General features: G+C 63.3%; 99 protein-coding genes and 2 tRNA genes (1 of these 101 cut by a window edge). 59 read left to right on the top strand and 42 right to left on the bottom strand.

Going from position 1 to position 115,343, the window contains the following annotated elements:
- Positions 1-109: 109 nt before the first annotated feature.
- Complete coding sequence (locus ACQKRQ_RS10265; RefSeq protein WP_427476744.1) at positions 110-1,321, top strand: MFS transporter; 1,212 nt, start codon at positions 110-112, stop codon at positions 1,319-1,321.
- 292 nt (positions 1,322-1,613) lie between these two features.
- Here ACQKRQ_RS10265 and ACQKRQ_RS10270 read toward each other — a convergent pair whose 3' ends face one another.
- The 3 genes from ACQKRQ_RS10270 to ACQKRQ_RS10280 form a co-directional block, all read right to left on the bottom strand.
- Positions 1,614-2,630 (bottom strand): cupin-like domain-containing protein, encoded by a 1,017-nt coding sequence (locus tag ACQKRQ_RS10270; RefSeq protein WP_427476745.1) that lies wholly within the window; start codon positions 2,628-2,630, stop codon positions 1,614-1,616.
- Positions 2,631-2,763: 133 nt separating this feature from the next.
- The gene (locus ACQKRQ_RS10275; protein WP_132376348.1) at positions 2,764-3,909 is read right to left on the bottom strand and encodes a branched-chain amino acid ABC transporter substrate-binding protein; all 1,146 of its coding nucleotides are present in this window, start codon (positions 3,907-3,909) and stop codon (positions 2,764-2,766) included.
- Positions 3,910-4,332: 423 nt separating this feature from the next.
- Positions 4,333-5,436, bottom strand: a complete 1,104-nt coding sequence (locus tag ACQKRQ_RS10280) for an NAD(P)H-dependent flavin oxidoreductase (RefSeq protein ID WP_427476748.1) — start codon at positions 5,434-5,436, stop codon at positions 4,333-4,335.
- 253 nt (positions 5,437-5,689) lie between these two features.
- Here ACQKRQ_RS10280 and ACQKRQ_RS10285 point away from each other — a divergent pair, with 253 nt between their 5' ends.
- Together ACQKRQ_RS10285 and ACQKRQ_RS10290 are read left to right on the top strand one after the other, a co-directional pair.
- Positions 5,690-6,388, top strand: coding sequence for a dienelactone hydrolase family protein (locus ACQKRQ_RS10285; RefSeq protein ID WP_132376350.1), 699 nt, complete (start codon positions 5,690-5,692; stop codon positions 6,386-6,388).
- A 269-nt stretch (positions 6,389-6,657) separates the two neighbouring features.
- Complete coding sequence (locus ACQKRQ_RS10290) at positions 6,658-8,178, top strand: amidase (RefSeq protein WP_132376351.1); 1,521 nt, start codon at positions 6,658-6,660, stop codon at positions 8,176-8,178.
- An 88-nt stretch (positions 8,179-8,266) separates the two neighbouring features.
- Here ACQKRQ_RS10290 and ACQKRQ_RS10295 read toward each other — a convergent pair whose 3' ends face one another.
- The 5 genes from ACQKRQ_RS10295 to ACQKRQ_RS10315 form a co-directional block, all read right to left on the bottom strand.
- On the bottom strand, positions 8,267-9,559 hold the full coding sequence (locus ACQKRQ_RS10295; RefSeq protein ID WP_427476750.1) for an MFS transporter: 1,293 nt from the start codon (positions 9,557-9,559) through the stop codon (positions 8,267-8,269).
- 254 nt (positions 9,560-9,813) lie between these two features.
- Positions 9,814-10,125, bottom strand: coding sequence for a high-potential iron-sulfur protein (locus ACQKRQ_RS10300; RefSeq protein WP_132376353.1), 312 nt, complete (start codon positions 10,123-10,125; stop codon positions 9,814-9,816).
- Between the two features lie 251 nt (positions 10,126-10,376).
- Positions 10,377-11,483, bottom strand: a complete 1,107-nt coding sequence (locus tag ACQKRQ_RS10305) for an NAD(P)/FAD-dependent oxidoreductase (protein ID WP_427476752.1) — start codon at positions 11,481-11,483, stop codon at positions 10,377-10,379.
- Positions 11,484-11,811: 328 nt separating this feature from the next.
- On the bottom strand, positions 11,812-12,234 hold the full coding sequence (locus tag ACQKRQ_RS10310) for a DUF4148 domain-containing protein (protein ID WP_408180398.1): 423 nt from the start codon (positions 12,232-12,234) through the stop codon (positions 11,812-11,814).
- 260 nt (positions 12,235-12,494) lie between these two features.
- Entirely contained in the window at positions 12,495-13,472 is a 978-nt protein-coding gene (locus ACQKRQ_RS10315; protein ID WP_132376356.1) for an AAA family ATPase, read from the bottom strand.
- 268 nt (positions 13,473-13,740) lie between these two features.
- Between ACQKRQ_RS10315 and ACQKRQ_RS10320 the strand changes: the two genes are divergently transcribed.
- Both ACQKRQ_RS10320 and ACQKRQ_RS10325 read left to right on the top strand, forming a co-directional pair.
- Positions 13,741-14,256, top strand: coding sequence for a hypothetical protein (locus ACQKRQ_RS10320; RefSeq protein WP_427476755.1), 516 nt, complete (start codon positions 13,741-13,743; stop codon positions 14,254-14,256).
- Between the two features lie 88 nt (positions 14,257-14,344).
- A complete protein-coding gene (locus tag ACQKRQ_RS10325; RefSeq protein ID WP_132376358.1) occupies positions 14,345-15,142 on the top strand; it encodes an endonuclease/exonuclease/phosphatase family protein in 798 nt (265 codons plus the stop codon).
- Positions 15,143-15,170: 28 nt separating this feature from the next.
- On the opposite strand, the gene ACQKRQ_RS10330 is transcribed toward ACQKRQ_RS10325, so the two are convergent.
- The gene (locus ACQKRQ_RS10330; RefSeq protein WP_427476757.1) at positions 15,171-16,151 is read right to left on the bottom strand and encodes an aldose 1-epimerase; all 981 of its coding nucleotides are present in this window, start codon (positions 16,149-16,151) and stop codon (positions 15,171-15,173) included.
- Between the two features lie 337 nt (positions 16,152-16,488).
- Here ACQKRQ_RS10330 and ACQKRQ_RS10335 point away from each other — a divergent pair, with 337 nt between their 5' ends.
- The 16 genes from ACQKRQ_RS10335 to ACQKRQ_RS10410 all read left to right on the top strand — a co-directional run bounded on the left by ACQKRQ_RS10335 (position 16,489) and on the right by ACQKRQ_RS10410 (position 36,468).
- Positions 16,489-17,541 (top strand): LacI family DNA-binding transcriptional regulator, encoded by a 1,053-nt coding sequence (locus ACQKRQ_RS10335; RefSeq protein ID WP_132377006.1) that lies wholly within the window; start codon positions 16,489-16,491, stop codon positions 17,539-17,541.
- Between the two features lie 113 nt (positions 17,542-17,654).
- The gene (locus tag ACQKRQ_RS10340) at positions 17,655-18,674 is read left to right on the top strand and encodes an ABC transporter substrate-binding protein (RefSeq protein WP_132376360.1); all 1,020 of its coding nucleotides are present in this window, start codon (positions 17,655-17,657) and stop codon (positions 18,672-18,674) included.
- Positions 18,675-19,110: 436 nt separating this feature from the next.
- Positions 19,111-20,685, top strand: coding sequence for a sugar ABC transporter ATP-binding protein (locus ACQKRQ_RS10345; protein ID WP_243658271.1), 1,575 nt, complete (start codon positions 19,111-19,113; stop codon positions 20,683-20,685).
- Positions 20,675-21,712: an ABC transporter permease gene (locus tag ACQKRQ_RS10350; protein WP_408248592.1), complete on the top strand. Its 1,038-nt coding sequence runs from the start codon at positions 20,675-20,677 to the stop codon at positions 21,710-21,712. The genes ACQKRQ_RS10345 and ACQKRQ_RS10350 overlap by 11 nt, the downstream gene beginning before the upstream one ends.
- A 46-nt stretch (positions 21,713-21,758) precedes the next feature.
- Positions 21,759-22,718, top strand: coding sequence for an ABC transporter permease (locus ACQKRQ_RS10355; RefSeq protein WP_427476760.1), 960 nt, complete (start codon positions 21,759-21,761; stop codon positions 22,716-22,718).
- A gap of 660 nt (positions 22,719-23,378) precedes the next feature.
- Positions 23,379-24,149 (top strand): ferredoxin--NADP reductase, encoded by a 771-nt coding sequence (locus tag ACQKRQ_RS10360; protein ID WP_132376363.1) that lies wholly within the window; start codon positions 23,379-23,381, stop codon positions 24,147-24,149.
- Positions 24,150-24,580: 431 nt separating this feature from the next.
- Positions 24,581-25,450: a sensor histidine kinase gene (locus tag ACQKRQ_RS10365; protein ID WP_427476762.1), complete on the top strand. Its 870-nt coding sequence runs from the start codon at positions 24,581-24,583 to the stop codon at positions 25,448-25,450.
- Between the two features lie 10 nt (positions 25,451-25,460).
- A complete protein-coding gene (gene rqpR / locus ACQKRQ_RS10370; RefSeq protein ID WP_132376365.1) occupies positions 25,461-26,117 on the top strand; it encodes a response regulator transcription factor RqpR in 657 nt (218 codons plus the stop codon).
- A 294-nt stretch (positions 26,118-26,411) separates the two neighbouring features.
- Complete coding sequence (locus ACQKRQ_RS10375; RefSeq protein WP_132376366.1) at positions 26,412-27,803, top strand: amino acid permease; 1,392 nt, start codon at positions 26,412-26,414, stop codon at positions 27,801-27,803.
- Between the two features lie 1,016 nt (positions 27,804-28,819).
- Positions 28,820-29,338, top strand: a complete 519-nt coding sequence (locus ACQKRQ_RS10380) for a (2Fe-2S)-binding protein (RefSeq protein WP_408176198.1) — start codon at positions 28,820-28,822, stop codon at positions 29,336-29,338.
- 10 nt (positions 29,339-29,348) lie between these two features.
- Positions 29,349-31,730 carry a xanthine dehydrogenase family protein molybdopterin-binding subunit gene (locus ACQKRQ_RS10385; RefSeq protein WP_427476765.1) on the top strand — a complete coding sequence of 794 codons (2,382 nt, stop codon included), beginning with the start codon at positions 29,349-29,351 and terminating at the stop codon, positions 31,728-31,730.
- Positions 31,731-31,752: 22 nt separating this feature from the next.
- Positions 31,753-32,550: an FAD binding domain-containing protein gene (locus ACQKRQ_RS10390; RefSeq protein WP_132376369.1), complete on the top strand. Its 798-nt coding sequence runs from the start codon at positions 31,753-31,755 to the stop codon at positions 32,548-32,550.
- Between the two features lie 129 nt (positions 32,551-32,679).
- On the top strand, positions 32,680-33,567 hold the full coding sequence (locus tag ACQKRQ_RS10395; RefSeq protein WP_132376370.1) for an AAA family ATPase: 888 nt from the start codon (positions 32,680-32,682) through the stop codon (positions 33,565-33,567).
- A 5-nt stretch (positions 33,568-33,572) separates the two neighbouring features.
- Positions 33,573-34,886, top strand: a complete 1,314-nt coding sequence (locus tag ACQKRQ_RS10400) for a vWA domain-containing protein (protein WP_243658230.1) — start codon at positions 33,573-33,575, stop codon at positions 34,884-34,886.
- Positions 34,877-35,473 carry a CoxG family protein gene (locus ACQKRQ_RS10405; protein WP_132376371.1) on the top strand — a complete coding sequence of 199 codons (597 nt, stop codon included), beginning with the start codon at positions 34,877-34,879 and terminating at the stop codon, positions 35,471-35,473. Before ACQKRQ_RS10400 ends, ACQKRQ_RS10405 begins: the two co-directional genes overlap by 10 nt.
- Positions 35,446-36,468 carry an XdhC family protein gene (locus ACQKRQ_RS10410; protein ID WP_408176202.1) on the top strand — a complete coding sequence of 341 codons (1,023 nt, stop codon included), beginning with the start codon at positions 35,446-35,448 and terminating at the stop codon, positions 36,466-36,468. The genes ACQKRQ_RS10405 and ACQKRQ_RS10410 overlap by 28 nt, the downstream gene beginning before the upstream one ends.
- Before the next feature lie 64 nt (positions 36,469-36,532).
- On the opposite strand, the gene ACQKRQ_RS10415 is transcribed toward ACQKRQ_RS10410, so the two are convergent.
- Entirely contained in the window at positions 36,533-37,273 is a 741-nt protein-coding gene (locus tag ACQKRQ_RS10415; RefSeq protein WP_427476768.1) for a PepSY-associated TM helix domain-containing protein, read from the bottom strand.
- 331 nt (positions 37,274-37,604) lie between these two features.
- On the opposite strand from ACQKRQ_RS10415, the gene ACQKRQ_RS10420 reads away from it, so the two are divergent.
- A complete protein-coding gene (locus tag ACQKRQ_RS10420) occupies positions 37,605-39,506 on the top strand; it encodes a DUF3857 domain-containing transglutaminase family protein (RefSeq protein WP_427476770.1) in 1,902 nt (633 codons plus the stop codon).
- A 48-nt stretch (positions 39,507-39,554) separates the two neighbouring features.
- Here ACQKRQ_RS10420 and ACQKRQ_RS10425 read toward each other — a convergent pair whose 3' ends face one another.
- Both ACQKRQ_RS10425 and ACQKRQ_RS10430 read right to left on the bottom strand, forming a co-directional pair.
- Positions 39,555-40,583 carry a serine/threonine protein kinase gene (locus ACQKRQ_RS10425; protein ID WP_132376375.1) on the bottom strand — a complete coding sequence of 343 codons (1,029 nt, stop codon included), beginning with the start codon at positions 40,581-40,583 and terminating at the stop codon, positions 39,555-39,557.
- A 104-nt stretch (positions 40,584-40,687) separates the two neighbouring features.
- Complete coding sequence (locus ACQKRQ_RS10430; protein WP_042327325.1) at positions 40,688-40,900, bottom strand: hypothetical protein; 213 nt, start codon at positions 40,898-40,900, stop codon at positions 40,688-40,690.
- Positions 40,901-41,327: 427 nt separating this feature from the next.
- On the opposite strand from ACQKRQ_RS10430, the gene ACQKRQ_RS10435 reads away from it, so the two are divergent.
- The 5 genes from ACQKRQ_RS10435 to ACQKRQ_RS10455 all read left to right on the top strand — a co-directional run bounded on the left by ACQKRQ_RS10435 (position 41,328) and on the right by ACQKRQ_RS10455 (position 49,478).
- A complete protein-coding gene (locus tag ACQKRQ_RS10435; protein ID WP_408320382.1) occupies positions 41,328-44,510 on the top strand; it encodes an efflux RND transporter permease subunit in 3,183 nt (1,060 codons plus the stop codon).
- A gap of 88 nt (positions 44,511-44,598) precedes the next feature.
- Positions 44,599-46,062, top strand: a complete 1,464-nt coding sequence (locus ACQKRQ_RS10440) for an efflux RND transporter periplasmic adaptor subunit (RefSeq protein WP_427476773.1) — start codon at positions 44,599-44,601, stop codon at positions 46,060-46,062.
- A complete protein-coding gene (locus ACQKRQ_RS10445) occupies positions 46,059-47,588 on the top strand; it encodes an efflux transporter outer membrane subunit (protein ID WP_427476775.1) in 1,530 nt (509 codons plus the stop codon). Before ACQKRQ_RS10440 ends, ACQKRQ_RS10445 begins: the two co-directional genes overlap by 4 nt.
- A gap of 151 nt (positions 47,589-47,739) precedes the next feature.
- Positions 47,740-49,020, top strand: coding sequence for an MFS transporter (locus tag ACQKRQ_RS10450; RefSeq protein WP_427476777.1), 1,281 nt, complete (start codon positions 47,740-47,742; stop codon positions 49,018-49,020).
- Positions 49,021-49,292: 272 nt separating this feature from the next.
- Positions 49,293-49,478 carry a hypothetical protein gene (locus tag ACQKRQ_RS10455; RefSeq protein ID WP_007179669.1) on the top strand — a complete coding sequence of 62 codons (186 nt, stop codon included), beginning with the start codon at positions 49,293-49,295 and terminating at the stop codon, positions 49,476-49,478.
- A gap of 64 nt (positions 49,479-49,542) precedes the next feature.
- Here the strand turns inward: ACQKRQ_RS10455 and mgrA are convergent, their stop codons facing one another.
- On the bottom strand, positions 49,543-50,586 hold the full coding sequence (mgrA, locus tag ACQKRQ_RS10460; protein ID WP_408248559.1) for an L-glyceraldehyde 3-phosphate reductase: 1,044 nt from the start codon (positions 50,584-50,586) through the stop codon (positions 49,543-49,545).
- Positions 50,587-50,801: 215 nt separating this feature from the next.
- Between mgrA and ACQKRQ_RS10465 the strand changes: the two genes are divergently transcribed.
- Positions 50,802-51,008 (top strand): DUF3185 family protein, encoded by a 207-nt coding sequence (locus ACQKRQ_RS10465; protein ID WP_132376382.1) that lies wholly within the window; start codon positions 50,802-50,804, stop codon positions 51,006-51,008.
- Between the two features lie 75 nt (positions 51,009-51,083).
- Here ACQKRQ_RS10465 and ACQKRQ_RS10470 read toward each other — a convergent pair whose 3' ends face one another.
- The gene (locus ACQKRQ_RS10470; protein ID WP_132376383.1) at positions 51,084-51,845 is read right to left on the bottom strand and encodes a phytanoyl-CoA dioxygenase family protein; all 762 of its coding nucleotides are present in this window, start codon (positions 51,843-51,845) and stop codon (positions 51,084-51,086) included.
- Positions 51,846-51,968: 123 nt separating this feature from the next.
- On the opposite strand from ACQKRQ_RS10470, the gene ACQKRQ_RS10475 reads away from it, so the two are divergent.
- A complete protein-coding gene (locus ACQKRQ_RS10475) occupies positions 51,969-52,301 on the top strand; it encodes a hypothetical protein (protein ID WP_427476780.1) in 333 nt (110 codons plus the stop codon).
- Positions 52,302-52,305: 4 nt separating this feature from the next.
- Positions 52,306-52,671, top strand: a complete 366-nt coding sequence (locus tag ACQKRQ_RS10480) for a hypothetical protein (protein WP_408176219.1) — start codon at positions 52,306-52,308, stop codon at positions 52,669-52,671.
- Between the two features lie 180 nt (positions 52,672-52,851).
- On the opposite strand, the gene metK is transcribed toward ACQKRQ_RS10480, so the two are convergent.
- A complete protein-coding gene (gene metK / locus ACQKRQ_RS10485; protein WP_132376386.1) occupies positions 52,852-54,042 on the bottom strand; it encodes a methionine adenosyltransferase in 1,191 nt (396 codons plus the stop codon).
- A 277-nt stretch (positions 54,043-54,319) separates the two neighbouring features.
- Here metK and ACQKRQ_RS10490 point away from each other — a divergent pair, with 277 nt between their 5' ends.
- The 9 genes from ACQKRQ_RS10490 to hslU all read left to right on the top strand — a co-directional run bounded on the left by ACQKRQ_RS10490 (position 54,320) and on the right by hslU (position 63,928).
- Positions 54,320-55,204, top strand: a complete 885-nt coding sequence (locus tag ACQKRQ_RS10490; RefSeq protein ID WP_132376387.1) for a lipid A biosynthesis lauroyl acyltransferase — start codon at positions 54,320-54,322, stop codon at positions 55,202-55,204.
- Between the two features lie 94 nt (positions 55,205-55,298).
- Entirely contained in the window at positions 55,299-56,186 is an 888-nt protein-coding gene (gene dapF, locus ACQKRQ_RS10495) for a diaminopimelate epimerase (protein WP_408176222.1), read from the top strand.
- 57 nt (positions 56,187-56,243) lie between these two features.
- Entirely contained in the window at positions 56,244-56,966 is a 723-nt protein-coding gene (locus ACQKRQ_RS10500) for a DUF484 family protein (protein ID WP_427476783.1), read from the top strand.
- Between the two features lie 40 nt (positions 56,967-57,006).
- A complete protein-coding gene (gene xerC, locus ACQKRQ_RS10505) occupies positions 57,007-57,930 on the top strand; it encodes a tyrosine recombinase XerC (RefSeq protein WP_132376390.1) in 924 nt (307 codons plus the stop codon).
- An 89-nt stretch (positions 57,931-58,019) separates the two neighbouring features.
- Positions 58,020-59,222, top strand: a complete 1,203-nt coding sequence (locus ACQKRQ_RS10510; RefSeq protein ID WP_408176225.1) for a class I SAM-dependent rRNA methyltransferase — start codon at positions 58,020-58,022, stop codon at positions 59,220-59,222.
- Between the two features lie 202 nt (positions 59,223-59,424).
- Positions 59,425-60,513: a CobW family GTP-binding protein gene (locus ACQKRQ_RS10515; RefSeq protein ID WP_132376392.1), complete on the top strand. Its 1,089-nt coding sequence runs from the start codon at positions 59,425-59,427 to the stop codon at positions 60,511-60,513.
- A 686-nt stretch (positions 60,514-61,199) separates the two neighbouring features.
- Positions 61,200-61,619, top strand: coding sequence for an RNA polymerase-binding protein DksA (dksA, locus tag ACQKRQ_RS10520; RefSeq protein WP_012431412.1), 420 nt, complete (start codon positions 61,200-61,202; stop codon positions 61,617-61,619).
- A gap of 416 nt (positions 61,620-62,035) precedes the next feature.
- Entirely contained in the window at positions 62,036-62,572 is a 537-nt protein-coding gene (hslV, locus tag ACQKRQ_RS10525) for an ATP-dependent protease subunit HslV (protein ID WP_132376393.1), read from the top strand.
- A gap of 9 nt (positions 62,573-62,581) precedes the next feature.
- Positions 62,582-63,928: an ATP-dependent protease ATPase subunit HslU gene (gene hslU, locus ACQKRQ_RS10530; RefSeq protein WP_132376394.1), complete on the top strand. Its 1,347-nt coding sequence runs from the start codon at positions 62,582-62,584 to the stop codon at positions 63,926-63,928.
- Between the two features lie 141 nt (positions 63,929-64,069).
- On the opposite strand, the gene ACQKRQ_RS10535 is transcribed toward hslU, so the two are convergent.
- Together ACQKRQ_RS10535 and ACQKRQ_RS10540 are read right to left on the bottom strand one after the other, a co-directional pair.
- Positions 64,070-64,612: a response regulator transcription factor gene (locus ACQKRQ_RS10535; protein WP_012431409.1), complete on the bottom strand. Its 543-nt coding sequence runs from the start codon at positions 64,610-64,612 to the stop codon at positions 64,070-64,072.
- Positions 64,609-65,919 (bottom strand): ATP-binding protein, encoded by a 1,311-nt coding sequence (locus ACQKRQ_RS10540; protein WP_427476787.1) that lies wholly within the window; start codon positions 65,917-65,919, stop codon positions 64,609-64,611. The genes ACQKRQ_RS10535 and ACQKRQ_RS10540 overlap by 4 nt, the downstream gene beginning before the upstream one ends.
- Before the next feature lie 127 nt (positions 65,920-66,046).
- Here ACQKRQ_RS10540 and ACQKRQ_RS10545 point away from each other — a divergent pair, with 127 nt between their 5' ends.
- Positions 66,047-67,684, top strand: coding sequence for a hypothetical protein (locus tag ACQKRQ_RS10545; RefSeq protein ID WP_427476789.1), 1,638 nt, complete (start codon positions 66,047-66,049; stop codon positions 67,682-67,684).
- A gap of 245 nt (positions 67,685-67,929) precedes the next feature.
- Here ACQKRQ_RS10545 and ACQKRQ_RS10550 read toward each other — a convergent pair whose 3' ends face one another.
- Entirely contained in the window at positions 67,930-68,148 is a 219-nt protein-coding gene (locus ACQKRQ_RS10550; protein WP_132376397.1) for a cysteine-rich CWC family protein, read from the bottom strand.
- Between the two features lie 266 nt (positions 68,149-68,414).
- Here ACQKRQ_RS10550 and argB point away from each other — a divergent pair, with 266 nt between their 5' ends.
- The 7 genes from argB to ACQKRQ_RS10585 all read left to right on the top strand — a co-directional run bounded on the left by argB (position 68,415) and on the right by ACQKRQ_RS10585 (position 75,751).
- Entirely contained in the window at positions 68,415-69,314 is a 900-nt protein-coding gene (argB, locus tag ACQKRQ_RS10555; protein WP_007179687.1) for an acetylglutamate kinase, read from the top strand.
- A gap of 224 nt (positions 69,315-69,538) precedes the next feature.
- Entirely contained in the window at positions 69,539-70,342 is an 804-nt protein-coding gene (locus ACQKRQ_RS10560) for a pyrimidine 5'-nucleotidase (RefSeq protein ID WP_132376398.1), read from the top strand.
- On the top strand, positions 70,309-70,980 hold the full coding sequence (gene slmA / locus ACQKRQ_RS10565) for a nucleoid occlusion factor SlmA (RefSeq protein WP_427476792.1): 672 nt from the start codon (positions 70,309-70,311) through the stop codon (positions 70,978-70,980). Before ACQKRQ_RS10560 ends, slmA begins: the two co-directional genes overlap by 34 nt.
- Positions 70,981-71,290: 310 nt before the next feature.
- Positions 71,291-72,436: a homoserine O-succinyltransferase MetX gene (gene metX, locus ACQKRQ_RS10570; RefSeq protein ID WP_132376400.1), complete on the top strand. Its 1,146-nt coding sequence runs from the start codon at positions 71,291-71,293 to the stop codon at positions 72,434-72,436.
- On the top strand, positions 72,433-73,041 hold the full coding sequence (gene metW / locus ACQKRQ_RS10575) for a methionine biosynthesis protein MetW (protein WP_132376401.1): 609 nt from the start codon (positions 72,433-72,435) through the stop codon (positions 73,039-73,041). The genes metX and metW overlap by 4 nt, the downstream gene beginning before the upstream one ends.
- Before the next feature lie 14 nt (positions 73,042-73,055).
- Positions 73,056-74,450: an AmpG family muropeptide MFS transporter gene (locus ACQKRQ_RS10580; RefSeq protein WP_132376402.1), complete on the top strand. Its 1,395-nt coding sequence runs from the start codon at positions 73,056-73,058 to the stop codon at positions 74,448-74,450.
- Positions 74,447-75,751 (top strand): M48 family metallopeptidase, encoded by a 1,305-nt coding sequence (locus ACQKRQ_RS10585; protein ID WP_427476795.1) that lies wholly within the window; start codon positions 74,447-74,449, stop codon positions 75,749-75,751. The genes ACQKRQ_RS10580 and ACQKRQ_RS10585 overlap by 4 nt, the downstream gene beginning before the upstream one ends.
- A 90-nt stretch (positions 75,752-75,841) precedes the next feature.
- On the opposite strand, the gene ACQKRQ_RS10590 is transcribed toward ACQKRQ_RS10585, so the two are convergent.
- From ACQKRQ_RS10590 to gatC, 5 genes are all read right to left on the bottom strand, one after another.
- A complete protein-coding gene (locus tag ACQKRQ_RS10590; protein ID WP_012431400.1) occupies positions 75,842-76,621 on the bottom strand; it encodes an exodeoxyribonuclease III in 780 nt (259 codons plus the stop codon).
- A gap of 46 nt (positions 76,622-76,667) precedes the next feature.
- Positions 76,668-77,507 (bottom strand): PPK2 family polyphosphate kinase, encoded by an 840-nt coding sequence (locus tag ACQKRQ_RS10595; RefSeq protein ID WP_132376404.1) that lies wholly within the window; start codon positions 77,505-77,507, stop codon positions 76,668-76,670.
- A 133-nt stretch (positions 77,508-77,640) separates the two neighbouring features.
- The gene (gene gatB, locus ACQKRQ_RS10600) at positions 77,641-79,116 is read right to left on the bottom strand and encodes an Asp-tRNA(Asn)/Glu-tRNA(Gln) amidotransferase subunit GatB (RefSeq protein ID WP_427476798.1); all 1,476 of its coding nucleotides are present in this window, start codon (positions 79,114-79,116) and stop codon (positions 77,641-77,643) included.
- A gap of 5 nt (positions 79,117-79,121) precedes the next feature.
- On the bottom strand, positions 79,122-80,609 hold the full coding sequence (gene gatA, locus ACQKRQ_RS10605; RefSeq protein ID WP_427476800.1) for an Asp-tRNA(Asn)/Glu-tRNA(Gln) amidotransferase subunit GatA: 1,488 nt from the start codon (positions 80,607-80,609) through the stop codon (positions 79,122-79,124).
- Positions 80,610-80,801: 192 nt separating this feature from the next.
- Positions 80,802-81,101 carry an Asp-tRNA(Asn)/Glu-tRNA(Gln) amidotransferase subunit GatC gene (gatC, locus tag ACQKRQ_RS10610; protein WP_132376407.1) on the bottom strand — a complete coding sequence of 100 codons (300 nt, stop codon included), beginning with the start codon at positions 81,099-81,101 and terminating at the stop codon, positions 80,802-80,804.
- 379 nt (positions 81,102-81,480) lie between these two features.
- On the opposite strand from gatC, the gene ACQKRQ_RS10615 reads away from it, so the two are divergent.
- From ACQKRQ_RS10615 to rodA, 5 genes are all read left to right on the top strand, one after another.
- Positions 81,481-82,524 carry a rod shape-determining protein gene (locus ACQKRQ_RS10615; protein ID WP_004189550.1) on the top strand — a complete coding sequence of 348 codons (1,044 nt, stop codon included), beginning with the start codon at positions 81,481-81,483 and terminating at the stop codon, positions 82,522-82,524.
- A 153-nt stretch (positions 82,525-82,677) separates the two neighbouring features.
- Complete coding sequence (gene mreC, locus ACQKRQ_RS10620) at positions 82,678-83,790, top strand: rod shape-determining protein MreC (RefSeq protein WP_427476804.1); 1,113 nt, start codon at positions 82,678-82,680, stop codon at positions 83,788-83,790.
- A complete protein-coding gene (gene mreD, locus ACQKRQ_RS10625; protein ID WP_132376409.1) occupies positions 83,787-84,299 on the top strand; it encodes a rod shape-determining protein MreD in 513 nt (170 codons plus the stop codon). The genes mreC and mreD overlap by 4 nt, the downstream gene beginning before the upstream one ends.
- 141 nt (positions 84,300-84,440) lie before the next feature.
- On the top strand, positions 84,441-86,750 hold the full coding sequence (gene mrdA, locus ACQKRQ_RS10630) for a penicillin-binding protein 2 (RefSeq protein WP_132376410.1): 2,310 nt from the start codon (positions 84,441-84,443) through the stop codon (positions 86,748-86,750).
- A 10-nt stretch (positions 86,751-86,760) separates the two neighbouring features.
- Positions 86,761-87,909: a rod shape-determining protein RodA gene (gene rodA / locus ACQKRQ_RS10635; protein ID WP_132376411.1), complete on the top strand. Its 1,149-nt coding sequence runs from the start codon at positions 86,761-86,763 to the stop codon at positions 87,907-87,909.
- 107 nt (positions 87,910-88,016) lie between these two features.
- Here the strand turns inward: rodA and ACQKRQ_RS10640 are convergent, their stop codons facing one another.
- From ACQKRQ_RS10640 to def, 14 genes are all read right to left on the bottom strand, one after another.
- Complete coding sequence (locus ACQKRQ_RS10640; RefSeq protein WP_132376412.1) at positions 88,017-88,721, bottom strand: tetratricopeptide repeat protein; 705 nt, start codon at positions 88,719-88,721, stop codon at positions 88,017-88,019.
- The gene (locus ACQKRQ_RS10645; RefSeq protein ID WP_427476807.1) at positions 88,718-89,500 is read right to left on the bottom strand and encodes an HpcH/HpaI aldolase family protein; all 783 of its coding nucleotides are present in this window, start codon (positions 89,498-89,500) and stop codon (positions 88,718-88,720) included. Before ACQKRQ_RS10645 ends, ACQKRQ_RS10640 begins: the two co-directional genes overlap by 4 nt.
- Before the next feature lie 234 nt (positions 89,501-89,734).
- Positions 89,735-90,178, bottom strand: coding sequence for a 6-carboxytetrahydropterin synthase QueD (gene queD, locus ACQKRQ_RS10650; protein ID WP_427477168.1), 444 nt, complete (start codon positions 90,176-90,178; stop codon positions 89,735-89,737).
- Between the two features lie 9 nt (positions 90,179-90,187).
- The gene (queE, locus tag ACQKRQ_RS10655; RefSeq protein ID WP_132376414.1) at positions 90,188-90,820 is read right to left on the bottom strand and encodes a 7-carboxy-7-deazaguanine synthase; all 633 of its coding nucleotides are present in this window, start codon (positions 90,818-90,820) and stop codon (positions 90,188-90,190) included.
- A gap of 63 nt (positions 90,821-90,883) precedes the next feature.
- Positions 90,884-91,618: a 7-cyano-7-deazaguanine synthase QueC gene (gene queC / locus ACQKRQ_RS10660; RefSeq protein ID WP_132376415.1), complete on the bottom strand. Its 735-nt coding sequence runs from the start codon at positions 91,616-91,618 to the stop codon at positions 90,884-90,886.
- A 389-nt stretch (positions 91,619-92,007) separates the two neighbouring features.
- Positions 92,008-92,083: transfer RNA gene (locus ACQKRQ_RS10665), tRNA-Phe, on the bottom strand.
- A 118-nt stretch (positions 92,084-92,201) separates the two neighbouring features.
- Entirely contained in the window at positions 92,202-92,891 is a 690-nt protein-coding gene (gene esaR, locus ACQKRQ_RS10670) for a response regulator transcription factor EsaR (RefSeq protein WP_132376416.1), read from the bottom strand.
- On the bottom strand, positions 92,892-95,306 hold the full coding sequence (locus tag ACQKRQ_RS10675; protein WP_132376417.1) for a sensor histidine kinase: 2,415 nt from the start codon (positions 95,304-95,306) through the stop codon (positions 92,892-92,894).
- Positions 95,296-95,895: a DUF4390 domain-containing protein gene (locus tag ACQKRQ_RS10680; RefSeq protein WP_408176246.1), complete on the bottom strand. Its 600-nt coding sequence runs from the start codon at positions 95,893-95,895 to the stop codon at positions 95,296-95,298. The genes ACQKRQ_RS10675 and ACQKRQ_RS10680 overlap by 11 nt, the downstream gene beginning before the upstream one ends.
- Entirely contained in the window at positions 95,892-97,331 is a 1,440-nt protein-coding gene (gene rsmB, locus ACQKRQ_RS10685; RefSeq protein ID WP_427476811.1) for a 16S rRNA (cytosine(967)-C(5))-methyltransferase RsmB, read from the bottom strand. Before rsmB ends, ACQKRQ_RS10680 begins: the two co-directional genes overlap by 4 nt.
- A 416-nt stretch (positions 97,332-97,747) precedes the next feature.
- Positions 97,748-98,605, bottom strand: a complete 858-nt coding sequence (gene htpX / locus ACQKRQ_RS10690; RefSeq protein WP_132376420.1) for a zinc metalloprotease HtpX — start codon at positions 98,603-98,605, stop codon at positions 97,748-97,750.
- 104 nt (positions 98,606-98,709) lie between these two features.
- Positions 98,710-99,351: a LysE family translocator gene (locus ACQKRQ_RS10695; RefSeq protein WP_427476813.1), complete on the bottom strand. Its 642-nt coding sequence runs from the start codon at positions 99,349-99,351 to the stop codon at positions 98,710-98,712.
- 114 nt (positions 99,352-99,465) lie between these two features.
- On the bottom strand, positions 99,466-100,452 hold the full coding sequence (gene fmt, locus ACQKRQ_RS10700; RefSeq protein WP_408284445.1) for a methionyl-tRNA formyltransferase: 987 nt from the start codon (positions 100,450-100,452) through the stop codon (positions 99,466-99,468).
- Positions 100,453-100,483: 31 nt separating this feature from the next.
- Positions 100,484-100,987, bottom strand: a complete 504-nt coding sequence (gene def / locus ACQKRQ_RS10705) for a peptide deformylase (RefSeq protein WP_132376423.1) — start codon at positions 100,985-100,987, stop codon at positions 100,484-100,486.
- A gap of 244 nt (positions 100,988-101,231) precedes the next feature.
- Between def and dprA the strand changes: the two genes are divergently transcribed.
- From dprA to ACQKRQ_RS10720, 3 genes are all read left to right on the top strand, one after another.
- Positions 101,232-102,509: a DNA-processing protein DprA gene (gene dprA, locus ACQKRQ_RS10710; RefSeq protein WP_427476816.1), complete on the top strand. Its 1,278-nt coding sequence runs from the start codon at positions 101,232-101,234 to the stop codon at positions 102,507-102,509.
- Positions 102,510-102,598: 89 nt separating this feature from the next.
- The gene (locus ACQKRQ_RS10715) at positions 102,599-102,976 is read left to right on the top strand and encodes a thioredoxin family protein (protein WP_132377009.1); all 378 of its coding nucleotides are present in this window, start codon (positions 102,599-102,601) and stop codon (positions 102,974-102,976) included.
- Positions 102,977-103,225: 249 nt separating this feature from the next.
- Positions 103,226-105,880, top strand: a complete 2,655-nt coding sequence (locus ACQKRQ_RS10720; protein WP_408176253.1) for a DNA topoisomerase III — start codon at positions 103,226-103,228, stop codon at positions 105,878-105,880.
- A 153-nt stretch (positions 105,881-106,033) separates the two neighbouring features.
- On the opposite strand, the gene ACQKRQ_RS10725 is transcribed toward ACQKRQ_RS10720, so the two are convergent.
- Together ACQKRQ_RS10725 and ACQKRQ_RS10730 are read right to left on the bottom strand one after the other, a co-directional pair.
- Entirely contained in the window at positions 106,034-107,137 is a 1,104-nt protein-coding gene (locus tag ACQKRQ_RS10725) for a LysR family transcriptional regulator (RefSeq protein WP_408176254.1), read from the bottom strand.
- Between the two features lie 342 nt (positions 107,138-107,479).
- The gene (locus ACQKRQ_RS10730; RefSeq protein WP_427476818.1) at positions 107,480-109,336 is read right to left on the bottom strand and encodes a phosphoenolpyruvate carboxykinase (GTP); all 1,857 of its coding nucleotides are present in this window, start codon (positions 109,334-109,336) and stop codon (positions 107,480-107,482) included.
- Positions 109,337-109,713: 377 nt separating this feature from the next.
- Between ACQKRQ_RS10730 and ACQKRQ_RS10735 the strand changes: the two genes are divergently transcribed.
- Positions 109,714-110,727 carry a D-2-hydroxyacid dehydrogenase family protein gene (locus ACQKRQ_RS10735; protein ID WP_132376428.1) on the top strand — a complete coding sequence of 338 codons (1,014 nt, stop codon included), beginning with the start codon at positions 109,714-109,716 and terminating at the stop codon, positions 110,725-110,727.
- 89 nt (positions 110,728-110,816) lie between these two features.
- Here ACQKRQ_RS10735 and ACQKRQ_RS10740 read toward each other — a convergent pair whose 3' ends face one another.
- Positions 110,817-111,695, bottom strand: coding sequence for a patatin-like phospholipase family protein (locus ACQKRQ_RS10740; protein ID WP_427476820.1), 879 nt, complete (start codon positions 111,693-111,695; stop codon positions 110,817-110,819).
- Between the two features lie 36 nt (positions 111,696-111,731).
- Positions 111,732-112,136: a PaaI family thioesterase gene (locus tag ACQKRQ_RS10745; RefSeq protein ID WP_132376430.1), complete on the bottom strand. Its 405-nt coding sequence runs from the start codon at positions 112,134-112,136 to the stop codon at positions 111,732-111,734.
- Positions 112,137-112,339: 203 nt separating this feature from the next.
- On the opposite strand from ACQKRQ_RS10745, the gene ACQKRQ_RS10750 reads away from it, so the two are divergent.
- The 3 genes from ACQKRQ_RS10750 to ACQKRQ_RS10760 all read left to right on the top strand — a co-directional run bounded on the left by ACQKRQ_RS10750 (position 112,340) and on the right by ACQKRQ_RS10760 (position 115,166).
- Positions 112,340-112,415, top strand: a tRNA-Lys gene (locus ACQKRQ_RS10750).
- Positions 112,416-112,587: 172 nt separating this feature from the next.
- Entirely contained in the window at positions 112,588-114,453 is a 1,866-nt protein-coding gene (locus ACQKRQ_RS10755) for a hypothetical protein (protein WP_427476822.1), read from the top strand.
- 125 nt (positions 114,454-114,578) lie between these two features.
- Positions 114,579-115,166, top strand: coding sequence for a LysE family translocator (locus ACQKRQ_RS10760; protein ID WP_427476824.1), 588 nt, complete (start codon positions 114,579-114,581; stop codon positions 115,164-115,166).
- A 22-nt stretch (positions 115,167-115,188) separates the two neighbouring features.
- Here the strand turns inward: ACQKRQ_RS10760 and ACQKRQ_RS10765 are convergent, their stop codons facing one another.
- Positions 115,189-115,343 carry the 3' portion of an AraC family transcriptional regulator gene (locus ACQKRQ_RS10765; RefSeq protein WP_427476826.1) on the bottom strand. Its footprint extends 691 nt past the window's final position, so the window shows 155 of its 846 coding nt (coding positions 692-846); its start codon lies beyond the right edge, outside the window — the gene reads right to left on this strand; its stop codon occupies positions 115,189-115,191.

Consider the following 115,343-nt stretch of genomic DNA (forward strand, 5'->3'; position numbering starts at 1 on the left):
ATCGCAAAAATGCGGATTCCGCCTTCCAAGCATAAGACAGCACGCTTCGTTAGAATCGGAAATTCGCTTTCAACGCGCTTTCCCCGCGTCAGCGCTCCTCGAGATTTCCGTGTCAGACCGCTCCTCCGAATTCGCCGCCCTTCCCGCCGCTCACCGCGACCTGTCCGCTAGCGCCCGGCAGCGAGCCCGTATCGCCACGATGGCGGTGTTCTTCATCGCCGGCATGATGTACGCGTCGTGGGGGGTGCACGTACCGACGGTGCGCGACCGTTTCCATCTGAACGCGGCGCTGCTCTCCGTTGCGCTGCTGGCCGTGGCGGGCGGTTCGATCGGCGCAATGGCGGCCAATGCCTCGTGGATCGCGCGGGTCGGCACGCGCCGCGCCTGCCTCACCGGCGGGCTCGTGATGGCGGTATGCGCGGCGCTGATTCTGGTCGTGCCCACTTACTGGCTGCTGCTGGTCGTGCTGGCCACTTTCGGCGCGGGCATGGCCACGCTCGATGTCGCGATGAACGCCGAGGCCAGCGCCGTCGAGAAAGCGCTCGGCAAGCCGATCATGTCGTCGTTGCACGGCATGTTCAGCGTCGGCGGGATGTTCGGTGCGGCGGTCGGCGGCGCGCTGCTGTCGCGCGGCATGGCGCCGGCGGTGCATCTCGTGCTGGCTGCCGCGGTCAGTGCGCTCGTGCTGATCGCCGCTTGTCCTTCCGTGCTGCCGCACGTGCCGCACGCCGATCACCCCGACTCCGCCACGCCGCGCGCCAACCGCTGGCGCTCGCCGGCGTTGTGGGCGCTCGGCGCGATGGCGCTGGTCGCGCTGATCGCGGAAGGCGCGATGTACGACTGGGCCACCGTCTATATGCGCGACGTCGTGCTGGCCACGCCCGCGCTCGCGAGCGCGGCCTACGCGGCATTCTCGGGCGGCATGGCGGCCGCGCGCTTTGCCGGCGACGCGGTGCGCGCCCGCTTCGGCGCGCCGCAACTGGTGATGGCAAGCGCGACGCTCGCCTGCGTCGGGATGGTGGGCGCGCTGTTGCTGCCGAATGCGGTTGTCGCGCTGATCGGCTTCACGCTGATGGGCCTCGGTCTGGCGAACATGATGCCGGTGCTGTTCGCGGCGGCGGCGAACGTCAAAGGCATTCATGCGGCGGAAGGACTCGCACATGTTGCCGGGTTGGCGTACTTCGGACTGCTGCTCGGGCCGGTGATCATCGGCGCGGTGACGCAGGTGACCAGTTTGCCGATCGGGTTGTCGGTGGTGGCCATCTGTTCCGCGTTGATCGCGCTCGTCGGTCCGAAGGTGCTGCGGCGTTTGAAGATCTGATGCGAAAGCGCGCCGCTGCTGCTTCGGTGCGTGCGGCGCCAAGCGAAACGCGCTCGCTTTACGTTACGTCGACACCGCGATCACGCCGATCACCAGCACGCTCGCGCAGACGCCCCAAACCGCTGGCGACACAACCGGTCTCGGCGCACCGCTGACCGTAACGGCGCGGAAAAACAAGCGCCGAAGGGGGCGGTGAGCCCGGCAACCGGCTCGCTGTTTTTTTTCCGCGCAATCGCCGCCAGCATCACATTCCGCCGGCGCCGCGTGAAAGCAGCGGCCTTTTATCTGCGTGTCACAGTTCGTGATACGTATCGTAGTGACGCGAGAAGTCGTTACTGCGGAGAAAATTGGTGAACGTCATCGTCACCGACGCATCCAGTCCTTCCACGTAATGCCACCAGCCGATCGGCAGAAACAGTAATTCACCGGGCGCGAGCGAGCATTCGATCAACTGCGCTTGCCGCATCGACGGGAAACTGTCGTAGTCGATCGCGCCGCCGTCCACTTGCGAATAGCAATGCAGATGGTTTGCCATATACGGCGTGTCGGACAGCGGCACGAGTTTGATCTGTTTGCGGCCGATCACCTGCGCCATGAAGTTATTGGTCAGGTCGTGGTGAAACGGCGTCTTTGTTCCGGCCGGTCCCATCCAGAAGAAACCGGTGTCGGGAGACGCGGCGTTGAGATATTCGTCGATTGGCGGTACATCGGACCATAACGCCGCGAGTGCCGCGCGATTGCGCGAGGTGTTATTGGCGGTCATGTAGAAATCGTTAGTCCGCCCGCTCCGCTCGACGAGATCGACATAATCGGCAAAGCGCATCATGCGTCTGAGCCTGAGCTGATTGATTTCGTAATTCGCGTCCGTTTCGCGGCCGAACTGCACTTCCACTTCACAATCGCCGCACCGTTCGCGAAGGTAATCCCAGTTCCATCGCGAACGCGCAGGCCAGAAATCGAATGCGCCGGTGATGATCACCGGCCGGTTCTGAAGGTAGTACTGCTCGAAGAACGCGTCGCGCGATAAACGTTCGCGCCGTTCGATTACACCGCTCGCCGCGCGCATGCGATTGAGCTCGCCATACACCGACAATATCCATTCGCGCTTACGCAAACGATTGCGCAGACGTGTTGCACCGTGAAAATAAGGACTCGCGAGCGCCGCATCGATTTCTCGCGTGGCATCCGCCGCGTCGAAACCATGGCCGACCAGCGCGCCATGCAACGCGGACGATGGTGCGTCGAGCAGCAGATTCTCGGCGATCCAGCGGCGCCACGCATCGTCGAACGAACGGGTCACGGTGGTCACGGCAGTCTCTCCGAGCAATGCGGATCGGCAAAAAGAATCCGCAAAACAAAAGGCACGCGAACCTCGCGGCGCGCGTGCCTCTTTTCTCATGCAACCGAAGACAGACAACACGCTGCCTTCGGTCACGCGATTTTTACATCTTCACTACGTCGAGCAGCGTCTTCTTGCCTGCCTTGTAGTTGTACAGCGAGATCACGCCGTGCTGAAGGTCGCCCTTCGAGTCGAATGTGGTTTCACCGATCACACCCTTGTAATCCGTGCTCGGCATCGCTGCCAGGATCTTCGCCGGATCGGTCGAGTTAGAACGCTTCATAGCGTCGACGATGATGTACACAGCGTCATACGTGAACGGAGCGTAGATCTGGATCGGCTGACCGAAACGCTTCTGATACTTGGCGAGGAACGCCGAGCCGCCAGCCATCTTTTCGAGCGCCATACCGGCTTCCGAACAGACGATGTTGTCGGTTGCGTCGCCAGCCAGGTCCGACAGCTTGTCGGTACACACGCCGTCGCCTGCCAGCACCTTCGCGCGCAAGCCGAGCTGCTTGGCTTGCTTGGCGAACGGGCCGCCGGTGGCGTCCATGCCGCCGTACATGATCGCGTCCGGGTTTTCGCCCTTGATCTTCGTCAGAATCGCGCGGAAGTCGACAGCCTTGTCGTTCGTCGCGTCGTGCGACATCACGTTCAGGCCCAGCGACTTGGCGGTCTTTTCGAATTCGTTTGCGAGACCCTGGCCGTAAGCGGTCGAGTCGTCGACGATCGCGACGCTCTTCACTTTCAGACCCTTCGCTGCGTAGTTAGCCAGTGCCGGACCTTGTTGCGCGTCGGTCGCGACGACGCGGTACGTCGTCTTGAAACCTTGTTGCGTATAGGCCGGGTTCGTTGCCGACGGCGAGATCTGCACGATGCCAGCATCGCTATAGATCTTCGAAGCCGGGATCGACGTGCCCGAATTCAAGTGGCCAACAACCGCGACGACCTTATCGTCGACCAGTTTCTGCGCGACTTGAGTTGCCGTACGCGGGTCGGCTGCGTCGTCTTGCGGATCGAGTTGCAGCGTGATTTTCTGGCCACCGATCGTCAGGCCCTTGGCGTTGATTTCTTCAACTGCCAGGCGCGCGCCGTTTTCGTTGTCTTTACCCAGGTGAGCGATACCGCCGGTCAGCGGTGCAACGTGACCGATCTTGACGACCGTGTCGGCTGCAGCCGAAGTTGCCAACGTCGCGAACAGCATCGCCGCAGCGCTGATCGGCAACAGCTTTTGAATCTTGATGTTCATGTAAGTCTCCAGTTTCGGTCCCAAAAACAACGTAATCGCCCTGTGCCCCCGCTTCCCCAACACGTGTCGCTCAGTCCCGTGGACGACCACGCCGGTTGCATCGTTCATGCACTTGGCCAGCACGCTCGCCGGACTGTTTGTGGCAGGCGGCAAACCGTACTTGCGCGCAAGTGTAGGCCATCAAATTAATTTGTGGGGCTTTTTTGAGGAAGTGGGATGAACACTAATAGCGTTTATCCAACAGGCGCTGATTCCGGCTGGAAAGAGAGACTGGAAAGCACCAGCCCATGCGGGTTTCCGCTATGTGAGGCTTTCGTCTAACAGCACGGCCTAAAGCTTTTAGCGTGTTAAACCGTTAATCATCCGAATAGGCTTCGTGCTTGAAAAGGAGGCACGTCCGGAGCCCGTCCGGATCGTGCTGAATCAGCGTTTGAACGCGGCGATGCGCGCCGTTGCCTCGCGCCATTCGTGTTCGAGTTGGCCCATCAGTTCGGCGGCGCCGAGACCTTCGCGGCGGGCGCGGCCCATAGGCGCGCCCTGGCCTGACCAGAGCGAGAGATAGTCGCCGTTTTCCGCACGGCTCGCGGTTTGCCGCAGCTCTTGCGTCAACGCGTTTTGCACTGGATACGGCGCGATCTTCTGCGCCGCTTCGCTCAACCGCTGCATCAGCGGATTGCGTATGCCGCGCGCATGGCGGCCGGTAATCGCGCGCGTGACCGAAGTCGACGTGTCGGACGTGGAGCGCACTCGGGTTTTCCATGCCTGCGGGATCGCGCTCTCGTGACAGGTGAGAAACGCGGTGCCCATCACCGCGGCTTGCGCGCCGAGCGCGAGCGCGGCGACGATGCCGCGTCCGTCCATGATGCCGCCGGCGGCGAGCACCGGCAGCCCGGTTGCGTCGACGAGCTGCGGCACGAGGGCCATCGTGCCGACCAGCGCGTCTTCGAATGCGCCGATGAATGTGCCGCGATGCGCGCCCGCCTCCGCGCCTTGCGCGGCAATCGCATCGGCGCCCGCGTCGCGCCAGGCCACACCTTCGGCGGCATGCGTCGCCGTGCCTATTACATATAGACCGTTGGCGTGCAACCGGGCGACGTCGTCGGCCGGCAACAATCCGAATGTGAAGCTCGCCAACGGCACGCGCAATTCGATCAACATGTCCAGCTGCGCGCGGAAGTCCGGCGCGTAGCGTGCGAGCGGTGCGCCCGGCGGCAAACCGAGGTCGTGGCGCAACGGATCGATGGCTTCGAGCGCGCTACGCACCGTCGCATCGTCCGGCGTGGCCGGCTCGAGCACGAACAGATTCACGCCGAACGGACGATCCGTCAGCGCGCGAATCGCCGCGACTTCGCTTGCGATCTTCTCGGGCGAGAGCGCCGCGCCCGCCAGAAAACCGAGACCGCCCGCGTTCGATACCGCGGCGACCATCGCCGGCGTCGTTGCGCCGCCCGCCATTGGCGCCTGCACGACCGGCACGCGCAACCCGAAACGCTGCGCAAACGGCGTCACAAAACTGCCTTCACTCATGATGATTTCCTTTCCCGTCAGTGCGCTCGCGACATGAGCGAGCCGATACGCTTCAATGTACCGAGGCGGCCCGCACGGGAAAAATGAATTATCGAGAACGTTTCAATCGCCTTACGAGATTTCCGCTTCGCGGGGCCGCGCTGCAGCGCGTTTCTTTTGATGGCAAACTGACCGCCCCGCTTCAGGTATTGAAGCCTCTGGTATTCATTCAGACCGACCTCGCGCAGCCGCGCGCGAGTCAATGGAGAGCAACATGAGCACCACTTCCCGATGGATCGACATTCCCGCCGGCAACGACAGTTTCGGCGGCTACCTGGCGTTGCCCAAAGGCGGCAAGGGACCGGCGGTCATCATCATTCAGGAAATCTTCGGCGTGAACAGCCATATCCGTTCGGTCGCGGATCAGTACGCGCAAGACGGCTACGTCGCGCTCGCACCGGACGTGTTCTGGCGCGTGCAACCGCGCGTGGAATTGACGTACGACGGCGCCGATCGCGAGAAGGGCATCGAACTGATGCAGAAACTCAAAGTCGATGAAGCCGTGGCCGATATCGGCGCAGCCGCAGCCGCACTGCGCGCCATGCCGGAAGTGACCGGCAAGGTGGCGGCAATCGGCTTTTGCTTCGGCGGCCGGCTCGCGTATCTGGCCGCGGCGCAAGGCACGCTCGACGGCGCGGTCGCCTACTACGGCGGCGGCATCCAGAACCAACTCGACGAAGCCGCAAAGGTCAAAGTGCCGATGCAATTTCACTACGGCGAACTCGACGCGCATATCCCGCTGTCGGCCGTCGGTCAGATTCAGGAACGCTTCGCCGGCCGCACCGACGCCGAATTCCACATCTATCCGAACGCCGATCACGGCTTCAACTGTTCGGACCGCGCGTCGTACAACCAGCGCGCCGCTGCGTTGGCACATGGCCGCACGCTGACCTTCCTCGGCGAACGTCTGTAACGCGCGGTTCTAATTGGCGCGCTGATTGGTGCCGCTGTTCGCGACGACGCTTATCAGCGCGCGTCAATTGCGCTTTTTTGTTGGCGCTTTTCATGTGCGTCAGTAACTCGCGCGCATAACTCAGTTACTCTCTCAAAGACGGCGTGTCTGTGGCACGCCGTCTTTTCCATGTGCGGCAATCAATCCGGGCGACGAAACCTCGCGGCGCGGTTCAGCGCGCGCATGGACCGCCGGCCGGTTCAACACTCGATAGCGAGGGCTCATCCGTCGTGCATTCAGACTATCTCGCTCATGACGCCACCGGCCTCGCCGAATTGATACGCAAGCGCGAAGCAAGTGCGCGCGAGTTGCTCGACATTGCGATTTCACGCACCGAAGCCGTCAATCCCGCGATCAATGCGATTGTCCTGAAGGACTACGACGCAGCCCGTCAACGCGCTTCACGCGACGACGCGAGCCGTGCGAACGGCGCAAACAACGCCGATGGCGTCAGCGCGCAAACAGCGCTGGCCGGCGTGCCCTATCTGATCAAGGACCTCGGCGCGCCGGTCGCCGGACTGCGCATGGCCATGGGCAGCCGCCACTACCGCCACTTCATTCCCACCGAAGACGCCCCGGTGGTCGCGCTGGCGAAAGCGGCCGGCCTCAATATCTTCGCCAAGACCAGCACGTCCGAGCTCGGCCAGATGCCTTATACGGAGCCCGAACTGTTCGGCGCGTGCCGCAATCCGTGGAATCTCGACCATACGCCGGGCGGCTCGAGCGGCGGTGCGGCGGCGGCGGTTGCCGCCGGCATCGTACCGCTCGCGCATGCATCGGACGGCGGCGGCTCGATCCGCATTCCGGCGTCATGCTGTGGACTCTTCGGCCTCAAACCTTCACGCGGACGTGTGCCGCGTGCGACCGCGGAGGCTGAGGCCGGTGAACTCGGCGTCGATCATGCGGTGTCGCGCAGTGTGCGGGACAGTGCGCTGCTGCTCGATCTGCTTGGCGGCAATGCCGACCGGCCGCTCGGCGCGCCGGGCACGTTTCTGAGCGCGAGCCGCGAGCCGTGCAAACCGCTGAATATCGCGTACGTCACCGAGCCGATGCTCGCACCGTCGCTTTCCGCCGACGCGCGCGCCGCGCTCGAAGACGCCGCGCAACTTGCCAGCTCGCTCGGCCATAACATCGAACCGGTGTCGCTCGGCATCGACTTCGCGACGGTTCGCCACGCGTTCCTCACGCTCTGGTCCGTGACGGCGGAAGATCTGGTGCTGAACGCCGAACGGATCAGCGGCCGCAAACCGCTGCGCGCCGAATTCGAAATTTCGACATGGGCGATGGCGCATGTGGGCCGCAAACTCGGCGAGCGCGGCCTGCCCGCCGCGCTCGAAGAACAACGCCGCATCACCGGGCTGCTCACCGATCTGCTGAATCGCTACGACGTGATTCTGTGCGCCACGCTCGCCGCGCCGCCGATCAAGATCGGCGAGATGCGGCCCACGTCGGCGGAACGCATGCAGATGCGCGCCGTCACCACCATGCCTCTCGAGGCGTTGATGAAGAAGGTGCTGATGGAAGCGTCGAACAAGGCGTTCACGTGGGCCGGTTGCACGGAACTGTTCAACCTGAGCGGCCAGCCGGCGATGTCGGTGCCGCTCTACTGGAATGCGCGCGGGCTGCCGATCGGCGTGCAATTTGCCGCGCGTGACGGCGGCGAGGCGACGCTTCTGCGTCTGGCCGCACAGCTCGAAACGGCAAGGCCGTGGTTCGACAAGCGGCCGCCTTTGATACAGGCACGCAACTAGACGAGAGGTTTAGGAGAAGGTGTCGCAGCGAAGTAGCGGCAATGGTCCGCTGCCGGCAGTAAAGCCTGACTGAAATTCAGCCGCCCGGTCAGGCCGGCTTGCGATGCGCGTCGAGATCCGCGTGGCGCTTACCCGGAATGCAGGCCACCGCGACGATCGACAGCGCCAGTCCGCCCATCACGTAGTAAATCGGCGCGAGCGGCGAGCCGGTGGTGTTGATGAGCCATGTCACGACGAACGGCCCGAAGCCGCCGAACACCATCACCGCGATGTTGTAGGCGAGCGATAAGCCGGTCGAGCGCACGTTCGCCGGAAACAACTCTGCGATCAGCGCACCGAACGGTCCGTAATAACCGGAGAGCGTGATCGACAGCAACGCCTGCACGAGAATCAGTTTCGACACGCTCGGCTCCGCCGCGAGCCACGCGAACAGCGGATAGATGATCACGAGCGTAATCACCAGCGACCACAGCGACAGCCCCTTGCGCCCGATCCTGTCCGACCATGCGCCGGTCAATGGCGACAGCACCGTCAACAGCAGATTGCCGACGATCACCGCGTAAAAGGATTGCGCGTAAGGCAGCTTGAGTTGATTGACCGCGAAGGTCGGCAGATAGCTGATCAGCACGTAGATCGTCACCGTGAGCGCGATTACCGAGCCGAGGCCGCAGAGCACGTCACGGGTATGAGTTCTGAAAACTTCGCCGAGCGTCGCGCGCCGCGCGGTTTTTTGCGCGAGTAGAAACGCTTCGGAATCCGCGAGATGCCGGCGGATATAAAAGCCGATCGGCCCGATGATCAAACCCAGAATGAAGGGCACGCGCCAGCCCCAGGATTTCAGCGCCTCGGGCGACAGTCCGCGCGTGATCAATGCGCCCACCAGTGCGCCGAGCAGCAGCGCCGCCGCCTGGCTCGCCATCTGCCAACTGCCGTAGAAGCCGCGCTTCGAAAACGGCGCCGCTTCGATCAGCAACGCCGTCGAACTGCCGAACTCCCCGCCGGCGGAAAAGCCTTGCAGCGAGCGTCCGATTACGATCATCAACGGCGCGCCGATGCCGATCGCCGAGTACGGCGGTGCGATCGCCAGCAGCAGAATGCCGAGCGTCATCAGCGCGATGACGAGCGACAACGCCGCTTTGCGTCCCGCGCGATCCGCATAGAGTCCGAGTACGATGCCGCCGATCGGCCGCATGACGAAAGCGACGCCGAACGTCGCGGTGGCGAGGAGCAGCGACGCATAGTCGTTGCCGGCCGGGAAGAACAACTGCGCGATCACCACCGTCAGAAAACCGAACACGGTGAAGTCGTACCACTCGAGTGCATTGCCGATCACAGCCGCGACGACGGCTCGCGTATGAAGGCTCCTTGACGCTGGTTTCATTCGAATCTCCAGCCTGCCAAAAGTATCCTGTGGTGCGTCGTTTTAGTGCAATGCCGTATTAGCGCGAGCGAGAAAAAGAGCGCGAGCCGTAGAGGTCGCCTTGGAGTGTAAAGAGCGCACAAGCGGTTTTCAAGCAGCAAAAAGGCGTCTGCCGCGCGGGGTGGCAGACGCCTGAATGACTGGGCCTCGAATGCGCACCGCCATGTTGCGGCGCATTTCGCGCAACACTGAGTGCGTGTGCGGCTGATGGCTAATCAGGCCTTCTTGTTATATGCGCTGCACCAACCCTTGCTCGCCACCTGCTTGCCGGCGAACATCGGACAGCCGCCGTAGGGGTCGGTCGGCTTGGCCTGGTAGAAGCTGCAGTTGCCGCAGTCCTGGCCCGGTGCGTACTTGGCGAATTTCGCCTTGTCGACTTTCGTGGCGTCTTCCTTGTAGCCGAGTGCTTGCGCGGTCGGATCGGATTCGGCGACTTTCGGTGCGTCGGCAAATGCCTGGCGCGACAACGCAAAGGTGGACGCCACACCAATGCTGGTGATTAAAAACGTACGACGGGAAGGTTTCATGGGGACTCACTCCATTTCTATTGAACTGATCGCCGTTCTAGTGACAGCGGTTCTCAAGGATAGCAATGAAGCTGTCGCGCGTGACGGTCCAAATGATAGAGATAACCGAATTGGTACGACCGCGCGGCTGAATGTCGCGCGGAATGCGAATCGATCGCATGCGAGGTGACACTTTGCGGTGAAACACGCGATGCGCAAACCGCGCGCGAGTCGAGCGCTCGCAGTGAAACCGTTGGCGCGAACCGCGTGAATCACGCGCGTCCGCTCAACTCGCACACTCGCTGCGCGATCGCAAACGACGCCGTCAATCCCGGCGACTCGATACCGAACAGATTGACGAGTCCACGCACACCATGCGCGGCCGGACCTTGAATCACGAAGTCGGCAGCGGGTTCGCCGGGACCGGAAAGCTTCGGACGAATCCCCGCATACGCGGGCTGCAATGCATCGTCCGGAAGCGCCGGCCAATAGGCGCGAATCGCCGCGTAAAACGATTCCGCGCGACGCGGATCGACGTCGTAATTGATCGCATCGACCCATTCGACATCGGGACCGAAACGCGCCTGGCCGCCGAGGTCGATGGTCAGATGTACGCCGAGGCCCGCCTCGTTCGGCATCGGATAAATCAGGCGGCTGAATGGCGCGCGCCCCGAGATGCTGAAGTAGTTGCCGCGCGCGAGATAGAGCGGCGGCACATGCCGCGCGTCGAGTCCGCGGATCTTGCGCGCCAATGCGTTCGCCTGCAAACCGGCGCTGTTGATCACGCACGCTGCGCTGATCGTGGTCGGCGCATCGCCGCCCACCTTGATGATGAAGCGGCCATTGCTCGCTTCGATCGCCTGGACCGGCGAGTGAAACGCGCACACCGCGCCGTCGCGTTCGGCGTCGCCCTGCAGCGCCAGCATGAACTGATGACTATCGACGATGCCCGTCTGCGGCGAGAACACCGCTTCGACACATTCGAGCGCGGGTTCGAGCGCTTGCGCCTGGTCGCCGGTGATTCGCATCAGGTCGAGCACACCGTTGTCGCGGCCTTTGGCCATGATGCTTTCGAGCTGAGGAATCTGGTTGCGCGAAGTGGCCACCAGCAATTTGCCGCAGCGAGAATGCGGCACGTTACGCTCGACACAGTAGTCGTAGAGCATCTCGCGGCCGCGCACGCAAAGCCCGGCTTTGAGCGAGCCGCGCGGATAGTAGATGCCCGCGTGAATCACTTCGCTGTTGCGTGAGCTGGTGCCCACGCCGATTGCTTCGGCCGCCTCCAGCACGATGACGTCGCGGCCTCGCGCCGCCAGTGCGCGCGCCACCGCGAGACCGATCACGCCGGCGCCGATCACTACACATTCGATTTGGTCCATGTCCCTTGACGCGGCCAACCTCGCCGCGCGCTACCTCGTTCACCCGATCAAGATGAAGACAGGGTGCGGCTGTCGCGTGCCGTCCACCGCTCGCTGCCGAACGCTCCTGTCCATTCGCAACCGCTACGTAAAATTGTACGACGCCGTACAGACACAAATGCCCGCAGTCGGCAATGACTGCGGGCATGCGGTCTTGAGCGGGTCTCAAACGTAGCGGCCGGACTAGTTAGTGTACGCCGTCGAGGGTCGCCGCGCTCGCTTCTTCGCGTGGCCGGTGAATGTGACACGCGGCCCGGTCGGGCCGCGGTGCTTGCGGGACGGCCGGCGCTTAGTCCTGCGTGCTGACGCCTCGATGCGCAGCTTCCGCCACATGGGTCTTTTGCGCGCGCGGCACGGTGTAGCCGCCGACCGCGAGTTCCTGCTGATAAGCCGGCGCGTTCGGATTCAGGCTCAATTGACCGTTGGCGCGAGCTTCGGCCAACTCAGCCTTCACCTGGGCACGGGTCTTCGGACCGTTGTCGGGCGTCGCGCTCACGCTATCGGCTGAAATCGGCGCGTACGGATTCTGGTTCAACTCGCCGGCTGCGCGAGCTTGCGCGACCTCGGCTTGCACTTGCGCGCGGGTCACGCCGCTCGGTTGCGTGTACGTGGCGACTTCGGGACGATACGACGCCGCCGGTCCGTAGCCGCTCGCGAAGGCCGGGGCAGCGATCGTGGAGGAGAAAAGCAAAGCGAGGGAAGCCGTTCGCATGATGGTGGTTTCCAATAGTCGTTGAATTGGGGTTCTGTGCGTTGCGGAGTGACGTCTGGCGTGTCGCGCGGATGTCATCTCGTTGGGGGCTCAGTTTATTCCCTGACTATCGAAAAGCTAGATCGATTGATTACAACTTAGCATCTCATTAATAGCAACAATTGCCACGGCATTCACCGCGTTTCGGGCACGGATTCCCGGCTTCGGCCATAAAAAAGCCGCCCAGCGGCGGCTTTTCTACGAAAAAGTGGCAAAAATGCTCAAAAACCAATAGGTTTTCGCCGGTTTCCGTGGTCGAGGCGAATGTCGCCAGCTTCGACATGATCCCGTCCATCGATTCGCGCCGCGCCGAAGCCGTTGAGAATCGCGCGGCGCATTTCACGCGGCGATGCCCGCATCAGCGCATCGAGTGCGGCGTCGCCGAGCACGTCGGGAAAGCGCAGTCCCCAGTTGTGCGCGCAGCGGATCTCGTCGTAGATCGCCTGCGCGATACGGCGCGCGCCGTCGTGATCCGGCGGCGGGATCTCGTACACGTTCATCCGGTTCAGGATCGGCTCGGGAATCGAGCGTTCGTCGTTCGCGGTCGCAATCCAGATCACGTGGCCGGCATTGATCGGAATCTCGGCGAACTCGTCGATGAAGGTCTGCGCCGTGTCGTGCTCGAGCAACGCATACAGCGCGCCGAGCGGATCGTATTGCGAATCGCCCGTGGCCTTGTCGATTTCGTCGACGGCGATCACCGGGTTCGCGTAGCTGCCGTTCACGAGCGCATCGAACACCTTGCCCGGTTTTGCGTTCTTCCACTGCGACGAGGCGCCCGAGAGAATCCAGCCCGCCGTCAACGAACTCATCGCCACGTATTGATACGCGGTGCCGAGCAGGCGCGCCAACTGCTTGGCGAAGTGAGTCTTGCCGATGCCGGGGTCGCCGAGCAGGAGGATCGGCATCAGTTCGAGCCGGTCTTCTGTTTCGAGACACAACGCGACCTGCTTGCGGATGTCGTCGAGCGGCGCGGAAAAGTTGGGCAGCGCGTCGATCAGATCGTCGATCGACGGCATGCGGTTCGGCTTCACGCAAAAGCGCATATTGCCGGTTTTCAGCATCTTTTCGTATGTCGCGCGCAGTGCCTCGTTCGCGCCTTCACCGAGATCGTTCAGCGCGGTCTCGACCTGATCGAGGTCGTACACCCTGCTGAAAGACGCCACGGCGATTTCCTGTTTGACCATTGCTGTTGTCATCGCTCACCCCGTCTGGCTGGTCTTGCTGCTGCGGCGCCTGGTGGGCACCGTTTCAGGTCCAGTGTAACGAGGCCATATTCGCGTGCAAGCCAGCAGTCGTGCCGCTCTGCTGCTAACAGCGGGTTGTTTTTGGGGATTCCCAGCCTTATCTGAAATGGATTGTTGCTGAACCCGGCCCCGTTTGAAGTGTCAGAAAGGCGTTGCGCCCATCAGGGGTAAGATGGCCCTCTGGCTACGCTGCCGGATCTCGTGACCGGAGACTTCTTCTATGTGGAAAACCAGTATCGCGGCCGTATTGCTCGGCACATCGTTGCTTGCGAATGCACAACAAAGCGCACAACAACGGCCCGCGCAGCAGGTCGTGCAATGGCAGTTGCAAGTCATGCGCGATGGCCAGCAAATCGACGCGTTCGACGGCACCACTACCGTCGGCCAGGCGCGCACGGACACGCATCACAAGATCGTGCAACATAACGTCGGCTGCAAGGATCAGCCCGCCGGCAGTATCGATCTGGCGCGCACCCTGACCGTCTCGCCGCTGCAGGCGGATGCAAGCGGCGTCACACTGTCGATCGAAGCGCAGGAAACGTTCGAGGAAAACGCCGCGCGGCAAACCGACACCGGCTGCAAATTGCCGCCGCAACCGCGCCAGGTGAGCGCGAGCCATCCGGGTCTGAAGGTGGCAACGGGGCAATGGGCCAGTTGGACCATCGTCGACAAGGACCCGAACCTGGTCTACCGCGTGCGTGCGAGTCTCGCGGACAGCGCAAGCACGGCAAACTGATCGAACCGATGCAAAGAACACGCAAGAGAATGCGCAAACAGCACGCGACTAACCGACGCCCCCAACCAGAACACGTGGACAACGCGGCATGCGAAACCCCGAAGAATTGATCCGCGAGAGCGTAGCGCCCAAGGATTTCATTGCGGTGAGCTGGAACCTGCACAAAGGCCGTACACCGCTCGGCTTTCAGGCCTGGCAAGCCATGCAACGCTGGGTGCAATCGACCCACGCGGACGCCTATTTTTTACAGGAAGCGATGGCGCGGCGCATGCCGTCGCCCGTGCTGGCGAGCAGTTTCGGCGCGCCGCTCTCCGATCCGTTGAGCGACGTCTGGCATTGTCAGGCCACCGAAATCGCGCGCGCGCTCGAACTCGAAATCGCGCTCGGACCGAATGTTTTCAAACCGTCGTGGCGGCATGGCAATGCGATCCTGTCGCCGCATCCGCTCGATCTCGGCGGACGCTGGGACATCTCCGCGCATCGCTTCGAAAAGCGCGGTTTGCTGGTGGCGCGAGCGACCTTCGGTGGTCACTCGGTCACCCTGCTGTGCGCGCATCTTGCGCTCACGCGCTCGGCCCGCTTGCGTCAGATGAACTGGATCGCGCACTGGATCGCGAAGGAAGCGCCTGAAGGTCCGCTGGTGCTGGCCGGCGACTTCAACGACTGGCGCAACGATTCCGTGCCGCTGTTCGGCGAGCATGGTTTGCAGGAAGTGGCCACGCTGCTCGGCGAGTCCGGCCGCACCTTTCCGGCTTTCTCACCCGCACTCGCGCTCGACAAGATGTTCGTGCGCGGCATGAAGCCGATCGAATGGATCCAGCCGACGCAAGAAACCGCGTGGCTCTCGGATCACTTGCCGTATATGGCTCGCTTGCGGGTCGAATAGACACAGACCAAACCACAGGCGCCGCATATTAGTCCTTGTGCGGCGTCCATTTCAGCGTCGCGGCGATCTCCTCGCCCGGCTGCAACACGCAGCCGCCCACGTGCTCACGCATGCCGACCGCGTTGAAGCAATCGGTGGTGTTCGTCACCGGTTCCACGCACAGTTGCGCATCATTGGCCGGCGCGAATATCACCATGTGATCGAACGGCGCGTCGGCGGTCATCGTCAGTCGACGGTGTTCGTCGGGCCACGCAATGGTCGCCTCGCGCGACCAGTTCGCAAAGTTGTTATCGAGATCGAAGGCGTCCGGCGACATGCCTTCGCGCAACGCGGTCACAGCGGGATGCGGGCCGAGATGCGTCGGCAATACGTCGGCGTCGGCGTGCCACATGGCCGCCACGTCGGCGTACACGCGAGTCTGCGCAGTACGCGGATAGTACGGGTGATGCCCCATGCCGAACGGCATCGGCCGCCCTGTCAGGTTTTGCGCCGACAGCGTAATGTGCAATGCGCCGCCGCTCAACTCGATACGCTGCCGCGCACGATAGCGAAACGGCCAGTCGCCGGGTACGCGCGAATCCGGTTCATGTTCGAAGTGCAGTTCGACCGAGCTTTCGGTACGCGCTCCGACTTGCCAGGGATGCCGCCACGCATTCCCATGCAGCGCATGGCCGAAACGCGTGTCGTTGCCGGCGAGATCGATCGTGCGGCCGTCGAAGTCGAAACGCGCGTCGCGAATCCGGTTGCAGTAGGGAAAGAGCGGAAAGCTCGCCATGCGCAGCGGATCGCGTTCAGCGAAGGCCGCCGGCACGGCCGGCCGCAGCCAATGCAGCGGGCCGTTGGGCGTCGTCTCGTAGAACGCCGCCAGCGCGCCGCCCACTTCGGGCGCAATCACGGCACGCAGCGCGCCGGCCGAGAGCGTGACGACCGTGGCCACGACCGCGGGATCATCGAGCCACATGAGCCCGGTCGCGAGCGGGCGGATCGATTTCAAGGAAACGTCGCGCATGGTCAGAAAAGTCGGGGCCTCAGGCGGATGGCGGCATGAACACGCATCGGTGTCTCCTATGACGTGCCGCGCACAACGCGCGGCCGGCGGACTGTCAGAATCCGCGCGACCGAGAATCGCACGCCAAAGCGCAGTCGTCAATATTATTAGTAATAAATTGCAGGCCTGAGGTCGTGCAAACGGCGATGAAGCTCTCCCAAATGACGGGTTAGCGCGCGTTGCCGCGCGCATATTATTAGTGGTACCGTCAAGCACCGAGATGCCCACGGCATGCCCCAGCTTTAGCGCCGCTCCTGCGGCCCGCACAATGAAAAAATCGACTCAACGCCGTCCGACCATGACCGACATCGCCAAGCTCACTGGCGTGTCGCAATCGACTGTCTCGCTGGTGCTGAACAACGCGACCGGCGCGAAGTTCTCGGAGACTACCCGCAACAAGGTGCTGAAGGCCGCGCACGACCTCGGCTACCGGCTGTCGCTGCGCGAGCCGGTGTCGGCCTCGGCCGATGAACGCAATCTGATCGTCTATCTCGCCGACGAAATTTCCACCAGTCCGCATCCGGTTGTAAACATCGACGGCGCACGCGATGCGGCCTACGCAAGCGGCAAGATGCTGGCGGTCTATTCGACGCACGGCAACGCCGACATCGAGAAGCAGGTGCTGGACACCACGCTGTCGAATCCGCATGTGTTCGGCGTGATTTACGCGACCGTCTATACGCGCAAGGTGACGCCGCCGACGGCGCTGTCACAGGTGCCGACCGTGCTGCTGAACTGCTATACGGGCGAAGGCGGGTTTTCTTCGGTGGTGCCCGCCGAAGTGGCCGGCGGCCATCTGGCGACCGACTATCTGCTGCAAGCCGGACATCGGCGGATCGGCTATATCAACGGCGAGCCCTGGCAGGATGCCTCGAAGGATCGCCTCAAAGGCTACCGCACCGCGCTCGCGACCGCCGACCTGCCCTACGCGCCGGAAATGGTGCGCGACGGCGACTGGAGCTCGGGTCTCGGCTTCGAACTGACGCTCTCGCTGATGCGCGAACCCAATCCGCCGACCGCGATTTTCTGCGCCAACGACCTCACCGCCATCGGCGCGATCGAAGCGCTGAAGCAACTCGGCCTGCGCGTGCCCGAAGACGTCTCGGTGCTCGGCTACGACGACCAGGAAATTGCCCGCCACACGCATCCGCCACTTTCGACGGTCGTGCTGCCGAACTACGAATTGGGGCGCTGGGCCGTTGAGACCTTGCTGCAGGAAGAACACAACCGTGCCGCCGGCGCGCCGGTTCGGCATCGCATGGTCAAGCTCGACGGTCCGCTCGTCGAACGCGGTTCGGTCAGGGTAATTACCGAGGCAAAAAAGCCAATAATTAATATTATTAGTGATTGACCGATAATAATTCAGGATGGAATAATCGGCACGTCCGGTGGGGCAGATCAACGCCGGCCGGCAGGAGAAATTAAAAGCAAATACACCTACCTCACCAGGTACTGGAGGAAGACATGGCGTCGCTCAACACGCAGTCGCGCAGTCACGTGCGCAAGCAGCAGATTCGTCCGCTGGCGGGTTCGCTGCTGGCTCTGGCAATCGGTTTCGGTGTCGCCGCCGCGCACGCCGACGACGCGCTGCCGAAGTTATCCAGCAAGACTCCGCTGAAGGTCGGCTTCGCGCAGACCGAAAGCAACAATCCGTGGCGTCTGGCGGAAACCAAGAGCTTCAAGGACATCGCCGCGAAGTGCGGCTGGCAGTTGGTCATGACCGACGCCAACAGCTCGAACTCCAAACAGGTATCGGACATCCAGAACATGATCGCGCAGCACGTCGATCTGCTGGTGTTCCCGCCGCGCGAAGAAAAGCCGCTTGCACCGGTCGTGCTGCAAGCCAAGAAGGCCGGCATTCCGGTCATCCTGGTCGACCGCGACGTCGATCAATCGGTCGCCAAGGCGGGCCGCGACTACATCACCTTCATCGGTTCGGACTTCATTGATCAGGGCCATCGCGCCGCTGACTGGCTCGTCAAGGCGACTGGGGGCAAGGCGAAGATCATCGAACTCGAAGGCACCACCGGCGCGTCCGCCGCGAACGATCGCAAGAAGGGCTTCGACGAGATCATCGCGAAGAATCCGGGCATGACGATCATCGCGTCGCAAAGCGGCGACTTCGCGCGCGACAAGGGCCGCCAGGTCATGGAAACGCTGCTGCAGGCGCATCCGGACGTGACCGCCGTCTACGCGCACAACGACGAAATGGCGCTCGGCGCGATCGCCGCGATCAAGGCTGCCGGCAAGCAGCCGGGCAAGGACATCCAGATCGTCACGATCGACGGCACCAAGGGCGGCATGGACGCGATCGCGGCCGGCGAACTCGGCGCGAGCGTGCAGTCGAGCCCGTTCTTCGGCCCGCTCGCCTGCGACGTCGCACAGCGTTACGCGAAGGGCGAAAAGATCCCGACGTGGGTCAAGGTGTCCGACAAGTTCTACGACAAGAGCAACGTGCAGCAGAACATGCAGTACGGCTATTGATGGCTAAGCGCCGCTGTATGCGCGGTCTTGAAGTTTGAGCGCTGCGCTGTCGCAGAGCGTCCACGCGCTCCGGCGGCGCCCCGAAGAAGGAAGTCGCCCCGCCCGAAGTAAGTTCTGTTTGAAACATCGGGGGTCCGGGGATTGCTTTGCTGGACGTCCCCGCCCCGAATCTGTCTCCTCGGGGGGCGGGTGGCGGGAAGGGTTCGGAGCGACGCGTTCGTGGCAGCACGAGCCGTCGCTTCGCTTTTATGCGGCGTAACATGGTTCGGCGACACCGCCCGCATCTGAGCCCGAACGAAAGGCCGCACCGGCTCGCACGTGCAATGCATGGCGCGCACGCGGCAAATCAGGCAGCACACGCATCAGGAGGACACCCGTGACGGAATCCGGCAAAGAGACGCCACACTCTCCCCTTACCCGTTCGCCGCTGCTCGAGATGCAGGACATCGGCATCAGCTTCGGCGGCGTACCCGCGTTGCGCAGCGCCAATCTGAGCGTCGCCGCCGGCGAAGTGCATGCGCTGATCGGCCAGAACGGCGCCGGCAAATCGACCATGATCAAGATCCTGACCGGCGCGTATCGGCGGGGCTCGGGCAGCGTGCGCTTTGAAGGCCGCGAAGTTGATTTCCGCACGCCCAAGCAGGCGCGCGAAGCCGGCATCAGCACGATCTATCAGGAGATCAATCTGGTGCCGTTCCGCTCGGTGGCGGAGAACATTTTCCTCGGCCGCGAGCCGCGCCGCTTCGGCTTGATCGACTGGCGCGCGGTGCAGCAACGCGCCGCCGCACTGCTCGAATCGTTCGGTTTGCAGATCGATGTGAAGAAACCGGTCGGCCGCTATTCGACCGCGATCCAGCAGATGGTCGCGCTTGCGCGCGCGGTGTCGTCGGACGCAAAGATGGTCATCATGGACGAGTCAACTTCATCGCTCGACGAACGGGAGGTGGAGTTGCTTTTCACCGTGGTGCGCAAGCTGCGCGACGACGGCCGCGCGGTGATCTTCGTGTCGCATCGGCTCGACGAGCTCTATGCGCTGTGCGACCGCGTCACCGTGATGCGCGACGGCCAGACCGTCGCGCAAAGCACGATGGCGGACATGGACAAACTGCAGCTCGTCACGACGATGCTCGGCCGCACGCTCGCCGCCGTCGTGCAGGACGACGCCGACGCGCGCGAAGCGAACCTCGCGCGGCGCGGCAAGCAGATGATTGCGGCGACGCAACTGAGCGCGCATCCAAAGGTGAGCGACGTCTCGCTCGAAGTGCATGCGGGCGAAGCAGTCGGTCTCGCGGGCCTGCTCGGCTCGGGCCGCACGGAAACCATGCGGCTGATGTTCGGCGCCGATCCGCTGGAGCAAGGCTCGCTCTCGATCGGCGGCGAAACGGTGGCGCTGAAGTCGCCACAGGACGCGATTGCGCGCGGCCTCGCGTACCTCACCGAAGACCGCAAGGCCGAGGGCATCGTCCCCGAACTCTCGGTGCGTGACAACCTCACGCTCGTCTGTCTGCGCACGCTGGCAAAGAATGGCGTGGTCGACGTGAAGAAGCAGCAGGCGATCGTCGATCGTTTCATTGCGTCGCTCGGCATCAAGCTGCGTTCCGCTGATCAGCCGATCCGCGAACTGTCGGGTGGCAATCAGCAGAAGGTTTTGCTGGCGCGCTGGCTCGCAGCCGAGCCTTCGCTCTTGCTGCTCGACGAACCGACGCGCGGCATCGACGTCGGCGCCAAAGCGGATGTGGCGAAGATCGTGCGCGAGTTGCGCGACGCGGGCCTCGCCGTGCTGCTGTCCGCCTCCGAACTGGAGGAGCTGACCGCCGTGGCCGATCGCGCGGTGGTGATCCGCGACGGCCGCACGGTCGCCGAACTGAACGGCGCCGACATGAGCGAGAGCGCGATCATGGACGCCATCGCCTACGGCAGCGACGGCCATTCGCAACTGGCCGAAGCCGCGCAAACGGCAAACGCCGCACACATCGAAGACGCGTTGGAGGGCGACCGTCATGGCGCTTAAGTTGCACACGGAATCGTTGCATACCGAGCCGCGGCTCGGCGAAACCGCCCAGCAGATGACGGCCGCGCCGCCCGCCGCCCCGGCAACGACGGTGCGTAAATGGCGCCATCTCGCCATGCAGCGGGAAGTCATCGTCCTGCTCGCGATGGTGCTCTTCAATCTGATCTTCACGCCGCATTTCTGGTCGCTGCAAACCTTCAACGTCAACATGACGCAGGTGGTGACGATCGTGATCGTCGGCATCGGCATGACGCTGGTGGTCGCGACCGGCGGCATCGATCTGTCGGTGGGCGCGTCGATGGCGATCTCCGGTGCGCTCGCGCCGATGCTGTTCCTGAACATTGCCGGACCCGGCGGCATTGCGCTCGCGTTCGTGCTGCCGGTGCTCGCCGCAGCGCTGTGTGGCGTCTTCAACGGCTTGCTGGTGACGAGGTTATCCGTGCAGCCGATTGTCGCGACGCTGGTGCTGTTCATCGCCGGACGCGGCATCGCGCAAGTGGTCACCGACGGCAGCCTGCAGGCGTTCAACACGCCCGCGTTCCAGTGGATCGCGCTGGGCAAGGTTGCAGGCGTGCCCTTCCAGGTGCTGCTGATGCTGGCGCTGGTCGCCGTATTCGTGTGGGTCGTGCGCAAGACCCTGTTCGGCCAGTATCTGCTGATCACCGGCGGCAACGAAAAGGCCGCCTATCTGTGTGGCGTGCCGACGGCCACGGTGAAGCTGATCGCCTACACGCTGTGCGCTGCGCTCGCGGGGCTGGCGGGGCTGATCTCGATCTCCGTGAATTCGTCCTCGGATGCGAACGTGGTCGGGCTCGGCGTCGAGCTCGACGCGATCGCGGCAGTCGCCGTCGGCGGCACGGCGCTCACCGGTGGCAAGGCGTATATCGGCGGCACGCTGATCGGCGCGCTGATCATCCAGTTGCTGCGCTACACGCTGCTCGCGCACGGCATTCCCGACGCGGCGGCGCTGGTGGTGAAGGCCGGCATCATCGTCGCGGCGGTTTATGTGCAGCGGCGCTCGCGCTAAGTCTCGCTAAATCACGCGCCTCAGAGAAAATTCCGGACTCGAAGCGATGAAAAAGAATCTCCCTATCTTGCTCGCACTAGCCGCGCTCGTCGTATTCGGCCTCGTGCGCTACGAGCATTTCGGCTCGGCGTACAACATCACGTCGTTCTGGCGCTACAACTCGATGTTCGCGCTGATCTCGGTCGGCATGGCGTTCGTGATCATCACGGGCGGCATCGATCTGTCGGTGGGCACGGTGGCCGCGCTGGCCAGTGTCGTCGCCGCGCTCACCAGCGTCTATGGCGGTTGGGTCGCCGTGCTGGCAGGATGCGCCGCGGGACTCGCGGTCGGCGTGCTGAACGGCCTGATCATCACGCGCCTGAAAATCCTGCCGTTCATCGTCACGCTCGCGACGAGTCTCGGCGCGCACGGCGTCGCGCTGCTGCTCGGCAAGAACGATGCGGTGTCGATTGCCGCCGACTCGAACTTCGGCAACTTCGGCCAGGGCGATCTGTTCGCACTGCCGATTCCGGGCCTCGTCGCCGTCGTGGCGGCGTTAGCCGGCTGGCTCGCGCTGCGCAGTACGCGCTTCGGCCGGCATTCGCTGGCGATCGGCGGCAGCGAGGAAGCCGCGCGGCTGATGGGCCTGAACGTCGACCGCACGCTCGTGATGGCCTATGCGGTGAGCGGCCTGCTCGCCGGCATGGCGGGCGTGATCCTCGCCGCGCAGTTCGGCGCGGGACAACCGAACGAAGGCGTCGGCTGGGAGCTGTTCGCGATCTCGGCGGTGGTGCTCGGCGGCACGCTGCTCACGGGCGGCGAAGGCTCGATCGCGATGACGATTGCCGGCGTGTTGTTGCTCGGGCTGGTGTTCAATCTGCTGAACTTCGAGAACGGGCTGGGGTTTATCAGCTTGTCGGCGTATTGGCAGTCGGTGATTCGAGGCGTGTTCCTGCTGCTGGTGATCGTGTTGCAGGCTCGCGTGCTGAAGCAGCGCGGGAAAAAGCGGGTCGTGGCTGCGGCGTGATTGGCTGATTCACGCTCAAACGGTCGATCGATGCGGCGAGAGCTCGCGGCGGTCTTGTGCTCACTTTCATGAGCATCGAGGTAATCAAAGCGGAAAACGCCAGAATCCTTACTATAACTGGGATTCCGGCGTTTTTAGCAATCACCCGCACGCCTTTGTGTACCAACCTATCACGATCAGAACGGGCCCGATAGAAACGCCCTCGCACGCACGCCGCGCACCTCGCCGCGTTCCGCTTCCTCACCATCCATTACGCTTTTGCCAGTTTTATCAGCAGGGTCAATGCTGCAGCGCATGGCGGGTTTCGGTATCATCCTGAAAATGTTGCCCGCGCGGCGCGCCTACCCGGCGCATCCCGGATAACCGATGGCAGCCGCCGTGCGCGGCATTCGCCCATCGCCGCACCCCTGCTGAAGCGCGTAGCCGCACCACGCCAACGTATTCCGCGGCGCCGATCGCAAAGACAGCCGGCGCCGACGCTTCCAGGTCCGGTAACCCGCTTCACCACGCTCAACCGCCGCGTCGCAGCCCTCAGGGAGCGGGCGCGGTAAAATAGCGGATTGCGCGTGATTCCCGTATGGGTTAGCGCAGCATCGCCCTTGCCGTGCCGGCCGGCTCAAAACGACTGGCCGCCTTTGTTTTCGCACTATCCAAGAAGCCATGAGCAACCTGAATTCACAAACCGTCCTGAGCGTCCATCACTGGACCGATACGCTTTTCAGCTTCACCTGCACGCGCGATCCGTCGTTCCGTTTCGAAAACGGCCAATTCACGATGGTGGGCCTCGAAGTCGATGGCAAGCCGCTGATCCGCGCCTACAGCCTCGCAAGTGCGAACTACGAAGAGCATCTCGAATTCCTGAGCATCAAGGTGCAGGACGGCCCGCTCACGTCGCGTTTGCAGCATCTGAAGGTCGGCGACGAAGTCCTGATCGGCAAAAAGCCGGTCGGCACGCTGATGGCCGACAACCTGCTGCCGGGCAAGACCCTGTGGCTGTTGTCCACCGGCACGGGGCTCGCGCCGTTCATGTCGATCATCAAAGATCCGGATATCTACGACCGCTACGAGCGCGTCGTGCTCACGCACACCTGCCGTTTCGTCGACGAACTCGCGTACAAGGAATACATCACGGATCACCTGCCGGCGCACGAACATCTGGGCGAGCTGGTTCAGGAAAAGCTGCTGTACTACCCGACGGTCACGCGCGAAGCGTTCCAGAACCGCGGTCGTATCACCGAGCTGATCGAAACCGAAAAGCTGTTCGCCGACCTCGGCGTGCCGGGTTTCTCGCTCGAAAACGACCGCATCATGCTCTGCGGCAGCCCGCACATGCTGCGCGACACGCGCAAGCTGCTCGACGAAGCGGGCTTCCAGGAAGGCAGCAACAACGCGCCTGGCCACTACGTGGTCGAAAAGGCCTTTGTCGGCTAAGTCACGGTCCGAAATTCGCGGCCCGCGCCGCGAAATCAGCAAAAGGAGCCTTCGGGCTCCTTTTTTTTTGCAGTTACAATTTGGCGTCCCCGGACTGACATTGTGCGTCGGTATTCTTCCTACAAACCGGGCGTTGCAAATCATCAACCATTGCGTGAAATGTAGGCGCTAACCCTTGGTGGAACTGCATTTTTTCTTTTAATGAGATATCATCGCGGCGCATCATCAGTCGAATTGACACGCCTGTCGTGGCACACCCGCCATGTTACTGAATGTAAATTTCGTTACTTCACACCGTAGCGATTCGGCCGTTGCGTCCTAAGCGCGATGGCCTGCACCTGGAGGCCAGAGACCCACATGCGTTCTTTCGTCTTCGCGCCGCCGATGCGCATCCGCTTCGCTGTCCACAGCGCTTCCTGAGAGGGAAAGTCATGGATACGTCGACTGTCGTCCCGTTCACCGCCCCGCTTCCATCGTCACCGGCACGTGACGGATTCGACGCATCCGTCGCGGGCGAGCCCGTTGCGCTCGCTTCGTCGGCCGAACGGGAACTCGCGCGGCTGCGCGCCCGCGTGCGCGAACTCTCGGCCGAACTGGTTCAGGCGCAGGAAGCCGCGTGCCGCCATGTGGCGCGTGAGTTGCACGATGGCGTGGGTGCCGAACTGACGGCGACGCGTTTCGCGCTCGCCGGCGTCGAAACCTGGCTGCCCGCCGATGCGCCGCCGCAATGTGCCGCCGCGCTCGCCGTGGCGAACCGGTCGCTCGACGCCGTGTGCGAGGCCAGCCGTCAGGCTGTCGCGGAACTGCATGCGCCGTCGCTCGAGGCCGGTATTGTCGGCGCGCTGGCCCACTGGACCGGCGACTTCGCCGCGCGCACGCAACTGCGCACGAGCTTCGTGTGCGCCGCCGACGTGCGTCTGACGCGCCTGCCCGCCGACGCCGCGCTGGCCGTATTCCGCGTCGCGCAGGAAGCGCTGAACAATATTGCCAAGCACGCGCGCGCCGAATCGGCCGACGTGCGCATCGAAACCAGCCGCCGTCACCTCACGCTGATCATCAGCGACGACGGTGTCGGCGTCACGCGCAACGCCCGCAGCCGCCTTGGCCATTTCGGCCTGAGCGGCATGCAGGCGCGCTGCGCGGCGTTCGACGGCACGCTGCGCGTGAGCGCACGGCGCGCCGGTCAGGAGCGCGGCGAGAGCGGCAACGCGTCGCGCGGAACCCTCGTGCGCGCGCGCTTTGCCTGGGACGCGATGCTGGCGCACGCGCCGCGCGCTGCTCGGCACGCGCTGCAATCGTGAGTACGCCATCATGAGTCTTCGCATTCTGCTCGCCGACGACCACGCGGTGGTTCGCCAGGGCGTCCGCCAATTGCTGCTCGACCGCGGCGTGGCGCGCGAAGTCACCGAAGCGCAAAGCGGCGCGGAAGCGCTCGACGCCGCCGCCCGCCACAGCTATGACGTGGTGCTGCTGGACATTTCGCTGCCCGACATGAACGGCGTGGAAGTGCTCAAACGTCTGAAGCGCAAGGCGCCGCGCGTGGCCGTGCTGATGTTCTCGATGTACCGCGAGGACCAGTACGCCGTGCGCGCATTGAAGGCCGGCGCCGCCGGCTACCTGTCGAAAACCGTCGACGCCGCGCAGATGATCGGCGCGATCAAGCAGGTCGCGGCGGGCCGCAAGTACGTGAGCCCGGCGATGGCCGAAGCGCTCGCCGACTACGTTTCCTTCGACGGCGAACAGTTGCCGCACGAAAAGCTTTCCGACCGCGAGTATCAGACGTTATGCATGCTCGCGTCGGGCAAGCGGCTGACGGATATCGCCGTGGCGCTCTCGCTGTCGGTGAAGACGGTCAGCGTCTACCGCACTCGGCTGCTCGAGAAAATGAAGCTGCGCAATAACGCCGAGCTGACGTTCTATGTGATGAGCAACCGGCTCATCGATCTGAATCCGGCGATGGCGGGCTGACCTCCCTTCGACGCCAGCGCGACTCTGTGTCGCTGCATAGCTCGGCCTTGCCGCGACTCATTTGCAAGAGAGCGCTTCCCGTCCAGTTGGCCACGCATCAACCTAAAGCCTTGCGGCCATTGCCTGTCCGGCGGACGAGGGTGCCGCTGGAATCGTCTCTGCCGGGGATTTTCAGCCCGGCGCATCGGCCCTGAAAAGCACGTCCCAAAATGGTGCAAGCGCATGCATCCGCTAAAATCGCGGGTTTCCCGACATTCGGCGCGCAACACGCGTGCACTACTGGAGACCCCGCCAATGTCCCTGTTTCGCAAAAAGAGCGTCGAGCACATGATCGCCGCGAGTGCTCAGAACGCCGGCTTGAAGAAAGCGCTCGGTGCGCTCGATCTGACCTTCCTGGGTGTAGGCGCCATTATCGGCACCGGCATTTTCGTGCTGACCGGCACGGGTGCCGTGCAGGCCGGCCCGGCCCTGATGATCTCGTTCCTGATCGCGGCTGTCGCCTGCGGCTTCGCTGCGCTCGCCTACGCCGAATTCGCCTCGACGATTCCGGTGGCCGGGTCGATCTACACCTACTCGTATGCGACGCTTGGCGAACTGGCCGCGTGGATTATCGGCTGGGACTTGATGCTCGAGTATGGGCTGGCCACCTCGGCGGTGTCGGTGGGCTGGTCGGGTTATCTGCAATCCTTGCTGTCGGGCTTCGGCGTGTCCTTGCCGGTCGCGCTGACGGCCGCGCCGGGCGCGTTGCCCGGCCATGACACGCTCTTTAACCTGCCCGCCTTCCTCGTGATGATGGCGATCACCGCGCTGTTGTCGGTCGGTGTGCGCGAGTCGGCGCGGATCAACAACATCATGGTCGCGATCAAGGTCGTCGTGGTGTTGCTCGTGATCGGAGTGGGCGTGTTTCACGTGACGCCGGCCAACTGGCATCCGTTCATGCCGAACGGCTGGAACGGCGTGTTCGGCGCGGCGGCGGTGATGTTCTTCGCGTTCATCGGCTTCGATTCGGTGTCGTCCGCGGCGGAAGAGGTAAAGGATCCGAAGCGCGATCTGCCGATCGGGATCATTGCGTCGCTGGGCGTTTGCGCGGTGTTGTACGTGGCGGTGGCTGCCGTGGTCACCGGCATCGTGCCGTCGGCGCAGTTCGCGAATATTTCGCACCCGGTGTCGTATGCGTTGCAAGTGGCGGGGCAAAAGTGGGTGGCGGGTTTTATCGACCTCGGCGCCGTGCTGGGCATGCTGACGGTGATTCTGGTGATGGCTTATGGGCAGACGCGGGTGATTTTTGCGATGTCGCGGGATGGGTTGTTGCCTGCTCGGCTTTCGAAGGTGCATCCGCGGTTTGCTACGCCGTTTTTTACTACCTGGCTCGTTGGGATTTTCTTTGGGTTGATCGGGGCGCTCGTGCCGTTGAATGTGTTGGCTGAGCTGATCAATATCGGTACGTTGGCCGCGTTTTCGATGGTGTCGATTGCGGTGCTGGTTTTGCGGAAGACGCATCCGGATTTGCCGAGGGCGTTTCGGTGTCCTGGGGTGCCGGTTGTGCCGGTTTTGGCGGTCGCTTCCTGTCTGTTTTTGATGGTTAATCTTCAGGCGATTACCTGGGTGGCGTTTGTGGTTTGGTTGCTCATTGGGATGGTTATCTATTTCGGCTATTCTCGGCGGCATTCCAAGTTGAGCAAGTGATTTTTTTTGCCTGCTTATTGGCTGTTTTTTTTGCCCATGGTCTTTGGGGTGTTGGCCTTTCCTTGAATTCATAGTGGTCTATTAGCGTTGCCCCTGTGCGGGGCGGCACCTACTTTCTTTGCCGCCGCAAAGAAAGTAGGCAAAGAAAGCGGCTTCACACCGCTAGTTCTTAAGCGGGTCCCCCGCACAGTCGCGGTAGTGGTGCATCTGGAATCCGTCCCCTCGCACATTACGCGTCAGTGACAAAGCGCTCATTCTTCCGGCGGCGCTCCGCGCGCCGTCGCGGTAGTTCATCCAACAGCGGTTGTCTCGCGGGTCGATACTTCTCAAAACGCTGCCCGTCTTTCGCGCCAGCAACACTCGTCGAATCGCTACCCGTCTCTCGCGCCAGAGGCACTCGTCGAATCACGGCCGTCTCTTGCGCCGGTGGCACTTCTCAAACCACCGGCCGTCTCGCCAGCGGCACGTCTGAAATCACGGGCCCTCCCCTTGCGCCCGAGCGCTTCTTTAACCGCGGCCATTTCGGCGCCTCGCCGAGGCGAAGCCGACGGCTCCCGCGGCGCACAAACGAATCCGCTGGTTTCATGCGGACCGTTCCGGCGAGCACGCAGTGCGAGGCGGGAAGCATGACTGCCTTGTCACGCACGTCGAATGTGCGAGGGCACGGATTCCAGATGCACCACTGCCTCCTCCGAGCCAGGGGAGCCGCTTATAAGCTGGCGGTGTGAAGCGGCTTTCTTTGCCTACTTTCTTTGCCGCGGCAAAGAAAGTAGGTGCCGCCCCGCACAGGGGCAACGCCAATAGACCACCATGAACTCAAGGAAAGGCCAACACCCCAAAAGCGCACCCCGCAAAAAAAACCCCTCATAGCGCCCCAGCCCAATTTGTGCTTTACTTTTCAGCAGCCGTATAAAGAAAGAAAAACCCCGCAGCACCCGCATCGGACCCCACGAAACAGGCAACAGAAGAAAGACCAAGCAAAAAGGTCCGGTCTCACCCCATAAGGAGACAACTTCATGGCGATCAGCATCAGTCTGACGGTGAACGGCGCGCCCATCAGCGCCTCAATCGACCCTGGCACTCTGCTTGTCCAGTTCCTTCGAGATCAACTGCGCCTCACCGGCACACACGTCGGCTGCGACACAGCCCAATGCGGCGCATGCACGGTCCACCTGAACGGACGCGCGATCAAATCCTGCAACATCCTCGCGGTGCAAGCGGAAGGCGCGGACATCACCACCATCGAAGGGCTCGCGAAAGACGGCGCATTACATCCCATGCAGACGGCCTTCAAACACTGCCACGGCCTGCAGTGCGGCTTCTGCACGCCCGGCATGGTGATGAGCGCGGTCTCGCTGGTCCAGCGCCAACCGGATCTCACCGGCGAAGACGTGCGCGCCCAACTCGACGGCAATCTGTGCCGCTGTACGGGCTATCACAACATCGTCAAAGCAGTGCTCGAAGGCGCCGAAGGCATGAAGTCCGCCGGCACGGCGAACGCCGCCACGAATGCCAACGCACCGGCCACCGCCTGAGGAGCCGACGATGAACGCACCCGACACTCACCTGATTGGCGCTTCCGTCGAACGCAAGGAAGACTATCGGTTCCTGACCGGCAACGGCCAGTACACGGACGACATCGTCCTGCCCCAGCAAACCTACGCGGTGTTCCTGCGCTCGCCCCACGCGCACGCGAAGATCAACAGCATCGACACCGCCGCGGCCAAACAGTCGCCCGGCGTGGTCGCGATCTTCACCGGCGCGGACATGGCCGCTGACAACGTCGGCGGCCTGCCGTGCGGCTGGCTGATTCACAGCACCGACGGCAAGCCGATGAACGAACCGCCGCATCCGATCATCGCGCATACGAAAGTGCGTCACGTCGGCGATCAGGTCGCGCTCGTCATCGCCGATTCGATCAAGGCCGCCAAGGACGCCGCCGAATTGATCGAAGTCGATTACGACGTGCTGCCGGCCGTGGTCGACACCGCGCATGCAGCCGACGCCGGCCAGCCCGCCGTGCACGACGAAGTGCCGGACAACATCTGCTACAACTGGGGCCACGGCGACAAAGCCGCCACCGACGCCGCCTTCGCCAAAGCCGCGCACGTCACCACGCTCGACATCGTCAATAACCGCCTGATCCCGAACGCAATCGAACCGCGCGCGGTCAACGCGAGCTACTCCGTGCAGGACGAGAGCTACACGCTCTACGTCGCGAATCAGAATCCGCACGTGGAGCGCCTGCTGATGGCCGCGTTCGTGCTGTCGCTGCCGGAATCGAAACTGCGCGTGATCGCGCCGGACGTCGGCGGCGGCTTCGGATCGAAGATCTTCCTATATGCGGAAGACGTCGCGCTGACCTGGGCGTCGAAGAAAATCCGCCGTCCGGTCAAGTGGACGGCCGAGCGCTCGGAAGCGTTCGTCTCGGACGCGCACGGCCGCGATCACGTGACCAAGGCCGAACTGGCCATGGACGCGGACGGCAAGTTCCTCGGCATGCGCATCCACACGACCGCCAACATGGGCGCGTATCTGTCCACGTTCGCGTCGAGCGTGCCGACCATTCTGTACGCCACGCTGCTCGCCGGTCAGTACGCTACGCCCGCGATCTATGCGGAAGTGAAAGCGGTCTTCACCAACACCGTTCCCGTCGATGCCTATCGCGGCGCGGGCCGCCCCGAAGCGACGTACGTGGTGGAGCGGCTGGTGGAAACCGCCGCGCGTGATATGAAGCTCGATCCGGCGGAGATTCGCCGGCGCAATTTCATCCGCGAGTTTCCGTACGCGACGCCGGTCGGCCTCACCTACGACACCGGTGATTACGAGACCATCCTCGCCCGCTCGCTCGAACTCGCGGACGTCAAAGGCTTCGCGGCGCGCAAACAGGAATCCGAAAATAACGGCAAACTGCGCGGCCTTGGCTACTCGTGCTACATCGAGGCGTGCGGTCTCGCGCCGTCAAATATAGCGGGCGCGTTGGGCGCGCGAGCCGGCCTGTTCGAAGTCGGCCAGATTCGCGTGCATCCCACCGGCTCGGTCACTGTGTTCACGGGCTCGCATAGTCACGGCCAGGGACATGAGACAACCTTTGCGCAAGTGGTGGCCGACCGGCTCGGCATCGCACTGGAAAGCGTCGAGATCGTCCACGGCGACACCGGCCGCATTCCATTCGGCATGGGCACGTATGGCTCGCGCTCGATCGCGGTCGGCGGCTCGGCGATCATGAAGGCGCTCGACAAGATCGAAACCAAGGCGAAAAAGATCGCCGCGCACCTGCTCGAAGCCGCGGCGGAAGACATCGAGTTCAAGGACGGCGTGTTCCGCGTCGCGGGCACCGATCGCACCAAAGCGTTCGCCGACATCTCGCTCGCCGCCTACGTGCCGCACAACTACCCGCTCGACGTGCTCGAACCGGGCCTCGAAGAAAGCGCGTTCTACGATCCGACCAACTTCACCTATCCTTCCGGCGCGTACATCTGCGAAATCGAAGTCGATCCCGAGACAGGCGTGTGCCGGATCCAGCAGTTCACCGCGGTCGACGATTTCGGCAACGTGATCAATCCGATGATCGTCGAAGGACAGGTGCATGGCGGGCTCGCTCAGGGCATCGGCCAGGCGATGCTGGAGCGCTGCGTGTACGACAACGAGAGCGGCCAACTGCTGTCGGGCTCGTACATGGATTACGCGATGCCGCATGCGTCCGATCTGCCGAACTTCACCGTCGAAACCGTGAAGGGCACGCCGTGCACGCACAATCCGCTCGGCGTGAAAGGCTGCGGCGAAGCGGGCGCGATTGGCTCGCCGCCAGCGGTGATCAACGCGATCCTCGACGCGCTCGCGCCGCTCGGCGTGACCGACCTGCAAATGCCGGCGACGCCGCATCGCGTGTGGTCCGCGATTCACGCTGCCAAGCAACCCCATTGAGATCCTGAGCGGAGCATTCGACATGTATTCATTCGAGTATCAACGCGCGACGGACCCCAAAGCGGCCGCCGCCATTCTCACCGCCGACAGCGACGCCAAGTTTCTGGCCGGCGGCCAAAGCCTATTGCCCACCATGCGGTTGCGGCTCGCCCAGCCGTCGCAACTGATCGACGTGACGCGCATTCCCGCGCTCAAGGCGATCACCGTCGACGCAAAAACGGTGACGATCGGCGCCGCCGTGTGCCATGCCGACGTGGCGGATCACGCGGAACTGCGGCGCGTCTCGCCGGGGCTCGCGGATCTCGCCGCGCACATCGGCGATCGTCAGGTGCGAGCGCTCGGCACGATAGGCGGCTCGCTCGCCAACAACGACCCGGCCGCGTGTTATCCGGCGGCGGCCGTGGGGTTGGACGCGACCATCGTCACGGACCGGCGGCGCATTGCGTCGAGCGACTTCTTCGTCGGCATGTATGAAACGGCGTTGGCGCCCGATGAGCTAATCGTCGCCGTGGAGTTTCCCGTCCCCGAGCGCGCGGCGTACGAGAAATTCCGCAATCCCGCTTCGCACTTTGCGTTGGTCGGCGTGTTCGTCGCGAAGTTCGCGGGCGGTGTGCGCGTCGCGGTGACGGGCGCGGCGTCGTCGGTGTTTCGTGTGCCGGAACTGGAAAGCGCGCTGTCGGCGAACTTCACGCCCGAGGCAGCACGCGGGGTGACGGTGTCGGCTGCCGACCTGAACACCGACATGCACGCGAGCGCCGAATACCGCGCGCATCTGATTCCGGTGCTGGCCGCGCGCGCGGTGACGAAGGCGAACACTTAGCTTTTCCTTGCCGTTCGTGGCTGGTGTGTCTTGTGCCTCGGCACAGGACACACCAGCCGCATTTGCTCATGTGCGTTAAGGCCGCTTTGCTTCATTGGCGTCGCTCCATTGCGCAGATTCAGGAACACCATGCAGCCCGCTTCAATCGACGACACCCTCGCTCAACTCGCCGCCCAAAGCTATTTCGCCAGCCGCGAGCTGGCGACCGCGCTGTATCTCGCGCTGCGCATGGAGCGGCCGTTGTTCGTCGAAGGCGAGCCGGGCGTCGGCAAGACGGAACTCGCCAAGGCCGCAGCGGGCATGCTCGGCACCTCGATGTTGCGCCTGCAATGTTATGAAGGTCTCGACACGGCAAGCGCGCTTTACGAATGGGACTATCCGCGGCAGATCATGGCGCTGCGGCTTGCCGAAGCCGCGGGCGAACGTCCCGATAACGACACCTTGTATCGCGGCGAATTCCTGCTGAAGCGTCCGTTGCTGCAAGCGCTGATGCCGGACGAAAATCATCCCGGCGCGCGGCGCGTGTTGCTGATCGACGAAATCGACCGCGCCGATGAACCGTTCGAAGCCTTTCTGCTGGAACTGCTTTCGGACTTCCAGGTATCGATTCCCGAATATGGCACGGTCCGCGCCGTGCAACCGCCGCTCGTCGTGATGACCTCGAACCGGACGCGCGAAGTGCACGACGCCTTGAAGCGCCGGTGCCTGTATCAATGGATCGGCTATCCGGAGCGCGATCGCGAGTTGGAGATCGTCGCCGCTCGCGCACCGCAAACGTCAGCGGAATTGCAGCGGCGTGCGGTCGATTTCGTGCACCGGCTGCGCGGCATGGATCTGTTCAAGGCGCCCGGCATAGCCGAGACGATCGATTGGTGCCGCGCGTTGGAGGCGTTGTCGGTGACGGAGCTCGATCCGCAATCGGTGCACAACACGCTTGGCGTGCTGCTCAAGTATCAGGACGATCTGGCGCGCATCGATGCCGCGCAAATCGCACAGTGTCTCGCCGCGCCTGGATAGCCAGCATGACGAATTCAATCGACACGGGCAACGGCGACGCTTCAGGCCATCGCATTGGCTTGCCCGGCAGCGCGTCCGGCGAGCCCGCCTCACCGCTCGACGACACGCCCACGCTCGCCCGCAACGTCGTGCATTTCGTGCGCGTGCTGCGCGGCGCCGGTTTGCCGATGTCGCCCGCGCAAGCCGTCGATGCGCTCGCCGCGCTGCACTGGATCGATCTGAGCCGCCGCGACGACGTGCGCGCCGCCCTCGCCGCGTCGCTGGTGTCGGCGCCCGACGAGCGCGACCTGTTCAACGCCGCGTTCGATTTGTTCTGGCGCGATCCCGATTGGGAAGGCAAGCTGCGCGCGCTGCTTCTGCCGAAAGTCCGCGACGGCCTGCCGCCACCCAAACGCAACAACCGTCTCGCCGATGCACTGGCCGTGCGCGCGCCGAAATCACCGCATGGCAAAGCGCCGCAGGAAACCGAGCAACACGAACTGCATGCGCACGTCACCTTCAGTGCGGAAGAGCGGTTACGTCACCGCGATTTCGACACCCTTTCCGCCGATGAATGGCGCACCCTGCGTCACCTGATTCGCGGCCAGCGTCTGCCGCTCGCCACCGAACCGACGCGTCGTCTGAAAGCCGCCTCGCACGGCACGCATGCGGACTTGCGCGCGAGCGCCCGGCACGCGGTGCGCGCGGGCGGCGACTGGACGGTGTGGAAGTATCGCGCGGTGGTCGAACGCAAGCCGCCGCTGGTATTGCTGCTCGACATCTCCGGTTCGATGAGCAGCTATTCGCGCGCGGTGCTGTATTTCTGCCACGCGCTGTTGCAATCGCGTGAACGCTTGCAAGTGTTTCTGTTCGGCACGCGGCTCACCAATGCGACGCGCGCGCTGCGCGAGCGCGATCCCGATGTGGCGATCGCGACGCTCACCGAGCAGGTGGTGGACTGGTCGGGCGGCACGCGGATCGGCGCCGCGCTCGCCGAATTCAACCGCCGGTGGGCGCGGCGCGTGCTGACCGGGCGGGCCACGGTGCTGCTCGTCACCGACGGCCTCGATCACGAGGCGATCGATGTGCTCGATACCGAAATGGCCCGCCTGCACCGCTTCGCACACCGCATCATCTGGCTCAACCCGCTGCTGCGTTTCAGCGGCTTTTCTCCGAAAGCGCGCGGCGTGCAGGCGATCCTGCCGTATGTCGACGCGCATCGTCCAGTTCATAATCTAGACAGCCTGACGGCGTTCGGCCGCGACCTCGCGCAACTCTCGCGCGCGCCTCGTCGCAGTGCCGGCGTCACAGGTACCGCAGGAGCGACATCATGGAATTGACTGAAACCCATACGCTGCCCGTTTCGCAGCAGCGCACATGGGACGCGCTGAACGACACTGAGGTTTTGCGCGCCTGCATTCCGGGCTGCGAAAGCATCGACCCGGACGGCGAAAACGCCTACGTGGTGGCGCTGAGCGCCGCAGTCGGCCCGGTCAAGGCGCGCTTCAAGGGCCGCATGCAACTCACCGACATCGACGCGCCGAACTCGTACAGCATCGTATTCGAAGGCCAGGGCGGCGCCGCGGGTTTCGCCAAGGGCAACGCGCACGTCTCGCTCGAAGCCGACGGAGAGGCCGCCACGAAGCTCAGCTACACGGCGAGCGCACAGGTCGGCGGCAAGCTCGCGCAGATCGGCTCGCGGCTCGTCGACGGCGCGGCGCGTAAAATCGCAGGCGAATTCTTCAAGCGCTTCGGCGCCCAGGTAGGCGGCGACAGCGAGGGCGCGGCAGCCCCGGACGCCGGTGAGAATGCAGCCGATGACGCGGTGCCGCACAATACAGCATCGAATGAGGCCGCGGACGGCGAGTCCGGCGGCGACGCAACGAAAAGGAAGAAATCATGGACAGCGTGGATCTCGAAGTCCTGAAGTCCAGCGCACGCTGGCTGGAAGAAGGACATCGCGCGCTACTGGTGACGGTGGTGAAGACGTGGGGCTCGTCGCCGCGTCCCGAGGGCGCGATGCTCGCGGTGCGCGACGATGGACTCGTGGTGGGCTCGGTATCGGGCGGCTGCATCGAAGACGATCTGATCGACCGCGTGCGGCAACGCGGTATCGAGCAAACACGGCCGGAAGCGGTCAAGTACGGCATCACGGCGGAGGAAGCGCATCGCTTCGGGCTGCCGTGCGGCGGCACGATCCAGTTGGTGCTCGAACCGCTGACGCCGCAAAGCGGCATTGCCGAACTGTGCAACGCGGTGGAGAACGGACGCCTCGTGGCTCGCGAAGTGAATATGTCGACGGGCGCGACGCAGCTCGAAGACGCGCAGGCAACCGACGGCGTGCATTTCGACGGCGAACGTCTGCTGACGATTCATGGTCCGCGTTACCGCATGCTGGTGATCGGCGCGGGGCAGTTGTCGCGCTATCTGTGCCATATCGCGGTGGGGCTCGATTATCAGGTCACCGTGTGCGATCCGCGCGAGGAGTACACCGAGGAATGGAATATTCCCGGCACGAAGATCGTGCGGACCATGCCCGACGACACCGTGATCGAGATGAAACTCGACGAGCGCTGCGCGGTGATCGCGCTGACGCACGACCCGAAGCTCGACGATCTCGCGCTGATGGAAGCGTTGAAGACGCCGGCGTTTTATGTCGGCGCGTTGGGTTCGCGAAGGAATAATCAGGCGCGGCGCGAACGTCTCAAGGAGTTCGATCTGAACGATACCGAGTTGGCCCGCTTGCATGGACCGGTTGGAATTTACATCGGCAGCCGCACGCCGCCTGAAATCGCGGTGTCGATTCTCGCCGAGGTGACGGCGGCCAAGAACGGCGTTTCGCTGCCGACCTTGCTTCAGGTCGAAGGCGCAAAGGCCGCGCGGGAGATCGCGGCTTCCGGCGGGACGGCTTGCAGCGTTTGAAGCGAAGCTAGCCTGCGCACGGCGCTTTTCCCGGCCGCCGCTGCGCCGGATAGCGTAGCGCGGCTTACATCAAGCCGCACACCACCGCGGCGATCACCGATCCGCCCACGAGCACGGCGCCCACCACGCGGCGCTTGTTCAACTCGGTCCACAACAGGACGCCGGTCAGCGAAAGCAGAATCATGCTGCCGGCAATCGTATCGATCAGCAACACCCAGCCGACGCTCAGGCCCACGCCTTTGTGCAGGTTGTTCATGGTCGCGAGAAACGAGTTGTGCGTGCGTTTCATCGCGACGAAACCGTTGCCCACCCAATACTCGGCCTGCACGTTCTGCGACGGCCCCGTGATGCCGACTTGCCAGAACTCCGGCTGCATCGTGCTGCGATCGCCCCACGCCACCGGATGCGCCGGCTCGCGCTTCATCCTGCCCGGCTTGCCGTCGATCTTCAATTCGCTCTTGAGCCACTTCGCCATGTCCATGGGCGAATGCAGCGGCTGTTGCGGCACGGGGATCTGCATTTCCTCGACCTGCGGCTCGCCCGACGACACCTTCAACGGACCGGCGCGGTGATTCAGCAGAAAACCGGTCGCGCCGAACATCAGGCCGAGCACCGCGCCCCACAGGCCGACCCACCCGTGCACCTTGCGCAGCCACTTGATGAAGTTCGCGCGCCGCGAACGCCGACGCCGCGCCGCCCGCTCGGCATCGTCCATCAGATGATGGCCGCGCTCCAGTTTATGGGCAACGTATTGCGTGCCGTGACCAGCGGCGGGTTTCATATCGATCGAGTCAGGCGCGTTCAAATCCGGGCTCCAGGCGCAGCAAGTTGATCCATCGCGGGCACACGACGACAAAGCGCGCGTTCACCCGCCATTGATCAAGGAAGGGTTCGAAAGGGAGGTGCCGGACGACCCGGCTTGCGGTCCAGGCCATCCAGCTGAGAGGCTGGCTGGCAGTCACAGAGGAGGAGAATGTGACAGAGAGCTGGCGATGCCTTTCAAATGAGAATGGCTATCATTACACAATTAAGCGGTTTGCTCAATCCGAACGCGCGGCAGCCGCTTGACATCTACGCGGCGCAAACCGACTCTAACTGACGATCCCGTCAACGTTACGTTCGGATACCAGCCTGCCATGCGCCTCTCTTTCCTGGTCTGTCTTGCCTCTTTCGGCTGGCTTGCCGGCATCCACGGTGCGGTGGCGGGCGTCCCGGCCGGACTGGACGATCCCTATACGAACGAAGGCGAGACCCAGACCTTCACCGTCAGCGCCGACGGCTCCTTCTCGAAGCTCGATTCGATGACGCTGCACGTGAACAATGAAGCCGGCGTCGCGCGGGTCGCGCAGCAATACGTCTGGTTCAACCGCAACATGGCGGACGTGCAGATTCTCGAGGCCTACACGACCACCGCCGACGGCGTGCGTCACGACGTGCAGCCGGAGCAGATCCGCGACGTCCAGGAAGCCCGTTCGTTCGACGCGCCGATGTTCCAGGACATCCAGGAAAAGGTGATCGTGTTCCCCGCCGTGGAGCCGGGCGCGCGCGTGCACCTCACCTATCGCAAGACGCAGAAGCAGCCGATCGTGCCGGGCGAATTCAGCGACTTCACGCCGCCCGATCTCGCGCCGACGCACAACTTCCGCCTGATCTACGATCTGCCCGCCGACAAGCCGCTTTATGCCGACGCGCGCGGCTTCACCGCTCTGCAACCCGTGACGCGCGACGGCCGCACGCGTTACGAATATCGCTACGACAAGGCTCATTTCAGTCGCCTCGAACGTGGTTCCGTCGCCTACGTGTCGTATGGCGACCGGTTGATGGTCTCGACCTTCCCCGACTACGCCGCGTTCGCCGCGACCTACCGCGAATCCGCGGCGGACCCGAGCGCGCGTGACGCCGCCATCACGCGTCTTGCACAACAACTCACCGCTCACGACCGCACGCCGCGCGACAAGGCCAAGACGCTGTACGACTGGGTACGCCGCAATGTGCGTTACGTGGCGATCAATGTCGGACGCGGCGCGGTGGTGCCGCACAGCGCGAGCGCGGTGCTCGCGAACCGCTACGGCGATTGCAAGGATCACGTCGCGCTTTACGGCGCGCTACTCGACGCGGCCGGCGTGCGCAACGAGCCGGCGTTGATCAGCAGCGGCACGATCTACACGCTGCCGAGCGTGCCGGGCTACGGCGTGATCAATCACATCATCACGTGGCTGCCGGATTTGCAGCAATACGCGGACTCGACCGCGTCGAATGTCGAATTCGGTTTTCTGCCATCGTCCGATATGAACCGGCCGACCGTGCTCGTCGGCGAGGGTGTGCTCTCGCGCACGCCGGCCACAGCGTTCATGACGCGTAACACCGATCTGTCGATCAAGATCGAACCGGACGGCTCGGCGAGTTTCACGTATCGGCTGGAAGCGGTCGGCGCCTCGGCCGAACAGGCGCGCGCGATGTTGCGCACGCAGACGCCCGCGCAACGCGAGGAGTCGATTCAGGCCGAGTTGCGCAGCGCCAACCTGCGTGGCACCGCTATGCTCACCACCAACGACCTCGACGTCGCCGACGGCCCGCTCGTCATCAACATGAAAGGGACACTGGAAAGTCTCGTGGTGCCGGGCGCGGCGGCCTCGATTCCGGCGTTGACGAGTCTGGCCGGCGGCTTCGAAGCGGATACGCGTTACTGGCTCGGCGAGCGCCAGCGCACGCAGCCGTTCGTCTGCCACAACCTGGCGTTGCACGAACGCGCGCGTATCGAGTTGCCCGCCAATTTCCGCGTGCTCGACATGCCGGAGGCGAAACGAACCCAGGATCGCTTCGTCGATTTCCAGTCGCAGTACGCGTTCGATCCGCTCGGCAACGTCGTCACGATGACGCGCGACGGCACCACGCATTTCGATAGCGACGTCTGCACGCCCGACGACTTCGCGCAGATGCGTCCCGCGATCGAAGCAATCGGGCGCGACGTCCGTGCGGAAGTGATCGTCAGATCGACGCTAGTGGAGTCGTCGAGCGTTGCTTCGCAGGCGCCGTGAGCGCCCGCGTCAGATAGAGAGTGCATGCCTTCATCAACCGGGATGCACTCAAACGGGCCAGAGCGGCCCTTCCTGCATCGCGCCAAGCTGCTCGCGCAACTCGAGGATGCGATCCTCCCAGTAACGCTGCGTGTTGAACCACGGAAACGCCGCGGGGAAGGCCGGATCGTCCCAGCGGCGCGCAAGCCACGCCTGATAGTGAATCAACCGCAGCGTGCGCAGCGCTTCGACCAGATAGAGTTCGCGCGGCTCGAAGTCGCAGAAGTCTTCGTAGCCGGCGAGCAGATCCGCCAACGCGCGCGACGCTTCGACGCGTTCGCCCGGCAGCAGCAGCCACAAATCCTGCACGGCCGGTCCCATGCGGCTGTCGTCGAAGTCGACGAAATGCGGCCCCGCGTCGGTCCACAACACATTGCTCGGATGGCAATCGCCATGCATGCGCAGCATACGGATGTCGCCGGCCCGTTCGAACGCACGCTCCACGCCTTCGAGCGCGAGGTTCACCACGGTTTCCCACGCGGTGCGCAAGTCGTCCGGCACGAAACGATGCGCGAGCAGAAAATCGCGCGGCTCGTAGCCGAAGGTGTGGATGTCGAGCGTGGGACGTTCGGCGTAGTTCTGCGTCTGGCCAACCGCATGGATGCGGCCGATGAAACGCCCGAGCCATTCGAGCGTGTCGCGCCGGTCGAGATCCGGCGCGCGGCCGCCGCGACGTTCGAAGATGGAAAAGCGGAAGCCATCGAAGGTATGCAGCGTGCGGCCATCGAGCTCGCGCGCGGGCACCGCCGGAATCTCGCGCGCGGCGAGATCGGCAACGAAAGCATGTTCTTCAAGGATGGCGGCGTCGCTCCAGCGCTCAGGACGGTAGAACTTCGCGACCACGGGTGGGCCGTCTTCCACGCCCACCTGGTACACGCGGTTCTCGTAGCTGTTGAGCGGCAGCATGCGGCCGTCGGTGCGCACGCCGACTGTGCTGAGCGCGCTGTCGAGCGCGTCGAGCACGATTTCCGGCTTGAGCCGGGCGAAAGGCACAGCGCTGTTTGCGCTGTCCTGTGGATCGAGGATGTCGTCGTTCATGCCCGCATTGTGCGCCGCGCCGCCGTCAAAGACGAGGGCGAAGGCTCACAACGCGGAACCACCCGCGGCTTACAACTTGCACACGGCTTGGACTCAAACTGCCTTCAATGCATCTGCGCGCTTGACGGTCGCACTTGCTCGCCCGTATCGATCAGGTCTTCAAGGAAAAAGGGTTCAGTATTCAGGTGCGGCGATGCGCCGGGCTCCCCGGCATACCACGCCACCATGGCCATGTCGCCGAGAATGCGCATGACGATCCCGCGCGCGCCTTGCGGCACGGCGATATGCACCGATCGGACAATGGAACCGATTTGCATGATGTTTCCCCGTTTCTCCCATAGCCGGCTTTATGATTTCATGCCGGTCAAGGTGATGATAAAAGCGTCGCTCCGCCGATAACGTTGCGTACGCACCCAATCTGCTGCGCGTGATACGCGTGAGAGGTTCGAGTCATTGTTCCCGTTTTGCGGGGCCGAGGAAAGCGCGAACTCAAGGCTCTTTACCCCTTGTTTCGCCCTATTCCCATTACGGCGCGCTGGACCGATGATTCGGGGCGTAACGCGTCGCAACGAGACCATCATAAACCCTGCTGGGGTGAGATATCAAAAACGTGCACCAACTAGACCATTTGCTCGATCCGTCCGCCGCGCCGGCCTGCCCGCACCGCTCCGGCGCGCGTCCCGCCCGCCGCGTCCACCACGCAGATGGCGCCGCCTTACGCGGCTTTGAGCGGCAGAACTAGTCATGTGGATCGTTCGTCTCGCGCTGCGGCGCCCGTATACGTTCGTCGTCCTGGCCCTGCTATTGCTGATCGTCGGACCTTTGACGATCCTGCGCACGCCCACCGACATCTTCCCGAATATCGACATTCCGGTGCTCTCGGTGATCTGGTCGTATAACGGCCTGCCCGCCGACGAGATGGAAAAACGCATCGTGCTCAACTACGAGCGCGGGCTCTCGACTGCGGTCAACGATATCGAGCACACCGAGTCGACCTCGCTGAACGGCATCGCGGTGGTCAAGATTTTTTTCCAGCCGCACGCCAATATCGATGAAGCGCTCGCCGAGGTCACCGCGCTGTCACAAACGCAATTGCGCTCGCTGCCGCCCGGCATCACGCCGCCGAATATCCTGCGCTACAACGCCTCGACGGTGCCGATCCTGCGGCTCGCGCTGTCGTCCGCCTCGCTCACCGAGCAAGAGCTATTCGACTTCGGCAACAACTTCCTGAAGACTCAGCTCGCCACCGTGCCCGGCGCGTCCGCGCCGCTGCCGTACGGCGGCAAGCAGCGGCAGATCATGGTCGATATCGATTCGCGCAAACTGCAGGAGCGCAATCTTTCGCCGATGGACGTGGTCAATGCGGTCACCGCACAAAATCTGATCCTACCCTCGGGTACCGCGAAAATCGGTTCGACCGAATACTCGGTGCAAATGAACGGCAGTCCGGATTCGCTGGCAGGCCTGAACAATATTCCGATCAAATCCACCGCCAACGGCACCGTCTATATCCGCGACGTCGCTCATGTGCGCGACGGTTTCCAGCCGCAGACCAATATCGTGCGCGTGAACGGCCAGCGCGCGGCGCTCCTCACCATCAACAAGAGCGGCAATACGTCCACGCTCGAAATCGTCGACCGCATCAAGAAGATGATGCCGACGCTGCGCAATCTCGTGCCTGCCTCGCTGAATATCGACCCCGTCGCCGACCAGTCGCTGTTCGTGCGTGCGTCCGTGCAAGGCGTGCTGCGCGAGGCGCTGATCGCGGCATGCCTGACCGGCCTGATGATTCTGCTGTTTCTCGGCAACTGGCGCGCCACGCTGATCATCGCCGTGTCGATTCCGCTGTCGATGATCACGTCGATCATCGCGCTCTCCCTGCTCGGCGAAACCATCAACATCATGACGCTCGGCGGGCTCGCGCTCGCGGTCGGCATTCTGGTGGACGACGCGACCGTGGCGATCGAAAACATCAGCCATCAACTCGAACAGGGCAAGACGCTCGAGCAGGCGATTCTCGACGGCGCGCATCAGATTGCCATTCCGACGCTGGTGTCGACCTTGTCCATCTGCATCGTCTTCGTGCCGATGTTTCTGCTGACGGGCGTCGCGCACTATCTGTTCATCCCGCTTGCCGAAGCGGTGGTGTTCGCGATGCTGGCGTCCTACTTCTTCTCGCGAACGCTCGTGCCGACGCTCGCAAAATACCTGCTGCGTTATCACCATAAGCCGGCGGATCTGCATCACGCGCCGGCGCAAACGCGCAATCCGTTCATGCGCGTGCACTACGCGTTCGAAGGCGGCTTCTCGCGTTTGCGCGACCGCTATCGCGCGTTTCTCGAAGCGCGCGTCGCGCGGCCCGGTTTGTTCGTGACGCTGTTTCTGGTCTGCTGTGGCGCGTCGATGCTGTTGATGCCGTTTCTCGGCCGTGATTTTTTCCCAGCAGTCGACGCCGGCACGATCGCGCTGCATCTGCGCGCGAAAACCGGCATGCGAGTGGAGGAAACGGCGGTAGTGACCGATCGTGTGGATACGCGGATCCGTCAGTTGATACCGCCCGGTGAGCTGCATTCGATTATCGACAACATCGGCTTGCCGGTCTCGGGCATCAACCTCTCGTACAGCAACACCGGGACGATCGGCACCTCGGATGCGGACGTGCTGATCACGCTCAATCCCGATCACCATCCGAGCGCCGACTACGTGCGCACGCTGCGGCGCACGCTCACCGACGAATTTCCAGGCGTACAGTTCGCCTTCCTGCCCGCGGATATCGTCAGTCAAACGCTCAACTTCGGCATGCCGTCGCCGATCGATATTCAGATCGTCGGCCGTGACGTGGCCGGCAATCGCGTGTTCGCCGCGAACTTGCTGAACCGTCTGCGCACGGTGCCCGGTCTCGTCGATGCGCGCATCCAGCAGCCCGCGGATTTGCCGCGCATCTTTATCGACGTGGATCGCACGCGTGCGCAGCAAGCCGGCTTCTCGCAACGCGACATCGCGAGCAATCTGCTGATCACGCTGTCCGGCAGCCAGCAAACCACGCCGACGTTCTGGCTCAATCCGCGCAACGGCGTGAGCTACAACGTGATCACGGAAGCGCCGCAATACACGATCGACTCGTTGCAATCGCTCGCCAACATTCCGCTGAACGCGAACGGCCGCAGCAATATTCTCGGCTCGCTCGCCAGCATGAGGCGCGAAGCGGGCAACGCCACACTCACGCACTACAACGCGCAGACCACCATCGATATTTTCGGCACCGCCGACGGCCGCGATCTCGGCGGCGTGTCCGACGACATCCGCAAGATCATCGACGACGCCAAGGCCGATCTGCCCAAAAGCTCGACCATCGAAGTGCGCGGCCAGGTGCAGACCATGAACGATTCGTTCTCGGGCCTGTTCGCGGGTTTGGTGTTCGCGATTCTGCTGGTGTATCTGCTGATCGTGGTGAATTTCCAGTCGTGGCTCGATCCGTTCATTATCATCACCGCACTGCCCGGCGCGCTCGCAGGCATCGTGTGGATGCTGTTTCTCACGCACACCACGCTGTCGATTCCCGCGCTCACAGGCGCGATCATGTGTATCGGCATCGCCACCGCCAACTCGATTCTCGTGATCAGCTTCGCACGCGAGCAGCTGCTCGAACACGGCGACGCCACGCGCGCGGCGATCGAAGCGGGCTTCACGCGTTTTCGTCCGGTGCTGATGACGGCGCTCGCGATGGTGATCGGCATGGTGCCGATGGCGATCGGTCTCGGCGAAGGCGGCGAGCAGAATGCGCCGCTCGGGCGCGCGGTGATCGGCGGCCTGACGATCGGCACGCTGGCCACGTTGATTTTCGTACCCGTGGTGTTTTCGATGATCTACCGGCGACTCGCGGCACGTCGCTTGCGCGCGGCTGAACACGTGGTGGGCAAGCCGTGATGCAGAGCGCTTTGGTTATCGTGCCGGCAACAGCAGGCAGCACAAGAGGCAGCTTCGACTGCCCATGCATCTTGACAGGGGAAGTTTGATGGAAGGACAACGTCCAGACGGTTCCGGCACTGCGCACGATCCGGCAAAGGCAAAGCGCGCACGCTGGATCGGCATTGCGGTTGCCGTAGCCGTCATCGCGCTGGCGGCACAAGGTATCTGGTCGCGCCACGATGCACACGCGGCGCTCGAACGCGATGCCGAGCATGCGAGCCAGACGAGCGTCGAAGTCGTGCGGCCGCAGAAGTCGACGGTCGGACTCGATCTCGTGCTGCCCGGCAATGTGCAGGCTTTTCTCGATACGCCGATTTACGCGCGCACGAACGGCTATCTGAAGAAGTGGTACGCCGACATCGGCGCGCATGTGAAAAACGGCCAGTTGCTCGCGGAGATCGACACGCCGGAAGTCGACGATCAACTGCGCGCCGCCCGTGCCGATCTCGCGAACGCCAACGCCAACTATGCGCTCGCGAAAAGCACCGCAGACCGCTGGACCGACATGCTGAAAAGCAAATCCGTCTCGAAGCAGGAAACCGACGAGAAGGTCGGCGACATGCTCGCGAAGAAAGCCACGCTCGACGCCGCGCGTTTCAACGTGGCGCGGCTCGAGAAGACGCAGTCGTTCCAGAAGGTGTATGCGCCGTTCGACGGCATCGTGACGGCGCGCAATGTCGATGTCGGTGCGCTGATCGACGCGGGCAGTTCCGGCGGCCCAGCGAAGGAGCTGTTTCATGTCGCGCAGGCGGATCGGCTGCGCGTTTATGTGAATGTGCCGCAGGCTTACGCGCAGCAGGTTCGTGCGCAGCAGAACGCGTTTCTCACGCTGACCGAGACGCCGGCGAAACATTATCCGGGCACCGTGGCGCGCACCGCGGGCGCCGTCGATCCGCAACAACGCACGATGCTGGTCGAAGTCGATGTCGATAACCGCAACGGCGATTTGCTACCGGGTGCGTATGCGCAGGTGCACTTCGCGTTGGGCACGGGCGCGGCGCCGTTCACGTTACCGGGCAATGCGCTGCTGTTCCGTCCGGACGGTGTGAAAGTCGCGACCGTCGACGCGCAACATAAAGTGAAACTCGTGCCGGTGTCGTTGGGAACGGACTTCGGTACGCGCGTGGCGATCGTGTCCGGCTTGCAAGGCGATGAGCAGGTGATCCTGAATCCACAGGACTCGATCGTCGATGGCGCACCGGTGCGGATCGTGGCGGCGAAAGCGGGTGAGGCAACGGGTGCTTCTGGCGCGGCGGCTGGTGGTGAAGGGGCAGCGGGCGCGTCTGGCGCAGCGGCGAGCGGTGAACGGGGAACGGGCGCGTCTGGCGCAGCGGCAAACGGCAAAGCGGCGGCGGGCGCATCCGCCGCGGTCGCGAGTGGAGGCGCGGCAGGGAGCGCGTCCGGCGCAGTGACGAGCGGTGACGTAGCGGCAGGTTCCTCCAGCGCGATAGCCTCAAGCTCCGAGACTGCGCACGTCGCCTCATTGCTGTTCGCGAGGACATCGTCATGAACGCGCCGGCATCTCGTCGCCGTTTCGCCGCCCCACCGCTGCGACACGTCTCGCTGCGCGCGTCCGCTTTGGCGCTAGCAAGCGTCTGCGCACTCACCGCATGCACCGTCGGCCCCGACTATGTGAAGCCGTCCGCCACCACCGCCGCAACCTACAAGGAACTCGCAGGCACCGGCTGGAAACCCGCGCAACCGGCCGACACGCTCACACGCGGCGCGTGGTGGAGCGTCTATGCAGACCCGTCGCTCGACGCGCTCGAACAACAGGTGGCAAGCGCGAACCAGAACGTGCAGGCCGCCGAAGCACGCTTTCGCGCCGCCCGCGCAACCGTGGCGCAATATCGCTCGAGCTTCTTCCCGGTCGTCACCGCGACCGGCGCCTATTCACGCGCGCGTTCGTCGGAAAACGTGCTGCACAAATCGACCGCCGGCCTCACGCTGAACGACTACCTCGTGCAAGCCGACGCGTCGTGGGAACCCGATCTGTGGGGCCGCGTGTCGCGCAGTGTCGAAGGCGCGAAAGCCGAAGCGCAGGCCAGCGCCGCCGATGCACAAGCCGTACTCCTGTCGATGCAGGCCGAACTCGCCACCAACTACTTCGAGCTGCGCGGGCTCGATCAGGAGCGCCAACTGCTCGACGACACGATCGAAGCCTACAAGCAGGCGCTCGACCTGACGCAGCACCGCTACGCCGGCGGCATCGCCACGGACGCCGATGTCGCGCAGGCGCAGACGCAACTGAAGACCACCCAGGCGCAAGCACTCGACCTCGGCGTGCAGCGCGCGCAACTCGAACACGCGATCGCGATTCTGATCGGCCAACCGCCTTCCACGTTTTCGCTGCCGGTTGCGCCGCTCGCCGCGGTGCCGGTCGTGGCGGCGGCGGGCGTGCCGTCCGCGTTGCTCGAACGCCGCCCAGACATTGCGGCGGCGGAACGGCACGTCGCCGATATGAATGCGCAGATCGGCGTGGCGACGGCGGCGTTTTTTCCGAACCTCATCTTGTCGGTGACGGGCGGCCTCGAAGCCACCAACTACAGTCAATGGTTGCTCGCGCCGAGCCGGCTGTGGTCGCTGGGGCCGACGCTGGCGGGCACGCTGCTCGACTTCGGCGGACGCGCTTCCGTGAAGGAACAGGCCCGCGCGCACTACGACGAAAGCGTCGCGCAATACCGGCAGACCGTGCTGAGCGCCTTCGGCCAGGTCGAGGACAATCTCGCCGCCTTGCGCGTGCTCGAACAGGAAGCGACCGCGCAGGACGACGCGGTGACCGCCGCGCAACGTGCGCTGGCAGTCGTATCGAATCGCTATAAGAACGGCGCGATCACGTATCTCGACGTGGTGGTCGCGCAAACCACTGCGCTCACCAACGAGCGCGACGCCGTGTCGATCGCGCGTCGGCGGATGGCCGCGAGCGTGGCGTTGATCAAGGCGCTGGGCGGTGGCTGGGACGCGTCCGCGCTGCCGACGGATGAGCAGATCGTGCATCCTTCCGCGCCCGCCAGCGATGCCGCGGCGCGCGGGTAGTCATCGTTCTTGGATGCCGCGAAGAGGGCGCGGGACGTGCCGGCAGATCGCGTCGTCGTGGCGGCTAACTGCGCTCCGCACCGCCTCGCGCGCCCTTTTCAGCGTATCCTTAACTCCTTTGTGTCCTTTGCATCCCTGAGGAGATTTTTTCGTGACCCCGCCGCCGGACTCCCACCGGACTGCTACTTCGGTTGCTCCTGCTCCGACCGCTTCTTCGACCGCTTCCGCCGTGCCCGACATCCCATACCTCGAACGCGGCACACGCGCGTACTGGCGCGCCAGCATCGCGTTGCTGTTCGCCGGTTACGCGACGTTCTCGCTGCTCTATTGCGTGCAGCCCTTGCTGCCGTCTTTTTCGACGGCGTTCAACGTGACGCCGGCACAAAGCAGCCTGTCGCTCTCGTTGACCACGGCCGCGCTCGCGCTTGCGGTGTTCGTCGCCGGCTTCGTTTCGGAAGGCTGGAGCCGTCACAAGCTGATGACGCTGTCGCTCACCCTTTCCGCGCTGCTGACCATCGGCGTGTCGATCGCGCCGCAGTGGCACCAACTGCTCGTGCTGCGCACGCTCGAAGGTCTCGCGCTCGGCGGCGTGCCCGCCGTCGCGATGGCCTATCTCGCGGAAGAAGTGCATCCCGACGGCCTCGGCCTCGCGATGGGACTCTATGTCGGCGGCACGGCGATCGGCGGGATGGCCGGACGCGTGATCACCGGCGTCGTCGCGGATCTGTTTTCGTGGCGTGTCGCGATCGGCACGATCGGCGTGCTCGGCATTCTGTCGATGCTCGCGTTTCGCGCGCTACTGCCACCGTCACGCCATTTCGTACCGCGGCGCGGACTCGGCTTTACGCATCACCGCACTGCCCTGCTCAAGCAATTCACGCGACCCGGACTGTCGCTGCTGTTTCTGCTCGGCTTCGTGCTGATGGGCAGCTTCGTCACGCTGTACAACTACATCGGCTACCGCTTGCTCGCGCCGCCTTATCAATTGAATCAGACGGAGATCGGCGCGATCTTCGTCGTGTATCTGACAGGCGTAGTCGCCTCGCCGTGGTCGGGGCGCATGGCCGATAACTTTGGCCGCGCTCGCGTGCTCACCGCCAGCTTGCTGTTGATGGTGCTCGGTCTCGCGCTCACCATGTTGCATCCGCTGGCGGCGATCGCGGCCGGCATCGCGTGCGTGACGTTCGGCTTCTTCGCCGGACATTCGGTGGCGAGCAGTTGGGTCGGACGCCTCGCCAAGGATGCCAAAGGTCAGGCCGCCGCGCTGTATCTGCTCGCGTATTACATCGGCTCGAGCGTGGTCGGCTCGTATGGCGGTCACGTGTGGGCCGGTTTCGGATGGAACGGTGTCGCGGGACTGGTGGGCGTGCTGCTCATCATCGGACTGGTTGCAACGATGCGCTTGCGCGGACGTGAACAACCTCGCATCTGACGCTCGCGAGACGACCCAACGCGCATTGAATGACGCTAAAACGTAAGGCCGACGTAAACGAACGCGACATTTTTTGCGATGCATTTGCTGCGTCGCGGCAATCGCGGCGGCCCTTGCCGCACCGGGTTCAGCGGCTTGCGAATAGCCGCTGCAGCGCCGCAAAGCGCCGTCATATCGACTTCACTTGTCTCCTATACTCAAATCGAGCGTGGGCGGTGCATGACTCCATAAATCGAGCCGCCGCCTTCGCCGGAATACATATGGAGACGAGAATGACGACCTACTTCACGATCGGCGATTTCATCCTGGTCATTCCGATGGCGTTGGCCGGGGCTTTGTTTGTCGGTGCGCTTCCCTGCAAGACGGAATTCCGGCACAACGCGTTGCGCGTGCTTGGCGCGCTGATCGGCGTAGTGTTCGCGGTCGTGCTGGTCGAAGGTTTGCCGGCGCTCGTCTAAAAGAAAAAGCCGCCCCGTGGGCGGCTTTTCTATTGCTGCGGCGTGAAGGGCCAAGGCACGGGGATCAGATCGCCTGATCCGTGGACGGCTTTTCCCACAGGTTGATGCCGCCTTCGGTCGCGTACCGGTCGATCTCGGCCAGTTCGTCCTTCGAGAACGCGAGATTCTTCAGCGCACCGACGTTCTCGCGCACCTGCTCCGCACGGCTTGCGCCGATCAGCACGGACGTCACGCGCGGATCGCGCAGCGCCCAGGCGAGCGCCATCTGCGCCAGGCTCTGGCCGCGACGTTGCGCGATGTCGTTGAGCTTGCGCACGTGCTCGATGTTCTGCGCGCTCAAATGCTCCTGCTTCAACGAACCGCCGCCCGGCTTGTTGACGCGCGCGTCTTCCGGCACGCCGTTCAGGTATTTGCCGGTGAGCAGACCCTGGGCCAGCGGCGTGAACGCGATGGCGCCGGCACCGACCTTCTCGAGCGTATCCAGCAACTCGTGTTCGATCCAGCGATTGAGCATGTTGTACGCGGGCTGATGAATCAGCAGCGGCACCTTGTACTCGGCGAGCAGCTTCGCCATTTCGAGCGTTTTGGTTGCCGAGTACGACGAAATCCCGATGTACAGCGCCTTGCCCTGCTGCACGGCGCTCGCCAACGCGCCCGCGGTTTCTTCGAGCGGCGTATCGGCATCGAAACGATGCGAATAGAAAATATCGACGTAGTCGAGGCCCATGCGTTGCAGGCTCTGATCGAGACTCGCGAGCACGTATTTGCGCGAACCGCCGCCTTGACCGTACGGACCCGGCCACATGTCCCAACCGGCCTTCGACGAAATCAGCAGCTCATCGCGATACGGCTTGAAATCGTCCTTGAAGAGCCGGCCGAAATTGGTTTCGGCGCTGCCGTACGGCGGCCCGTAGTTGTTGGCGAGGTCGAAGTGCGTGATACCCAGGTCGAAGGCCGTGCGCAAGATGTCGCGCTGCGTGGAGATCGGCGTCGTGTCGCCGAAGTTGTGCCACAGTCCGAGCGACAGCGCCGGCAGTTTGAGACCCGACTTGCCGCAGACGCGGTACTGCATATCCGAATAGCGTTCTGAAGCTGCTTCGTAAGCCATTGCTAGTGTCCTTGATGGTGAAGGCGCCCGACCAGTGCGGGCATGGGCAATTGCATGCTGCGGGAGGCGTGCTGCTGTATTTTTGTAGGAGGGGATGCGGCCAGACCGCTATGGTAGCGAATCGACGTGATGCATGCAGACACCCAGTATGCGGGATGGACGATCGCTTGCAGCTCCCCTACACTTTGCCCGATTCAAGCTCATGGGAGAGGTAGATGACGAAGGCGATTTCCATCGCGTTGATTGTCGGCGGTGTCGTGCTGCTGTATTTCGGCGGGCAGGCGTTCAATTCGGTGAGTAGCGACGTCTCGCGCGTCTTTACCGGTTCACCGACCAACAAGGCGATCATGCTGATCGTGGGCGGCGTCGTGGCCACGATCGCCGGATTGACGGGAATGGCTTTGTCGGGACGCAAGCGCTAACAGCCTGCGCGAGAGCGCGGCGCCTCGGATTTTCAGCGTATGAAGCCGATGCGCCGCCGCGAGAGATCGAAAAACCTAGAACGCCACTTCGGGCTTCGCAGCCGAACGGGTGCCGGGCAACGGCACGTTGCTCGCGCCGTGATAGGTGTACACCAGCGAAAACTTTACCTGATCGCTGATGTTCTTGCCGGCCGAATGCAGCGTATTGCAGTGAAAGAACACCACGTCGCCGGCCTTCAGTTCAGGCGACACCGCTGTGCGAATCCATTCCTGATTTTCTTCCAGATCGGAGCGGAAGAATTTGGACTGATCGAACCGGTCGGAGGTGAACGCGGCGCTGTGCGACTTCGGAACCAGCCACAGCGCGCCGTTATCCACCGTCTCGGCGCCGACTGCAAGCCACACCGAAACCAGATCGTCCCGCTCGAACGACCAATACCGCACGTCGCGATGCCAGCCGGTCAAGCTGCCGTACGCCGGATGCTTGGTCATCATGCAGTTATGGTGTGCGCGTGACAGCCGCGGCTCCTCACCGAAATACAGTTCCATCCAGCCGCGAATTTCCGGCGCGGTCGCCCACTGCGCGAAACTCGCATGACGTCCATACGCATCCAGCAGCCGCCGCACCGTATGGCCGCCGGGCGCCTGTTTGGAGCTCGGTGCGCCGGGATACTGCAGATCCGCTTCGAACTCGATCGGCGCGGCTGCTTCCTGCAACTGACGCTGCGCAATCTGCTTCAATTCATCGCAACGCTCGGGCGACACCAATCCGGGCACCACGACAAAACCCTGCTCCCGCAACGTCTGAATCTGCTCTTTCTTGGAATGAAGTGACATGGTGTTCCGTTACTGTCGACAAGCTGATGCCCGATTGTAAAACGGGCGCGATCGCACAGTGTGCTGTTTCACCGCCGCAAATCCGCAGCTTACGCACTGCTTTCATGCGCCGTGCTAGATTTCATGGCACTTCAAACGGGCAAGCACGCACAAAAATCGACCGCAAAGGGCGCGACCCCGCAGTCGCAAATCGCGATCTACCCCGTAAAAACCCGTATTTGCAGGGTAAAAACGGACTTTATGACGTCACGAATCGCGTGTAACCTGCGCTGCATGTTGATCGTCACTCCCGCACTTTCGCGCCGCGCACAGGCCACCAAGGCCGACTCCGCTGTACTCCGTGCATTTTTCAGTCGAATTCCAGGCTTTCGCGCCGTCCATCGCGACACCGCCATTGGCACATTTGGTGCTCTTCATGGCGCACATTCCGTCGCGCGACACGTTGCCTACTTGTGAAGCCATGCATACTCTCCTGAGCACCCGTCTTACCCGCGCCGCACTGAAAGCGGCGCGTCCCGCGCGCCGCCATGTCGTGCGCGCGCTGCGCCATCACGCCACCCGCACCCGCGCGTTGGGCGAACAATGGCGCGATGCCAAAGCCGTCGACGGCATTCGCACCTGGTTCAACACGTTCTTCTCCGCCTTGCGTCTGCAAGGCAGCTCGCGCCGTTTTTCGCTGCGCACGCTGCTGCGCAAACCGACGCCGCTGCGCCTCACCGCGCAACGCGCACCCATTGCCGTGCCGCAGAACACGAGCCGCCGCCCGCGTCGGATGTCGACGAATGGCAGCACCGGCTGGTTCGCGTTCGCGTTTGCGAGCCGTTAAGGCGAGTACAGAACACGCTGCTCGACCCGCGCGGTTCCACGCACTACGCGCTGACGATGCGAAAACCCATCGCGGCCGTTGAAGCCGCGGGTCGATTGCGCAGCAAAGCGACCGCCGCAAATTAAAAAACCCTGCTGGCTCACGCCAGCAGGGTTTTTTGTTGAAACTGACAACTCGCGCTTATTCGGCCAGCGCGGCAACCGGTTCCGTGCCAGCGGCTTCGGCGAGCGCCAATGCCTTGTCCGTGGATTCCCACGTGAATTCCGGCTCTTCGCGGCCAAAGTGACCGTAGGCCGCGCTCTTCTCGTAGATCGGACGCAGCAGATCGAGCATCTGGATGATGCCCTTCGGACGCAGGTCGAAATGCTCCTGCACCAGACGCGTGATAGTCGCATCCGACACGCGGCCCGTGCCGAACGTGTTCACCATGACCGACGTCGGCTGGGCGACGCCGATGGCGTACGACACCTGAATCAGGCAGCGCGAAGCGAGGCCCGCGGCCACGATGTTCTTCGCGACATAACGGCCGGCGTAGGCCGCCGAACGGTCGACCTTCGACGGATCCTTGCCCGAGAACGCGCCGCCGCCGTGCGGTGCGGCACCGCCGTACGTATCGACGATGATCTTGCGTCCGGTCAAACCGCAATCGCCTTGCGGACCACCGATCACGAAACGACCCGTCGGGTTCACCAGGAACTTGATGTCGCCCTTGATGAGCTCGGCCGGCAGTGTCGGCTTGATGACTTCTTCGATCACGGCTTCGCGCAGCGTGCCCAGATCGATGTCCGGCGAATGCTGTGTGGACAGCACCACGGTGTCGATCGAATGCGGCTTGCCGTCGACATAACGCACGGTGACTTGCGACTTCGCGTCCGGACGCAGCCAGGGCAAACGGCCGTCACGGCGCAGATTTGCCTGACGCTCCACCAGACGGTGCGACAGGTGGATCGGCAGCGGCATCAGTTCCGGCGTTTCTTCGCACGCGTAACCGAACATCAAGCCCTGGTCGCCGGCGCCTTGATCGAGGTTGTTGTCGTGCGCGCGGTCCACGCCCTGGGCGATGTCCGGCGATTGCTTGTCGTATGCGACGAGCACCGCGCAGCCGCGGTAATCGATACCGTAGTCGGTGTTGTCGTAACCGATGCGCTTGATCGTGTTGCGCGCGACCTGGATGTAATCGACGTTCGCGGTGGTGGTGATTTCACCGGCCAGCACGACGAGACCCGTGTTGCACAGCGTTTCCGCGGCGACACGCGAGTATTTGTCCTGAGCGAGGATGGCGTCGAGAATGGCGTCCGAAATCTGATCCGCGACTTTGTCGGGATGGCCTTCGGAGACGGATTCGGAAGTGAAGAGATAGTCGTTTGCCACGTTGCAGACTCCTGTTTTGTGGTTACGGTTGAGTTTCACGTAGCCAGCTTCGGGAGCCTTGAAGCGGCGACGCTTTAGCGGATTACCTTACCGGGAGGCGCAAATCACATGGTTTGCAGCCACCGGCTTCGCCCCGCAAGTTGTCTATTAACTCGGCGAAGCCCTTATTATAGCGACTTCTTATGATTGTCACAGAGTGTCCAAGAGTGCGGTATTACGTCAACTTTTCCGCTTTCCTGAAGCCTGCCTTGCCCCGCGCCTCTTTTCAGGGGGTGGCATGCTGAGCCGCTATGGCGCCAAACTCGCGATCGGGCTGCTGAAACTGTTTGCACTGTTACCTTATGGTGTCATCGCCCGTCTCGGTGACGGACTCGGCTGGCTGCTGTATCAGATCCCGAGCCGGCGCAAACGCATCGTCCATATCAATCTGAAGCTGTGCTTCCCCGAATGGAGCGACGAACGCCGTGAAGACGTCGCGCAGAAGCATTTCCGCCACGCGATCCGCAGCTACCTCGAGCGCAGCGTGCAGTGGTTCGGCTCGGCGAAGAAGCTCGAAAAGCTGATCCAGCTCGACAGCGCGATCGATCTGACGGACCCGAATTTGCCGCCCACGCTGTTTCTCGGCTTACACTTCGTCGGTATCGAGGCCGGGTCGATCTTCCTGAACTATTCGCTCAAGCGCCAATGCGGCTCGCTCTATCAGCCGATGTCGAACCCGGAACTGGAAGAAGTCGCCAAAGCGGCGCGCGCGCGCTTCGGCGCGGACATGGCGAGCCGCGCCGACAGCGCGCGCATCGTGCTGCGCTGGCTCCGCGACGGCAAGCCGGTGATGCTCGGCGCCGACATGGACTACGGCGCTCGCAACTCCACCTTCGTGCCGTTCTTCGGCGTGCCGACCTGCACGCTGACCGCGGTGGGACGTCTGGCCAAGGTCGGCCACGCGCAGGTCGTGCCGTTCATCGGCGAAGTGCTGCCCAATTACAAAGGCTACCGCCTCAAGGTGTTCAAGCCGTGGGAAAACTACCCGACCGGCGACGACGATGCGGACGCCCGTCGCATGAATGCCTTCCTGGAAGAGCAGATTCCGTTGATGCCCGAGCAGTACTACTGGGTGCATAAGCGCTTCAAAACCCGGCCGCCGGGCGAACCGAGCGTGTATTGAACGGCCGCCTTCGCGGTGTGCGAAGAAAGCGCCCGGACGCGGAAATAACGCGGCGTTCGGGCGCAGCCAAGGGCGCGTCACTTACAATAGCGTGATGAAACTGAAATTCACCAAAATGCACGGCGCGGGCAATGACTTCGTCGTGCTCGACGGCTACACCCAACCGGTCAACCTGACGCCGGCGCAGGTGCGCGCGCTCGCGGACCGGCATTTCGGCGTCGGCGCCGACCAGTTGCTGCTGGTCGAAAAGCCCACGGTGGCCGGCGTCGATTTCAGATATCGCATCTTCAATTGCGACGGCGGCGAGGTCGAGCATTGCGGCAACGGCGCACGCTGCTTCGTCAAGTTCGTGCGCGACAGCGGCCTCACCGATCAACGCAGCGTACGCGTGCAGGTGCAAAAGGGCACCATCACGCTGACCATGCAGGAAAACGGCGAAGTGCTGGTCGACATGGGCTCGCCCGTGTTCGACCCGGAACGCGTGCCGTTCGCCACCAAAGGCCTGGAAGGCCGCCGCGAAGGCGCGGACACGCTCTGGCCGCTCGACGTGAGCGGCACGACGCGCTGGATTTCGGTGGTGTCGATGGGCAACCCGCACGCCGTGCAAGTGGTCGACGACGTCGAAGCATTCCCCGTGCTGGTCGAAGGCCCGGTGATCGAGCGTCATGCGCGTTTTCCGCAGCGGGTGAACGCGGGCTTCATGCAGATCGTCGGCCGCAGCGAGATCAAGCTGCGCGTGTACGAACGCGGCGCGGGCGAAACGCTGGCGTGCGGAACGGGCGCCTGCGCGGCCGTCGCGGCCGGCATCCGGCGCGGGCTGCTGGACGCACCGGTGCTCGTGCACACGCACGGCGGCACACTCACCATCACGTGGGACAGCACGCAAGCAGACGAGCCGCTGCTGATGGCCGGGCCTGCCGCGACCGTCTTCGAAGGCGAAATCGAACTGCCCGACTCATTAGCCGATTCACAGGCCGCATAAACTCATTGACCGATGCTTCGCCTCAAGGCGTCGCCCCGTAGTCCTTTAGCCGAAACCATGAACGATCGCGAAGTCGCCGAATATCTGCTCGCCAATCCTGAATTTTTCGCCGAACACGCGGAAATGCTCGCGACGATCCGCCTCGCGAATCCACACGGCAAAGCCGCGGTGTCTCTGCAGGAACGGCAGATGGAGATGCTGCGCGACAAGAACAAGCATCTCGAACGACGTCTCGCCGAACTCCTGCGCTACGGCCACGAGAACGACAGCATCGCGTCGAAATTCAACCGCTGGACCATTCGCGTGATGGCTGAGCGCGATCCGTATGCGCTGCCGCGTACGATCGCCACCGGTTTGCGCGATATTTTCGACGTGCCGCAAGCCGCGCTGCGCGTGTGGGATGTGGCCGAGCCGTATGCTCAGGCCGACTTCGCACGCCATGTCGGCGAGGAAGTGCGCATCTTCGCTAATAGCCTTGCCACGCCGTATTGCGGCGCGAATACCGGCTTCGAGGCGGCGCAGTGGCTGGCGCCGTCCGTGACCGCCGTGAGCGACGAGGGCGCGGCCGGCCACGCGGCGTCCGAGTCGGCGCACGCCACGGAATCGATCGCTCTGCTCGCGCTGCGCGATCCCGAAGGCAAGGAAGAAGCGCCGACCTTCGGCCTGCTGGTGATGGGCTCGGCCGACGCGCGCCGCTTCCACGACGGCATGGCCACCGATTTCCTCACGCAGATCGGCGCGCTGGCCAGCGCCGCACTGAGCCGTCTGTTGCCGCGTTGAGCCGCGTCTAGCTCCGCGCCAGCCGCTCAACAAGCCCATCGTGACCGCCGCCGACCCGATCGCCGCCTATCTGTTGAATCTCGAACACGAGCGGCGGCTGTCGGCACATACGCTGCGCGGCTACACCCACGAACTCGAAGAACTCAAGCAGTTGGCCAAAGGCAGGCCGCTCGAAAGCCTGACCGCCGTGGACATTCGCGGCGCCGTTTCGCGGGCGCACGCGGGCGGTCTGACGGCGCGCTCAATCAGTCACCGGCTGTCGGCGTGGCGCGCGTTTTACCGCTGGCTCGCCGGCCGGGTCGATCTGCCGGCCAATCCGGTCGCGACCGTGCGCGCGCCGAAGCAGCCTAAAACGCTGCCCAAAGCGCTTTCCGTCGACGATGCCACGCGCCTGATGGAAAGTCCGCCCGCTGCATCGCCCGAAGGTTTGCGCGATCACGCCATGCTCGAACTGTTCTACTCGTCGGGGCTGCGGCTCGCGGAACTAGTCGGTCTCGATGCCCGTTTCGCCGATGCCGATGGCTACCGCTCGGCCGGCTGGCTCAAGCTCGATTCCGCCGAAGTCGAAGTGCTCGGCAAGGGCAATCGGCGCCGCGTCGTGCCGGTCGGCAGCAAGGCGCTGGAAGCCTTGAGCGCCTGGCTCGCCGTCCGTGACCAGATGGTGAAGCACGATCCGCATCCACTGTTCCTGTCGGTGCGCGGCAATCGTCTGTCGCCGAACGTCGTGCGCGAGCGCGTGAAGCGCGCGGCACTGGTCGCGGGCATTCCCGCCAATGTGCATCCGCACGTGCTGCGGCATTCGTTCGCCACGCACGTGCTGCAGTCGAGCGGCGATCTGCGCGCCGTGCAGGAACTGCTTGGCCACGCCAGCATCACCGCGACGCAGGTCTACACCGCGCTCGATTTCCAGCATCTCGCGCACGTCTACGATCAGGCGCATCCGCGCGCCAAAAAACGCGACTGACTCCGCAACTCGCGGCGTGCAGTCTCCGCCTTCGCTTTACCCGCCGCGTGCGCTAAGCCGCGCGGCCCATTGCTCTCTCTGACACCCTGATGAATACCGTTACGCTCAAACCGTCGAAAGAAAAGTCGCTGCTACGCCGCCATCCGTGGGTCTATGCCAACGCGATCGACCGGATCGACGGCAATCCCGCGCCCGGCGCCACCGTGCTGGTGCGCGCGCACGACGGCCGTTTTCTCGCGCGCGCGGCCTACAGCCCGCACTCGCAGATCCGCGCCCGCGTGTGGAGTTTCGACGAATCCGAGCCGATCGATCACGCGTTCTTCAAGCGGCGCGTGCAGCGCGCGCTCGCCCATCGTCAGACGATGGTCCACGACACCGGCGCGGTCCGGCTGATTTTCGGCGAGGCGGACGGCCTGCCGGGTTTGATCGTCGATCACTACGTTGCCGAGGACGAAGGCCAGCGCAGCCAGTTGGTCTGCCAGTTCATGGCGGCGGGCGTCGAGGCGTGGAAGGAAGCGATCGTTGCGGCGCTGACGGGCGCGACCGGCTGTCCGAATGTCTACGAGCGCTCGGACGTGTCGATTCGTCAGAAGGAAGGACTTGAACAGGTGACGGGCGTGCTGGCGGGCGAAGCGCCGTCGGAAGCGTTGATTGCGAGCGAAAACGGCGTGCGTTATCACGTCGACGTGCGCAACGGCCACAAGACCGGTTTTTACGTCGACCAGCGCGACAACCGCCTGCTGGTGCAACAGCTCGCGCAGGATCGCGAGGTACTGAACTGCTTCTGCTACACCGGCGGATTCTCGCTCGCAGCGTTGAAAGGCGGCGCCAAACGGGTGGTGTCGATCGATTCGTCGGGCGACGCGCTGGCGATCGCCCAGCAAAACGTGGCGGCCAATGGTTTCGACGCCGAACGCGCCACCTGGCTCGACGCCGACGCGTTCAAAACGCTGCGCCGCCTTTACGACGATGGCGAGCGCTTCGACCTGATCGTGCTCGATCCGCCGAAATTCGCGCCGTCGCGTGAACATGTGGACCGCGCGTCGCGCGCTTACAAGGACATCAACCTGACCGGGCTGAAGCTGCTGCGCCCGGGCGGCCTGCTCTTCACCTATTCGTGCTCCGGCGCGATCGACGCCGAACTGTTCCAGAAAATCGTCTCCGGCGCGGCCGCCGACGCGCGCGTGGACGCCCGGATTCTCAAGCGACTGGGGGCCGGCGTGGATCACCCGTTGCTCACCGCGTTCCCGGAAGGCGAATACCTGAAGGGCCTGCTGTTGCAAATCGCCTGATCGCCCATAGTTTTAGGGGATATTTCCGGCGCCACCGGCATCGGTGAAAGCGGGCTCGAACCGGAGCTCGCCAACGCCGGCTCGGCAGATATGTTTCAATAACCGCCTGGACAGGGCAGCGCGCCACTTGGCTGCGCGCCCGGCCTACGCATTCGCTATTCACCCGACTACGCACCGTTTCACGACAATACAGGCGACCAATATGATTCCAGTCACCATCCTGACCGGCTTTCTCGGCAGCGGCAAAACCACCCTGCTCAAGCGCATCCTGAATGAAAAGCACGGCATGAAGATCGCCGTGATCGAGAACGAGTTCGGCGAAGAGAACATCGACAACGAAATCCTCGTACAAGACACGGGCGAGCAGATCATCCAGATGAGCAACGGCTGCATCTGCTGCACGATTCGCGGCGACCTGTCGCGCGTGCTGGGCGATCTGGCGGCGCAGAAACAGTCCGGCAAACTGGATTTCGACCGCGTCGTGATCGAAACCACGGGCCTCGCCAATCCGGGCCCCGTTGCGCAGACGTTCTTCATGGATGACCAGATCGCCAACGAATTCCTGCTGGACGCGATCATCACGCTGGTCGACGCCAAGCACGCGAACCACCAGCTGGACGAGCACGAAGTCGTGCAGCGCCAGGTCGGTTTCGCCGACCGTCTGTTCATTACCAAGTCCGATCTGGTCGATGAAAAGCAACTGGCCGATCTGCGCCACCGCCTGCTGCACATGAACCCGAGGGCGGCGATCAAGGTCGTCAATTTTGGCGAAGCGGACATCAAGGAAATCTTCGACCTGCGCGGCTTCAACCTGAATTCGAAGCTCGAGATCGATCCGGACTTCCTCGTCGAAGACGAACATGCTCACAGCCACGCTCACGCTCATGACGAGCACGGCCACACTCACGACGATCACGCCGACTGCGATCACGACCACGGGCAGTGCGATCACGAAGGCCACGATCACGCGCATCACCACCATGCGCACCACGACGACAAGATCAAGTCGTTCGTCTACCGCAACGACCGGCCGTTCGATCCGAACAAGCTGGAAGACTTTCTCGGCGGCATTCTGCAGATTTACGGCGAGCGCCTGCTGCGTTACAAGGGCGTGCTGTATATGAAAGGCGTTGACCGCAAGGTGGTATTTCAGGGCGTGCATCAGATGATGGGCAGCGATCTGGCCGCGAAATGGCAGCCGATCGAGAAAAAGACCAACAAGATGGTGTTTATCGGCATCGAACTGCCGCAAGATCTGATCACCGACGGTCTGGACGCCTGCCTCGCGTGATATGCGTGGGCGTCCCGGCTTGTCCGGGGCTTGTCATTCAGTCGGAGCGACAGCCCGCTCGGCGCGGCGCGGCATGCGCCGTGCTGCCAAGCCCAAAATGGGTATATTCGTAAAGCGCGCGGCCGCCAAATCATCTGCTGAATCCGCCCGCCGGCAGCCGAAAGCTGACTGAAAAGTCGCGCGTGTGAAAAGCACGTGAAAACCCTGCTGTATTAAAGCGTGCGCGACCATCGCTTTTTGGTCGTGCGCGCGTTATATTTTCGGGATATCGGGGTGCCGCACGGGGATTTTCACCACTTGCGGTGCTAGATTGTGATTCAGTTACAATACGTGCCCACTGGAGAATGACAACGAATTGCCCGGTCAGCGCGTATTCCGCGCCGGGCCTGAAAGGCGCCGGAAAATCTTATCCGGACGATACGCCGACAATGCCGGCTGGCAGCGCCTGAAAAGGCGCGCTGTCGGCAAGCAATACCTCAGGAGCATCTGAGAATCGGTTTCCAGAGGAGTTCGGCCCCGCATTAGCGTTGCGACGCCCGGCGTGTGGGCGCCAGGCGCTTCGGCGTCACGACAGTCCATCGTCCGTGCCCGCCTTGGCGCTCCGCGTCCTCGAGGCGCATTTGCGGGCAATACGAAAGTGCGGGCACTATGTAAGAGTTTTGCCTCACATTGAAGAAGTAAGCCAGATGACGACGAAACGACTCTTGACCGAAGCCGAAATCCTGAAGATGAGCGACAAGGATTACATGAATGAGGATCAGCTCGCCTTCTTCAAGAACAAGCTCGAACAGTTGCAGGCGGACATTCTCCGCAATGCCGGCCAGACGACCGAAAACCTGCGCGAAACGGTAATCGTGCCGGACCCGGCCGACCGCGCAACGATCGAGGAAGAGCATGCGCTCGAACTGCGCACGCGCGACCGCGAGCGCAAGCTGCTGAAGAAGGTGCAGCAGTCGATCGCGCGCATCGATTCGGGCGACTACGGCTGGTGCGAAGAAACCGGTGAGCCGATCGGCATCCCGCGTTTGCTCGCACGGCCCACGGCCACCCTGTCGCTCGAAGCGCAGGAGCGCCGCGAACTGCGCCAGAAGCTGTTCGGCGACTGAAGGCTTGCGGCGCGGCTTCGGCTCCGCGCCCTGAAACGCTGCTTCGTCGAGAGGCGCACGGTGAGCCGTGCGCCTTTTTCTTTTGTGTGATGCTTTCTTTAGCGCTGCCTTGACGCTGGCGTTACGCGGCTTCCCGGCGAACGTCCGCTGCGGCTGTCTTTCTGTCTCTTCCCTTGCACGTGGTGCCCAGTCTTGCGCGCGTCGTCCGCTCCCCGCACCAATTCGCGTGTTTTTTGTCTTATGCCATTTGCCGGCTCTTGATATGACCGCGCACGCCCTAAAATAAATCGGACATGCGCTGCACGAGCGCGCGCCGGCCGGTTCGTTTGTTAGCGTCGCGTGCCGTCCGCTTTCAGGATTCATGCGGTAGCGCAGTGCGCTGCCGCGTCCTACCCGTTTTGCAAAGAGGAACGCATATGGAGCAATTTCACGGCACGACGATCGTCTCCGTGCGCCGCGGCGACAAGGTCGCGCTCGGCGGCGACGGCCAGGTGACGCTGGGCAACATCGTCATGAAAGGCGGTGCGAAGAAAGTCCGGCGCATCTATAACGGCAAGGTGCTGGTCGGCTTCGCCGGCGGCACAGCCGACGCCTTCTCGCTGCTCGACCGCTTCGAAGCGAAGCTGGAAAAACATCAAGGCAACCTCACGCGCGCCGCCGTCGAACTCGCCAAAGACTGGCGCACCGACCGTATGCTGCGCCGTCTCGAGGCCATGCTGATCGCCGCGGACGCCACCACCACGCTGGTCATCACCGGCAACGGCGACGTGCTCGATCCGGAAGGCGGCATCTGCGCGATCGGCTCGGGCGGCGCCTATGCGCAAGCCGCCGCGAAAGCGCTCTCCGACAACACTGACCTGTCGCCCCGTGAAATCGTGGAGAAGTCGCTGGAGATTGCCGGTGACATGTGCATCTACACGAACCATAACCGCGTTATCGAGACGATCGAGTAAGGACCCACGATGAGCACCATGACCCCTGCCGAGATCGTCTCGGAACTCGACAAACACATCATTGGCCAAGGCCGCGCGAAAAAAGCGGTGGCCGTGGCGCTGCGCAATCGCTGGCGCCGTCAGCAGGTTGAAGATCCGCTGCGTCAGGAAATCACGCCGAAGAACATTCTGATGATCGGACCGACCGGCGTCGGCAAGACCGAAATCGCGCGGCGTCTGGCGAAACTGGCCGACGCGCCGTTCATCAAGATCGAAGCGACCAAGTTCACCGAAGTCGGCTATGTGGGCCGTGACGTGGACAGCATCGTGCGCGACCTGATCGAAATCTCGGTCAAGCAGACGCGCGAAACGGAAATGCGCAAAGTGCGGACCAAGGCCGAAGATCAGGCCGAAGACCGCATTCTCGACATTCTGCTGCCGAGCGCGCGCCCGGTTGGCTTCGGCGCAAGCTCGAGCGCGGCTGATACCGTCGACGAAGGCAGCACCACGCGCCAGACATTCCGCAAGCGCCTGCGCGAAGGCCTGCTCGACGACAAGGAAATCGAGCTCGACGTGGAACAGCCGCAAGTCGGCATGGACATCATGGGGCCGCCGGGCATGGAAGACATGACCGAGCAGATCCGTTCGATGTTCGCGAACATCGGCGGCGGCAAGAAAACGCGCCGCAAGATGAAGGTGAAGGAAGCGCTAAAAGTCCTCACCGACGAAGAAGCCGGCAAGATGTTGAACGACGAAGAGGTGAAAACCAAGGCGGTACAGAACGTCGAGCAGAACGGCATTGTGTTTCTCGACGAGATCGACAAGATCGCCTCGCGCAACGAAGCCGGCGGCGGCGAAGTCTCGCGGCAGGGCGTGCAGCGCGATCTGTTGCCGCTGGTCGAAGGCACCACGATCAACACCAAGTACGGCATGGTGAAGACCGATCACATTCTGTTCATCGCGAGCGGTGCATTCCACCTGGCCAAGCCGAGCGATCTGATTCCCGAACTGCAAGGCCGCTTTCCGATTCGCGTCGAACTGGACTCGCTCTCGGTGAACGACTTCGAATCGATCCTGGTGTCCACGGACGCGAGCCTCGTCAAGCAATATCAGGCACTGCTCGCCACCGAAGACGTGCACCTCGAATTCGCCGACGATGGCATTCGCCGCCTCGCCGAGATCGCGTACTCGGTGAACGAGAAGACCGAGAACATCGGTGCACGGCGTCTCTACACGGTGATCGAAAAGCTGCTCGAAGAAGTCTCGTTCGCGGCCGGCAATCACTCGGGACGGACGGTGCAGATCGACGCGGCTTATGTCGATCGCGCGTTGAACGAAGTAGCGGAAGACGAGGATCTGTCGCGCTACGTGCTGTGATGTCGAAGCCGCGATCCGCTCAGGCTGTTGCCGTGTTCACAGCTTGAGGCGGATCGGATGCGACGCACATAAAAAAGGGCTGCCTTTTGACAAGGCAGCCCTTTTTTCTGCTTACGGCAAGCGGTGCCAAGACACCGTCTCTTACTGTTTGACCGGCCGCTTTGCCAGCTTGCGTTGCAGCGTGCGTCGATGCATGTTCAACGCGCGCGCGGTAGCGGAAATATTGCCGCCGTGCTCGGCGAGCACGCGTTGAATATGCTCCCACTCCAGCCGCGCCACCGACAACGGCGTGGGATGCTCGATCGCCTCTTCTGCTTGCAGTGCGCTCGCCTCACTTTGCAGCGCCGACAGAATCGTCTCGACGTTGGCAGGCTTGGCCAGGTAATTATCGGCACCGTCTTTCACTGCCTGCACCGCGGTGGCGATGCTCGCATAGCCGGTCAGCACCAGCATGCGCGCGTCGGGCTGCAAATCGCGCAAGGGCGCGACGAGCGTCAAACCGGAGTCGTTGCCGAGATGCAGATCCACCGTGATCTGGCTGAACTTCTGCTGATTCGCCAGCTTGATCGCCTCATCAGCGTTGTGCGCTTCGCTCACCGTGTAACCGCGCCGGGTGAGACCGCGGGCGAGGATGCCGGAGAACACCTCATCGTCGTCGATCACCAGAAAATTCATGTCGCTCATGCCTGTTTCTCCGTGTTGGATGGCGCAGCGCCTTGACGGCCTTTGCCAGAAATTTTGCGCCCGGCGAGCGGCAGCTTCAGGACCGCGCGCGTGCCACGCGGCTTGATCGTGCTGACATCGGTCAGTTCGATCGATCCCTTCAGACGCGCCGCCGCCGAAAAAGCCAGATAGAGGCCCACGCCGTGTCCACCTTGCGTACTCTCGACCGGCGCCGCGCCGAGCGAGCCACGCAACGTAGCCGGAATGCCCGGGCCCGCATCACATACTTCAAATACGATCTGGTCGCCGCGTGACGCCAGCGTGCAGGACAGCGTCACGTGATCGCGGCTTGCACGCGCGGCGTTGTCGAGCAAAATCGTGAGAATCTGGCTCACGGCCACCGTATCGTCAAGACTGACATCTTCCGGCGGCACGCCGATCCGCTCGAATTTCACATGCGGATGACGCAAGCGCCACTGCTCGCCGAACGATTCGAGCCACTCGCCGACCTGCTGCCGGTTGGTGGTTGTCGACGCCCGGCTGCGCAAGCGCGCAAGCGCCGACGTACACAATGTCATTTGTTGCTCGAGCAGTTCGAGATCGGCGCTATAAGGCGCAAGTCCCTTATCGGAACGCGCTGCATCTCGCAATTCTTCGGACAACATGGCAATTGTAGACAACGGCGTACCGATTTCGTGCGCAACGGTGGCGGCCTGCACACCCAGAGCGACCGCGCGTTCGTCGTGAAGCAAGCGCTGCTGCGCGTCTCCGAGCGCTGCGTCACGTAGCCGCAATGCTCGCGACATGCGCGCAACGAACCATGCAATGAGGCCGACACTGACCATGAAGTTCACCCACATGCCCGCGCGGTAGTAGTCGAACAGGTTCGCGGGATTGTCGAGATTCAGCGGCACGGAATCGAAACCGAGGACCGCGTAGCAGGCCACGGCGAACGCCGCGAGCCATGCCATCAGATGCCACGGCAGCACGGCCGCGGCGATGGCGAGCGAAGGCAAATAGAGCGAAACGAATGGATTGGTGGTGCCGCCTGAGAGGAACAGCAGCGCGGACAACGCGCCCAGATCGACCCAGATCTGGCCGAACAATTCCATGTTGGATTCGGGGCGCTGCTGCGAGACGCGCCACCATGTAATCCCGTTGAAGATCACTTCGAGCGCGATCACGAGCAGCATGGCGGGCAACGGCAGGTGCACACCGATGAAGATCTGCACGAACGCGATCGTCATCAACTGGCCAATGATCGCGAGAGAGCGTAGCCAGAACAGATGTCCGAGATTGACGCGGCCGGTGTTGGTTATTCGATGCATGACTTTAATTTACCTGTTCGGACTAGTCCGACTTACCTCGCGGCTTCGCGCCGGTAACATGGAATTTTTGCGATAGCGCCTAATGGGGACGATCTTTTCTTCGATTCCTCCATCGTGCAACCCATCCATGCTACCTACTTCCGACAACGAGGCCGATGCCTCCTCAGCTTTCCTGACTGTTCTGCGACAAGCCGCCGCAGCTAGGCAATACGGCACGGCACAGGCCGAAGCTGAATGCCTCGACGCCGCGGCGCGAATTCATCCGCTCGACTATGTGTCGCTCGATTCGCTCATCGCCAGGCTACTCGAACAACACCGTTCCGGCGACGCAGTCGAACTCGCCGCCATTATTGCTCAACTCGATCCGCACAACGCGCTTGCGCACTTTCGTCTCGGCCACACGCTGCAGATGGCGAATCGGCATCACGAGGCCATCGCCCCGTACCGTCATGCACTCGCAATCGATCCGCGATTGCCGCGCCTACGCAACAATCTCGCCGCCGCACTGACGTTCACCGGCGGCGACCTGAACGAACAGATCGCGCTTCTGGAAAGCGCCGTCCGCGATGAGCCTGACGATGGCAACGGCTGGACCAATCTCACGCACGCTTACCGCACGAATATGGATCTGCCGCGCGCGCTCGAAGCCGGCGCAAAGGCCGTGCAATGCGCACCGCATAGCCCGCTGGCGCACAACAACTATGCGCTGACGCTGCGTGAGGCGCAACGCTGGGACGACGCGATGCAAGCCGCCCAAACCGCTTGCGCGCTGGCCCCCAACGACGCCTCCATGCACTCCAATCTCTCCATGCTGCAACTCGTGCGTGGCGACTACGCGCACGGCTGGGCATCGCACGAGGCACGCTGGGACGGCTCTTCGGAATTGGGCGGCAAGCGTCCTGTGATGCCGGCGCCGCTTTGGCGTGGCGAACCGCTCGCGGGCAAGACGCTGCTCGCGTGGGGCGAACAGGGCATGGGCGACCTCCTGCAGTTCTGCCGCTATATCCCGATGCTGGCCGAGCGCGTCCATCGCGAAGGCGGCCGTCTCATCTGGAATTCGTTTCCGCAGATGGGCGCGCTGCTTTCGCGCAGCCTCGGCGGTCATGCAGACGAGTTTTCGGCCGGCGGCGGCGTCGAATCGCTACCCGCGTTCGACTACGAGATTCCGTTGCTGAGCCTGCCGCTAATATTCGACACGCACGAGGAAACGATTCCGGCGGCACCCTATTTGCGCGCGGACCCGGCAGCCGCCAAGTCGTGGCAAAAGCGGCTTGCTGGCGAATCGCGACTCAAAGTCGGACTGACATGGACGGGCAGCCACGGCCATCAACGCAATCCGTTCCGGCGTGTCGGCTGGGAACGCTATGCGGCTTACTTCGGCGGCATGCAGGACGTGGCGTTCTATTCATTGCAACCGGGTGCCGGCGCGGACGTGGCGGCGGCACACGCGGCCGGCTTGTCGATGACCGACTACACCGCCGAATTCGCCACCTTCGACGACACCGCCGCGTTCGTGGGCGCGCTCGATCTTGTCATTACGGTTTGCACTTCTGCGGCGCATCTTAGCGGTGCAATCGGCCAGCGCACCTGGGTATTGCTCGACGTCAACCCGCACTGGGTCTGGTTGCTCGACCGCGGCGACAGCCCGTGGTATCCAAGCGCCACGTTGTATCGGCAGCCGCAATTCGGTCAGTGGGAGCCGGCGCTGGAAGCCGTCGCGCGTGATTTGAGCGCGCTTGCGGCCCAGCACCGCCGTGCGGCTTGAGCCAGTGACGCTTTCGAGGCTGGTGGCGCTCGTGGCCGGCGCTTTCATGGCCGGTGGGGCGTCCGCGCGGGTCTAAGGCGCTCGCCAAGCCGGCGATGCTCGCGTAGGCCTATGGCGCTACCGTAAGCCGATGCTGACCGAGTAGGCCGGCAGAGCCACCGCGACGCCTCCGTAAGCCGGCGGAGTCCCCATAAGCGCCTGATACTGCTCTCAAACAGCGCGGCTTCCGTCGGCCTTAACGCCGATCACGCACCGCCCGGCCGCCCCTGAGCCACCCGCGCTATCTCCGCCGCAAGACACTCCGGACACAGACAGCGCCCGCTCGAATCGAGCCGATCCGCCGGCAACGGCGGCATCTCACGGCACCAGCAGTCAAAGGGTTGCCCATGCATGGCGCAATCGAACGCGTTGCCGCAGCGCGGGCAGCGCGCGCTGCTTTCAGAGCGGGAAACGGACGGTTTCATGACGGGCCGGATACCCTCGCTTCAGCCTGGATCAGGAAATGATGCCACGACTGGCGAACCGTCGTGAGTCGTCCGTTCGGCTAGTTCACGGGTGCCTCCAAAGCGCGGTACGCTTCCTCGTCCGATTGGCGTCCGTGGCATGTCATTGCGCGGCGCGCAAACCCGGTAATGCCCGCCGCCCGCGCAACTATCGAAAACCCTGTTGCAGCGCGCCAGTCCTGTACAATTCGCCCTGTTTTAACTGTCCCGTGCCTGAGCCTGCCGCCATGTCCGAGCTTCCCGACCTTTCGCAGATCGCGCCCACCCTGAAGGCTGAAATCCTGGCCGAGGCGCTTCCCTACATTCGTCAGTATCACGGTAAGACCGTGGTGATCAAATACGGCGGCAACGCCATGACCGAAGAGCGGCTCAAGCAAGGCTTCGCGCGCGACGTGATCCTGCTCAAGCTGGTCGGCATCAATCCGGTCATCGTGCACGGCGGCGGTCCGCAAATCGACCAGGCGCTGAAGAAGATCGGCAAACAGGGCACGTTCATCCAGGGCATGCGCGTCACCGATGAAGAGACGATGGAAGTCGTCGAATGGGTGCTCGGCGGCGAAGTGCAGCAGGACATCGTCACGCTGATCAACCATTTCGGCGGCCACGCGGTCGGCCTGACGGGCAAGGACGGCGGCCTGATCCACGCGCGCAAGATGCTGATGCCGGATCGCGACAATCCGGGCCAGTACGTCGATATTGGCCAGGTGGGCGAAGTCGAGGCGATCAACCCGGCGGTCGTGAAGGCGCTGCAAGACGACGCCTTCATTCCGGTGATCTCGCCGATCGGCTTCGGCGAAGACGGCCTGTCGTACAACATCAACGCGGATCTGGTCGCGGGCAAGCTGGCGGTCGTGCTGAACGCCGAAAAGCTCGTGATGATGACCAACATCCCCGGCGTGATGGATAAGGAAGGCAATCTGCTGACCGATCTGTCGGCGCGCGAAATCGACGGCCTGTTCGCCGACGGCACGATCTCCGGCGGCATGCTGCCGAAAATCTCGTCGGCGCTGGACGCGGCCAAGAGCGGTGTGCGTTCGGTGCACATCATCGACGGCCGTATCGAGCACTCGGTGCTGCTGGAAATTCTCACCGAACAGCCGTTCGGCACGATGATCCGTTCGCATTGATTCCTGCCTCAAACCCGGCGCACGCGGCACGTCAACTCGGCGCGCCCTGTGTGCCGTGCCTTTGCGTCGGCCAGTCGTACGGCGCGCACAGCGTCTTCGGCGGCTCACAACGCGCCGCCATGGCGCGCCTACCCGCTCTCCCCTCTTTTTTCATCAGCCGCACCGTGAACCGTTCGCGTTCGCCGCGTGAGGCTACTGTCCGCGTCTGAACGGCGCCCTCCATCATGCGCACTCCCACTTCCCGACGCCGCCGACCGCACATCGCAGGAGGCCGTCCGGTCTGGCTGTTCGATCTCGATAACACGCTGCATCACGCATCGCACGCGATCTTTCCGGCAATCAATCAAGGGATGACGCAGTACATCATCGACGCGCTGCAAGTGGACATCGACGAAGCCAACCGGCTGCGCACCGGCTACACGCAACGCTATGGCGCAACGCTGCTGGGCCTGACGCGCCACCATCCGCTCGATCCGAACGACTTCCTGAAGGTCGTGCACACCTTCCCGGATCTCGGCTCGATGATCCGCCATGAACGCGGCGTCGCACGCCTCGTGGCTGCCCTGCCGGGTCGCAAGATCGTGCTGACCAACGCGCCCGAAGCCTATGCGCGCGCGGTGCTCGCCGAACTGCGGATCGAGCGTCTGTTCGAACAGGTAATCGCCATCGAGCACATGCGCGATCGCCGCCGCTGGCGCGCCAAGCCCGACCACGCGATGTTGCGCAAAGCCATGCGCGACGCGCACGTTTCGCTGAAGGACGCGATCCTCGTCGAAGACACGCGCTCGCATCTGAAGAACTATCGGCGGCTCGGCATCCGCACGGTGTGGATCACCGGCCATCTGCCGCGCAAGCCGCACGCGGACGGCGTGCCGACGCGCCTGCCGGGCACCGGCCGGCCGCACTATGTCGACCGGAGCATTCGTTCGTTAAAATCGCTACGACTGAGCACCCGCTCGGTTCGATTGAAAAGACAGCAGACGGGACGACAGCCATGCAGCCGATCGACAAGCCTGACGAAGTCTTAACCGAACACGAACCGACCAGCACGCTCGCCGCGCCGCGCGCGCAGCGCCTGAAGCCGGGCGAGCGCCGCGTGCACATCCTCCAGACGCTCGCCGCGATGCTGGAGGCGCCCAAGAGCGAAAAGATCACCACTGCGGCGCTCGCCGCGCGGCTGGGCGTATCGGAAGCCGCGCTGTACCGTCATTTCGCCAGCAAGGCGCAAATGTTCGAAGGGCTCATCGAGTTCATCGAGCAGACTATCTTCGGGCTGATCAACCAGATCGCCGACAAGGAAAGCAACGGCGTGCTGCAGGCGCGCTCGATCGCGCTGATGCTGCTCAACTTCCCGGGGAAGAATCCCGGCATGACGCGCGTGCTGACGTGCGAGGCGCTGGTCGGCGAGCATGAACGGCTCACCGAGCGCGTCAATCAGATGCTGGAGCGCGTCGAGGCGTCGTTGAAACAATGTCTGCGCCTCGCGCAGATGGAGGCGAACACGGCTGAAAGCGCCGTCCCACTGCCCGCCGGCTACGATCCCGCGATCCGGGCGAGCCTGCTGCTGAGCTACATCATCGGCCGCTGGCACCGCTATGTGCGCAGCGGCTTTGCGCGGCCGCCCGCTGAACACGCCGACGCGCAATTGCTCCTGATTCTTCAGTAGTCCGCGTGGCATGCGCCGCGCCATGCTCTGCGCCCGCGACGTTGCCGCATGAAAATTTCCGCTATACTTTGCGCCTGACTGCGGCACCCCGATGCATGCGGGACCGCTGTCCGCAACACCCTGAACACCTGCTTGAAAACCATATACGCGCCGATTTGCTGACTCGATTGCGGGCGCGCGAACTGCCGGGAACGTTTCCGACAGTTCACTATAAATGCGGCTAAAGAGGTCGTCAGCCGCGCACACAGTCGTTCCTCCGTGCCTTTGCCGACGCCGTTTAGCCGCCCTGTTTTGATAAATGGCGGAATGAATGGAATCGATCGGTATCGTCGCTCCCCAAAAAATGCATTTCACCGAGCCGCTGCAGTTGCAGAACGGAAGCTCGCTCGCCGGTTACGACCTGATGGTCGAGACCTACGGCACGCTCAACGCCGCGCGTAGCAACGCGGTGCTGGTGTGCCACGCGCTCAACGCCTCGCACCATGTGGCAGGCGTATACGCCGACAATCCCAAGGACATCGGCTGGTGGGACAACATGGTCGGGCCGGGCAAACCGCTCGACACCGACAAGTTCTTCGTGATCGGCGTGAACAACCTGGGATCGTGCTTCGGCTCGACCGGGCCGATGAGTATCGACCCGGCCACCGGCCATCCGTACGGCGCGACGTTCCCCGTCGTGACGGTGGAAGACTGGGTCAACGCCCAGGCGCGCGTCGCCGATCAGTTCGGCATCACGCGCTTCGCCGCGGTGATGGGCGGCAGCCTCGGCGGCATGCAGGCGCTCGCGTGGAGCATGATGTATCCGGAGCGCGTCGGCCACTGCATCGTGGTTGCGTCCACGCCCAAGCTGTCGGCGCAGAACATCGCGTTCAACGAGGTCGCGCGCTCGGCGATCCTGTCGGACCCCGACTTCCACGGCGGCAACTACTACGCGCACAACGTGAAGCCGAAGCGCGGCTTGCGTGTCGCGCGCATGATCGGCCACATCACGTATCTGTCGGACGACGACATGGCCGAGAAATTCGGCCGCTCGCTGCGCCGCGCGGAAGGCGCGCTGGACGCGTACAACTTCAACTTCGACGTCGAGTTCGAGGTGGAGTCGTACCTGCGCTACCAGGGCGACAAATTCGCCGACTACTTCGATGCGAACACGTACCTGCTGATCACCCGCGCGCTCGATTACTTCGATCCGGCCAAGGCCTTCGAAGGCGATCTGACGGCCGCGGTCGCGCACACGACGGCGAAATACCTGATCGCCAGCTTCTCGACCGACTGGCGTTTCGCGCCGGCCCGCTCGCGCGAACTGGTAAAGGCGCTGCTCGACCACAAGCGCACGGTCACCTACGCGGAAATCGACGCACCGCACGGCCACGACGCCTTCCTGCTCGACGACGCGCGCTATCACAACCTGATGCGCGCCTACTACGAACGTATTGCGAACGAGGTGAACGCATGAACCAGCGAGCACTCGATTACCTGGCGCTGCGCCCGGACTTCCGCGCGATCGCCCGCTGGGTCGAACCGCGCGCCACGGTGCTGGATCTGGGCTGCGGCGACGGCTCGCTGCTCTCGCTCCTGACCGAGGAACTGGACGTGCAGGGCTACGGCATCGAAATCAACGACGCCGGCGTGCTGGCGTCGACGCAAAACGGCGTCAACGTGATCCAGCAGAATCTGGAAGACGGCCTGCGCCTGTTCGAAGACGCCAGCTTCGATTTCGCGATTCTGTCGCAGACGCTGCAAACCATTCATCAGACGGCCGCGATCCTGCGCGAGACCGTGCGGGTCGGCAAGGAATGCATTGTGTCGTTCCCGAACTTCGGTTACTGGGCGCATCGGCTCTCGGTGCTGCAGGGCCGCATGCCGGTGTCGAAGTCGCTGCCTTATCAGTGGCACAACACGCCGAACGTGCGGGTGCTCACGATCGAGGATTTCGAGGCGCTGGCGCCGGAAGTCGGCATCGAGATTCTCGACCGCGTGGTGCTGCACGACGGGCAGGTGGTGCGGTGGGGCGTGAACTGGCGTGGTAGTCTTGCGGTCTATCGCGTCAAGAAAAGCTAACGCAAGTTATCCACATGTCGAACCCGCCGCACGAGGCGCCTGCACTTACCGCTCACGAAGAACATCCCGGCTGGCGCGCGTTCCTGAATACGCGCATGCTGATCTGCGTCTTTCTCGGCTTTACGTCGGGATTGCCGCTGTTCACGCTCGTCTATCTGGTGCAGGCGTGGTTACGCTCCGAAGGCGTCAATCTGAAGGAAATCGGCCTCTTTGCGCTGATCCAGTTCCCGTACACCTGGAAATTCATCTGGGCGCCGCTGATGGACCGCTACGTCCCGCGTTTTCCGGGCTGGCGTCCGGGCAGACGGCGCGGCTGGATGCTGGTCACGCAGATTCTGGTGGCCGGCGCCATCGCCACCTTGGGATTCGTGTCACCTAAAGATTCGATCTGGACGGTGGCGGCATTGACGGCGCTGGTCGCGTTTTTTGGCGCAAGTCAGGACATCGTGATCGACGCCTACCGGCGCGAGCTGCTGAGCGACACGCAGCAAGGGCTCGGCAACGCGGTGCATGTGAACGCGTACAAGATCGCGGCATTGGTGCCGGGCTCGCTCGCGTTGATTCTGTCCGATCATTTGCCGTGGACCACCGTTTTCATCGTGACGGCCGCGTTCATGTTGCCCGGCATGGTGATGACACTGGTGGTGCGCGAACCCGCGGTCCACGGCACGCCGCCCAAGAACCTGCGCGATGCGATCGTGCAGCCGTTCAAGGAATTCATTCAGCGCGACGGCTGGCGCGGTGCGCTGTTCGTGCTCGGTTTTATCTTTCTGTACAAGCTCGGCGACACGATGGCGACCACGCTGTCCACTTCGTTCTTTCTCGACATCGGCTTTTCGCGCACGCAGATCGGCGTGATCGCGAAGACCACCGCGTTCGGCGCGAGTCTGGCGGGCGGGATCGTCGGTGGGATCTGGCTGATGAAAATCGGCATCGGCCGCGGGCTGTGGATCTTCGGCGTCCTGCAGATGGTGTCGACGCTCGGCTTCGCGTGGCTCGCGCATCTCGGACCGGCTTCGCCCGGTCTCGTGGCGATCTACGACATCGCCGTCTGGCTGAGCGAGGGCACGACGAAGCTGCTCGCACTGGTGGGCGTCGATTGGGCCGTGCAGCTCGAGCCGCGTTCAGTCGCGCTGGCGCTCGTCTACGGCTTGGAAACCTTTGCCACCGGTCTGACGATGGCGGCGTTCACCGCCTATATCGCCAGCACCACCGATCCGCGCTATACGGCCACTCAGTTCGCGCTCTTCACGAGCCTCGCTTCGGTGCCGCGCACGCTGGCTTCGGCGGCGAGCGGCTACGTGGTCGCGCAGATCGGCTGGTTCGATTACTTCATCGTCTGCACCGCGCTGGGGTTGCCCGGCATGTTGCTTCTGCTGCGCATCGCGCCGTGGAGGACGCGGTCGTGAAGGCGTTTCTTTCGAAGGGCGCGCTGCGCTCGACTACATCCCGGCGTCCTGCGCTCAAAGCCAGCCGCGTCGTACCGCACGCAGTATGGGCGCTCGGCTGGATGGGCCTGGCGTTGACCACGCCATCGAGTGTCTACGCAGCGGCCGCGCCGGCAGCCGCCACCAGCGCACCCGCAGCGGCTCCGGCGGCCGCACCGGCCACGACGGCCGCGCCGACGGCGAAGTCCGCAGCGACTGCCGCGAGCCCGGAAAGCGCGACGTCGGCGGCACAAGGCGCGAATAGCGCCACCAGCGCGCCGGGTGCCGGCAGCGCGCCCGCTGCTGCGACGCCGCCCTCGCCGCCTGCATCGCCCTCGTCACCTCAATCGACGCAGCCGCCGCCGGCCCCGGTCACGGCCAGAACGCCCGCTGCGACAGCTTCGCCTCCCGCGGCCGCCAAGGCGCCTGCCCTCCCGTCGATGCCCGCGCCGGCGTCCGCATCGTACAGCCCGAACACGCAGCTACGTTACGGCGGCTACCTGGTGTTCCGCAACCTGATCCCATCGCCGATGCTCGAGGCGCAAGCCGCCGAAGAGTTCGAACAGATCGCCTACGGCGCCGAACACGCGAACCGTCTGTACGGCGACACGGACGCGCACGTCACGCGCGTGCGGTCGACCGTCGACAAGATGATTCCGTACTCGCTGAAATGGAACGAGCGGGCCAAGAACTGGAAGTGGGATGTGGCAGTGGTGCGCTCGCCCGATATCCGCATGTACTGTCTGCCGGGCGGCAAGATCGTCGTCTACGGCGGCCTGCTGGATCGCGCGCGTCTGAACGACAACGAGCTCGGCATGCTGATCGGTCATGAGATCGCGCACGCGCTGCGGGAGCATGCGCGCGAGCGGCTCGGCCAACTGCAGGCGAGCCAGCTCGACTCGTCCGGCACGATCCCGCAGCTGTTCGGGCTCGCCGATCTGGGCGCGGCCCCGCTCGGCATCGGTTCGCGCCTGCTGGAAATGAAGTACGAGAATACCGACGAGACCGAAGCCGACGTGATCGGCAGCGATATTGCGTCGCGCGCCGGCTTCGATCCGCGCGCGGCGGTCACGCTCTGGGACAAGCTGGCGCAGGCCACGCGCAGCAACCGCGATCAGGGCTTCATCTACGTGCATCCCTACACGCCGGCGCGCCGCCAGGACATCATCAAGCGCTTGCCCGACATGCTGCCGTTGTACGCGAAGGCGATCGGCAAAACGGTGGACGCGCTGCCGGACTACGCCGGCATGGGCCTTCCGCGCCGCAAACTGGTCCGCGATTGAATTGCGCGGGCCGAATGCGCCCACGGATCTTCTCTGACGAGACAAATTCGGCGTTGATTTCGGCATCGCGTGCCACGCCGCGAGTTGTGCTTACTTCTTGACCTTGTGGTCGTAATCCACCGTCAGCGGCGCGTGGTCGCTGAACTTGATATCGCGGAACACGTCGGTGCGTTTCGCCTTGCTCGCGATACCCGGCGTCGCGATCTGATAATCGATCCGCCACCCGACGTTCTTCGCATACGCCTGACCGCGATTGCTCCACCACGTGTACTGTTCGGGCCGCTGGTCGAGCGTGCGGAACACGTCGACGTAACCCACTTCATCGAACAGTTTGGTGAGCCATGCGCGCTCTTCCGGCAGGCAACCTGAGTTCTTCTGGTTGCTCTTCCAGTTCTTGATGTCGATTTCCTTGTGGACGATGTTGACGTCGCCGCACACGATCACTTCACGCTCCTGAGACAGTTCCGCGAGATGCGGCATGAACTCGTCCATGAAACGGTATTTGGCCTGCTGGCGTTCGTCGCCGCTCGAACCCGACGGCACATACACCGAAATCACCGACAGCTTGCCGAAACGCAGTTCGACATAGCGTCCTTCCGGGTCGAACTCCTCGCTGCCGAAACCGATCACCACTTCGTCCGGCTCGTGACGCGTGTACACGCCCGCGCCGCTGTAACCCTTCTTCACGGCGTGCTGGAAATAGCCGGTGAAATTGTGCGGGGCCATGAATTCCGGCGTCATGTCGTCCTGCGAGCATTTGATTTCCTGCACGCACAGCACGTCGGCCTTCTGTTCGCCGAACCAGTCGAAAAAGCCTTTCTTCGCCGCTGAGCGGATGCCGTTCAGGTTCGCGGTAATCACACGCAACATGTCGTTCCTTTTATGTTCGATTCGTTGATGAAGCGAAAGGGCACGGTCACTCGACCTTGATGCCCTTCAGCGATTCTTTGGCGGGCGGATATTCGAGCTTGAGCGCTTCGAACGTGCGCAACAGCAACTCCGCGACCATCACATTACGATGCGTCTTCGAGTCGGCCGGGATCACATACCACGGCGCGTACTCCGTCGAAGTCGCGGCCAGCGCGTCCTGATATACCGCCTGATATTTGTCCCACTGCTTGCGCGCTTCGAGATCGGCGACGTCGAATTTCCAGTGTTTGCTCGGATCGTCGATGCGCGCCTGCAGCCGCGTACGCTGCTCGTCTTTCGAAATGTGCAGCATGCATTTGACGATGGCCGTGCCGCTATACGCCAGCAACTCTTCGAACTGGCGGATGTGGCAGCAGCGTTGCACGAACGCTTGTGCGTCCAGAGTGCCGAGCACGGTGGGCACCAGCAGATCTTCGTAGTGACTGCGGTTGAAGATCGTCAGTTCGCCGGCGGCCGGCGCTTGCGAATGCACGCGCCAGAGAAAGTCGTGCGCGAGTTCAACGGGCGTCGGCGCCTTGAACGGCACGATGCGCAAGCCGAGCGGATCGACTTCGTGAAACACCGCGCGGATCGTGCCGTCCTTGCCGCTCGTGTCCATACCCTGCAGCACCAGCAATACGCGGCGCGTCTGCTGCGCGTGCAAGCATTCCTGCAAGGTGTCGAGCTTCGCGCCGATCTCCGACAGACGCGCCCTGTCGGTGTCTTTCGAACCGCTCGAAAATGGCTTGGCGGCCGGGTCGAAGTCGCTCAGAGAGAATTTGCTTTTTTTCTTGCCGTCGTCGAAATACGGCACGCGGAAATCGTCGAGTTCGGGTTGCTTGGCCATCCACACACTCCGTGATCTGCGTTTAAAAAGACCCGCAAATGAAACGGGCCGTTGCCCCACTTTCGTTTCCGGCAACAGCCCGCGGTGGCTGAAGCGTGACGCCTCAGCCGTGCTTCTCTAGTTCAGCTTCAACTCAGGACAGCTTCTTCTTCAGCAGTTCGTTCACCTGCGCCGGATTGGCCTTGCCCTTGGTCGCTTTCATTGCCTGGCCGATCAGCGCGTTGAACGCCTTTTCCTTGCCAGCGCGGAATTCTTCGACCGACTTCTGGTTCGCGGCAAGCACTTCGTCGATGATCGCTTCGAGTGCGCCGGTATCCGAAATCTGCTTCAGCCCCTTCGCTTCGATGATGCGATCGGCGGCGGCTTCGTCGGTGGCCTTCTCTTCCCAGATCGCGAGGAAAATTTCCTTGGCGATCTTGTTGGAGATCGTACCGTCGGCGATACGCTGCAGCAGCAACGCGAGTTGCGCGGACGACACCGGGCTCTCAGTAAAGTCGAGACCTTCGCGATTCAGTTGCGACGACACTTCGCCCATCAGCCAGTTAGCCGCGGCCTTGGCGTTGGCCGGCCCGACTTTGCTCACCACCGCTTCGTAGTACGCGGCCATGGCTTTGCTCGATGTCAGCACGTTGGCGTCGTACGGCGTCAAACCGTATTGCGACACGAAGCGCTGTTGAATCGCCACCGGCAGTTCCGGCATCTCGCTCTTCACGCGCTCGACCCACGCCGCGTCGATCACGAGCGGCATCAGATCGGGATCGGGGAAATAGCGGTAATCGTGCGCGTCTTCCTTGCTGCGCATGGAACGCGTTTCGCGCTTGTCCGGATCGTACAGACGCGTTTCCTGCACCACCGTGCCTCCGTCTTCGATCAGTTCGATCTGACGGCGCACTTCGTACTGGATCGCTTCTTCGAGGAAGCGGAACGAGTTCAGGTTCTTGATCTCGGCGCGCGTGCCGAATTCGGCCTGACCGACCGGACGCACCGACACGTTGGCGTCGCAACGGAACGAGCCTTCTTGCATGTTGCCGTCGCAGATGCCGAGCCACGTCACGAGCGTGTGCAGCGTCTTGGCGTAGGCGACCGCTTCCGCCGCGCTGCGCATTTCCGGCTCGGTGACGATTTCGAGCAACGGCGTGCCGGCGCGATTCAGATCGATGCCGGTCATGCCCGCGAAGTCTTCGTGCAGCGACTTGCCCGCGTCTTCTTCGAGGTGAGCGCGCGTGAGGTTGACGACCTTCTCGTACGCTTCCTTGCCCGCCTTTTCGTTGGCCGGAACCTGAATCGTCACCTGGCCGCCCTGCACGACGGGGATTTCGTACTGGCTGATCTGATAGCCCTTCGGCAGATCGGGGTAGAAATAATTCTTGCGCGCGAAGATGCTGCGCGGCGCCACCGTCGCGCCGATCGCGAGGCCGAACTGGATCGCGCGCTCCACAGCGCCGCGGTTCATCACCGGCAACGTGCCCGGCAAGGCCAGATCGACCGGGCTGGCTTGCGTGTTCGGCGCGGCGCCGAATTGCGTCGCGGTACCGGAAAAAATCTTCGATTGAGTCGACAGTTGCGTGTGGGTCTCCAGACCGATCACGACTTCCCATTGCTTGGCCATGGTGCTCACACTCCTGCCGGTGCTTTGCGGTGCCAGTCGGTCGCACGCTGGAACGCGTCGGCCACCTGCAGCATCCGGGCTTCATTGAAATAGTTGCCGATGATCTGCAAACCCACCGGACGCTGCGCATTCGCGCCCGCGCCGAAACCGCACGGCACGCTCATGCCCGGCAAACCGGCGAGGCTCACCGACAACGTGTAGATGTCGGCCAGATACATCTGCACCGGATCGTCGCCCTTCGCGCCGAGGTCCCACGCAACCGTTGGCGCGACCGGGCCCATGATCACGTCGCACTGCTTGAACGCTTCCTGGAAGTCCTGCGCGATGATGCGGCGGATCTTCTGCGCCTGCAGGTAGTACGCGTCGTAATAGCCGTGCGACAGCACGTACGCGCCGACCAGAATGCGGCGCTTCACTTCCGGGCCGAAACCTTCGGCGCGCGACTTCTTGTACATGTCGAGCAGATCGCGATACTCCGCGGCGCGATGACCGAAGCGCACGCCATCGAAACGCGACAGGTTCGACGACGCTTCCGCCGGCGCGATCACGTAGTACACCGGAATCGACAACTCCGTTTTCGGCAGCGAGACTTCGACCAGCGTCGCGCCGAGCGCTTCGTATTGCTTCAGCGCGGCGTCGATCGAGGCGCGCACGTCGTCGGCAAGACCGGCGCCGAAATACTCTTTCGGCAGGCCGATGCGCAAGCCGGCGAGCGGCTTGCTGGCGCTGTCTTCTTTCCACGGCTTGCCGAGGTAGCGCGTGTAGTCCTCGTCGTCGCGCACGAGGCTGGTCGAATCGCGTTCGTCGAAACCGGCCATGGCGTTGAGCAGCGTCGCGCAATCGGCGGCGCTCTGCGCCATCGGACCGCCCTGATCCAGCGACGAGGCGAACGCGATCATGCCGTAACGCGACACGCGGCCGTACGTCGGCTTGATGCCGGTGATGCCGGAGAACGACGCCGGCTGACGGATCGAGCCGCCGGTATCCGTGCCGGTTGCGGCAGGCGCGAGGCGCGCGGCCACGGCCGCCGCCGACCCGCCCGACGAACCGCCCGGCACAGCCTTAACATCCCACGGATTCTGCACGGGACCAAAGTACGAATTCTCGTTGGACGAGCCCATCGCGAACTCGTCCATATTGGTCTTGCCCACGCACACCATGCCCGCCTTCTGCAGACGCGCGACCACGGTCGCGTCGAACGGGCTCTCGTAGTTCGACAGCATTTTCGAGCCGGCGGTGGAGCGCCAACCCTTGGTGACGAACACGTCCTTATGCGCGATCGGCACGCCGACCAGCGGGCCGGCGTGGCCGGTATGGAGCAGCGCGTCCGCGGCTTTCGCCTGCGCGAGCGTCAGTTCGGGATCGACCTGGATGAATGCATTCAGGCTGTTGGCCGCGTCGATCCGCTTCAGATAGAGCTGCGCCAGTTCGACTGCGGAGCATTCCTTGGCCGTCAATGCGGCGCGCAGTTCGGTCAAACTTTTTTCATGCATTGCGTTTTATCCTGAAGAGCGCGGCAGCGTAGTCACGCTGCCGTGGAGGCGTTCGGCTGCCCGCCGGCAAGCCGAGCCGAGGAAGCCGGAGACAACGGTCATGCAAGCGCCGGAGCCACGAGGCGAGATGCCGCTGGTGGCACATCGCCGGAAGGCCGGCTCGCGCGCCGCGCCCGGCTCGATGCGCGGGTTTTACTCGATCACCTTCGGCACGAGGTACAAGCCTTCCTGCACAGCCGGCGCCGGGCGCTGGAAAGCTTCGCGTTCGACCGTTTCGGTCACCGCGTCGTCACGCAGACGCAGCGCGACGTCTTCGATCTGCTCGATCGGATGGGCAAGCGGGGCGATGCCGGTGGTATCGACCGCCTGCATCTGCTCGACGAGGCCGAAAAAATCGTTGAGCTGGACAAGCGTGTGCTCAGCGTCGGCGTCGGCCAGTTCGAGCCGCGCAAGATGCGCGATGCGTTTTACATCGGTCAGGGTCAGAGCCATGCAGTCACCGGAAAATGTGGTGGACTGCCGCAGCACGGAAAAACAACGCTGCGACAGCGGGTTACGACGCTGGAGGAAGACCTCGAAAAAGGGGCCAGCGGAGGCAAAAAGTGCCGTCCGTTTCCTTCAAAACATCCAAAATTATAAGGTATCATTACGCGTTCGACCCAAACCCGGACCGACTTACCAAGGCCTTTCTGAACAATTCCCAAAGATAGTTCGGATTTTTCTGACCTGGCTTTGCACCGGCCTCCGGTAGACTCCCTCGCAGCTTCAAGTTCCTGTGGCGCCGCTTCCGCCCGGTTGAAGCTGTTATTTTTTCCGCTGCCGCCCTGCGCAACCATTGCGAGGCCCGGCTTCCAGCGAGACAGGATTTTGAATGTTCGGTTTTTTGCGCAGCTACTTCTCCAACGATCTGGCCATTGACCTCGGTACGGCCAACACGCTCATTTACATGCGTGGCAAGGGCATCGTACTTGATGAACCGTCGGTGGTCTCGATCCGCCAGGAAGGCGGTCCCAACGGTAAGAAAACCATCCAGGCAGTCGGCAAGGAAGCCAAGCAGATGCTCGGCAAGGTGCCGGGCAACATCGAGGCGATCCGCCCCATGAAAGACGGCGTGATCGCCGACTTCACCGTCACCGAGCAGATGATCAAGCAGTTCATCAAAACTGCTCACGAATCGCGCATGTTCTCGCCGTCGCCGCGCATCATCATTTGCGTGCCGTGCGGTTCGACCCAGGTCGAACGCCGCGCCATCAAGGAAGCCGCGCACGGTGCGGGCGCTTCGCAGGTGTACCTCATTGAAGAACCCATGGCCGCTGCAATCGGCGCCGGCCTGCCGGTGTCGGAAGCCACCGGCTCGATGGTCGTCGACATCGGCGGCGGCACGACCGAAGTCGGCGTGATCTCGCTCGGCGGCATCGTGTACAAGGGCTCCGTGCGCGTGGGCGGTGACAAGTTCGACGAAGCCATCGTCAACTACATCCGCCGCAACTACGGCATGCTGATCGGCGAGCAAACCGCCGAAGCCATCAAGAAAGAAATCGGTTCCGCCTTCCCGGGTTCCGAAGTCAAGGAAATGGAAGTGAAGGGCCGCAATCTGTCGGAAGGCATTCCGCGCAGCTTCACCATCTCCAGCAACGAAATTCTCGAAGCCCTCACCGATCCGCTGAACCAGATCGTGTCGTCGGTGAAGATCGCGCTTGAACAGACTCCGCCGGAACTGGGTGCGGACATCGCCGAGCGCGGCATGATGCTCACAGGCGGTGGCGCACTGCTGCGCGATCTGGACCGCCTGCTCGCCGAAGAAACCGGCCTGCCGGTGCTCGTCGCCGAAGACCCGCTGACCTGCGTTGTGCGCGGCTCGGGCATGGCGCTCGAACGCATGGACAAGCTGGGCAGCATCTTCTCGTACGAGTAAGCGAGCCCGTCTCCATGTCAGTAGCGCGGATCAGGCAAACGGCCCCTTGCGGGCCGGTTTGCCGTTGGCTGGGCCTACCAGCCTCCGCGTGCTGAACGCGCGTCCCTCGCGCGCCGCCGTCTCACCCAACCGCTCACGCCCCCGGCGCCGACCATGGAATACAGTCCGCCGCCCCTGTTCAAGCAAGGACCGTCCGCTCTCGCACGACTCGTGTTTTTCGTCGTGCTGGCGCTCGCCCTGCTGATCTCCGACGCACGCTTCAAAACGCTCGAAATCGTGCGTGGCGTGCTCGGCGCGGGTCTTTATCCGTTGCAACGCGCGGCGCTCGTGCCGCGCGACATGTTCGTGGGCGCCGCCGACCTGGCCGTGACCAGCGCCACGCTGCGCAGCGAAAACGACAAACTGCGCACCAAAGATCTGCAGCTTTCGCAGCAAGCCAATACGGCCGCGGAACTGGCTGCCGAGAACGCGCATTTACGCGCGCTGCTGCAACTGTCGCAGCGCTCCACCACGGAATCGCTGCCCGCCGAGATCCAGTACGACACGCGCGATCCGTTTACGCAGAAGGTCGTGATCGGCCGCGGTGCGCAGCAAGGCATCCAGAACGGTTCGCCGGTCGTCAATGAAGACGGCGTGATCGGGCAAGTGACGCGCGTGTTCCCGCTGCAAGCCGAGGTGACGCTGCTCACGGACAAGGATCAGGCGGTGCCTGTACAGATCGTGCGCACCGGCCTGCGCAGTGTGATTTACGGCACGCCGAAGGGCGACACGCTCGATCTGCGCTTCGTGCCGATCAGCGCCGACATTCAAACCGGCGACGAACTCGTCACCAGCGGGCTCGACGGCGTGTATCCGCCGGGTCTGCCGGTCGCCAAGGTGGTGCGCGTCGACAAACAAGCCGACACGGCGTTCGCGCGCGTGATCTGCCTGCCGATCGCGCCGGTGCGCGGCGCACGCCAGTTGCTGGTGCTGCATTACGTGAACAATGTGCCGCCGCGTCCGGCCGAAGAGCCCGACGCAGCCACGGCCGCGAAAGACGCCAAAGCGAAAAAGGGCGGCAAACCGGCGGACGGTAAAGCTGCGCTGGACAAGTCTCCGGCAAAAGCGGGCGAAAAACCCGCCGCCGCCGAGAAACCTGCAGCCGCCAAGCCCGTCGAAAAAGCGCCGGCCAAACCGGCCGCCGCGGAGAAAAAGGCCGCCCCCGAAAAGAAACCGGCCGCTGAGAAGAACGCGAAGCCGCCAGCCAAGCCAGGGGCCCAGCCATGAACCGTCCGCAATACATTCTGCAGCCGGTCAATCCCTACTTCATCTCGTTCAGCCTCGCCGCGGCGTTCCTGCTGAACCTGATGCCGTGGGGACGCCTCCTCGGCGTGCCGGACTTCGTCGCGCTCGTGCTGCTGTTCTGGAACGTGCACCAGCCGCGCAAAGTCGGCATGGGCATCGCGTTTTCGCTCGGTTTGCTGATGGACGTGCATAACGCCAGCCTGCTCGGAGAACACGCGCTGGCGTACACATTGTTGTCGTACGGCGCGATCACGATCCACCGCCGCGTGCTGTGGATGTCGCTCGGCGTGCAGACCTTCGCGGTCATGCCGCTGCTGGTCGTCGCGCAACTGGTGCCGTTCGTGATCCGTCTGTTGACGGGCGCGGCGTTTCCGGGTTGGGGTTATCTGATCGACGGCTTCGTCGAAGCCGCGCTGTGGCCGGTCACCAGCGTGCTGCTGCTGATGCCGCAGCGCCGCCCGGCCGATCCGGACGATACCCGGCCAATTTGATCCCGCATCGAGCCCGCCGGCCGTTCTGATGGAACCCACTTTGCCGGCCCGCTCGACGCGCATCGCTGTTCATGCCTTCCGGTTCCGGCCGGAAAAGGCGCACACTCATGATGGCCGTCACCCGGCCTTTTGCAGAATCGCATGACCGAATTCAAGGACACTCAGCAACAGCTCTCGAAGTTCCGCCTGCGCGTCGCGGCGGCGGGCCTGTTCGTGTTCGTCTGCTTCGGGCTGATCGGCTTCCGCTTCCTGTTCCTGCAGGTCTGGCACTACAGCAAATACTCGCTGCAAGCCGATGAAAACCGCATCTCCGTCGCGCCGATCGTGCCGAACCGCGGCATCATCACGGATCGTAACGGCGTCGTGCTGGCCAAGAACTACTCGGCCTACACGCTTGAACTGACGCCCTCGAAACTGAACGACTCGCTCGAAAACGTAATCGACAACCTGGCCACGGTCGTCTCGATCGACGCGCGCGACCGCCGCCGCTTCAAGAAACTGCAGGAAGACTCGAAGAACTTCGAGAGCCTGCCGATCCGCACCCGCCTGACCGACGACGAAGTCGCGCGTTTCACCGCGCAGCGTTTCCGTTTTCCCGGCGTGGAAGTGCGCGCGCGCCTGTTCCGCCAATATCCGCTCGGCCCGACCGCGGCGCACGTGATCGGCTACATCGGCCGGATTTCGCAGCGCGACCAGGATCGTATCGACGACGCCAGCGACCAGAACGACAGCGATCCGGACCACTATGATCCGCGTCTGGACGCGAACAACTACAAGGGCACCGATTACATCGGCAAGATCGGCGTCGAGCAGAGCTATGAGACCGAGTTGCACGGCCAGACCGGTTTCGAGGAAGTGGAAGTGACCGCCGGCGGCCGTCCGGTGCGCACGTTGTCGCGCACTCAGGCAACGCCTGGGAACAACCTCGTGCTGTCATTGGATATCGGGCTGCAGCAGGTCGCCGAGCAGGCCTTCGCGGGCCGTCGCGGCGCGCTGGTTGCGATCGAACCATCCACGGGCGACGTGCTCGCATTCGTGTCCGCGCCGAGCTTCGATCCGAATTCGTTCGTCGACGGCATCGACCAGCAGACCTGGGACGATCTCAACAATTCGCCCGATCACCCGCTGCTCAACCGGCCGCTGCACGGCACCTATCCGCCGGGCTCGACCTACAAACCGTTCATGGCGCTCGCCGCGCTCACGCTGCATAAGCGCACGCCGGGCTGGGGCTTCCAGGATCCGGGTTCGTACACCTTCGGCGGCCACACGTTCCGCAACGACGTGCGCTCGGGCCAGGGCTGGGTCGACATGAACCGCGCGATCGTGGTGTCGAACGACACGTATTTCTACATGCTCGCGCACGACCTCGGCGTCAACAATATCGCCAACTTCATGAAGCCGTGGGGCTTCGGCCAGATCACCGGCATCGACATTTCGGGCGAGGCGCGCGGCATCCTGCCTTCCACGGAATGGAAGCGCAAGGCGTACCGAAAACCCGAACAGCAGCGCTGGTATGAAGGCGAAACGATCAGTCTGGGCATCGGCCAGGGCTACAACTCGTTCACCATTCTCCAGCTCGCTCACGCTACGGCCACGCTCGCGAACAACGGCGTCGTAATGAAGCCGCACCTCGTGCGCGACATCGAGAATCCGATCACGAAAGACACGCGCCCGGTCGTGCGCGACCCAAGCGACAAGATCGCGGTGAAGCAATCGGACATCGACATCATCAAGCGCGCGATGGAAGGCGTCGTGACCAACGGCACGGCGTCGAAGCTGTTCATCGGCGCGCAATACCAGGCCGCCGGCAAGACGGGGACGGCGCAGGTCTACTCGCTGCAAGGCGCGAACTACAAGGGCCACGCCATCGCTGAGCATTTGCGCGACCACGCGCTCTTCATCGCGTTCGCACCGGCCGAGCAACCGAAAATCGCGCTCGCGCTGATCGTCGAAAACGGCGGCTGGGGTGCGGAATCGGCGGGCCCGATCGCGCGCAAGGTGCTCGATTACTATCTCGTCGGCAAGAACAAGCCGGGCGCTCAGGCGGCGGCCATCGAGGCAGCGGCGTCGGCGACCGAAGATGCGTCCGCGCCCGAAGTCGGCGGCGCACCGTTGCCGCCGCAAGACGGAGTTCAGCCGGTCAAGGTCGCGGCGGGCTTCACGGCCCTGCCGATTCCCGGCGCGGCTTCGGCGGCAGCAGCGGCCTCCGCTGCGGCGGCCGCGAAAGCTGCATCCGCGGCAGCGCTTGCCTCCGCGCCGGCTGCTGCGTCGGCGCCGGTGGCCGCATCGACGTCCACCGCCGCAAAGAATCCAGCGTCGCGTAAATCCGGCGTCCCGCACAAACCCCGTCCGGCCAGCGCGCCGGCGCCGACTGCCGCCGCTCCGTCGCGCGATGACGGCATTCAGGCCACGTCGCCACGCCAGCCGGTTTCCGGCGGCATCGACGAGTAAGGAGAAAGGCATGCAATTCGACAAGCGCGCCTGGCTCGACCGCATCAAGCGGATGTTCGCGGGCTTCGACCGTCCGCTCGCACTGATCGTGTTCCTGCTGTTGTGCGTCGGCATCGTCACGCTGTACAGCGCGAGTCTCGACGTTCCCGGCCGCGTGGAAGACCAGTTGCGCAACATCATGCTGACGTTCGTGCTGATGTGGGCGCTCGCCAATGTGCCACCCACCACGCTGATGCGCTTCGCGGTTCCACTCTATACATTCGGGATCGCGCTGCTGGTCGCGGTGGCGCTATTCGGCCTCACGCGCAAGGGCGCGAAGCGTTGGATCAATGTCGGCGTGGTGATCCAGCCGTCGGAAATCCTGAAGATCGCCACTCCGCTGATGCTCGCGTGGTACTACCAGCGGCGCGAAGGCGTGATGCGCTGGTACGACTTCCTGGTCGGTCTGTTGATCCTCGCCGTGCCGGTCGGCCTGATCGCCAAGCAGCCCGACCTCGGTACCGCCGTGCTGGTGTTCGCGGCCGGCCTCTTCGTGATTTACTTCGCGGGCCTGAGTTTCAAGTTGATCGTGCCGGTGCTGATTGCAGGCGTGATCGCGGTCGCTTCGATCGCGGCGTTTCAGGACAAGATCTGTCAGCCGCAAGTGCAATGGCCGTTGATGCACGACTACCAGAAGCACCGCATCTGCACGCTGCTCGATCCGACCTCCGATCCGCTCGGCAAAGGCTTCCACACGATCCAGGCGGTCATCGCGATCGGCTCCGGTGGCCCGCTTGGCAAAGGCTGGCTGAAGGGCACGCAGGCGCATCTGGAGTTCATCCCCGAGAAGCACACCGACTTCATTTTCGCGGTGTTCTCCGAAGAGTTCGGCCTGGCGGGCGGCATCGTATTGCTTACGCTATACATGCTGCTGATCGCGCGCGGGCTGTATATCGCGGCGAATGGCGCGACGCTGTTTGGACGCTTGCTGGCCGGCTCGTTGACGATGGCGTTCTTCACCTACGCGTTCGTGAATATCGGCATGGTGAGCGGCATCTTGCCGGTGGTCGGCGTGCCGTTGCCGTTCATGAGTTACGGCGGCACCGCACTGACGACGTTGGGGGTGGCCATCGGCCTGATCATGAGCGTCGCGCGGCAGAAACGGTTGATGCAGAGTTAGCGCCGCGAAGCCGCGCACGGCACCGACAACACCACAAGCAAAAGGGGCGCTCTTCACACACGGAGCGCCCCTTTTTGTATTCAGCGGCGTAATCAGCCGCCTCGGGTTTACTGCGGCTTCACTTCCTTCTGATCCCGCAACTGCGCGCTGAGTTGCTGATACTTGAGCCGCGCCGCCGGATCGCCCTGCGCCGCCGCGGCCGCGTAGTAAGCGCGCGCCACGTTGAGATTCTTCTCCACGCCGTCGCCGCCTCGCTCGTAGAACGAACCCGCTACGTATTGCGCGGTCATGTCGCCGCCCTCCGCCGCTTTCTTGTACCAGACGAACGCCTGCTTGTTGTCGCGCTCGGTGCCGCGTCCATCGAGGAACTGATTCGCCAGCGCCAACTCCGCCTGCACGTGCCCTTGCTGCGCCGCCTTCAGGAACCAGCGGTGCGCCTCGACCGGATCGCGCCCGACGAACTCGCCATCGTCGTACATCTTGCCGTACACGTATTGCGCATGCGACATGTTGGCGTCGGCGGCCTTACGCAGCCATTTCTTGCCTTCATCGATATTCGCGGGCGCGCCTTCGCCGTTGAGCAGCATCATCGCGTAGTTGAACTCGGCGAGCCGGCTGCCGCGCTCGGCGGCCTTGCGGAACTCGGCAAGCGCCGCGCCCAGATTGCCGGCGTTGTAGTCGGCGACCGCGGTTTGCGTCTCCGGATCGTTCGACTTCGCGACGCGGCTGTCTTGCGCATAGGCCGCCACATTCGCCATCAATGCCGCTGTGACTGCCAGACGCACCACGACGCACTGCACCATCCCCTTCATGACCTCACCTCCTGCAGCGCCTGGCGAGTCGCGCGCAACATCCACATGACGTCCGCGGCCAGAGCGATGAAACGAAAACCGGCATCGCGATGCTGCTTGGCACCCGCGACGTCCATGGCAAAAATACCGGCGGCAATGCCCGCCTTGTCCGCGGCGCTGACGATGCGCGCCATCGCGGCCTGCACGTCGGCGTGCTTCGAATCGCCGAGATGACCGAGGCTCGCGGCGAGGTCGGCCGGTCCGACGAACAGGCAATCGACGCCCGGCGTCGCCGCGATCTTTTCCACCTCCTGCAAGCCGCGCGCCGACTCGATCTGCACGATGGTTGCGATCTGCGCGTTGGCCGTCTGAACGTAGTCGCGCCGCATGCCGTACCCCGCGGCTCGCACCGCGCCGGCGACGCCGCGCTCACCATCGAGCGCTCCGGCGGTCGGATATTGCGTGAGACGCACGGCATGTGCCGCCTCGTCCGCGGATTCGATATTCGGGAACATCAGCGTGCGCGCGCCGGCATCCAGCACGCGCTTGACGAGCCACGCCTCGCTGGACGGCACGCGCACCACCGGCTCGCTCGGCAGATGCGCGGCAGCGATCGCGCGCAATTGCGAGGCGACGTCGCCGCTATCGTTCGGCGAGTGCTCCATGTCGATCAGCAGCCAGTCGTAACCGGCGTGCGCGAGCGCTTCGGCGGCGGCGGCGCTGCCGAGCGAGAGCCATAGTCCGAACAGCGGATCGGTTTCTTTAAGGCGTAACTTGAGGGGATTGGTGAAGGTGCTCATCGCCGCGCTCCATGACGATGAAGCGGCGCTTCGCCTGAACTGCGGGTAAGCATGCTGGCCTCGTGGGCCAGATGAGCGCGCGGGCCGTGGCGGCCCGGCTGCTTGCTGCGACGCAATGCGGTGACCGGCATGTCTCGCTCCGTGTGGTTGTCGGAGCGATCATACCGTGACAATAACGCGGGGGTTGGCGTTCCCCCGCGGAGTCTTCCTTCGGGGGACGAGGCGGCGCCGGATTTAGTCGCGGACCACGTCGGCCCAACAATTCGGCGTCTCGTACAGGCGCAGCTTGTACAGACGCAGATTCACGCCGTAGTGCGCGTCGTAGACATTCGCGAGAATGTCGAACGCGACAGCGGCAAGATTTTCGACGGTAGGAATGCGATCGAGCACGACTGTCTTGTGGCCGGCCATCGTTTCCAGGAAACCGCGCACCTGCGTGTCGCCTTCATAGACGAGAAACGCATGGTCCCACTTGTCGACGAGATGCTCGACGGCGAGCGACTTCACATCGGCGAAGTCCATCACCATGCCGCGATCCGGCGCGCCTTCGGTGTCGACCAGATCGCCTTGCAGCGTGATTTCGAGCACATAGCGATGACCGTGCAGATTACGGCACTGGCTGCGGTGATCAGGAATGCGGTGACCCGCGTCGAATTCGAGTTTTCGTGTAATCGTCAGCACGGCAAATCAGGGAATGTTCAGATACTTGTGGGTCTGCATCGACAGGCGCCATTGCGGATGGCGTTTGCACCAGTCGATCGCGAGCTTGGTGTTGATGTCGCGCGACGGACCGTCCATGGGCTGGACGAGGAAATACTCGAAGTCGAGCTTCGCATACTCGGACAAACGCTGGTTGTCCTGCGGAATCACGACCTTCAATTCGTTGCCCTTGGTCACGACGAGCGGCGCGTCGGCCTTCGGGCTCACGCAGATCCAGTCGATCGTTTCGAGCACCGGCAGCGAGCCGTTGGTTTCGATGGCGATTTCGAAGCCGGCGGCATGCAGCGCGTCGACCAACGGCGGGTCGATCTGCAGCATCGGCTCGCCGCCCGTGCACACCACGAAACGCTCGCCCTCGCCTGCCGGCCATTGCGACGCGATCATCTGCACCAGATCGTCAGCCGTGCGGTACTTGCCGCCGTTCTCGCCGTCGGTGCCGACGAAATCGGTATCGCAGAAGCGGCACACCGCCTCGGCACGATCTTCTTCGCGGCCCGACCACAGATTGCAGCCGGCGAACCGGCAGAAGACAGCCGGACGCCCGGCATTCGCGCCCTCGCCCTGCAACGTGTAAAAGATTTCCTTGACCGCGTAAGTCATGCTGCTTTCTGCCCTGTGTTCCTGAAAATTATTGCCTGAGTTGCGCTGCTGCGCCGAGCGTCATCAGACCGGCGCCTCGGTGACTTTCTCACCCGAGAGATACGCTTCGTAGCCGCGCTTGCGCAAGCGGCACGCCGGGCACTCGCCACAACCGAAGCCCCATGCATGCAATTCGGCGCGTTCGCCGACATAGCAAGTATGCGTCTCGACGCGCACCAGCTCGACCAGTTCGTCGCCGCCGAGCTCGTGCGCAAGGCGCCACGTATCGGCTTTATCGAGCCACATCAACGGTGTCTCGAGCAGGATGCGCGTGTCCATGCCGAGGTTCAGCGCGACCTGCAACGCCTTCATCGTGTCGTCGCGGCAATCGGGATAGCCCGAGAAATCCGTCTCGCACATGCCGCCGACCAGCACCTGCAAACCACGCCGATATGCAATCGCCGCCGCGATGGTCATGAACATCAGATTGCGGCCCGGCACGAACGTATTCGGCAAACCGTTGGCCGTGGCTTCGATCTCGATCTCGCGCGTCATGGCGGTATCGCTGATCGCGCCGAGCACCGACAGATCGATCATATGGTCGTCGCCGAGGCGGTCGGCCCACGCGGGAAATGCGCGCGCGACGGCGTTGCGAAACCCCTCGCGGCATTCCAGTTCGACGCGGTGCCGCTGACCGTAATCGAAGCCCAGCGTCTCAACCGTTTCATAACGTTCGAGCGCCCAGGCGAGGCACGTGGCGGAATCCTGGCCGCCGGAAAACAGCACCAGAGCGCTACGTTTAGCGTCGTTGCGGATCACCGTGAAACTCCGTGAATGAAGAGTGCCACGTCGCGCTGCGCGAGGTGCGCCATGCAAGCAACGCGGCGCGACGCGTGCCGGCACTGCTGCCGGCCCAAAGCAGTATAGGCCGCGCCTTCCGCATGCAGAGTCGCCGGGCGCTTATACCGTTAATCGTCGGGCGAAGGGTTCGGTGCTGGTGGCGGCGTTGCCGCGCGGCACTCAGGCGACGCACTCACGTGCAAGTCCTTGAACTGGCGCGATTTTATCACGCGACGCCGAATGCCGCCGAGCGTGCCCTGCCGCGTGGCACGCGAAAACCGAAGCAACGGATGCCCGTCACGCCCGTCACAATAGGGGCACAAAAAGGAAAAGCCCCAGGAATCTTGCGATTTCCTGGGGCTGAATCCTGGTGGCCTGGGACGGAATCGAACCATCGACACGCGGATTTTCAATCCGCTGCTCTACCAACTGAGCTACCGGGCCAACGAAGAACGAAATAATATCAAAGGGTCAGCAGCAGGGCAAGCCCCTCGTCGAAAAAATCTGCGGAAGTGACAACCGCGCGCGGAACGCCGGCTTCACTTCTGCTTGGTACTCACCTTCACTCGCCCTTGTTTTTGCCGAGATCTACGCCGAGCTGCTTGAGCTTGCGATACAAGTGCGTGCGCTCCAGCCCGGTCTTCTCCGCCACGCGCGTCATGCTGCCGTTTTCACGCGCGAGGTGATATTCGAAGTACGCGCGCTCGAACGCATCGCGTGCGTCGCGCAGCGGAATATCGAACGAGATCGAGGCCGTTTGCGCAGCCAGCGCGCCGCTGCCCATGCCATCGGTCGAGAGCATCGGCAAGGCCGCCGCCGAAGCCACGGCCGAGGCACTCACCGGCAACACCGGCTTGGCTGCCGCGCCGCCGGGCGCACCCACCGCAGTTCCGCGCGCGAGCCCCTGCTCGACGGCCTTCAGCAGCTTCTGCAGCGCAATCGGCTTCTCGAGGAAATTGAGTGCGCCGATCTTGGTTGCTTCGACCGCCGTGTCGATGGTCGCGTGCCCGGACATCATGATTACCGGCATGGTCAGCTGCCCTTGCGCGGCCCATTCCTTGAGCAAGGTCACGCCGTCGGTGTCGGGCATCCAGATGTCGAGCAGCACCAGGTCAGGCGCCTGGCGCAAACGGAACTCGCGCGCTTCCTGCGCGTTTTCCGCGGCCTCCACGACATGCCCTTCGTCGCTCAGGATCTCCGAGAGCAATTCCCGGATGCCCATTTCATCATCTACCACCAGGATGGTTGCCATTTACGCTGCCTTTGTCTGCACTGTTGCTTTTGTCTTTCCCTGCGACGCACCGCCGTGCGCCGGACGCGGCCCTGTTCCGGGTGCCGCGGCATCGTCTGCCAGTTGAAGGAAGAGAATCGAAATCTGCGCGCCCTCGATGACATCGCCCGCTTTCATACGATTGCGGATGTCGATGCGCGCGCCGTGTTCATCGACGATCTTCTTGACCATCGCAAGACCCAGGCCCGTACCTTTGGCCTTGGTCGTCACGTAAGGCTCGAATGCACGTGTGAGGATACGCGCGGGAAAGCCCGCTCCGTTATCCGACACCGTCAGACGCACCGCGACGTGTACTTTGCCTTCCGCGTCGGGGTCTCCGTATTCTACTGTCCTCGTCTCGAGCAACACATGTGGATGCTCGAGGTCCGCAACCGCATCCTGCGCGTTCTGCAGCAGGTTGTGAATCACCTGACGCAATTGCGTCGCGTCGCCACGGATCGCCGGCAACGCAGCGAGCTCCACTTGAATAGCGCCCTTGCCCTCTTCGATACCGTACAGCGTGAGCACTTCGCTGACCAGATCGTTCAGTTGCAAATGCGCGAGCACCGCTGGCGGCGTACGCGCGTAGTCGCGGAAGTTGTCGACCATCTGCTTCATCGCGGCGACCTGGTTCACGATCGTGGTCGCGCCGCGCTTCAATACGTCGGCATCGGATGGCGACAGCTTGTCGGCGAGCTTCATCTGCAAACGTTCGGCCGAGAGCTGGATCGGCGTGAGCGGATTCTTGATCTCGTGTGCGAGCCGCCGCGCGACTTCACCCCACGCGATCGAACGCTGCGCGGAGATCACGTCCGAGATATCGTCGAACACCACGACGTAGCCGGAGGTCTGCATGTCTTCCGCATCGCGGTCCGTCGCGGAGACGAGCCGCGCGCCGCGCACGAGCAAGGTGAGCGGCTCGGTTTCGCCCGGCACCTGCACCGAGAACTGCTGCTGCCAGTGGCCGCGATCGTCGTGACCATCGCCGCTCGCGGCTTCGCGATCGGCAAACGCTTTGCGGACCATACCGCCGAATTCGCTCAGCACGCCGATCTGATCCAGCGCCGAACCCATCACCGCCTGGAACGGCTGACGGAAAATCCGCTCGGCGCCGCGATTCGCGGTGGTCAGCCTGAACTGCCGGTCGAACACGAACACCCCGGCGGTCAGGTTCGCGAGAATGCTTTCCAGATACGCCTTCGAATGTTCGAGCGCAATGCGATTGTTCTCGACCGCCGCGCGCGCTTCGGACAACTGCCGCGTCATCGCGTTGAACGACTGCGTGAGAAAGCCCAGTTCGTCGCGCGATTTGATTTCGCGCTTCGGCGTGTAATCGCCTTCCGTGATTTCCTTGGTGCCTTGCGCCAGCAGGAACAACGGCCGCGCGAGCTGATTGCCGAGCGCGAGCGCCAGCATCATTGCGATGAAGGTGGCGAGGAACAGCGCGAGCGTCAGCGTGCCGATATACATCTTACGCAGACCCGTGCGGCCGAGCGCCTTCTCCTGGTACTCGCGATAGGCGCGCTGCACCGCGTCGGCATTACGCGCGAGCGTGGGCGACACCGGCTGCGTGAGTTGCAGGAAACGTTCGGTGGGCTGCAGCAGCGAGGCGTTCGAATCGGGGATGCGTTGCACCACGCGCAGCCGCAACACGCCCTTGCTGCCATGCGCGTGAGGATCGCCGTCCACTTCGCCTTCGATCGCCGCATAGCCGCGGCCGCGCGCCTGATCGATCATCAGCGGCGTGGGCAAATCGTTCGGCACAAGCGTCGCGTAGTTGCCCGATGCCTGCGCGACCACGTGCATTTCGGGCGTCGCACCCGACATACTGCGCGTGGGTTCGACGATCGTCGCATCCTGCACGCCGAACTGATCGCGCAGACGCAGCAGCGTGAGCGTGGTGCCGGCGGCATCCGCGCTCGCCAACTGTTCCGACATCAACCGGCCCTTGGTCTGCAGATCGGACAGTGACGCGTCGAGCATGCCGCGCCCGAGATTCAAGCCGGACGTGAGCGCTGTTTCGACGTTCACATCGAACCACGACTCGATACTGCGCGACACGAACTGATACGACACGACGTAGATGATCCCGCCTGGCACCACGCCGACCAGCGCCATGAAGAACGCAAGTTTGGCCAATAACCGCGTGCCGAACTTACCCTTCCTCAGCCGCGCGATGATGATGATGACGAGCGTCGCCACCACCAGCAAAAAGATCATCGCGACCACGAGGTTGGCCGCGTAGAGCCACTGGTAATAGCGGTCGAAGAATTCGGTGTTCGCGCTGGCCGCGGCCAGCAGCACGAGCAGCAACACGGCCGTGACGGCGACCGTCGACACCAGCACGCGCACGACGATGCTGCTGACACTGGTAGCGGAGCGCACTTTATTTAGCACGTTCGGTCACCGTGAAGGTAAAGCGCTTCCATTCGGACGCGAGGTTCCAGTCGCGGTTGTTCACCGCGTCGATCTGGAACGGCTTGGGCATCAGCGCGATGTCGAGTTGCATACGCACCGACGCGTTATAGGTCTCGCCGACACGCACTTCACTTCGGTCGATCACGTGCCACGACGTGATGTGCTTGATCACTGCGAGCGCATCCTTGAGCGTAGTGAAGCCGAGTTGCAAACCGCCGGACGACACGCTCGACACGCGATATTCGCGCGTGAGCGGCTGGAACGACAGGCGGATGCTTTGCGACACGCTCACCGGCTGCTCGTCGAACCAGTACCAGCGCGGCCGGCTCAGTTCGAAGTCGGTCGTGAAATAAAGCGGAATGCCTTTATTGACCGCGTCCTCGAGGTTGCTATTCAGATCGAAGTCGAAACGCGCGTCGAGATTCCAGCCGGTGTTGTCGGATTGCAGCGACGCACGCTGGACCGCGATCGAGTCAGCGTGCGCCACGCCCGGCGCCGCCAGCCATACGGCCAGCGCGATCCAGAGCACGGCAGCGAGCCGAAGCGGGAAAAAGCGTTTGATGGTCACCGTTTCTGAAAGCGCGCGTAGAAAAATCCGTCGTGGTCTGAGTTCGCGCCGGCGCTGTCTTCAGCGGGCTGTCCGGCATGAGAACCGGCCGATGTGTCGGCGGGCGCGCGAGCGACTGAAGGCAACAGTTGCCCCGGCGCGTCCAATCGTACCGCATCCTGATACTTGTTTCCAAACCACTGCGCCTGCAACTCGCCTTCTTCCGGAAAGATCGAACACGTAACGTAGAGCAACTCGCCGCCTGGCTTCACGAGCGGCCACAGGGCGTTGAGAATGCGGCGCTGCTCGGCGACCAGCGCGGGAATGTCCGACGCGCGGCGCAGCCAGCGGATATCCGGATGGCGCCGCACGATGCCCGACGCCGAGCACGGCACGTCGGCCAGAATGCGGTCGAACGGCTGGTCGATGTCGTCGTGCCATTTCGCCGGCGCGCCCGCGTCGCCGATCCGCACTTCCGCTTCGAGTTTGAGGCGCTGCAGATTTTCACCGATACGACGCGCGCGCGACGCATCGCTTTCGAGCGCGACGAGATGAAGTTTGGCGAGTTCGAGCAGATGTCCGGTCTTGCCGCCGGGCGCCGCGCAGGCGTCGAGCACGCGCATGCCGTCGCGCACGCCGAGCAGTTGTGCGGCGAGTTGCGCGCCGGCGTCCTGCACCGAGACGACGCCGTCGTTGAAACCCGGAATGCGGTCGACCGGCATCGGCGTGACGAGCTTGACGGCGTAGTCGCCGGCCTTGCTCGCGGCAATGTGATGGTTTTGCAGCACCTGCAGATAGGCGTCGACTGTCGAGTGACGCGCGTTCACCCGCAGCGTCAGCGGGCCTTGCGTGTTGCCGGCGGCGAGCACCGACTGCCATGCGTCGGGCCACGCGCGTTTGACCGCGTCGATCCACCATGCCGGGTAGTTCCAGCACGCCACTTCATCGGCCTGTGCGGCGTTCAACAGCGTTTCGCGCTCGCGCAGAAAATTGCGCAGGACGGCGTTGACGAGGCCCTTCGCAAAGGCGAATTCACGACGTGCGCCGATCGCGTTCACCGCCTGATCGACCACCGTGAACGGCGCGTAGGCAGCGTTCGCTTCGTCGTCGACGAGCAGGGCCAGCGAGCAGGCGAGCACATGGCCGACGTGCGGCGCAGGCGCCTTTTTCACCAGCTTCGCGATCAGCCACTCGGCGGTCGCGAGACGCCGCATGGTGCGGTACGCGATGTCCTGCACCGCGCCACGCGCGGCGGCGGCGTTGCCCTCTGGCGCGGACACGAAGACGGATTGCAGCGCGGCCGGCAAGGCTGCGCCGAGACGCACGGCGCCGACCGCCTGGCCCGCGCAGTCGAGCGCGAAACCGAGCGATTCGGGCGCGAGATGCAGCATCGACAAACGTGATTCGCGCGGACGAGCCGATGAGGAAGCAGTACGCGAAGAAGGCTTTGTGGTCATGAAGAAGGCTAAAGCGGGCCGCGCGGGAGCGCGCGACACAATCAGCACACATTGTAGCGTGGCGCGGCGCACGGGCCGGCGGCCGGTCCGTGAGCGAGCCGACTGCGGATCTGCGACGAACGGGAAAGTGTGGGGCTGGAGGGCGGGTTCAACGATTTGGTGCGAACCTGGCATGGCGCGGCGCACCGGCCCGCGGGCGGTCTATAAGCGTAGCGATTGCAAATCCACGGTGGGCGGGAAGACCGGCATGTGAAGCGCAGGGTCGAAGATCCGGTGCGGACCTTCGGACGCTGGTGAAGAGAATGATGTTCACGTGATCCGCAGCGCCATCGCTAGCTCACGCTCCATCGCGCTGGAATAAAAAAGGCGAGTCAGCCGACTCGCCCTTCCTCACACCGCGCGAGTGCCGCGCGGCGTTATTCGAAGCGCCCCGTACGCGCCATTTCCATCAAACGCGCGATGCGCTCTTCGGTGGCCGGGTGCGTGGAGAACAGATTCGCGATGCCGCCGCCCGACAGCGGATTCATGATCATCATTTGCGCGGTGGCCGGATGCTGCTCGGCCGTGGGGAACGGAATCCCGCTCGCGTAACGATGGATCTTGTCGAGCGCCGAAGCGAGCGCTTGCGGGTCGCCGGAAATCTGCGCGCCGGCACGATCCGCTTCGAATTCACGTGCCCGCGAAATCGCCATCTGGATCAACGCACCGGCGATCGGCGCCAGCAGCGCTACGGCGATGCCCGCGATCGGGTTCGTGGAACGGCCGTTTTCGTCGCGGCTGCCGAAGAACATCGCAAAGTTCGCCAGCGCGGAAATGGCGCCGGCCATAGTGGCCGAAACGGTCGAGATCAGAATGTCGCGATGCTTCACGTGCGCGAGTTCGTGCGCCATGACCCCGCGCATTTCGCGCTCGGACAGCACGCGCAGAATGCCGGTTGTGGCAGCGACCGCCGCATGCTCCGGATTGCGGCCGGTGGCGAACGCGTTCGGCGCGTCTTCATTGATCAGGTAGACGCGCGGCATGGGCAGGCCGGCGCGCGTGGAGAGCTCGCGCACCATGCGATAGAACTGCGGCGCACTGGTTTCGTCGACTTCCTGCGCGTTGTACATGCGCAGGACCATCTTGTCCGAGAACCAGTACGAAAAGAAATTCATCCCAAGGGCGATCACGAGCGCGATCGTCATGCCGCGCGACCCGCCGATCATCCCGCCGATCACGATGAAAAGGGCCGTGATCGCGGCCATCAACATCGCGGTTTTGACCCAATTGAACATGTCTGCAACTCCTTGCCCTAACGCGGGGTTCATATCTGCACCGCGTGGTCGCGGCGCTCGGTTGTAAGCGAAATGTTAGATATGGGCGCGCAGGGAAAATTCAATCATCTTGATGCGGTGGCGAGCTTGAGGCCCAAGCCGACGAAAGCGCTGCCGACACCCCGATCCAGCCACTTCTTCACCGACGGCTGGCCCGAAAAGCGCCGCGTCACACTGCCCGCGATCCACGCGACAAAACTGTTCCAGAGCATGCTCATCACGACGAACACCGCTCCGAGCGTGAGGAAGGCAAGCGCTTTGTGGTCGCTGCCGGTCGTCACGAACTGCGGGAAGAACGACACGATAAACAGTACCACCTTGGGGTTCAGCACGTTGGTCCAGAAGCCTTGCAGGAAAAGCTGGCGCAGCGATTTGGGCGCGCCGGCCGCGCGCGCTTCGCCCGCAGCGTGGCGGGCGGCCGGCTTGGCGAAGAGCAGGCGCACGCCGAGATACATCAGATAAATAGCGCCGACGAACTTGATGACCGTGAATGCGGTGGCCGACGCGGCCAGCAGCGCGGTCAAGCCGAACGCGCAGGCGAGCGAGTGAACGCAGCAGCCGGCGGAAATGCCAAGCGCCGACATGAGACCCGCGCCACGGCCTTGAGCGACACTGCGCCCGACGATATAAGCCGTATCGGGACCGGGCGTCACGTTCAGGAGAAAGACCGCGACGACGAAAAACTCGAAATGGGTGATGCCGAACATGGAAATCCTCGAAATCCGGGCTATTGCATGGAGGATTCTAACGCGCGACCGGCCTGTCCAGCGGGGTCTTGAACATCGTCCGAATGGACGATGTTCAGGTCGTGCGCGACGGTGTTACTTTGCTTCGGGAAGTTGAAAGCGCTGCCCCACAGCCAGCGTCGAGCCGGCCAGGAATTCGCGCACCGGCAGGCGCTTGCCGCCGGGTTTCTGCAATTGCGTGAGACGCAGCGCGCCTTCGCCGCAGGCTACGACCACGCCGTCGGGAGAGATGTCGGTGATCGTGCCCGGTGCGCTCCTGGCTTGCGCGTCGCTGGGAACCGCAGCCCAGAGCTTGATCGACGTGCCGTCTTCAAGCGTGCCGACACCGCCAGGGAACGGGTCGAACGCGCGCACCTGGCGCGCGAGCACCGCCGCCGGGCGGCGCCAGTCGAGCGCGGCTTCCTGCTTGCCGATCTTTTCCGCATAGGTCACGCCGTCCGCGGGCTGCGGGGTTGCCGCCAGTTTGCCTGTGCGCTCGAGCTCGATCAGCGCCTCGACGATCAGCTTCGCGCCGTCTTGCGCGAGACGGTCGTGCAACGTGGCCGTCGTGTCGTCGACGGAAATCGCGGTGCGCGCTTCGGAGATCATCGCGCCGGTGTCGAGGCCGACATCCATCTGCATCAGCGTAATGCCGGTTTCGGCGTCACCCGCTTCGATCGCGCGATGAATCGGCGCTGCACCGCGCCAGCGCGGCAACAACGACGCGTGAATGTTGATGCAGCCAAGCGGCGCAATATCGAGCACTTCCTGCGGCAGGATCAGGCCGTAAGCGGCCACCACCATGACGTCGTGCGGCGTGGCGCGCAATTGATCGATCGCGGCGGCGGCTTCGGCTGGATATTTGCCGGCGCGGCGCAGCGAAGGCGGCTGGGCGACGGTCAAACCATGCTCCTGCGCATAGCGCTTGACCGGACTCGCCTGCAATTTCATTCCGCGACCGGCGGGCCGATCCGGCTGGGTCAGCACGAGCGGCACCGGGAAACCGGCGCTGTGAATCGCGGCCAGCGCGGCCGCAGCGAACTCCGGCGTACCGGCAAAGATGACGCGCAACGAATGACTCATGAACGGGAGCGGTAGGCGAGGTGAACGCGCATTACATTGCGTGGGCGAGCTTCTTCATCTTGCTCTTGATGCGCGTCTGCTTCAGCGACGACAGGTACTCGACGAACACGCGGCCCATCAGGTGATCCATTTCGTGCTGGATGCACACCGCGAGCAGGCCTTCACAGTCCATCTCGAAGGTTTCGCCCTTCTCGTTGAGCGCCCGCACGCGCACTTTCTCGGCGCGCTCGACATTGTCGTAAATGCCCGGCACCGAGAGACAGCCCTCTTCCGACAGCTTCCTTTCGTCGCTCGACCAGATGATTTCGGGGTTGATGAAGGCGAGCAGTTCGTTGTGGTCGTCCGACACGTCGATCACGATCACGCGCTCGTGCACGTCCACCTGGGTCGCGGCCAGGCCGACGCCGGGCGCGCCGTACATGGTTTCGGCCATGTCCTTGACGAGGCGGCGGATGCGGTCGTTGACCTCCGCGACCGGCTTCGCGATCTTGTGCAGCCGTTTGTCCGGGTAGTTGAGGATATTCAGTAAAGCCATGATCTCGAGTGTGATTTTCGGGCGCCGCTGACCGTGGGAAGGCCCGCGTTGGCCTTTCGGCCAGGTTGTGAGCCCGTCGCGTTACGCACAGGATAGATGGTGTCGAACCGGTTCGATTCAACGCGCCTCGTGCGCCAAACGACGAGCCCGCGCGGGTGGGCGCGGCGCCGCAGTTATTTCGGATGATGAAAATTTTAGCATGGCGCCCGCCTGCCCGCTGGCCCTGCAGGAGGATCGACACGTAATGCACACCTTGCCCGCAACCGAAATTGAACTCGCCGCATGGCTGCGGCTTGCGCTCGCACCGGGGCTGAAACCGGCTGCGCTGCGCCTACTGCTGGGCGCGTTTGGATTGCCGAAAGCGATTTTCGATCAAACGCCCGAGGCGCTCGCCGAGATTGCTGGTGAAGCCGCGGCACGCGCGGCGCTGGCGCCGACGGGCCCCGAATTCGAGGCCCAGCTGGACGCGGTGATCGCGTGGCGCGAGCAACCCGGCAACCAGGTCGTGACGCTCGACGACCCCGCTTACCCGCCGGCGCTGCTGACCATGCCCGATCCGCCACCGCTGCTATATATAAAGGGCCGGTTGAAACTGTTGCATACGCGAGCAGTCGCCCTCGTGGGAAGCCGCAGCGCTACACCGCAAGGCGTCGAAGACGCGGAGCGGTTCGCGCGCGAGCTGTCGGTGGCCGGTGTCACTGTCGTCTCGGGGCTCGCGCTCGGCATCGACGGCGCCGCGCATCGGGGCGGGTTGGAGGGCGTCGGCGGCACCGTCGCCGTGATCGGTACCGGCGCGGACCTCGTGTATCCGGCGGCGCATCACGCGCTGGCGCGCCAGATCGCGGTACAGGGCGCGATTCTCTCCGAGTGGCCGCTCGGCACGCCCGCGCGCGCGGCCAATTTCCCGCAGCGTAACCGGCTGATCGCCGGGCTCGTCAGCGGCGTGGTGATCGTCGAAGCGGCGATGCGCTCCGGTTCGCTGATCACGGCGCGGCTCGCCAATGAGATGGGACGCGACATCTTCGCGCTGCCCGGCTCGATTCACGCACCGCTGTCGCGCGGGTGTCATCGAATCATCAAGCAGGGCGCGAAGCTGGTGGAAACGCCGGATGAAGTGCTGGAGGAGCTGGGTTTTGCGCGGCGGGCAGCGCCGCGGGTGGCGTCGGGGTCGGCGCATGCCGTTCTTTGGGGCGGTGTCGATTCACCGAATACATCAGCGGTCAGCGGTACGGTAGCAGGCGAGCCCGAGTCGTCTGGAGCACAGACGGCAGAACCATCTCCGACCGAAGCAGCAGCGGCAGGTTCTGCGACGCCGGTCGCCGCGCCGCCTTGCCCACCGGTCGCCCCGGAAGCACAGCGCCTCCTCGCCGCGCTCGGTCATTCGCCCACCACGCTTGAAATTCTCGCCACCCGCACCGAGATGGAGGACGCGGCACTGCAAACCACCTTGCTGCAACTCGAACTCGCCGGCCAGGTGAGCGTGCTGCCCGGCGGCCGCTTCATGCGGACGAGCCACGGCTGACCTCGCATTGATCAGAGTTGACCACCATTCGGGATCGGCCATGCTACATTCGCGCCAAAGCACCTGACAAAAGTACGCAAGGAACCACCATGCCCGCGCTAAACCTCGACACCGACCAAGACCGGATCGCCGAGCGCGTCAACGAATCCGAGACGCTGTTCGTTGCCTGCCTGTGCGCGGAATGGTGCGGAACCTGCCGTGAGTATCGAGACGCTTTCGACAAGCTGGCCGACCGGCACCCGGAAATCTGTTTCGCATGGATCGATATAGAGACCCATGCGGACCGTTTCGAGGATCTGGATGTTGAGAATTTTCCGACCATCCTGATCGAAGACTCGGTAACGACACGATTCTTCGGCACCGTTTTGCCGCAGGCGGCGATTGTGGAACGGATGTTGTCTGATTTGACGGCCGTGCCCGGCGTCAGCGGCGCGCCGAAACTGCGGCCCGCGCTGGCTGTCGCCTGATTCAGGCTCGCCGGTTTGCGAGCCCAGCGGCCGGGGCGTTGCGAGCGGTGCACAAGGTGTTTGCCGCAGCTTGCCTGATGCCTGAGCACGCAATTATGATTTCGCGCTTTTATCGCACTTGACACGCCGGTCTCGCGCCGTGTGCTATAAAGCGGTCGTTAATGGGTCGCAAAGGTCGCAAACGAGGGTCGCGCTAACAGAAGCGCACTCACGGCCATCAACCCTGATCTACCAACCTCACATCGAGTCATGTCCAAAGCACTGATCATCGCCGAAAAGCCTTCCGTCGCGAACGACATCGCGCGCGCTTTGGGCGGCTTTACCAAGCATGACGAATACTACGAGAGCGACGACTACGTCCTTTCCTCGGCAGTCGGCCATCTGCTGGAAATTGCCGCGCCCGAAGACTATGAAGTCAAACGCGGCAAGTGGAGTTTCGCCAATCTGCCCGTCATTCCGCCGCACTTCGATCTCAACCCGATCGCCAAAAGCGAGTCGCGCCTGAAGGTGCTGACCAAGCTGCTCAAGCGCAAAGATGTCGACCGCCTGATCAACGCATGTGACGCGGGGCGCGAGGGCGAACTGATTTTCCGACTGATCGCGCAGCACGCGAAAGCCAAGCAGCCGGTGCAGCGCCTGTGGCTGCAATCCATGACGGCGGGCGCAATCCGCGACGGCTTCGCCCGTCTGCGCAGCGACGAAGAGATGCAGCCGCTCGCGGATGCGGCACGCTGCCGCTCGGAAGCGGACTGGCTGGTCGGCATCAACGGCACGCGTGCCATGACCGCGTTCAACAGCAAGGGCGGCGGCTTCTTCCTGACTACGGTCGGGCGGGTGCAAACGCCGACGCTGTCGATCGTGGTCGAGCGCGAAGAGAAGATTCGCCGCTTCGTGCCGCGCGACTATTGGGAAGTGAAAGCGGAGTTCGTCTGCTCGGCCGGCTTCTACGAAGGCCGCTGGTTCGATCCGAAATTCAAGCGCGACGAGTTCGATCCGGAAAAACGCGATTCGCGTCTGTGGGCGCTGCCCGCGGCTGAGACGATCGTCGCCGCCTGCCGTGGCCAGATCGGCACGGTGACCGAGGAATCGAAGCCGTCCACGCAACTCTCGCCGGCCCTGTTCGACCTGACCAGCTTGCAGCGCGAGGCCAACGGCCGCTTCGGCTTCTCGGCGAAGAACACTTTGGGCCTCGCCCAGGCGCTGTACGAAAAGCACAAGGTGCTGACCTATCCCCGTACCGACGCGCGCGCGCTGCCGGAAGACTATATGGATACGGTCAAAGAGACGCTCGGCATGCTCAAGGAGAGCAACAACTATCTGCCGTTCGCCAAGCAGGTGCTCGACAAGGGCTGGGTGAAGCCGAACAAGCGCATCTTCGATAACTCGAAGATCAGCGACCACTTTGCAATCATCCCGACGCTGCAAGCACCGAAGAATCTGTCCGAACCGGAACAGAAGCTCTACGACCTCGTCGTGAAGCGCTTCCTCGCGGTGTTTTTCCCGGCTGCCGAATTCAAGGTGACGACACGCATCACGGAAGTGGTCGGGCATCACTTCAAGACCGAAGGCAAGGTGCTGGTCGAACCGGGCTGGTTGCAGGTTTATGGCCGCGAGATCAGCGGCGAAGACGCCAACCTCGTGCCGGTGCAAAAAGACGAGAAGGTCAAGACGGACAAGATCGCCGCCCAGCAACTGGTGACGAAACCGCCCGCACGCTACAACGAAGCCACCTTGCTGTCGGCCATGGAAGGCGCGGGCAAGCTCGTCGAAGACGACGAACTGCGCGAAGCCATGGCGGCCAAGGGGCTCGGCACGCCGGCCACGCGTGCGGCGATCATCGAAGGTTTGCTGGGTGAGAAGTATCTGATTCGCGAAGGCCGCGATCTGATTCCGACCGCCAAGGCTTTCCAGCTCATGACGCTGTTGCGCGGCCTCGGTGTGAAGGAACTGACGGCGCCGGAATTGACCGGTGAGTGGGAGTACAAGCTGTCGCAAATGGAACGCGGCAACCTGCCGCGTGACGCGTTCATGCAGGAAATCGCCCGCATGACGCAGACCATCGTCAAGCGCGCGAAAGAGTACGATTCCGACACGATCCCGGGTGATTACGCGACTTTGCAGACGCCATGTCCGAATTGCGGCGGTCAGGTGAAGGAAAACTACCGGCGCTTTGCCTGCTCGAAATGCGAGTTCTCGATCTCGAAAATTCCGGGCGGACGTCAGTTCGAAATTCCGGAAGTCGAAGAGCTGCTGCAGAACAAGACGATCGGGCCGCTGTCGGGCTTCCGCAGCAAGATGGGCCGGCCGTTCTCGGCAATCCTGAAGCTCTCGCTCGACGACGAAATCAAGAACTACAAACTCGAATTCGACTTCGGCCAGGATGCGGGCGGCGAAGACGGCGAACCGCCTGACTTCTCCGATCAGCAACCGGTGGGCGCGTGCCCGAAGTGCAAGGGCCGCGTGTTCGAGCACGGCATGAGCTACGTCTGCGAGAACTCGGTCGCCAATCCGAAGACTTGCGATTTCCGCTCTGGCAAGGTGATCCTGCAGCAGGAAATCGCCCGTGAACAGATGGCCAAGCTGCTCGAAGAAGGCCGCACGGATCTGCTGACGAACTTCAAGTCGTCGCGTACCGGCCGTAACTTCAAGGCGTTCCTCGTCAAGCAGAACGACGGCAAGATCGGCTTCGAGTTCGAGAAGAAGGAGCCGTCGGCAAAGACTGCCGCGAAGACCGCGGCGGCCAAGGCGGCGGCCAACGCAGCATCGGAATCGGAATCCGAGGACGGTGAAACGCCGGTGGCGGTAAAGGCCGCGCCAGCAGCCAAGAAGGCCGCAGCGAAAAAAGCACCGGCGGCCAAGAAAGCCCCCGCCAAGAAGGCGGTGGCGCGTAAAACCGGCTCGTAATTCGAACCGGCGGCCGGAAGAAGATTCTCTTCCGGCTCGCTTCATCTGGACTTGCCACGAAAAAAGGCGCGGTCACATAGCGTGACCGCGCCTTTTTGTTTGTCCGCCGGCAAGCGCCTAGCGGCGGCCTTCCCGGCTTGATCGATCCAATACTTACAGCGGCGATAAAGCCGTGGGCCGAGTACGAGGCGTCGTCTTGGCCAGCGTCTTCGGCAGCGGCGATAACTCGCTGTCCAGCAGGCGTGAGAGCGGCTCAGCGCCGTCGAATGCTTCCGGCGGCATGGATTCCGCGGAATCGAGCGCTGTCGTCGTGGCGGCCCGGCCGAGGCCGTCCTCCTTGATCCACTGTTCACCCAGCAGGCTGTTCGGCGTCTGGCTGAAATGCTCGACCAGATGGTCGATGAACGTGCGCACTTTTGCCGGCAAGTGACGGCGGCTCGGATACGCGATGTTGATCTCGACCTGCGGCAACCGGTAATCGCCGAGCAGGCGTACGAGCCTGCCGCGCGTCATGTCACGGCCGATCAGATAGCTCGGCAGGATCGCGATGCCCATGCCGAGCAGCGCAAACTGACGCAGCATTTCCGTGTTGTTCGCAACGATCACGTTCGACGGACGCACGCGCACTTCGCCTTCCGGCCCGGTGAACACACGCTCGTCGCCCCAATATTCGGAGGGCAGGCTCAGGCACGGATGCTCGAGCAAATGCTCCGGACGCGTGGGCATGCCGTGCTTTTCCAGATACGCCGGCGTGGCGCACACCGTCATGCAACCCGTGGTGAGACGCCGCGTGACAATGCTCGCGCTGCGCATTTGCCGCGCGATCACGACGCCCACGTCGAAGCCTTCTTCGACCAGATCGACCTGGCGGTCGACCAGCGTGACGTCGGGGATGACTTTCGGATAGCGCTCCGCGTACGTCTGGAGCACGGGTGCAAGGTTGTGCAGCCCGAACACGACCGGTGCGACGATCCGTAACGTGCCGACGGGCTCGTGATTGCGCGCGACCACCATCTGCTCGACGTCTTCCAGTTCGTCGAGAATCTGGCGCGCACGCTCGAGATACACCTGGCCTGATTCGGTCAGAGACAAGCTGCGGGTGGTGCGATTGAGCAGTCGCGTACCTAGACGGCCTTCGAGGTCGGCAACGTGACGGGTGGCAACTGCGTTGGAAATATCCATCGCGCTCGCAGCGCGGGCAAAACTGCCGAGATCCGCCACTCTGACGAAAACTCGCATCGACTGCAAATGATCCATAAGACAACTCCTGCCGTGTTACTGCTTCCTGACAATTAGTGAAAACCAGTGAAGCGAACTTGGAATTCTCCTACGACTCGCGAAATCGTGCAGAAGTTGCCCGCGAAAGCGGAAATATTGTCGATATTTGTGCGACTGTGTTCCCCAATGTGGGGCGTGATCATCGATTGTTCCTTGAAGGGAAACAATCTGCTGCAGTGCAGCTTGAACTGTCATTTTTGTTCGAACAGACGCAACGGCCGCTCCGGCATTGCGAAATCAGAAAAAATCGCAGTGCGACGGTGGACCGCAAAGAAAAAACCGCCCGAAGGCGGTTTTCGTGCGAAGTGAATACTCACCTGATCACGCGGCAAGTTTCCCTTCGAGCGCGCGTTTGGCCTCCGTTAGCGCCGGCGGCAGGCCTTGCTGCAATGTGTCAAACAGCTCGGCGTGCAGCGCGAGTTCCGCGCGCCAGGCTGCGTCGTCGACGGAAATGACCTGCTCGAACTGCTCGCGGCTGAAATTCAGCCCGCTCCAGTCGATGTCCTCGTAGTGCGGCGACACGCCGAAAGCATGTTCCTCACCTTGAGCCGAGCCTTCGATCCTGCCGACCATCCAGCTCAACACCCGCATGTTCTCGCCGAAGCCCGGCCAGACGAATTTGCCGTCCGCGCCCTTGCGGAACCAGTTGACGCAGAAGATTTTCGGCAGCTTCGCGTTCAGTTCCTCCAGACGCTCGCCGGTCTTCAGCCAGTGACCGAAATAGTCGCTCATGTTGTAGCCACAGAACGGCAGCATCGCGAACGGATCGCGGCGCACCACGCCCTGCTGGCCGGCCGCGGCGGCAGTCGTTTCGGAACCCATGGTCGCCGCCATGTAGACGCCTTCCACCCAGTTGCGCGCCTCGGTGACGAGCGGCACGGTGGTGGAGCGGCGCCCGCCGAAGATGAACGCGTCGATCGCGACGCCCGCCGGATTTTCCCAGTCGGGGTCGATGGACGGACATTGCGAGGCCGGCGCCGTAAAGCGCGCGTTCGGGTGCGCCGCCTTGCGGCCGCTTTCCTTCGCGCCGGCCGGCGTCCAGTCCTTGCCTTGCCAGTCGATCAGATGCGCGGGCGCTTCGTCGGTCATGCCTTCCCACCAGACGTCGCCGTCGTCGGTGAGCGCGACGTTCGTGAAGATCACGTTTTCCTTCAACGTGGCCATCGCGTTGAAGTTGGTTTTTTCGCTCGTGCCCGGCGCCACGCCGAAGTAGCCGGCTTCCGGGTTGATCGCGTACAGGCGCCCGTCCTTGCCCGGTTTGATCCACGCGATATCGTCGCCGATCGTGGAGATTTTCCAGCCGTTCAGGCCTTCCGGCGGGATCAGCATCGCGAAGTTAGTCTTGCCGCACGCCGACGGAAACGCCGCCGCGACATGATGCTTGCGCCCTTCCGGCGAGGTCACGCCGAGAATCAGCATGTGCTCGGCGAGCCAGCCTTCGTCGCGGCCCATGGTCGACGCGATGCGCAGCGCGAAGCACTTCTTGCCCAGCAGCGCGTTGCCGCCGTAGCCCGAGCCGTAGCTCCAGATTTCCCGCGATTCAGGGAAGTGGACGATGTATTTGGTTTCGTTGCACGGCCACGGCACGTCTTTCGCGCCGGCCGCGAGCGGCGCGCCGACCGAATGGACGCACGGCACGAACTCGCCGTCTTCGCCGAGCACGTCGTAAACCTTGCGGCCCATGCGCGTCATGATGCGCATGTTGGTGACCACGTACGGGCTGTCGCTCAACTCGACGCCGATATGCGCGATCGGCGAACCGAGCGGGCCCATCGAAAACGGCACCACGTACATGGTGCGGCCGCGCATCGCGCCTTCGAACAGGCCGTCGAGCGTCGAGCGCATTTCGGCCGGAGCGATCCAGTTATTGGTGGGACCCGCGTCTTCGCGACGCTGCGAGCAGATGAAGGTGCGGTCTTCGACGCGCGCCACATCGGACGGATCGGACCATGCGAGATAAGAATTGGGACGTTTGGCGGGATTGAGTTTCTTGAGCGTGCCGGCTTCGACCATCTGCGCGCAAAGCCGGTCGTATTCCTCCTGCGAACCGTCGCACCAGACGATCCTGTCCGGCTTGGTCTTCGCGGCAACGCGCTGGACCCAGTCGAGCAGCTTTCGGTGTTTGACCCACGCGGGCGCCTCGATAGTGGGCTGTCCTTCGAATGAGGGGTGGTTCATCGACTTGTCTCCGTTTTGAAAAAGCAATAGAAAAACGGTACAAGCCCAGAGACGCTGCATGCGAGAGGCATTCAATTCTTCACGCCAGGTTTCTGCTACCCGACGCACAATTGTGCAGGTCGTTCCGGGCTACACAGCCTGTTGAGCGGAGACGCCAGCCGACGGGCTTCTGCAACCGTCTGTAAAGCGGCTTGCCTCAACACGCAACAAACTGTTAAAAACGATGTCAATCCGCCTTGCCGTGGCGCTGCCATTCTGTGCGGTAGCTACTACGGTAAGGCATTCAGCCAGACCGGCATGTGACCTAGGTCACATGGTGGGACAGTCAGCATAACACTCCGTTCCGCACCACCAAGGTGCGTCGCAAGACACATACCATGAAGATTGCCATCCTCGACGATTACCAGGACGCCGTTCGCAAGCTCGACTGCTTTCAATTGCTGGCCGACCATGAGGTCAAGGTTTTCAACAACACCGTCCGCGGTCTCGGCCAGTTGGCAAGCCGTCTTTCCGAAGTCGACGCCCTCGTCCTGATTCGCGAACGCACCCGCATCAGCTCACAACTCCTCGATAAATTGCCGCGTTTGCGCATGATCAGCCAGACCGGCAAGGTCTCGAGCCACATCGATCTGAACGCGTGTACCGAGCGTGGCATTGCGGTGCTGGAAGGCACCGGCTCACCGTTCGCACCTGCCGAGTTGACGTGGGCTCTCATCATGGCGGCCCAACGGCGGATTCCGCAATACGTAGCAAACCTTAAGCAAGGAGCCTGGCAGCAGTCCGGCTTGAAGACATCGGCGCTGCCGCCGAACTTCGGTTTGGGCCAGGTATTGCGAGGCCAGACGCTTGGGATCTGGGGTTACGGCAAGATCGGCCGGCTGGTGGCCGGTTATGGCAAGGCGTTCGGCATGAACGTGCTGATCTGGGGCCGCGAGCATTCGCGCGAAGCCGCTCGCGCTGATGGTTTCGGCGTGGCGGAGAGCCGCGAGGCACTGTTCGAGCAAAGCGACGTCCTGTCGCTGCACTTGCGCATGCACGACGACACGCGCGGCATCGTCAAACAGGAAGACCTGATGCGGATGAAGCCGACCGCGCTGCTCGTGAACACGAGCCGGGCCGAACTCCTCGACGAAAACGCGCTGGTGAATGCGCTGTCGCACAACCGTCCGGGCATGGTCGCGATCGACGTCTACGAAAGCGAGCCGATTCTGCAGGGCTACAGCCTGTTGCGCATGGAAAACGTGATCTGCACGCCGCACATCGGCTATGTGGAACGCGAAAGCTACGAGCAGTATTTCACCGCGGCATTCAAGAATATTCTGGCCTTCGACGCTGGCGAAACGGCCAGCGTGGCAAATCCGGAAGCCTTGCAGGGCGGCCGCCGGCGTTAAAAACGCCAGGGCTTCGCGGCGCGCGGAGCGCCGAGCGGATTCGTGCGGCGCAGTTGTCGCCGTTTGGATCCGCGCCGCCGCCACTCAACTCATCGCGCCGCTTCGTGCGCACCGGCTTCCAGCAGATCGGGTATGCGTTCCAGGAAAGTCTCGCCATCGGCGCGCCCGAGGTTGTACGCGTGCACCATCTGCGAAGGGCTCGTGTAATCCCAACTCGAAATCGGCACTTTGCGCGACGGCTGCACATAGAGCCGTTGCTGTACGCCGTGCGGCACGACAAACATCTGCGGCCGGGGATAGAGGCGCGTGACCATCACCAGCACGTTGCCCGGCGCCTCGGCATCGAGCGCGCCGACCGGCACGTTATCGACCATTCCGCCATCCAGCACCGGCCGGCCGTTGCGCCGCAGAACCGGCGTGAAAGGCGGCGTACTCGACGATTGCAGGATCAGATCCGCCAGATCCTCGACGCTCGCGCAATCCTGCGCGCGCACGAATTCCGGGTGAAAGCCGAGCGTCTGACCGAGCGTCGGATGCAGCGTCTTGCGCACGTATTTTTCGATGTTGTACGCGATCAAGCCAGCGGCAACCGCGCTACGCGCGCCGAGCCAGCGCGGCAGATGCGATACGCCGATGCGGATTTCCGGCGCGTCGGCGAGCGTCGAAAACTTCTCGCCGTAGATGTCGAGCAGCGCCTGACGGTAGATGCGGTAATGCGGAAACACCGACTCGCCGCGCAGCAAATTGCCCCAGTAGGCGTTGCGCGTGTTGTGGCGCAGCGCGTCTTCGTAATAGCGCATGACCCAGTCGGAATCGCGCGTGTAGAGCATGCACGCGGTGGCGGCGCCGGCCGAAATGCCGGTGATGACGCGCGGCCGGATGCGCAACTCCGGCTGGATCACGTCCCAGAAACCCGCCTGCCACCAGCAGCGATTGCCACCGCCGGCGAATACGACCTGATCGAACATCCTGGTTTTCCCTCTAATGCGGCTCTTTGGCCGGTTTTAGTCGAGCAGTGCGTAGGTGGTGGTGGCGTGGACGGCCATGTTGCCGGATTCGTCGAATAATTCGACTTCGCCGAACACCAGATTGCGGCCCATGCGCAACACGCGGGCGGTGATCAGCACGTCGCCCTTGCGCACCGCGCGCATGAAATTGATGTTGAGCGAGACGGTGGTCATCGGTTTGAAACCGCCGAGCGCGGCTGAAATGGCGACGATCATGGCCGTGTCCGCCGCGGCCATGAAGACCTGGCCGCAGATCACGCCACCCGCATGACGCAGCCCGCCCGAGAACGGCAGACGCAGCGTGGCGCCCTCGTCATCGACCTTGACTGGCGTCAGCGTGAGCGCACGGACCCATGGCGCGAGGATGCGGTCGAGCAACTCGATAATCTCTTTGTCATCCATGGCAATCCCCGGTCGAAAGCCGCGCGAGGCTTCGTGCGGCAAGGTGTCCGCGACATGATACCGGGACGATGCAGGCAGCGCCTTTTTCACGACAACGCGTCCGTCGAGGAATGCCTCGGGGCCGCGGATGCAAATATTTTTAAGAAATCTGCTAAGGGGACTTGGCAAGCCAAAAAAGTTACTGCATAATTTCGCTTCTGTTGGGGGCGTTAGCTCAGTTGGTAGAGCAGCGGACTCTTAATCCGTAGGTCGAGTGTTCGAGTCACTCACGCCCCACCAAAGATTCAAAGCAAAAAGCCCGGTCCTTGTGACCGGGCTTTTTGCGTTCTGGGCGCCAAGCAGGCACTGTTTAGGCCGCCCCTTGCGCAGCCGGCTTCCGATATCGTGTCGGCTGGCATCGCCATCAACTCGATCGGCGCAGCGCTTTGGCTTCTCAAGCAACGATAAAAACATGAACACAACCGACCGTCCTGCCCGCTCCCGCTCACTCTGGCGGCGGGCTTTGTCATGGGATCTCAACGACCCTCGCCTGACAGCCGCCGCGCGCGTGTGGGTGCCGATCCTATTCGGCCTGTGGTCGCTTTTTCTCGGCCAGGACCGCAATTGGGACGGCTTCAACTACCACCAGTACAACGGCTTCGCGTTCCTGAACGACAAGCTGCATACCGACTTCGCGGCGGCCGGTATGCAGACCTACTTCAATCCGATGCTCGATGTCTTCTACTACGCGTTGAATCGGGCTTTTCCCGCGCCGCTGGCGGGCTTCATCATGGGCGCGCTGCACGGCCTCAATTTCGTGCTGCTGCTGTCGATCATCCGGCGAACGCTGCCGGAGCTCGCACCCGAAGATGCGAACCGCACGCCTTTGCTGCTTGCCGCGGCGGGCATCCTGACGGCGAATTTTCTCTCCGGTTTGGGCAATTGCATGGGCGACGACACGACCACGCTATTCGTGCTCGCCTCACTGCTGCTCATCCTGCATCTGTGGGACAGGTTGACGACGTGGTCGGCTGCGGCCGCCGCGGCTCTGGTCGGCGCGGGGCTCATCGTCGGCCTGGGCATGGGTCTCAAGCTGACCAATGCGCCGTTTGCTCTCGCCCTGTGCGCAGGGCTGCTGCTGTTGCCGGCAGGTCCGTTCGCACGCGTGCGCGCCGCGTTCCTGTTCGGTGTTGGCGCGCTCGCCGGCTTGCTTGCTGCGAGCGGTTACTGGATGGCCGTGATGTGGCACACGTTCGGCAACCCGTTCTTTCCGCAGTTCAGCTCGATCTTCCCCAATCCGCTCACTCCGCCAGGCGGCGTCGCAGACCAATCGTGGCTGCCGAAAAGCGCACTCGAATACGTTCTTTGGCCGTTCATATTTGCGCTCGATTCGAAGCGCGTCGGACAAGCGCGCCTGCATCAGATCATCTGGCCGATCGTGTACGTGCTGTTCTGGATGTTTGCCGCTACCCGGTTCGCGGAACTGGTGCGCAGACGGGTCCCATTGCGCCGATTGAATCTGCGAGCGGTCTATGTCATCACCTTCGTGGCGTTGGGCTACTTCCTGTGGATGATCGTTTTCAGCATCTACCGCTACGTCGTTCCGATCGAAACGCTGACGCCGCTCGTCGCGTATCTGCTGCTCAATCGGCTCTTGCCGTATCTGACCGCGCGGCGGGCGGCCGCATGGTTGCTTGGTGTCACGACGTTGGCTGTCGTGGCCGGCGGTGTCGAGACATGGGGGCACGAGCACTGGGCAAGGGCGGGCTACCGTGCCGACGTGCCCGCGCTCGACAGTCCGCAGAACACGACGGCGGTTATCGTCGGCGGGAATCCGCCTTGGGGTTGGATCGTGCAGTTCTTTCCCGCGTCGGTCGCGTTCACACAGATCGACGGCAGCTTTCCGTTCTCTCCTCAGTTCGATCAGCACATAGCGGACATCGTGCGTTCTCGCGGTGGTCCTACATACGCGATCATCGAAGGCCGCTACAACTGGCGCGTCGACAACGTAGCGAAGATGGATCAGATCGCAGACGCTCTCGGCCTAACGGAAGGCGTGAAGGGCTGCAACGCGATGCAAGCTGTGCTTGATCGCCTTCACCTTCACGCGAGCCTGCGATGGACACCCAACGCTACCGACAAGCGCGTGTGCCGGCTCGACATCCGGCAGGATGATGTGCGCGATGTGGCCGGCGAGAATGCCCAATTGATCGAACAGGCGCGACCCGCGTTAGAGCGGCATGGTTTCGCCATCGACGCCGGCTCCTGCACCACTTACAGAGCCTATGTCGGCCAAGGCGTCTTCCCTTATCAGTGGTGCCGCATCACCCATCGCTAAGGCGACGAGGCCCGGAATCGCAACGATACGGGCCCGCCATAGCAATTTCCTTCAATACACCCCGCCGCTTCGCCCGATACCGTTGACCGTCGCAAATCCTGCGCGCATCCGTATCGAGGCATCCGATGACCGCTTTACTCTCCATGGCCGCCTTCGCGCTGGCCAGCTCGATTTCTCCGGGCCCGGTGAACATCGTCGCGCTCAGCGCCGGCGCCCAGCACGGGCTTGTCGCGAGCATGCGACATGTCACCGGCGCGACCGTCGGTTTCACCGTCCTGCTTCTGCTGATCGGCCTGGGACTGCATGAACTGCTCGCCCACTTCCCCAACCTGATCACCGTCGTCAAATGGGCGGGCGTGGGCTTCCTGCTCTATATGGCCTACAAACTCGCCGTCGACGACGGCCAACTCGGCGCGGACAAACCGGCTCGTGGACCGTCGTTCGCTTATGGCGCGGCGATGCAGTGGCTCAATCCGAAAGCCTGGCTCGCGTCGCTGGCCGGCATGGGCGCCTATGCGGCCGACGGCGACGGCAGGCTCGTCTGGCAATTCACCGTCGTGTACTTCGTGATCTGTTATGTGTCGATCGCCAGTTGGGCGTATGCCGGCACGTTCCTGCGCAAGTACTTGCAGCAAGCGCGGCGCGTGAGGTTTTTCAATCGTGTGATGGCAGCATTGCTCGCGGCGAGTGCGCTTTATCTGCTTGTAGCGTGAGGACGCCGCGCAGCCCACGGATTCAACTGCGATACTGCCCCGGCGTCGCCGCGACCAGCCGCTTGAAGATCCTCTGCAAATGCGCCTGGTCGGCAAAACCGGCGTCGAGCGCAACATCCGCGATCACGCGCCCGCGCCTGAGTTGCGCGCGGCTGTATTGAATACGCCGGTTGATCA

Origin of the sequence: Paraburkholderia sp. NPDC080076 (assembly GCF_050281145.1) — a bacterium.
Classification (GTDB): domain Bacteria; phylum Pseudomonadota; class Gammaproteobacteria; order Burkholderiales; family Burkholderiaceae; genus Paraburkholderia.

Excerpts from the sequence above, each read along its gene's own strand:
- ACQKRQ_RS10275 (WP_132376348.1), bottom strand. The coding sequence starts at position 3,909 with ATGAACATCAAGATTCAAAAGCTGTTGCCGATCAGCGCTGCGGCGATG.
- ACQKRQ_RS10280 (WP_427476748.1), bottom strand. The coding sequence starts at position 5,436 with ATGAGTGAAGGCAGTTTTGTGACGCCGTTTGCGCAGCGTTTCGGGTTG.
- ACQKRQ_RS10285 (WP_132376350.1), top strand. The coding sequence starts at position 5,690 with ATGAGCACCACTTCCCGATGGATCGACATTCCCGCCGGCAACGACAGT.
- ACQKRQ_RS10295 (WP_427476750.1), bottom strand. The coding sequence starts at position 9,559 with ATGAAACCAGCGTCAAGGAGCCTTCATACGCGAGCCGTCGTCGCGGCT.
- ACQKRQ_RS10300 (WP_132376353.1), bottom strand. The coding sequence starts at position 10,125 with ATGAAACCTTCCCGTCGTACGTTTTTAATCACCAGCATTGGTGTGGCG.
- ACQKRQ_RS10305 (WP_427476752.1), bottom strand. The coding sequence starts at position 11,483 with ATGGACCAAATCGAATGTGTAGTGATCGGCGCCGGCGTGATCGGTCTC.
- ACQKRQ_RS10310 (WP_408180398.1), bottom strand. The coding sequence starts at position 12,234 with ATGCGAACGGCTTCCCTCGCTTTGCTTTTCTCCTCCACGATCGCTGCC.
- ACQKRQ_RS10315 (WP_132376356.1), bottom strand. The coding sequence starts at position 13,472 with ATGACAACAGCAATGGTCAAACAGGAAATCGCCGTGGCGTCTTTCAGC.
- ACQKRQ_RS10320 (WP_427476755.1), top strand. The coding sequence starts at position 13,741 with ATGTGGAAAACCAGTATCGCGGCCGTATTGCTCGGCACATCGTTGCTT.
- ACQKRQ_RS10325 (WP_132376358.1), top strand. The coding sequence starts at position 14,345 with ATGCGAAACCCCGAAGAATTGATCCGCGAGAGCGTAGCGCCCAAGGAT.
- ACQKRQ_RS10330 (WP_427476757.1), bottom strand. The coding sequence starts at position 16,151 with ATGCGCGACGTTTCCTTGAAATCGATCCGCCCGCTCGCGACCGGGCTC.
- ACQKRQ_RS10335 (WP_132377006.1), top strand. The coding sequence starts at position 16,489 with ATGACCGACATCGCCAAGCTCACTGGCGTGTCGCAATCGACTGTCTCG.
- ACQKRQ_RS10340 (WP_132376360.1), top strand. The coding sequence starts at position 17,655 with ATGGCGTCGCTCAACACGCAGTCGCGCAGTCACGTGCGCAAGCAGCAG.
- ACQKRQ_RS10345 (WP_243658271.1), top strand. The coding sequence starts at position 19,111 with ATGCAGGACATCGGCATCAGCTTCGGCGGCGTACCCGCGTTGCGCAGC.
- ACQKRQ_RS10350 (WP_408248592.1), top strand. The coding sequence starts at position 20,675 with ATGGCGCTTAAGTTGCACACGGAATCGTTGCATACCGAGCCGCGGCTC.
- ACQKRQ_RS10355 (WP_427476760.1), top strand. The coding sequence starts at position 21,759 with ATGAAAAAGAATCTCCCTATCTTGCTCGCACTAGCCGCGCTCGTCGTA.
- ACQKRQ_RS10360 (WP_132376363.1), top strand. The coding sequence starts at position 23,379 with ATGAGCAACCTGAATTCACAAACCGTCCTGAGCGTCCATCACTGGACC.
- ACQKRQ_RS10365 (WP_427476762.1), top strand. The coding sequence starts at position 24,581 with ATGGATACGTCGACTGTCGTCCCGTTCACCGCCCCGCTTCCATCGTCA.
- rqpR (WP_132376365.1), top strand. The coding sequence starts at position 25,461 with ATGAGTCTTCGCATTCTGCTCGCCGACGACCACGCGGTGGTTCGCCAG.
- ACQKRQ_RS10375 (WP_132376366.1), top strand. The coding sequence starts at position 26,412 with ATGTCCCTGTTTCGCAAAAAGAGCGTCGAGCACATGATCGCCGCGAGT.
- ACQKRQ_RS10380 (WP_408176198.1), top strand. The coding sequence starts at position 28,820 with ATGGCGATCAGCATCAGTCTGACGGTGAACGGCGCGCCCATCAGCGCC.
- ACQKRQ_RS10385 (WP_427476765.1), top strand. The coding sequence starts at position 29,349 with ATGAACGCACCCGACACTCACCTGATTGGCGCTTCCGTCGAACGCAAG.
- ACQKRQ_RS10390 (WP_132376369.1), top strand. The coding sequence starts at position 31,753 with ATGTATTCATTCGAGTATCAACGCGCGACGGACCCCAAAGCGGCCGCC.
- ACQKRQ_RS10395 (WP_132376370.1), top strand. The coding sequence starts at position 32,680 with ATGCAGCCCGCTTCAATCGACGACACCCTCGCTCAACTCGCCGCCCAA.
- ACQKRQ_RS10400 (WP_243658230.1), top strand. The coding sequence starts at position 33,573 with ATGACGAATTCAATCGACACGGGCAACGGCGACGCTTCAGGCCATCGC.
- ACQKRQ_RS10405 (WP_132376371.1), top strand. The coding sequence starts at position 34,877 with ATGGAATTGACTGAAACCCATACGCTGCCCGTTTCGCAGCAGCGCACA.
- ACQKRQ_RS10410 (WP_408176202.1), top strand. The coding sequence starts at position 35,446 with ATGGACAGCGTGGATCTCGAAGTCCTGAAGTCCAGCGCACGCTGGCTG.
- ACQKRQ_RS10420 (WP_427476770.1), top strand. The coding sequence starts at position 37,605 with ATGCGCCTCTCTTTCCTGGTCTGTCTTGCCTCTTTCGGCTGGCTTGCC.
- ACQKRQ_RS10425 (WP_132376375.1), bottom strand. The coding sequence starts at position 40,583 with ATGAACGACGACATCCTCGATCCACAGGACAGCGCAAACAGCGCTGTG.
- ACQKRQ_RS10430 (WP_042327325.1), bottom strand. The coding sequence starts at position 40,900 with ATGCAAATCGGTTCCATTGTCCGATCGGTGCATATCGCCGTGCCGCAA.
- ACQKRQ_RS10435 (WP_408320382.1), top strand. The coding sequence starts at position 41,328 with ATGTGGATCGTTCGTCTCGCGCTGCGGCGCCCGTATACGTTCGTCGTC.
- ACQKRQ_RS10440 (WP_427476773.1), top strand. The coding sequence starts at position 44,599 with ATGGAAGGACAACGTCCAGACGGTTCCGGCACTGCGCACGATCCGGCA.
- ACQKRQ_RS10445 (WP_427476775.1), top strand. The coding sequence starts at position 46,059 with ATGAACGCGCCGGCATCTCGTCGCCGTTTCGCCGCCCCACCGCTGCGA.
- ACQKRQ_RS10455 (WP_007179669.1), top strand. The coding sequence starts at position 49,293 with ATGACGACCTACTTCACGATCGGCGATTTCATCCTGGTCATTCCGATG.
- mgrA (WP_408248559.1), bottom strand. The coding sequence starts at position 50,586 with ATGGCTTACGAAGCAGCTTCAGAACGCTATTCGGATATGCAGTACCGC.
- ACQKRQ_RS10465 (WP_132376382.1), top strand. The coding sequence starts at position 50,802 with ATGACGAAGGCGATTTCCATCGCGTTGATTGTCGGCGGTGTCGTGCTG.
- ACQKRQ_RS10470 (WP_132376383.1), bottom strand. The coding sequence starts at position 51,845 with ATGTCACTTCATTCCAAGAAAGAGCAGATTCAGACGTTGCGGGAGCAG.
- ACQKRQ_RS10475 (WP_427476780.1), top strand. The coding sequence starts at position 51,969 with ATGGCACTTCAAACGGGCAAGCACGCACAAAAATCGACCGCAAAGGGC.
- ACQKRQ_RS10480 (WP_408176219.1), top strand. The coding sequence starts at position 52,306 with ATGCATACTCTCCTGAGCACCCGTCTTACCCGCGCCGCACTGAAAGCG.
- ACQKRQ_RS10490 (WP_132376387.1), top strand. The coding sequence starts at position 54,320 with ATGCTGAGCCGCTATGGCGCCAAACTCGCGATCGGGCTGCTGAAACTG.
- dapF (WP_408176222.1), top strand. The coding sequence starts at position 55,299 with ATGAAACTGAAATTCACCAAAATGCACGGCGCGGGCAATGACTTCGTC.
- ACQKRQ_RS10500 (WP_427476783.1), top strand. The coding sequence starts at position 56,244 with ATGAACGATCGCGAAGTCGCCGAATATCTGCTCGCCAATCCTGAATTT.
- ACQKRQ_RS10510 (WP_408176225.1), top strand. The coding sequence starts at position 58,020 with ATGAATACCGTTACGCTCAAACCGTCGAAAGAAAAGTCGCTGCTACGC.
- ACQKRQ_RS10515 (WP_132376392.1), top strand. The coding sequence starts at position 59,425 with ATGATTCCAGTCACCATCCTGACCGGCTTTCTCGGCAGCGGCAAAACC.
- dksA (WP_012431412.1), top strand. The coding sequence starts at position 61,200 with ATGACGACGAAACGACTCTTGACCGAAGCCGAAATCCTGAAGATGAGC.
- hslV (WP_132376393.1), top strand. The coding sequence starts at position 62,036 with ATGGAGCAATTTCACGGCACGACGATCGTCTCCGTGCGCCGCGGCGAC.
- hslU (WP_132376394.1), top strand. The coding sequence starts at position 62,582 with ATGAGCACCATGACCCCTGCCGAGATCGTCTCGGAACTCGACAAACAC.
- ACQKRQ_RS10535 (WP_012431409.1), bottom strand. The coding sequence starts at position 64,612 with ATGAGCGACATGAATTTTCTGGTGATCGACGACGATGAGGTGTTCTCC.
- ACQKRQ_RS10540 (WP_427476787.1), bottom strand. The coding sequence starts at position 65,919 with ATGCATCGAATAACCAACACCGGCCGCGTCAATCTCGGACATCTGTTC.
- ACQKRQ_RS10545 (WP_427476789.1), top strand. The coding sequence starts at position 66,047 with ATGCTACCTACTTCCGACAACGAGGCCGATGCCTCCTCAGCTTTCCTG.
- ACQKRQ_RS10550 (WP_132376397.1), bottom strand. The coding sequence starts at position 68,148 with ATGAAACCGTCCGTTTCCCGCTCTGAAAGCAGCGCGCGCTGCCCGCGC.
- argB (WP_007179687.1), top strand. The coding sequence starts at position 68,415 with ATGTCCGAGCTTCCCGACCTTTCGCAGATCGCGCCCACCCTGAAGGCT.
- ACQKRQ_RS10560 (WP_132376398.1), top strand. The coding sequence starts at position 69,539 with ATGCGCACTCCCACTTCCCGACGCCGCCGACCGCACATCGCAGGAGGC.
- slmA (WP_427476792.1), top strand. The coding sequence starts at position 70,309 with ATGCAGCCGATCGACAAGCCTGACGAAGTCTTAACCGAACACGAACCG.
- metX (WP_132376400.1), top strand. The coding sequence starts at position 71,291 with ATGGAATCGATCGGTATCGTCGCTCCCCAAAAAATGCATTTCACCGAG.
- metW (WP_132376401.1), top strand. The coding sequence starts at position 72,433 with ATGAACCAGCGAGCACTCGATTACCTGGCGCTGCGCCCGGACTTCCGC.
- ACQKRQ_RS10580 (WP_132376402.1), top strand. The coding sequence starts at position 73,056 with ATGTCGAACCCGCCGCACGAGGCGCCTGCACTTACCGCTCACGAAGAA.
- ACQKRQ_RS10590 (WP_012431400.1), bottom strand. The coding sequence starts at position 76,621 with ATGTTGCGTGTGATTACCGCGAACCTGAACGGCATCCGCTCAGCGGCG.
- ACQKRQ_RS10595 (WP_132376404.1), bottom strand. The coding sequence starts at position 77,507 with ATGGCCAAGCAACCCGAACTCGACGATTTCCGCGTGCCGTATTTCGAC.
- gatB (WP_427476798.1), bottom strand. The coding sequence starts at position 79,116 with ATGGCCAAGCAATGGGAAGTCGTGATCGGTCTGGAGACCCACACGCAA.
- gatA (WP_427476800.1), bottom strand. The coding sequence starts at position 80,609 with ATGCATGAAAAAAGTTTGACCGAACTGCGCGCCGCATTGACGGCCAAG.
- gatC (WP_132376407.1), bottom strand. The coding sequence starts at position 81,101 with ATGGCTCTGACCCTGACCGATGTAAAACGCATCGCGCATCTTGCGCGG.
- ACQKRQ_RS10615 (WP_004189550.1), top strand. The coding sequence starts at position 81,481 with ATGTTCGGTTTTTTGCGCAGCTACTTCTCCAACGATCTGGCCATTGAC.
- mreC (WP_427476804.1), top strand. The coding sequence starts at position 82,678 with ATGGAATACAGTCCGCCGCCCCTGTTCAAGCAAGGACCGTCCGCTCTC.
- mreD (WP_132376409.1), top strand. The coding sequence starts at position 83,787 with ATGAACCGTCCGCAATACATTCTGCAGCCGGTCAATCCCTACTTCATC.
- mrdA (WP_132376410.1), top strand. The coding sequence starts at position 84,441 with ATGACCGAATTCAAGGACACTCAGCAACAGCTCTCGAAGTTCCGCCTG.
- rodA (WP_132376411.1), top strand. The coding sequence starts at position 86,761 with ATGCAATTCGACAAGCGCGCCTGGCTCGACCGCATCAAGCGGATGTTC.
- ACQKRQ_RS10640 (WP_132376412.1), bottom strand. The coding sequence starts at position 88,721 with ATGAAGGGGATGGTGCAGTGCGTCGTGGTGCGTCTGGCAGTCACAGCG.
- ACQKRQ_RS10645 (WP_427476807.1), bottom strand. The coding sequence starts at position 89,500 with ATGAGCACCTTCACCAATCCCCTCAAGTTACGCCTTAAAGAAACCGAT.
- queE (WP_132376414.1), bottom strand. The coding sequence starts at position 90,820 with ATGACTTACGCGGTCAAGGAAATCTTTTACACGTTGCAGGGCGAGGGC.
- esaR (WP_132376416.1), bottom strand. The coding sequence starts at position 92,891 with ATGGCAACCATCCTGGTGGTAGATGATGAAATGGGCATCCGGGAATTG.
- rsmB (WP_427476811.1), bottom strand. The coding sequence starts at position 97,331 with ATGACCACAAAGCCTTCTTCGCGTACTGCTTCCTCATCGGCTCGTCCG.
- htpX (WP_132376420.1), bottom strand. The coding sequence starts at position 98,605 with ATGTTCAATTGGGTCAAAACCGCGATGTTGATGGCCGCGATCACGGCC.
- ACQKRQ_RS10695 (WP_427476813.1), bottom strand. The coding sequence starts at position 99,351 with ATGTTCGGCATCACCCATTTCGAGTTTTTCGTCGTCGCGGTCTTTCTC.
- fmt (WP_408284445.1), bottom strand. The coding sequence starts at position 100,452 with ATGAGTCATTCGTTGCGCGTCATCTTTGCCGGTACGCCGGAGTTCGCT.
- def (WP_132376423.1), bottom strand. The coding sequence starts at position 100,987 with ATGGCTTTACTGAATATCCTCAACTACCCGGACAAACGGCTGCACAAG.
- dprA (WP_427476816.1), top strand. The coding sequence starts at position 101,232 with ATGCACACCTTGCCCGCAACCGAAATTGAACTCGCCGCATGGCTGCGG.
- ACQKRQ_RS10715 (WP_132377009.1), top strand. The coding sequence starts at position 102,599 with ATGCCCGCGCTAAACCTCGACACCGACCAAGACCGGATCGCCGAGCGC.
- ACQKRQ_RS10720 (WP_408176253.1), top strand. The coding sequence starts at position 103,226 with ATGTCCAAAGCACTGATCATCGCCGAAAAGCCTTCCGTCGCGAACGAC.
- ACQKRQ_RS10725 (WP_408176254.1), bottom strand. The coding sequence starts at position 107,137 with ATGGATCATTTGCAGTCGATGCGAGTTTTCGTCAGAGTGGCGGATCTC.
- ACQKRQ_RS10730 (WP_427476818.1), bottom strand. The coding sequence starts at position 109,336 with ATGAACCACCCCTCATTCGAAGGACAGCCCACTATCGAGGCGCCCGCG.
- ACQKRQ_RS10735 (WP_132376428.1), top strand. The coding sequence starts at position 109,714 with ATGAAGATTGCCATCCTCGACGATTACCAGGACGCCGTTCGCAAGCTC.
- ACQKRQ_RS10740 (WP_427476820.1), bottom strand. The coding sequence starts at position 111,695 with ATGTTCGATCAGGTCGTATTCGCCGGCGGTGGCAATCGCTGCTGGTGG.
- ACQKRQ_RS10745 (WP_132376430.1), bottom strand. The coding sequence starts at position 112,136 with ATGGATGACAAAGAGATTATCGAGTTGCTCGACCGCATCCTCGCGCCA.
- ACQKRQ_RS10755 (WP_427476822.1), top strand. The coding sequence starts at position 112,588 with ATGAACACAACCGACCGTCCTGCCCGCTCCCGCTCACTCTGGCGGCGG.
- ACQKRQ_RS10760 (WP_427476824.1), top strand. The coding sequence starts at position 114,579 with ATGACCGCTTTACTCTCCATGGCCGCCTTCGCGCTGGCCAGCTCGATT.